Raw genomic sequence first — 109647 nt, 5'->3', positions numbered from 1 at the left:
AGAGGAACGCAGGCCAAAATTCTTCGAGTCGTCTCGTGCCATGCGTTCTTCCCGGGATGGAGTTTCCGGTCGGTTTCGTCGGTCGCGATCCCGTCGACGGCCTCTCCGAGCGTCGCCGACGTGGCTCCGAGTTGTTCGACCATCTGGTCGTCGAGAGCCGCCGCTTCAAGCTCCGTCGTGTCGAGGAGTTGATTCAACAATCCGATCCATTAGATAAGCGCAGCGACCTCCTCGGGGTTCTCCTCGATGGCCTCGACGGTGGCCTCGTCCGCTTCCTCGTCGCCGGTGAGAGTCGAGTCCGTCATTCGATCACCTCAGAGAAGCCCCCGTGCCGTCAGCCAATAGGACTCGTTGTACGCCAGCTTCGCCCAGTGGATGAACTGCGAGGGCTCGCGGACCACCGACTCCTCTCCGTAGCCGAATTTGACGAACGTCGCTTCCTCGAGTCCCGCCTCCACGAAACACAGCGTCTTACCGTCGTACCTGGCTGTGGGTGTGTGTCCCCGGGCTTCGCTCGCAAGTCGGTCGGCGACGACGCCGGCTTGATAGTGAGCGGCACTGCCGGCTTTACTCGTTTGGACGTCCGTCGCATCTCCCAACGCGTAGACGTCGTCGGCTCGGGTAACTTCCAGTGTGTGCTGGTCTACTTCAATCCACTCCTCCCCGAGGTCTGATTGGCTGATCAGGTCGTCGCCGGCGTGTGGAGGGATTCCGACGGAGAGGTCGTGCTCGAGCGTCCGGTCGTCCGTCGTCGTGACCGTCTCCGCGCCGACGGATTCGACTTCGAACGGCGTTTCGAGATTGATCTCACGGTCGTCGAATACGGGTGTGACCCAGTCAGCGATCGCCTGTTTGGCGCGTGCGGATTCGAGCGGATAGGTGTACGTGATCTCGATATCCTCGCGATAGCCCCGTTTTCTAAACCACTCGTCGGCGATGAAGACGAACTCGATCGGCGCCGCTGGACACATCTGCGGCATCCCGATAGTGCTCGACACGATGTGTCCCTCGGTGAAGCTGGCGAGTTCCTCGCGCAGCGCCTCGGCGCCGGACGCACTGTAGAAGTGGTAGCCGTTGTCGGCGAGCCCGTCGATCGACTCCGGATCAAGTGTTGCTCCGTTGCGACGACGAGTTTGTCGTAGCGTAGTGGTTCGTTCCGTTCCTCACAGACCACTTGGTGAGCGTCGGTCTCGATGTCGGTAACCGCGATCAGTCTGGAGGTTTACACGCTGATCGAGCAGTTCCTGATGGGGACGTCGACTATCGGCCGGATCCTTCCGATTGAACGCCACGTACAGGAATATTGGCTTGTACACGTGCTCGGGACTGTCGGTGACGAGCGTCACCTCGGCGTCTCCAGCGTCGATTTCGCCTCGCAATTTGTCAGCGAGTCGATTGGCGACGACGGTGCCGCCGGTTCCGCCTCCGACGACGATGCGGGTGGGTCGAGTACTCATTATCGTCCATACCTCGATCGAATTCCGTCGAGGACTCGAGCGGCCCGATCACCGCGGGGAACTAGTAACTCTCGTATCATTAGAACACCGTTGTACATGGCACGCGAGGGCAAATGATGCGGGTGTTATTCTCACTGTTCACCCGCCCTGGGGAGCGCTGCGTTATTCGAGACCGTTGGGGCGGAACCACCAGTCCAGCCACTCGTAGTTCTTCTCACCAATTCGTGCGAGTCGTTTCTCGGCAGTCGCGACATCGGACGGCGATTCGAGCAGGACTCGGTCGTCGAAATTCGCGTTGTTCGGCCAGTCTACCGGGAGCCACATCGCTCTCGTCGGACGCTTGAAGAGCCCCTTCGACCGGAGGATCTTGTCGATGTTTTGGCCGATCTCTATGGGATACTCGAGTTCGAGTCGAATCACGCCGTCCGGGTCGACGACGTAGGCCCACCGGCCAGTGTGCGACGCCATCTCGAGGTGGAGCACTCCGAGCCGAGTCGCCATTTCGTCCCCCTCGTCGGCGACGACGGATATCTCAATTCGCACGTCGAGTTCGTCTGCGACCGCTTGATGTGGGAGTGGGCGCGGGCGACCGAGAGTCCGATCAGGTTCACCTTTCCGCGGGACGTTTGGACGGTGAGGCCTGGGAACTATGGACCCAACGTTGGTAGTGCTTGGCAGACTACGTTCACGTATGCCGAAATCGGAGCCATTCGAAGTCCACACTGACCGATACGAAGGATGGTTCGACGAACACGACGACGTCTACCAGTCCGAGTTGGCTGCGTTGGATCGGTTCGTGCCAGCGACCGGACGCGGAATCGAGATCGGCGTCGGGAGCGCGCGGTTTGCCGCACCGCTTGAAATCGACGTCGGGATCGACCCCGCCGAAGCGATGTTGGAACATGCCCGCGAGCGGGGAATCAACGTGGTCAGAGGTGTCGGTGAGCATCTCCCATTCCCGGACGATACCTTCGACACTGCGCTGATCGTGACGACGATTTGCTTCGTCGACGACATTCCCAGAACGTTGGCCGAAGCCGACCGAATCCTCTCGCAGTCAGGGCACCTCGTGATCGGCTACATCGACAAGGACAGCCCGGTCGGTCGGCTCTATCAGGAAAAGAAAGAGCAGAATCCGTTCTACAGGGAGGCGACGTTCGTCTCGACCGAAGAACTCCTCGAGGCGCTCGAAGCGACCGGGTTTACAGACTTTGAGTTCGTACAAACGATCTACCACTGGCTCGATGAGGGAGACGGTATCGAGCCGATTGAAGACGGCTATGGCGACGGGTCGTTCGTGGGGCTCAAAGCCAGCCGATAGCGACTTCGGCTCCCTGTCAGCGTGGGTACCTTGGCGAAAACGAACTCCGTACGACTCCGGTATCCTTCAGAAAGCAAGTCGTGAATCGGCTCGAGGTCAAGTGGTTCGAGACGCCAAAGTCGTCTGATCATCCCGGAAATAGAGGATTTTCGTACGACACAGCCATCGGTACACCTGTTCGACCGCGAGAGTTGGATGCTTCGTACGAGAGAACAGGTCGTATCGTAGACCGGCAACTATCCTACCTGCAGTAGGGAAGCCTCGCCGTCGCCGGGCGTAGCCCGGCTGCCTGAGGGATCTCGGATAACCCTCCGTTTACGGCGAGAAGGATGTCACTTGTTCTTTCCGAGATGGAGGTTCCGATCGGTCTCATACCGGTCTTGCCACCGATAGAGAAGACAGTTTGGTACGATCGATGGCTCGAAGAGACCAGTTGAGAGTGTCTGGCTACCCTACTACGAATAATTCAATATATGCCAATATGGTGGCTCCGAGTTGAAGTTTTTCTCACCTAGCATGATGCGCCGGTATATGCATGTGATATGGGTGTTTTGATTCGTCAAAGTACATTTTCTATTTGACACTAGTTTTCGTTCCGGCGTTTATCCGGGTATTATTTTCCGTGGTCCTCGCCGAGGAGTACCTCTCGCTGGAAAAAGTACGTCTCTGGCGTCGGATTCAACATCGATCGACAGCCGTTACGCATCCGGTCGTGAGTGCTTCGTCACGACACTCCTGCGAGGTGGGCGAACAGCCGTCGGTTTCGGGGTCGTCTCCGTGATCGTGTAACTCGACGAGCGACTCCAGTTCTCGAAGTTGAGTAGCGATTTCAGTTCCCTGCTCGGTCAGTGAGTACGTCGTCGTCGGAGGGGTCGTATCTGCGACTACCCGCTCGACGAGGCCGTGACACCGAAGCTCTTTGAGCCGCTGAGATAGCATCGGTGCGGTCAAGCCGTCAAGTTCGCGTTGAATCGCGTTGAACCCCTGAGGCCCTTCTGACAGGAGACGAAGGATGTGCAGCGTCCACTTCGGCCCGAGAATGTCCTGTAATCCGTGCCATTTTGCCTGCCACTGCTCGCGCTCGCTCATTACCGTAGTATCAGCCGCTATAGCGAGATATACGTTCGGCCTCTCTCCCACTCCAGGTGGTTTCGATACGCTAACCACGTTTATGTCTAATTACTGAGTAGTATAAGAGCCAGCAAGCCATATAGTAAAATGCGATGGACGACCACACAGACAGCAAGACGGTATCGATTATTCAGCCAGCAACCGAAGAGTACACACGACGGACGGTTACCGTCGATTTCCTCTATCTGGACAACGAATCCTGCGACCGATGTATGGGGACTGAAGATGCACTCGAAGCGGCGCTTGAGCGGATCGAACCAATTCTCGATGCGCTAGCTGTCGGGATTACTGTCAGGGATATCCACGTCTCGACGCTAGAGGCTGCTGAAGCGACGCAACTCGCCGTGTCACCGACGATCCGTATCAATGGCCGGGACATCCAGCCCGACTATATTGAAAATACCTGCGAATCGTGTGGAGGCCTCTGTGAGTGTGAGGGTGATGTCGATTGTCGCCTCTGGCAGTACCGCGGTGAGGAATACTCGACGGCACCTGTCGGACTCCTTGTCGAGTCGTTAGTGCAAGCTATTGCGCCGAATGGGATGCAATCCAGTGAATCACGCGAGAGCCGAGCCTATCAGCTTTCGTCGAACGTCCGGGAATTCTTCGAAGGGGCGGGCAGCGACGAATCGGACTGTGGGTGTGGTTGCTAAGCTACGATTCGTTTGAACGTGTTTTGACGTCGTCTCGGCCGACGTGTCGCGGACGATAATTCATCTGGAGTTTTTCGACGTCGTCAAAGAGGTCATCAGTGCTCCCTCCTCGAGTGAGTTGAATCGAATAACGGGAATCATCGACCGGCAGTTTCATTTCATGCAGTCCCTCGCAAATGTATCGGATCAATCGAAGCCGAATGCATTGAGACAGCCAGTCTCAACTCCTGTGCGGAGCAGTCCGAGTGAAATATCGATTTCCCCGCCCACGCGATCGGATGTCGAAACTCGTCATCCTCCGGTTGCAGACGCGCTAACTGTCTTCGTCGCTCGAGTCCCCGTCGTCGGCCTCCCGGAACCACTGCCCGACGGTCCGCTGGCGCTTGCGTGCCCGCAGTCGCTCCTGGAGCCGTTCCTCGAGGTCGGCCTGTAACTCGAGGCCCCGTTCGGCGTCGATGTCGTGGGCGGTCGCGGCCCGGCCAAGCAGCGAGGCCGAACTCGCGGTGTCGGCGGTGACGCTGGCGAGGGACCGGCGGCGCTGGAAGATCGTCGCCTGGTGGAGGACGGCCTGGACCCGGTAGTAGGGGACGACCTTCGTGGTGCGCCGCCAGAAGCCGGTCCGGGTGAGGAAGTACCGGTCGTCGACCTGGTAGCCCCGACTGGACCACTTCAGGTGGGCGGCAGGCGGGACGAGGACGGCGAGTGCGGCCAGCAGGTACCACCGACCGAGGACTCCCGTGTATCGGGCCACCAGCGCCGCGATCCCGACGCCGGCGGCGACGACGAGCAGGTACCGGACCGCGTACCGCTCGCGCGCACGGCGAGGCGGCGACTCGAGGGCGACCGGACCGAAGGGTTCGATCGCGCGTGCGAGTGCGGCCACCCGGTCGGCGTCGGCCAGCGGAATCGCGGACTCGGTCCCTCGGGAGTCGGACTGGCCGGGCGCGTAGCCGGCCGTCTCGACGCTGAGGGCGGCGTAGCCGAACCAACGGAAGGGGACCGACCGAGAGATCGTCAGCGTCTGGACCTTCTCGAGCGGGATCGTCCCGCTGTAGCGCTGCAAGAGCCCGCGCTCGTAGTAGAGTTCGTCGCCGGCGCGGGTGAGCCGGAACCCGTAGTACCGGGTGAACGTAAGCACCGCGCTGACGACCCAGGCGGCAAGTAGGAACAGGAAGAGGCCCCACGCGAGGGCGAACAGGCCCGTTTCGGGGCCCGGCAGCCAGCCGATGCGATCCCCGGGTAGCAGCGTCGCGGGATCGAACCCGCTGGCAAAGGACAGCGCGATACCGCCGAGTAGACTCGCCCCGGGGTCGATGGTAAAGACGCTCAGGATCACGAGTTCTCGTGGTCGGATCTCGAACAGGAGTTCGTCGTCCGCGGGGCCGGGGTCGGCCGCCGTAGTTCGGTCGCCCGCCTCGAGATCGTCGTCGTCCGGGTCGTCCCTGCTCGCCCCGCTCCGGAGTTGTCGCCTGAGCCGGTGAGCCTCGTCTTCGGCGACGTACTCGAGGCTGACTTCGGTTTGGCCGCCGCCGGCGGTCTCGATGTGGACGGCGGCGATACCGAGGACGCGACCGAGGACGTTCTGTCTGATGTCGACGTTCTGGACTCGACCGAGCGGGAGTTCGCGGTCCCGACGCGCGAGAACGCCGGAAGTGACGTCGAACGTGTCGTCGGTCAGATCGTACCGGAACCGCTGGTAGTAGGCGAACTCGTAGACGATCCCGGCGACGATCCCGATCGCGACGAGGCCGAATATCGACAGCAGATCCATCCCGTTTCCGCCGGGCGAGACGACCACCCCGACGACGAAAAACAGGAAGCCGGTGTTGATACTCCGCGACAGCGAGCGGACGGCGATCGACGCGGGATGCAGCGATCTCATACGGCGTCTTCACCCTCGCTCTCGATCGCGAGCCCCCGAAGCGACTCCTGGAGCGAGTCCGCACGGGCTGGCGTCAACCCGGGGATCGTGACGTCCGAACTCCGGGAGCCGGCCGTGTACACCACGACCGTCGCGAGCCCGGTCGTCCGCTCGAGCGGGGAGCGGCGGGAGTCGACGTGTTGGACCCGGACGTAGGGGACGACGGTCCTGACGCGCGTAAAGACGCCGCGCTCGATGTAGAGGTCGTCGTCCCGGAGTTCGAACCGCCAGACGCCGTAGCGGAGCCAGGCGACGACGACCCGGAGGACGGCGAGAACGACGGCGACTGCGACGGCGGCCGGCACGAGGACCTCCGGCGCACTCGCCCAGAGATCGGTCCGGGTGAGCCCGATCGCTGCACCGACGACGATCCCACCGAAGATCGCGGCCCGAACCAGCGCGAGGGCCAGCCAGACGACCCGCACTCGCGGCGTGAGCCGTTCCATACGTATCGTGAGGGGACGACCCGATTAAAACATGGGAAAGCAGCTGCGGGTCGCAGGGACTGAGAGCCTCGGCGAGATTCGTCGGCGAAATTGCCGCCCACGATCCGGCAGTCGTCGCCGAGTTGACGCGGCGACGACCGTCCCCGAGTAGGAGGGGCCTGATTTCGACGGGGACAACTATTTGTTACTTGTTATCATACGACGACCAATGAGAGACGATCGCACCGAACTCGAGGCGAACGCGCTCAGTTCGGCCGTGGACGGACTGTCGGTCGATGAGGTGTTTCGCCTGCTCGCGTCCCCGATCGCTCGAGCAACGATCGTCTACTGCCACCAGCAGCCACAGCCAACGCTCGAGGAACTCGCGGACGTGGTCGCCGGCGTGACCGCCAGCGATGAGGGGACGATCGCGTCGCCGGCCGACCGCGACCGGATCAGAGTCCGGCTCTACCACGAGACGCTGCCGCGACTCGAGGACATGGAACTGCTCGCGTTCGAGCGGAAATCCGGCGACGTCACCGAGACGGCGATTCCGGAGTCGATCCTCGACTGCCTGCGGGCCGTCGAGTGACCGCGATGCGATCGCTCCGAGACGCCTTCGAGGCGGTTGATCGACGGCACAAGACCCTCGAGATACACAGCGACGACGAGTCGGTCGTGACGGCGCTCCGTCGGGGGTTCGAAACGCGGACCGTCGACGTAACGCGTCGTCCACTGGGACTGCTCGACGGGGCCGGCTTCGTGATCGTCCGAGACGCCGACGGCGCGTTTCGGGGCGCGCTGGGACTCGAGGGGTTCGAGGCGATCCTCTCACCGACGGCCCACCCACCGTGGGAGTTGGTCGACGCCGAACCCGACCCCGCTCACCTGTTCGACTTCCTCGAGAACACGCTGTTCGCGTCCGCGACCCGCGGCCAGTTGCTCGCGACCTCCCGCGAGATCGAAGAGCGGGCGTGGCGGGCCGGTGCCGGCCGGCTGTACGCGGGCTTCCAGCGACCGGCGGCGCTTCGGACTCAGGCGGCGGTGTACGAGCGATTCGGTGCCTGCAAGTCGATCGACGTGACGGCGTTTCTGGCGGGAGAGTGGTCGACCCCGCTCGAGGGCGTCTCGGTCGTCACCGGGACCGGCGGCGAACTCGGCGCGTTCTGGTTCGTCGTCTTCGACGGCGGCGAGGACGGAAGGCATTGCGGTGCCCTGATCGCCGAAGAACGCGATCCGGACGAGTACGCCGGGTTCTGGACGTTCGAGCCGTCGATCGTCCGCGAACTGAGCGACTACCTCGAGACGATCGACGACGCGTAGGGACGGAAGTCGGAGAGACGCCAGTCGGAGTCAGTGGGTCGCGGTTCGGACGTCGCCGACGCGATAGAGGTCCTCCTGCAGTCCGTCGCCGTCACAATCCTCGTTGGGGCACTCGTAGTGCCAGCCGTCCTGGGTCGCCGACCCCTCCTGGAATCGCTCCCCGCATACCTCACAGAGGAGCTGTCCGTCGCCGCACGTATCGCGGTGTAACTCGAGGGCGAGTTCGGTCTGGAACGACTGATTACAGTTTCGACAGGTGTGCATATTTCGTCTGACGCGAGCCTCCGCAAAAACTGCTTGGGTTTTTTATTCCGGCGGATACGGCAGTGATTCGGGCTCGCTGTCCCGATTTGGGGACGACGGGTCGGGAAGAAAGAACGGTCGGAATCCGTGTTTACGCGACCGCGAGTTGTCTCTCGCGTGGTAGCTCGACGGTTCGACCGTCGCTGTCGAACGACGAGCGGTATTCTAGTCGATTACCCTGATTGATAAGTGATCGCCGGATGAACGGGCCAACGATGGAACCGATCGAGATCGGCGCACGGATCGTGGCCGGGTTCGTTCTCATCGCGTTGAACGCCTTCTTCGTCGCGATCGAGTTCGGGTTGACGCGTGCCCGACAGTATCCCGAGTCCGAGTTCGACACGCCCGGGCTACGGCTGGCGTGGGAGATGACCGACGACCTCGAGTTCTACCTGACGACCTGTCAGGTCTGGATCTCCGGGACGAGCATCGCGCTCGGGATCGTCGCCGAGCCGGGGCTGGCGGCGTTGTTCGAGCCGCTGTTTGCGAACACGGCGCTGGCGTCCGCGGGCGCGGGCTCGATCCTCGGATTCCTGCTCATCAACCTCGTCCACCTCACGCACGGCGAGCAGACGCCGACGTATCTCGGCGTCGAACGCTCGAAGCAGGTCTGTCGGTACGGCGCGCGGCCGCTGTACTGGTTCGCCAAAGCGATCGCCCCGCTGATCCACTTCGGTGACTGGGTCGCCAAGGCGACGCTGGGACTGTTCGGCATCGAGATGACCCAGGCGTGGACCGAGGCCGAAGAGGAGGTCATCGAGACGCGGGCCGACCTCCGGAACCGGCTCGACTCCGTCCTCGAGGAGGGCGATCTCCCGGCCGACCGTCGCGAGGAGGTGATGAACGCGTTCAACATCGGCGAGCAGTCGATCCGGGAGGTGATGGTCGATCCCGATGAGATCGTCGCCCTGTCGACGACCGCAGCACCCGCGGAGAACTTCCGGAAGATGGAGGAACGGCCGCAGACCCGGTATCCGCTCGTCGGCGACGAGTTGACCGACTTCCGCGGAATCGTCTACACGCCGGTCTTCGTCCGGCACCGCGAGGAATTGGCCGACGGCGACGTCGACTTCGAGGAACTGGCCGCGCCGCCGATGACGCTCTCGCCCGACACCGACGTCAGCGACGCGATCGACCAGTTCCAGACCGAAAACCAGGAACTCGCCCTGGTCATCGAGGACGGCGAGGTCGTCGGGCTGGTCACCGTCACCGACCTGCTCGAGGCCGTGATGGGCGACATCGAGGACCCGCTGGACGAGGCGAATCTCGAGTCGGTCGATCGCTGACCCGCGACTGCACGCGGTCGTTTTTTCCGCGTCGCTATCGAAACGACCGCCGTGTACGACGACATCCTCGTGCCGACCGACGGAAGCGACTCGAGCGCGGCGGCGGTCGACGAGGCCGTCTCGATCGCCGACGGAGCGGGAGCGACGGTTCACTTCTTGCACGTCGTCGACGCGGGAACCGAGATGGCCGGGGCCGGCGAGGGGGCGCTGGCTCCGGAATTGACGCGGACGCTCGAGGACGAGGCCGAATCGGCCCTCGACGCCGCCGCCGAACGAGCCGAGAGCGCGGGCATCGCGTACGATCGACGCATACGTGAGGGAATTCCGCACGAGGCAATCGCGACCGAAACCGCGGAAGTCGAAGCCGACCTCGTCGTCATGGGCGCGAGCGGGCGCTCGGGCGTGAAAGAACGACTCCTCGGGAGTACGACCGATCGCGTGGTTCGAACGGTCGACGCGTCGGTACTGATCGCGCGGCCCTGAGAGGGATCGGGGCCGCCGATCGAAAACGAGATCCCGTGCCGTCTCAGTCGTCCTGACCCAGGATACCGCGCTCGGCCATCTTGCGGGGGTCGAGGACCTCGTCGGCCTCTTCCTCGTCGAGGTAGCCCTTCTCGAGGACGACCTCGCGGACGGTCTTGTCCTCCTTGAGCGCGGTCTTTGCGACCTCGCTGGCCTTGTCGTAGCCGATGTGGACGTTCAGCGAGGTGGCCATCGCCATCGACTGCTCGACGCGCTCTTCGCAGTAGGCCTCGTTGGCCTCGAGTTCGCGGACGAACCGCTCGGCGAAGACCTGACTCGCGTTCGAAATGAGTTCGGCGGACTCGAGGAAGTTGTGGGCCAGCACGGGCTTGTAGAGGTTCAGGTCGATCTGGCCCTCGGCCGCGCCGGCGGAGACGGCGGCGTCGTTGCCGACGACCTGCTTGTGGACCTGGTTGACGGCCTCGGCGACGACCGGGTTGATCTTGCCGGGCATGATCGAGGAGCCGGGCTGGTTCTCCGGCTGTTCGATCTCGCCGAGCCCGTTACGGGGACCCGAGGCGAGCAGGCGAAGGTCGTTGGCGATCTTGTTCAGCGAGCCCGCAACCGTCCGGAGCGCGCCGTGGGCCTCGCTCATCGCGTCGTGGGCGGCCTGGGCCTCGAAGTGGTTGTCGGCCTCGCGGAACTGAACGCCGGTCTCCTTCGTGATGTACTCGGCGGCGCGGCCGGGGAACTCCTCGTGCGTGTTGAGGCCGGTCCCGGTCGCGGTCCCGCCCAGCGCGAGTTCGCCGAGGTGGTCGCGGACCTGGTCGACTCGTGCGAGTCCCTTCTCGACCTGGGTGCGGTAGCCCGAGAACTCCTGGCCGAGCGTGACCGGTGTCGCGTCCTGCAGGTGCGTGCGACCGGTCTTGATCACGTCGTCGAACTCCTCTTCCTTCTGCTCGAGCGCCTCGCGGAGGGTGTCCAGTGCCGGGATGACGTCTTTCTCGACGGCCTCGAGGGAGGCGACGTGCATCGCGGTCGGGATGACGTCGTTCGAGGACTGGCCGTAGTTGACGTGGTCGTTGGGGTGGACGACGCGGTCGCCGATCTCCGAGCCCATGATCTCGGCGGCGCGGTTGGCGATGACCTCGTTGGCGTTCATGTTCGAGGACGTGCCGGAGCCGGTCTGGAAGACGTCGACCGGGAACTGGTCGTCGTGTTCGCCGGCGATGACCTCGTCGGCGGCCTCGATGATCGCCTCGGCGACGTCGTCGTCGACGAGTCCGAGGTCGCGGTTGGCCTGCGCGGCGGCCTTCTTGACGACGCCGAGCCCGCGGATGAACCGCCGGCTGAACGTGATCCCCGAGATGGGGAAGTTCTGAATCGCGCGTTGGGTCTGTGCCCCCCAGTAGGCGTCGGCCGGAACCTGCATCTCGCCGAGACTGTCCTCCTCGAGTCGGTAATCGTCTCCGTCTGCCATACGCGAGGGGTCGGCTCGAGTCACGTAAAATCCACCGAAAGCCCGAGATCGTCCGTGCGGGCGCGCTCGCGCAGTGCCGACTGGAGCCGTTCCCGGCCGGTATCGTGGATCTCGCGGGCCGTCTCGAGGTCGATGTCGTAGATCGTCGGGGACCCCCACGCAAAGGTGCGCGAACTGGCGGTATCGACGGCCAACGACGCGAGCCCGAGCCGTCGCTGGAAGACCGAGCGCCGCGTCGCGACCGTCTGGATCCGGTAGTAGGGGATCACGGTCGTCCGGCGCTTCCAGAACCCGCTGCGGATCACGAGGTGTTCGTCGCCGACGACGTAGCCGAGGTTGGCGTACTTGAGGTAGGCGGCGGGCGGTACGGCGAGGAAAACGATCGCCGTGAGATACCAGCGGTCGAACGTCGAGACCTGCGCGAGGCCGAACGCGACGGCGACGATCACGGCCGCGACGATGGCGTACCGGCCGAGATACCGGCGGCGAGCCAGCGTCGGCGGACTGCGGAAGTCGGGCGACTCGGCACCGGTGAGGTTCTCGGCGAACCGGTAGACGCGGTCCCGCTTCGCCATCGGGACCGCCGACTGGCTGCCGCCGCCGCTGTCTGGGCCGTAGCCCGCCGTCTCGACCCAGAGGCCGGCGTAGCCGACCAGCCGCTGGAGCGGGTTCTCGGTGACCGTGACCGACTGGACCTTCTCGGCTGGGATCGAGCCGCTGTAGCGCTGGACCAGCCCGCGCTCGTAGACGAAGTCCTCGCCCGCGCGGCCGAGCCGGAACCCGTGGTAGTTCGCGACGGTGTAGATCGCGCTCGAGACGTAGGTGAAAAGCGACCACTGGACGGCGGTGACCGCGGCCAACACCAGCAGCGGGCCGACCGCCGCGCCCTCGAGCGTCGCCGGCCCGCCGAAGGGGCGAGCGGCGTCGACGACGAACGCGGGCACGAGCCCCGACCCGGAGTCGGCACCGCCGAGGAAGACGAGTATCGCGATCGGAAAGACCGCCGCGCCCCACCGGAACGAGGTCACCGCGTAGAGCAGGAGTTCCCGGGTCTCGAGGTCGAACAGCAGCGTCGGGGCGGCATCGCCTCGGGAGCGGTCCTCGCGCGTTCGTTCGGGCGCGGTCGGCTCGTCGGTGGACGGGATCGATTCGTTAGACGCCGGCCGATCGGACTCGGGGTCGGCGGTCCTCTCTCCGGTGGCGGCCGTCAATCGGCGAATTTCCGACCGGACCCGCTCTGCCTCGTCCTCGCTGACGAACCGGAGCGTCGCTTCGGTGTCGCCGCCGCCGGCGGTCTCGATCGAGACGACCGCGAGGCCGACGACCCGCTGGAAGAGCCCCTGTGAGATATCGACGTTCTGGACCCGCCGGTAGGGGATCTCGCGGGACCGGCGCGAGAACACCCCCGAGGAGACGTCGAACGTACTCGCGGTGACTTCGTAGGTAAACCGGTAGTAGTACGCGATTCCGTAGCCGACGCCGGCGACGAGACCGATCGGGACCAACGCCAGTAGCGGACCGGTATCGACGTCGAGGACGCTGGATCCCAGCCCCACGAGCAAGACCGGGACCGAGAAGCCGGTCGCGCCGTGCTGGAGCGCCAGCGTCACGGCGCTGAGAGGGTGTAAGCGGTTCATGTCAGACGGCGTCTTCGCCCTCGCTCTCGACGGCCAGTTCGCGGAGGGTCTCCTGCAGGCTCCGGGCCCGGTCCGGCGTCAGCCCCGGAATCCGAACGTCGGCGTTCCGGGAACCGGCGGTATAGACCACGACGCTCGAGAGACCGAGCGCCCGCTCGACGGGGCCGAACTGGGTGTCGACGTGCTGGACACGGACGAACGGAACGGCGGTCTCGACGAACGTGACGACCCCGCGCTCGAGGTAGAGGGCGTCGTCCTGCAGTTCGAACCGCCAGACCTGATAGCGGCGGACGGCGTAGCCGACGGCGAGAAGCAGCGCGACGGCGACGGCGGCTGCGATCGCGAGCGCCGGGACGGTGACTCGCCACCGATCGAGGGCGACGAGGGCGACGGCGAGGACGACCGCCGCGATCGCGCCGCGGGCGATCCAGATGAGCCTGATGCGGGGATGAAGCGTCTCCATGTCCGATTCGTGTCAACCCTGATGGATAAAGCTACGGTTCCAACGGGGGCGGCGACCGTCGGGGCCAGCGACGGACGAACGGATGGGAGCGTCGTACGGATCGCCGGCAGTCAGTTCCGGTGCGACCGCGAACCGTCCTGCGATCGGTCCGGTAACCAGTGACAGCCGAGCGGATCAGTCGTCGGCGGGGACCGTCAGGACCGGCACCGACGACGCCCGACGGACGCGGTCATGCGGACGATCGACAGCGCGTCGACTCGAGCGCCGTGTCGGGCGGCTTCCGCGACCGCGACCCGCCCGACCGCAGCGGGCGTCTCACCGTCGACCGCGGTCGCTCGAGGCGATCGGGACGCTCCCGGAAACCAGTGGGAGAAATGCAGGGGTTCGACGGACGCGGGTGGACCGCGAGCGACCGATCGGTCTATTCGGCCTCGAGGTCGTCGTACGCCTCGGGGGTGTACGTCGACAGTTCGAGGGCGTGGATGTCGGTGGTCATGTGATCGCCCAGCGCGTCGTAGACCTCCTGGTGTTGCTGGACGAGCGGGAGGCCGTCGAAAACGGGCGAGACGACCGTCGCGGCGAGGTGGTCCTCGTCGCCTTCGTCCCGCGCGTGGGTGACCGTGGCGTCGGCGTCCTCGAGGTTCGATTCGATGAGTTCCTCGACGTCGGCTGGCTTCATGGGTGGGAATTGGTCGCTCGCGGCAAAAGCGCCGCGGTCGCGATCGGCGGCGCGGCCGATTTAGAACGGCACGTCGTCGGGTACGTCGCGTCCCGACGATCCACCGGCCATCCCGTCGAACCCGGTGCTGACGTCGACGTAGTCGATCGCGTCGATCTCGGCCGGCAGTCGCTGCTGGATCGCCTGGGTCGTCATCGAACTGACGCCGCAGCCGCTACAGGCTCCTGTCAGGGCGATCGAGACACGTCCCGCCTCGAGGTCGACCTCGGTGATCGCGGACTCGCCGCCGTGGGCCTCGATCTGGGGAAAGTTCCGGCGGAGGAACAGCGCCACGTCTTCGCGGACGGCGTCGGCTGGGGACTGGGCCGATTCGGACTCGCTCATGGGTGAGCCAAGGGACCGGAACGGTATATACTGTCGGCCGAATCGATTCTCCCCGAGATCGGGGTCGAACGATCGCGACCCGTCCCCGGGACCGCGAACCGTCCGAGCGACGATGACGGCGACTTTATGATCGCTCGCGACGCCGTCCCCGCTATGTCACTGGCAGCCGAGACGCGACGGGCGGTCGATCGCCGTCCGTTCCTCCGGACCGCCCTGCGGGCCGGCGTCGTCAACTACACCGCCGCGGCCCGCTCGCTCCCGATCGACGGCGAGCCCGACGCGGTCGCCACGGCGCTGCGCCGGTACGCCGACGAGTTGCCCGCCTACGAGACCGACTCTCGCTCCGCTCGCGTGCGGATGGAAAGCGGCGTCGGACGGCTCGAGGACGGGGCCGACCGCGACGACGCGCTCGTGACCGTCGGCGGCGCGGCATTCGGCCCCTGCGACGGCGGGTCGACCGCCATCGTCGCGACCGGCGAGGTCGACGCGGCCGCCGCGGCGGCCGTCCTCGAGCGGCTCGGGGTCGAGGGGACCTCGCCGGACGCCGCGGCCGTCGCCGACGGAACGCTGGTCCTCGTCGTCGATCGACGCGCAGGGGCGACGGCGTTGCGGACGGTCGAAAACGCGCTCGAGAACGCCGTCGTCCGCGACGGCGACGACCCGGACTGACGGACGGGGAACGGAATTCAGTCCGCGCTGCTGTCGTAGGCGTCGCCGAAGTCCCACTCGCGACGGAGAAGTTCTTCGACCCCGTGTTCGAGGATGACCTCGCCGGGGATCGTCGCCCTGTAGTGGGTGGAGAGCCCGTCACTGTCCCGCTCCGAACGCGCTCGTTTCTCGACGAGCCCGACCTCGCGGAGCTTGCCGAGGTGGTAGTGGAGCGTACTTTCGTCGACGTCGATCATCGAATCCAGCTCCGTGGGCGTCAGCTCGTCCGTGTGAGCGAGTCGATAGAGGATCTCGAACCGGTTTCGGTTCCCGACCGCGGCCTGCATCTCGAGGTACTCCTCGAGGGAGCGGACGCTTCGCTCCGGGAGGAGGTCCGTCGGATCGGCGTTGCTTCCCATCGTATCGGCACCCACTCGCTTCTGTTGCTTAATTTTTGGTCGGTCCGCATCTGCCGAAAACGGCCGCCTTTATTTCACTCGCCGTCCGCATCGAACGCCGGTCGGACCGGAACCGGTCCGCGCGTCTCGGCCGCTCTGCGATCCCGAGCAACCGCCGCGTTCGCGGTGCATCACACCGTTTAACTGTCGTCCGGGGGAAGTGAGCCCAATGACCCTGCACGTGACGAACACGTTGACGGGCGAGAAAGAGCCGTTCGAGCCACAGGATCCGGAGAACGTCTTGCTCTACTACTGTGGCCTGACGGTCTCGGACCCGCCACACTTGGGCCACGCCCGCTCGTGGGTCCACGTCGACGTCATGCACCGCTGGCTCGAGCAGCTCGGCTACGACGTGCGTCACGTCGAGAACTTCACCGACGTCAACGAGAAGATCGTCGCTCGCGTCGGCGAGGACGACCTGGGCGGGAGCGAAGGCGAGGTCGCCGAGAGCTACGTTCGGCGGACGATCGAGGACATGCGCTCGCTGAACCTCCTGCGGGCGGAGGTCTACCCGCGCGTCTCCGAACACGTCCCCGAGATCGTCGACCTCGTCGAGACGCTGATCGAGAAGGGCTACGCCTACGAGTCCAACGGCTCGGTCTACTTCGACGTGACGAGCTTCGAGGAGTACGGCAAGCTCTCGAACCAGGAACTGACGGAGATCGAGTCACAGGGCGACCCCGACGAGCGCTCGGAGAAGCGCCACCCCGCGGACTTCGCGCTCTGGAAGGCCGGCGGCGTCGATCCCGACGCCGTCGAAGAACACCGTCACGAGGGCGTCGACCACGGCGGCGACCCGCCGAAGGGCCTGACCTGGGACTCCCCGTGGGGCGAGGGCCGGCCCGGCTGGCACATCGAGTGTTCGGTTATGAGCATGACCCATCTCGACGAGACGCTGGACATCCACGTCGGCGGCCGCGATCTGGTCTTTCCCCACCACGAGAACGAGATCGCCCAGTCCGAGGCCGCAACCGGCAAGCAGTTCGCCAACTACTGGCTCCACTGCGAACTGTTCCAGATGGACGAGGAGAAGATGTCCTCGAGTCTGGGCAACTTCGTCACGGTCGAGGAGGCGGTCGACCGCTGGGGGACGAACGTCGTGCGTACCTTCCTGACCGCCGGCTCCTACAACAGCCAGCAGCTCTACTCCGACGAGACGATCGCCGAGGCCGAGGAGCGCTGGGACCAGCTCGAGCGGGCCTACGAGGCCGCCGTCGAAACGATCGACTCCCCCGCGGTGAGTTCGAAAGCCGAGGACCCGACGCTGCGCGAGGCGGTCGACGACGCCCGGAAGGCCTTCAGAACCGCGATGAACGACGACTTCAACACCCGGGAGGCCCAGTCCGCGCTGCTGTCGGTCGCGACGGCGATCAACCGCCACCTCGAGGACGCGAGCGACGACTCCGACTACCGCGGGCTCCGCCGGGCCGTCGAGGCGCTCGAGGAACTGGGCGACGTCCTCGGGCTCTCCTTCGACGGCTCGACGACCGGCTCGGCCGAACTCGCCGGCGACGTGATCGAACTCGTCCTCGAGATCCGCGAGCGGGAACGCGAGGCGGGCAACTACGAGCGCGCCGACGAACTCCGCGACGAACTCGCGGCGCTGGGAATCGAGGTACAGGATTCGGACGACGGCCCGACCTATCGGCTCCCCGACGACGGGTAAGCCACGGGCACGAACCGCTCCGTTCTCGGGCCAGTCGGCAACACCGCTCAAGTAGGTCGCGGCCCATCGGGCGGTATGGGTGATCCAAGCACGGATGCGCTGGTCGCGGCCGGATTCGACGCGTTACCCGCACGCGTCGCGATCCTCGACGCGTCGGGGACGATCGTCGACACGAACGAGCCCTGGGAGTCGTTCGGCGACGAGCAGGGGTTGGCCCGGACTGCGGGCGGCGTCGGGAGTAACTACCTCGCGGTCTGTGAGGCGAGCGACGATCCCGACGCGACCGAGACCGCGCGCGGGATCCGCGAGATCGCCGCCGGCGACAGCGAGTCGTTCCACCTCGAGTACCCCTGCCACACGCCGGGCGAGGACGGCTGGTACCTGTTAGACGCCAGGTCGTACGACTACGCCGGCGAGCGGTACGTCCTCGTCATGCACGTCGACATCACCGAGCGCAAACTCCTCGAGCGGCGGACGCAGGAACAGGCCGACCGGATGGAGTCGTTCGCCAAACTGCTCTCACACGACCTCCGGAACCCGCTTTCGGTCGCGCTGGCGCACACGGAGATGCTCGAACTGGACGACGGCGTCGACCTCGGTGACGACGGCGACGAGAACCCGTTGCGCGCCTCACTCGAGCGCATGGAGGAGATCATCGACGAGGCGCTGCTTCTCACGACGATCGACGCGGTCGAGGAGACCGAACTCCTGGCGCTCTCGCGGGCCGTCGAGACCGCCTGGACCACCGTCCGAACGGACGGCGCGAGCGTCGCCGTCGTCGACGACGTCGCGATCCGGGCCGATTCGTCGCTGCTTACCCACCTCTTCGAGAACCTGTTTCGAAACGCTGTCGAACACGGTTCGACAAGTCTTGCTTCGCGCGCTCAGCAGGACGCCGTCGAGCCATGCTCGACGAACCCTGACTCGCAAACTCGTCAGGCCGCCGTCGAACACGGGGGAGACGGCCCCCGTATCGAGATCGGGACCCTCGAGTCGGCGTCCAGCGGCGAGAGCACCGGCCCAGCGGAGTCGATCGAAGGCGAGCTCGAGGCCGCCGACTGGTCGGTCGAGGCGGCCGACTACGACGGCTTCTACGTCGAAGACGACGGCCCCGGAATCCCGCCCGACGAGCGCGAGCGAGTCTTCGAGAGCGGCTACTCGAGCGCCGGCGGGTCGGGCTTCGGGCTGGCGATCGTCAGCGACGTCGTCGACGCCCACGGCTGGTCGATCTCGGTCGCGTCGGGACGAAACGGCGGCGCTCGGTTCGAGGTACGCGGCGTCACCGTGCTCGACCGATAACCGGGGTCAGAACCCGACCGCGGTCGCGATCGAGACGCCGCTGGCGAGCGCACCGAGCAGATAGCCCACGATCGCCCCGCCGTTCAACAGCGGGAGGCCGGCGTGGGCCCGTCCCTCGATCACCATGTACATGAGGACGAGCAGGCCGGCGATCGTCCCCAGCGACGCGCCGAGGGCCGCAAGGTTCAACGCGATCCCCGACACCGCGATCGCCCCGGCCTCGAGGAACGACGCCGCGCTGGCGACCAGCACCGTCGGGATGACGGCGTCGCCCAGCCCGATGAAGAAGGCGTCGCGCTCGAGGACGTCGTCGTCCGGGCTCGCCCCGTCGTCGGTCGTGGCCGCCCCATCGTCGTTCTCGGCCGCTCCGTCGCCGCTCTCGGCCGTGGCCGTCACGTCGTCGCCCGCGTCCTCGCGTTCGGCGACCGGCCGGCCGCCGTCGGCGGCGCTTTCGTCCTCGAGGGCGTCTTCGGCGCTGCCGGCCGCGAGATAGGAGTAAGAGAGCGTCGTCGGCACGACGAGGACGACCGGAATCTTGAGGTCCATCACGCCCTCGGCGAGATCGAGCATGTGTTCGGTGCCGTAGACGCTGATGGCGTCGTAGACGGCAAGCACCGAGAGCAACAACAGGGCCGGCAGGAGGCCGAAGCTGATCCCGAAGAGGGCGGCGGCACCGGCCCCCATCACGATCCCCGCGGCGTCGATGACGTACCACTCGGGATACCACAGCAGAGCGGCACCGACGGCCAGCGAAACGAGGATGGCGAGGGCGTCCGCGACGCCGGCCGGGGCGATCGGCTCGACGACGGCGGGCACGAGTTCGGCGAAGACGTACCACGAAATCATCACGCTGACGCCGACCAACAGGAGCCTGATCAACCCCTCGAGGTCGTACCGGAAGGCGGCGAGCATCAGCGCGGTCGCGACGAGCATGATGCCGACGTAAAAGATGCTGTTGGTCGGATCCTGCGGGTTCTCGACGGCCTGTCGTCCCGACTGGTCGAACGGCTCGACCAGCGCCAGGGCACCGATCTGGACGGCGACGAACAGCAGGACCGTCGCGCCGACGGCGGCGAGGATCCGGCTCCGATCGTTCATGCGGCGGGATTCGAACCCCGCTCATATCGGCTTTTTCACTCGAGGGCCGGGCAGTGGCGGAGAGGATCTCCGGGAGGAGCGACCGCTATCGCGCGTACAGCGTCGACCCGACCAGCGCGGGCAGGTGGATGCCGTCGTCGGGCGTCACCGCCAGATACGGCCGCGAGACCGGGCCGAAGACGTCGACCACGCGGCCGATCGCCTCGAGGTCGTCGTCGAGGACCGTCGTCCCGATCTCGTCGCGGTGGGCGTCGCCGTCCGTCTCGTCCGCCCGGAGGACCGCGAGGCCCTGTGCGGTGCGGACGACGCGTCCGACCCGGCGCATCTCACTCGCGCATCGCGACGACGTACGCCGCGACGGCTTGGACGAGGTCGTTCTTCGAGTCGTCGGCCCCGCGGACGACGACCCGGCCCCGGTCGGCCCAGTGTTCCCGGGAGTAGGCCTTGTCCCGCTCGATCGTGGCGTCGTACCCGATCTGCTGGACGGCCTTCGCGATCTCGTCGACCGTCGGTTCCTCGACCGCCAGGTCCTCGGACACGCGCCGTCCCTCGGCCCGCGAGAGGGCCGCATCGAGATAGGCGGGCCAGATGACGTTCTCGACCATGCGCGTTCCTGTGCGGTCCGGCGAGTAAACCCTTTTCAAAACGATACGTCAGTCCGGGGGGCACGGCGAACCGAACGAACAGGATACGGGCCGCGAACGCTATCGGCGTCGAGCGACGACTCCGGCGGCGGCCAGCAAGGCGACCAGCGCGGCTGTCGCGCCGAAGCCGGGGATGGCGCTTTCGTCGTCCTCGTCGCTCTCCGATCCGTCGTCCGACTCGTTTCCGTCGTCGCCGTACTCCTCGTCGACGTCCTCGAGGTCGCCCTCGATGTCGTCGTACACGTCGGGGTGGACCTCCTCGACGATCGTCTCGATCGCGTAGACGACGTTGGGGCCGGGCTGGCTCATCGCGTTGTCGTCGACGGCGACGACGTTGCCCTCGCTGACGGCGGTCGTCCCCTCGAGGGCTCCCGCAGACGGCGGCGACTCCGTCCGGTCCGGGTAGACGATCCACTCGGGGTTCGCATCGACGACGACTTCGGAGTTCAGCCGCACCCACCCCGTCTGGCCCTCCTCGGCTGCCAAATTGGTGAGGCCGGCGGTCGTCATCACCTCGTGCTGGAACGTCTCCGTGCCGTGGGTGTTGCCGTTCTCGCCGCCGTCGTAGTATGCAAGCGGTGCGGACTCGTTCTCGAGCGCGTCCTCGTAGATCTCGAGTCGCTCGTCCATCCACCGGATCGTCGCCTCGGCACCGTCACATTCGCCGGTCACCTGGCCGGTCACGCGGACGTTCTCGCGAACGTCCTCGAGGGAGGTGGCGGTGTCGAGGACGACGACCGTGATCCCGGCGTCCTCGAGCTGCTCGAGGAGGTCCTCGTTGTAGAGGGCGACGTTCGCGGCGAGGACGACGTCGGGGTTCAGACCGATGATCTCCTCGGCGACGGGCGTCGCGCCGTCGTCGCCGGAGATGTCCGTCCTGTCGCCAGCGTCGAGCGACTCGGTGTACTGGCCGACGGGCATCCCGACGACCGTGTCCTCGGCGCCGATGGAGTAGGCGAGTTGCGCGTCGCCCGGATAGAGCGTGACGACCGACTCGGGTTCGTCCTCGATCGTCACGTCCTCGCCGGTCGCGTCGGTCATCGTGAGCGGGTACTCACACTGTGGGTGGGACTCCTGTGCTGCCGCTCCGGCGCCGGCCACGGCGGGCCCGATCGCCGAAACTGTAAGGAGAACTGTCAGAATGACGGCTAGCTGTCGTCGCATCGGGAACACATCACTCCCACTTCAACAAATATTTGCCTACTGCAAGCGAGGTTGGGACGAATGCAACGACGGGCCCGAACGGTGGTGTGGTCGGCGGGGTTGAGCGTCCTGCTCGTGGCCGTCGTCGTCGGCAGCGCCGCGCTCGGGCCCGTCGGTATCGATCCACTGATCGTCGCGATGGCGATCCTCAACGGGATCGCCGTTCCGTCGGGGATCGACACCGGAACCGCGACGCTACCCTTGCTCGAGTGGACCGTTCCGATGCCCGGCCTCGAGTTTTCGTCCGCGTTCTCGTTCCCGGTCGACGAGACACACGAGTACATCGTCGTCCAACTTCGGCTCCCGCGGATCGTTCTCGCGGCGACGGTCGGGTTCGGGCTCGCCGCCGCGGGGACGGTGATGCAGGGGTTCTTCCGGAACCCGCTCGCGGATCCGTCGATCATCGGCGTCTCCTCTGGCGGCGCGGCCGGCGCGGTCGCGGCCATCGCGTTTCCCGCGCTCGTTCCGTTCGGGAACCTCCATCTTGCCGCGTTCGTCGGCGCGCTCGCGACGGCGTTTCTCGTCTACGGGATCGCGACCGAGGGCGGACGGACGCCGGTCGCGACGCTGTTGCTCTCCGGCGTCGCCGTTCAGGCCTTCCTCGGCGCGATGATCTCGTACATGCTCATCCACAGCGGCGACGGACTCAGAGCGGCCGTCGTCTGGCTGATGGGGAGCCTGCGGGACCGCGGCTGGAGCGACGTCGCGTTCGCGCTGCCGATCTCGGTCGTGGGCGTCCTCGTGCTGGCGACGTACGCGCGGGAACTCAACGTTCTCCTGCTCGGCGAGGAGGACGCCCACCACCTCGGTGTCGAGGTCGAGCGGACCAAGCTCCTCCTGCTCGCACTCGCGAGTATCGTCACGGCGGCGGGGGTCGCCGTCACGGGCGTCATCGGCTTCGTCGGACTGGTCGTCCCCCACATCATGCGGCTGCTCGTCGGGCCGGACCACCGGGTCCTGTTTCCCACGAGCGCACTCGCCGGCGGGTCGTTTCTGGTCGTGACGGACACGATCGCGCGGTGGCCGACCGGCCCGACCGAAGTCCCGGTCGGCATCGTCACGGCGGCGCTCGGTGCCCCGTTCTTCCTGTTCCTGCTCACGCATCGGGAGGTGTATTCGACATGACGCCGGCCGACCGCGGCTCCGGTGCCGACCGCGAGCCCAGCCCGCGAACTGCCCTCGAGCCGGCGGCGATCTCGATCGCGGACTGTTCGCTGTCGTTCGGCGACCTCGAGGTCCTCGAGGACGTTTCGCTGACGATCGAGCCCGGCGAGTTCGTCGGCGTCGTCGGTCCCAACGGGGCCGGCAAGACCACCCTGCTTCGGCTGATCAGCGGCGCACTCGAGCCCGATTCGGGGTCGATCGAGATCGACGGGACCGACGTTCACGGGCTCTCCTCGCGGGCCTCGAGTCGGCTCGTCTCGGTCGTGCCCCAGGACACGACGCTGTCGTTTTCGTTCCCCGTCCGCGACGTCGTCGAGATGGGGCGACACCCGCATCGCTCCCGGTTCTCGTCGGCGACGCCCGAAGACCGGGCGGCGGTCGAGCGCGCCCTCGAGCGGACCCGGACCGCGGAGCTGGCCGACCGGCCGATCGACGAGGTCAGCGGCGGCCAGCGCCAGCGGGTCGTACTGGCGCGGACGATCGCCCAGGAGACGCCGGTCATGCTGCTGGATGAACCAACCGCGAGCCTCGACGTCAACCATCAGGTCGAGACGCTCGAGCTGGTCCGGGAGCTGGTCGCGGAAGGCCGGACGGTCGTCGCGGCGATCCACGACCTCGAGCTGGCCGCCCGCTACTGCGATCGGCTCGTGTTGCTCGCGGACGGGCGGGTCGCGGCGGACGGGCCGCCCTCGAGCGTGTTGACGCGGGAGGCGCTCGCGGACTCGTTCGACGCGAACGCAGTCGTGACGCCGAGTCCGGTGACCGGGACCGAGACGGTCACCGCGTTCGCGGCCGACCGCGAGGCGGGGCCGCTACCGGACCGGGTTCACGTCCTGGGGACCGGCACCGCCGCGGCCGGCGTCGTCGCTCGCCTCGAGGCCGCGGGCGTCGGCGTCTCGATTGGCCCGGTCTCGAGCGGCGACGCGGCGGCGGAAACGGCCCGCTCGCTCGAAATCGAAACCGTCGTGACGGAGCCGTTCGCCCGGCCGAGTACCGCGGAGCTGGAGAGCGTCGAGTCGTTGATTCGGGAGGCCGAGACGACGGTCCTCGCGGATTTCGTCGTCGGGGCGGGCACCCAGTCGCTGCTCGGCCCCCTCGACGAGACGGACCCGCTCGTGCTGGTCGAGACGCGGCCGTTCGCCGAGCGGAACTTCGCCGGCGGCGAGGCGCGGGAGCGCTACGAACGGTATCGCGAACGCGGGCTCGAGGTGCCGGGCAGTCGCGTCCTCGAGGCAGTCTCGACGGTCGGTGCGGATCGGTCGCTATCGCGATCGTCGCCCCCGGCCGACTCGCGGGAGTCCTCCGACGACTGACGGCGACGCAGACGAGTGACTGCGGGCCAGTCCCGAGTGGACAGGGGCTGGCGAGCCGGACTGGACGGTTTTTTACCCCTCCGCCACCGAGTGGCCGCCAATGACCGAGTACGACTACGACGAGCTCGGACTCGTCGCCGGGCTGGAGATCCACCAGCAACTCGACACGGCGACGAAGCTGTTCTGTCAGTGTCCGACCGAGCTTCGCGAGCCCGAGGCGTCGACGCGAACGTTTTCGCGCTACCTGCATCCCACCCGGAGCGAACTGGGCGAACTCGACGACGCCGCCGTCGAGGAGAGCAGGGTCGACCGCGAGTTCGAGTACCTCGCCTACGATACGACCTGTCTCGTCGAGGAAGACGACGAACCGCCCCACGAGTTGGACGAGGAGGCCCTCGAGACCGCCCTCGAGATCGCCCAGCTCATGGACATGCGCCCGGTCGATCAGGCCCACGTCATGCGCAAGATCGTCGTCGACGGCTCGAACACGACGGGCTTCCAGCGCTCGTCGCTGATCGCCACCGACGGCGCGATCGAGACCAGCGAGGGCGCGGTCGGCATCGAGGACCTCCTGCTCGAGGAGGAGAGTGCCCAACGCGTCGAGGAAACCGACGACGGGGTTCGCTACAGCCTCGATCGGCTCGGGATCCCGCTGGTCGAGATCGGCACGAGCCCGGACATCTCGACGCCGGAACAGGCGCTCGAGGCCGCCGAGCGGATCGGGATGCTGCTTCGCTCGACGGGCAAGGTCAAGCGCGGGCTGGGGACGATCCGCCAGGACGTCAACGTCTCCATCGCGGAGGGCGCCCGCGTCGAGATCAAGGGCGTCCAGAGCTTGGACGACATCGACGACATCGTGCGCAACGAGGTGGCCCGACAGGCCGAACTCGTCGAGATCGCCGACGAACTCGCGGATCGCGAGGCGTCGGTCGGCGAGGTGCAGGACGTGACCGAGGTCTTCGAGGACACCGATAGCGGCGTCATCTCGGGAGCGCTGAACGCGGGCGGTGCCGTCACGGCGGTGACGCTCTACGGCTTCGACGGGCTCGTCGGCCGCGAGATCGCCCCCGATCGCCGGCTCGGGACCGAACTCTCCGATCACGCAAAGCGCCACGGCGCGGGTGGGATCTTCCACACCGACGAACTACCGGCCTACGGCGTCACCGAGGATGAGGTCGCCGACCTGCGTGATGCCGTCGGTGCCGGCCCCCAGGACGCCGTCGCCATCGTCGCCGCCGACACCGGGGTGGCGGAATCGGCGATCGAGGCGGCCGCCGAGCGCGCCGGGACCGCCCTCGAGGGCGTCCCCGAGGAAACCCGCGGCGCGAACGACGACGGGACGACCCGCTATCTCCGTCCGCTTCCGGGCGCGGCGCGGATGTACCCCGAGACGGACGTGCCGCCGGTCGAACCCGACCCGAGCGAGGTGCCCGAGCCCGAACTGTTGACCGAGAAGGTTGAACGGTACCAGGACGAGTACGACCTCGGCGAGGGGCTGGCCGAACAGGTCGCCTACGGCGAGTACATGCCGCTGTTCGAGGACGTCGTCGCCGAGGGGATCGATCCCACGCTGGCCGCGACGACGCTCGAGTCGACGCTGACCGAAGTCCGCCGTGACGGCGCGCCAGTCGAGAACCTGACCCGCGACCACCTCGAGGGCGTTCTCCGACTGGTCGAGGACGGCGACCTGCCGAACGAGGGCGTGCCGGACCTGCTCGCGGCGCTGGCCGAGAAGCCGGACCGGACGGCCGCAACGGCGGCCGAGGAAGCCGGACTCGGCGGGGCCGAGGAAGACGAGGTCCGCGAGGCCGTCGTCGAGGTCGTCGAACGCAACGCGGGACAAGTCGAGGAGGAAGGTATGCAGGCCTTCTCCGGGCTCATGGGCGAGTGCATGGGCGCGCTCCGCGGGAAGGCCGACGGCGACCTCGTGAGCGAACTCCTGCGCGAGGAGATTCAGAAACGGGCGTAAGTCGCTCGAAACGTAATTTCACTGACGCCGCGGTCCTCACTCGTCGACGAGTTCCTCCAGCAGCGTCTCTAACTCGTAGCTCTGGAGCGCGTCCCGTTCTTCGATCGCCGAGATGACGAACGTCGAGTCGGTTCGTTCGACGCCCTCGAGTTGTTCGAACTCGGCGATCAGGCGTTCGACCATGCCGCTGTCGCTCAGGCGCGCGACGACGATGAAGTCCGTCTCGCCCATCGTGAAGTAGACGTTCGTGACTCCCTCGACGGTCAGGAGCCGGTCCGCGAACGTCTCGTAGGAGCCCTGATAGTCCGCGTGAACCTCGATCAGGACGGTGACACCGAGCCCGAGTTCCTCGAGGTCGATATCGTAGCGGTCGTTCTCGATGATTCCCTCCTCTCGGAGGTTGTTGAGGCGGTAGTGGATCGTCGAGATCGGAATGTCGGTCGCCTCGTGGAGCCGTTCGGGACTCCCCGTCTCGAGTTCGGCGATCGCCTTGAGCAGGCGCACGTCGCGTTCGTCCATAGGTCGGATTCGACCCCGACCAACATGTGTCTTCCGACCGATACAATTGGACCTTTCTACAATTGAAACGCGTTTAGCGGTGGTCGATTCGGAATATATTCATATGTGTGGTTTTTAGCTCTCAAAACACCGCGTGCTTGTAGAAGGAGCTAAATACGTCCGTGATTTCCGAATGGAGTATGAGTACAATCGATTGGGTTCCAGATGGGTACCGCGAAGCGGTACTTTTTTCGATACTCGCGCTATGCTGGGGGAGTTCGTTCGTCGCGATCGAGATCGGACTCGAGTACGTTCCGCCGCTCCTGTTCGCCGGCTTTCGGTACGCGATCGCGGGCGCGATCGTCTTCGCATACGCGGCCGTGATGAACGATCGGGTTCGACCGGCGGGCCGAGGGGAGTGGGCGGCAGTCGCCGTCGCCGGGACGTTCGTCATCGCGCTCTATCACGGCCTGTTGTATCTCGGCGAACTGTACGTGTCGGGCGCGGTCGCGGCGACGATCGTTAGCACGGCACCGATCCTGACGGCAGGGTTCGCGGGCGTGGTACTCCCCGAGGAGCGACTGGCTCCCGCCGGGATCGCGGGCTTCGTTCTCGGTCTGGTGGGCGTGATCGCCGTCGTTCAGCCGTCGTCGGCCGCGCTCGGGAGCGACGTGACCGTCGGCGCTGCTCTCGTGTTCGGCTCGGCCGTCGCGTTCGCACTCGGGAGCGTCCTCGTCCGCCCGATCGACTCGGCGCTACCGATCGAGACGCTCCAGGCGTGGGCGATGCTCATCGGGGCCGGCGTGTTGCTCGGCTGGGCGTTCCTGCGCGGGGAGTCGGTCGCGGCGATCGAACTGACGTCGGCGACGGTTCTCTCCTTTAGCTATCTGACGCTCGTCTCCGGCGTGTTCGCGTTCTTCCTCTACTTCGAGTTGCTCGAGCGAACCGGCGCGACGCAGGTCATCCTGGTCAGCTACGCCGAGCCGGTGGTCGCGATGGGGGTGAGCTGGATCGCGCTGGGATATCTCGTCGATTCGCTCACGCTCGTCGGTCTGGTAACGATCCTCGCGGGCTTCGTCATGATCAAACGCGAGGCCCTGCGGTCCGTGCTTCGCTCGGCGGTCGGAGGGACGTCCTCAAAGACCCCATAAGTCGGCAGTCACGAGGCAGACGCGACGTCTACGGCTCTGTCTGGCCGAGCGAGTCCTGGCCATATCTGCACCGTCAGAAACAGTTATTAACGCGCACGTTGGCCGACAGCCTGACCGAGAACGATGCAAAGAGACACCGACCACACGGACCGTACCGTGGTGTGTCACGTGCGCGCACCGCTGTTGCTCGAGCCGATCGACGAGCAGATCGAGACCCTGCAGGCGTGCGAGACGGAGGGAGCGATCGACGACCTGCTGTTGCGAAGCTGGCCCAAGGAGGTCTCGCTCTCCGATGAGAGCCCCCATCGGGAGGTCCTCGAGAACTACGAGCGATTCAGGGGGTGGGCCGCCGACCGCGGCGTGAGCGTCCGCCCGCCGTTCCGGGAGCGGGAAACGACCTCGCAGGTCACCGGCGAGACCCGCGAGCGGCTCGTGACGCCGCTTCTGTGTCTCGAGGTCTACGAGGGCGATGACCTGATCGGGGTCTTTCCCCACACCGACGAGCGGACCGAGGAAACCTACACGACCGACGAAGCGATCGCGACGCTTCGGACCGGCGCGGTGCCGACCCCGCTCGAGCCGGTCGACGACGAGTCCGCGCCCGATACCGACGGTGGCCCGGACGCGCCAATCTCGGATCCGTGTCCCGACTGCGGCGGGGAGTTGATCGACGGACAGGGGCTGTTCGCCTGCGGCGACTGCGGCTGGGTCGGGCGGATGACCGACTCCGGGCGGTACGTCGCCGAGGCGGCAGCGTCCGAGGCGACGGCGGAACGGCAGCCATCACCGCAGTCTCGGTAATTCACGGTCGAACAACCCGCAATCACGGCCTCGTCGATCACCTTCACGGTACTGTTGATCGCCTTCAGGGTCCCGTCGATGGTCTCCGTTTCGGTCGCGAACGCGACGAATCGGACGCCGTCCCGGCGGCGCGTGTGCGGACTCACTCGCTGTCGCGGAGTTACTCGTCGACCAGATCGCCGCTGTACTCGGCGTCGACCGCGACGGCCGGCCCGTCCTGGCCGAACGACACCGAATCGGCGTCGGTTCTCAGCGCCGACTCGAGGCGATCGCGGTCGACGCTGGCCTCGTCGGCGTAGGTGACGACGGCGCTCGCGGTCGCGTCGCCGTCGCCGAGGGAAAGCTGTTGGTGCGCGCCGTTTGCCCCCTCGAACGCGCCGAAGGCGAACTCGAGCGTGTCCGAGGACACCTGCTCGTTGCCGAGGGTCGCGGGATCGAAAGCGTCGGTTTCCGCGTACCGACAGAGCGCCATCCCGTCGGTCGAACTGGCGCGGAGGAGCCACTCGAAGTCCTCGTCGACGGCGTGTTTGGGCTTCCGATCGCCGATGGCCGTCTCGAGGACGCGCTCGACGGCTGTAACCGGTTCGAAGCGTAGGCGGGAAAGTCGCCGCTCTCGCCGTCGATGTTCGTGTCACCGGCCGATTCGTCGGAGCCGTCGTCGGAGTCGCCGTCGGACTCGTCCCCGGTGCCGTCGTCGGAGTCGTTACCGTCGTCTGACGACCCCGAACAGCCGGCCAGAAATGCCATCCCCGTTCCCAGCAGTCCCAACGTCGTTCGTCGGCGACAGGTAGTCATGGTCAGGTGATGGCCACTGAACCGTATTATTATACTGGCCGCTTTCGCCGATATTTAGTGGCGTTGACAGCCTGAGCGCCCCTTCAACGGTCAGTCCTCGGCCGGCCGCTCGGTCGCCCGGCGGAGGAGGCCGAGCAGGGTGTTGGCCTCGCGTTCGGTCAGGTCAGCACGACCGAACACCCGTCTGAGCATCCGCATCGTCTTGTCGCGTTTCTCGTCGGGGTGGTTGATCTCGGTCAGGAGGTCGTCCCACTGGCCGTAGAGCCGGTCGACGGTCTCCTCGGGGGCACGAACCCGTTCGACGTCCGGTAACTGCGTCGCCTCGAGCGCGAGCGACCGGAGTTCGTAGAGCGTGACGGTCGCGGCCTGCCCGAGGTTGAGGACGGGGTAGTCCGCGCTCGCGGGGATCGAACAGATCTCGTCGATCCGGGCCAGTTCCTGGTTGGTCAGCCCGACGCGCTCGCGGCCGAACACGAGCGCGGTCGGTGCCTCGACGGTCGGCAGCCGGTCGGCCAGCTCCGCAGGGGTCGAGTAGGGAAACCGCGTGTGGCTTCGGTCGTCCTCGTTGGTCACCGCCGTACAGCCGATCGTGTGGTAGTTCTCGGCGAGGTGATCGAAGGTGATCCCCTCGGCTTCGGGCAGGACGTCCTCTCGAGCGTGGCCCGCGTAGCCGTAGGCCTCGCCGTCGGGATCGAGTTCGGGCGGGTCGATCAACAGCAACTCCTCGAAGCCGAAGTTCTTCATCGAGCGGGCGATCGTGCCGACGTTGCCTGGTGACTGAGCGTCGACGACGGCGACGGCCGGTACCGTTCTGGCCGTCGCGTCCGCGGTGGGTTCGGACTCCCCACTCATCGGTTCGGCGCTCGGACGGCCGCGAGTCGATATCGTTCGATGCCTCGGCGATCGGTCGATAGGGAGTCCGTGCCGAGACCGCCGGGAAGATCGAGTACGATCGACGCGGCGGAAGCGAGACGTGCGCTCATAGCCGGAGTAGTGATCGGAACCGCAAAAAGGAGTCCGTTCGCGAGTGGCCGCAACCGATTGTTGTATGATATCACAAGACAACTGCTGGTCTAGCTATTGGATGACCTATTCCTGGATGAACTAGCTAGTCTAGATAGCTAGTCTAGACGGTCTAGTTAGTATCTAGATGTAGTAGTATCTAGACGTGGAGTTACGTAGCATTGTGTGCTTCTCGTCGACTGCGCCGATATACGGGGCCGTTTCCGCCGATCACCGTTCCGCAGCCGTCGGACTGGACTCAGTGAGAGAGGGACACACCCCCCTCGCGTTTGTAACCGCGATTGCGCGTGGGGGTTTCGTTCGCGAACACACCTCCGCCGCGGATGAAAGACCGGTCCCCGATTCGTCTCATACGACCCAAATCGGGCAATACCGCTCGAGCCACCCCACCCGTTTCCCGTTACAAACGCGACGGGGGTGTGCCCCCTCGAGCGAGTCGCGATTCGAACGTTCGACCGGTGCAGCGGTTCGGTTTCGACCGCGGTCTCGGATTCGGACCACGCGCAGTGTCCGCGACACAACGCTCGGAATCGATCGATACTGGCAGCTTCGTGGCCTGTTGCATCGGTTTTACACCCGCGATGGGGGTGCCCGTTCCGCGGATCGATCGGTTTCGGCGTTAGAAGCGCGAGGGCGGCGGTACGCCGTACGTACGCTCAGTCGTCCGAAAACTGGCGCTCGAGTCGCTTACCCGACGTGTTTACATCCGCGATCGATCTCCACAGGTTTATTTCAGTCGAGTTGAAAGGGGCGGCCACTGCAATGGCCGCCAACGACGATCGAGATCCGCTCTTTCGGTACGACGACCCCGTCTTCGCCGACGAGCGCCTGCTCGAGATCACGCACCTGCCCGGGCCGGACCGGATCGTCGGTCGCGACGAACAGATGCAACGGGTTGCGGACGCCCTGAACCCGGCGATCTTCGGGAGCGAGCCCAACCACCTGTTTATCTTCGGCAAGACCGGGACCGGCAAGTCGCTCATCTCGCGGTCGGTCACCCAGCGCGTGATCACCGAGGCCGAAAACGACGACGTCACCGTGAAGTACGCCTTCATCGACTGCGGGGAGCAAAATACCGAGGCCTCCATCGTCAAGACGATCGCTCAGATCGTCAACGAACCCGACGCGAGCGGGGTCACCGTCCCCGATCGGGGGCTCGGGACCGGCGACTACTACAAGCGGCTCTGGCAGGCCGTCGATCACTGCACCGACGTGACGATCGTCATTCTCGACGAGATCGACATGCTCGAGGACGACGAAGTACTGCGCAAACTCTCCCGGGCCGGCGAGAACCGCCGGATCTCGGACTCGAGCATCGGCATCATCGGCATCTCGAACAAGATCGATTTCCCCGATCACCTCTCCGAACGCGTCAAGTCCAGCCTCTCGCGGGACGAACTCGTCTTCTCGCCGTACGACGCCAATCAACTCGTCGAGATCCTCGAGAAGCGCCGCGACGCGTTCCACGACGGCGTCCTCTCGGACGACGTGATCCCGTTGACCGCCGCGCTCGCGGCCCAGGAACACGGCGACGCGCGCAAGGCGATCGACATCCTCCGGAACGCCGGCCGGATCGCCAAGAAGCGAAACGACACCCGCGTGACGGCCGATCACGTCCGGGACGCCAAGGAAAAGACCGAGGCCGACCGCTTCAACGAACTCATCGAGGGCTCGCCCCAGCAGGCCAAGGCGATCCTCTACTCGCTGACCCTGCTGACCGAGAACAGTCAGGAAAAGGAGTTCCCGACGAAGATCATCTACAACCAGTACAAGGAGATCGCCCGCCGGCTCGACTTCGACGTCCTCTCGGAACGCCGGGTTCAGGAAATCCTGCAGGAGCAGAACTTCCTCAACGTGATCCAGTCCGAGCGCGAGGGCCGGGGACGCGGCCGGGGCGCACACGCGAAACACCGCCTGCTCGAGAACCCCTCGATCGTCAAGAAGGTGCTGCTGCGTGACTCGCGGCTGGCGATCCTCGAGGAGGAGTGACGACGGATCCCTCGGGCGTCCCGACCTGTGCGGACTCCGACTGCTGGCGTCGGCAGTCCTGTGACGATTTCCGATTATCCACGCTCGACCGGAGCGTTTCCTGAACGGTCCTTCCCAACGAGCGAACAGAAAATCACAAAACAGTGTAAATTCTGCCTGTAGTAAATTCTTATAAACATTTGAATCGTGGGTGTGGATAGATGACGAATTTCGTAACCGAACTCCGATCGTCGATACGAAACGATCCCGAAGCGACGGCTATCGATTGCGAGGATCCGATGACGTTTTCGCAGCTTTGGTCCGCGATGGATTCGTTCGCGGGCGGCCTTCAGGAGCGGGAGATCACGGCCGGCGATCGGATCGCGATTCACGTTGCCGATCCGCGCCCGGTTCTCGTCGCTGCCTACGGCGCTCTCAGGGCCGGGTGCGTTCCCGTCACGCTCCCGGCGGCCTACGAGAACCGAGACGTGAGACGCGTCCTGAGCGATACCGGGGCGGCGGCACTCGTGACGGACTCGAGTCCGATCATGCCCCTCCTGACGGGTAGCGAACCGCTGCGTGTCGCCATCACCGTCGACTCGGATACTCGGATGGGCGTCTCGTTTACCGACTTCGTCGACAACGACGGGATGAACGGCTCGAACTCGCGGACCGGAATCGACATCGTGCGACGAGCGGACGAGGCACCGGCGCTGATCGCCTACGTCGATCGCGACGAGCGCCCGCCCGTCGCCGCCGCCTACACGCACGCGTCCCTGAATGCGGCCGCGAGCGCGCGACCGGGGGTTCCCGGCGACGGCTCCACCCCGCTCGAGTCCCACCGTAGCGCGTTGCCCCTTTCGGACCCGATCGAGTTCGCGCACGGTGCGAACGCGACGCTTACAGACGGCGGTCGATACCGGCCGATAGCGGCCGCCGATCGGACGACGCTGCGCTCGTTGCTCGTGACGACCGAGGCCGAGCGGACGTTCGTCACTCCGGGTCAGTACCGTGATCTCCGCTCGAACGGGGGCGTCGACGACGGCGGACTCCGCGTCGTGGAATCGACGCGAGCGACGTTCGGGACGGAGGACGGTGATCCAGGCGACGCCGTTCGGCTGTGTGGGCTCCCCGAAACCGGGCTGACACACGTGCGAACGCCGGCCGACGTCGCGTCCGGATCGATCGGCGACCCGCTCCCCGGAATCCGGGCGCGAGTCGTCGACGACGGGGCCGGCGACGAACTCGCGGTCACCGGCACTGCGGTCAGGGACGACTCCCTCGACCCCTCCTCGCCGACCGACGAGCAAACGGTAACGATCGATGGAACGCGCTGGGTCAGGACGGGCGTTCCGGCGTGTTCCGAACGCGGCGAGATCCGTCGCCGGACGGACGCGGATCCCGTCCGTCCGACCACGAGCCGATAGCGGTTCGCCGGAACCACGATACCTTTTTGCATCGATTCCTCAGACCGGGTATGCACAACGTCGACGCCGCCGGCCTAGGGATCGGTGACGACCACCCGCCCCGGATCATGGGCGTATTGAACGTCAGCGAGGAGTCACCGTACGATCCCAGCGTCTACGACGATCCCGGCGACGCGGCCCGCTACGTCGACGAGGAACTGATCGGCGAAGGTGCCGATATCGTCGACGTCGGCCTCGAGTCCGCGAACAAACGCTTCGACGTCCTCTCGGCCGAGGAGGAACTCGAGCGGCTGCCGATCGCGCTCGAGACGCTCGAGAGCGTCTCCGGCGACGCCGTCTTCTCCATCGAGACCCGGTACGCCGAGGTCGCCGACGAGGCGCTCTCGCAGGGGTTCGACATGGTCAACGACATCGCGGGCTTCGCCGATCCCGAGATGCCGACCGTCTGTGAGGACCACGACGTCGCCGTCGCGAAGATGGCCAGTCCGCCCGACCTCGAGCGCCCCGGCGCGGTCGAGGAGACCGACTGGGTGTCTCGGAAGTCTTCCGACTGGGCGGCCGATGCGGACTACGTCGATCAGGTCTACGAGGCGTTGAAACAGAACGGCCTGACGGACAAGACCATCGTCGACCCCGCCTTCGGCGGCTGGAGCGAGGCCCAGACGGTCGCCGACGATCGGGAGACGTTCCGTCGACTCCGGGAGTTTCGGGCGCTCGAGCGGCCGATGCTGGTGTCGATCAATCGGAAGAACTTCCTCGGGGAGGTCGCCGACCGCGAGACGGAGGAACGGTTGCCGGTGAGCCTGGCGGCGACTTCGATGGCCGTCGAGCGCGGCGCGCACGTGATCCGGACCCACGACGTGGCCGAGACGCGGGACGCGGCCCTGATCGGGAAAGCGTTCACCGAGCGACGGGCCGCGACGGTCGCGGGGATCGGCGTGTCGCAACTGGACGTCCACTCGACGGTCGAGTTCCGGGCGCAACTGCGAGCGCGCGGCGTCGATCCCGACTTCGCCGACGACTGGCAGGCCCAACTCCTCGAGATCGACGGACTCGATGCCGACGCGGGCGAGCGATTGACGGCAGTGGCGGCCGACCACGGAGCAGTCGTCCAACGCGCGTCAGACGGCCGACTGCTGCTCGTGGGGTCGACGACATCGGTTTCCGGCGTTGCAACGGATCTCGCGTCCCGAGACGGCCGTTTGGGCGCGCTCGGTGAGAAGCTGTCAGAACTGCTGCGTTAAGAGAAAGCTTATACCGGATGCATCAAAATGTGGGAGTGGACGCCGGGCGGCCTCCCGGGTAGGGGTACTTTGGAGGCGACCCCCGGCCCACATCACGGAATTATTGTGGCCCTACGCCGACCAGCGACGGCCCCGCGTCGACCGGCAGTGAGTCCCGAAGGTCCAAACCGATAGCGCCGCGAATACCCGCATGGAGTTCGACGAGTGGGAACCGGTCTACGAGGCCATCCTCGAGGACTTCGGCTACGGTCGGGCCGGCGACGAGCGCGGCCGCGACCTGCTGGCATCGCTACTCGAGACGTCGTTCGACCCGTCGGCGCTGCCGATCGGGCCGGAGACGACGGTGGCCGTCGCGGGGGCCGGGCCGTCGCTGACCGATGAGCGGAGCCTCGAGCGGGCCTACGAGGCCGAGGTTGTCCTCGCCGCGTCGACAGCCGTCGACACGCTCGCGAGCCACGGAATCGATACCGACTGTATGGTGACCGATCTCGACAAGAATCCGGGGACCGTCGAGCGGCTCACCGATCGGGGCGTTCCGGTCGCGGTTCACGGCCACGGCGACAACCGCGAGGCGATCCGCGAGGTCGTTCCGAACTGTGACCACGCGTACGTCCTGCCGACGACCCAGGCCGCACCAGCGGGACCGGTCCGGAACGTCGGGGGCTTTACCGACGGCGATCGGGCGGCGTTTCTGGCGGATCACCTGGGCGCCGGCGATCTCGTCTTCGTCGGCTGGGACTTCGATGATCCCGCGGTCGATAACACGAAAGCGCACAAACTCGAGTGGGCCGAGCGGTTGCTCTACTGGCTCGAGCGCCGACGCGACGAGCGGTTCGGTCTCCTCGACGGGCGACGGGACGGGATCGAAACCGCTCCGCTCCCGATCGATCCGCGTCACTGAATCCGATACTCGACGATGTCGTCACAGCCACAGGCCGGACACGTCGCGGCCGACTCGATCGTCGTCCCACACCGCCGACACTCCTCGATCACCGTCCGGTCGTCGCTCCGGAGCAATACCGCCTCGAGCGTCTTTCGTACGGTCGATCCGGTCGTGGAGTCGCTCCCCGCTGGTTCGCTCATGAGAGTTCGGTCACGCATATCATAGTTCGTTATTGTCCGATTATCCGAACTGACACGAACGGCGATGCGATCCGGACCGAGAACCGATGGCCCACAGTGGTCTCCCGCGGCGGTAATCGGCCCCTATAGTAGCTCTTGAAACGATTCACACACCGATCACAACGCCTGTCCTGCGACCGGGTGTGCATTGACTTTCAACAGCTACTATAGACGCCCGTCTCGCGGGTCGACGGCTCCCGGTCGACGGGCCGGTAGCGACGCGGTGTCTCCTCGAGGCGGCCGACGCTGCCCCGCCGCTCGAGCGCCCGCAGGTGCGCCGCCGCCTCGCCCGCGCCGAACTTGACGTGTATCCCCGCGAGATCGCCGAACAGGTCGCCGGCGAGGCTCCAGAGGGTCGCAGTGCCCCGTCGATCGAAGGCTGTCAGTACCCGTCGGGACCGATCCCGGCGGTGTGACAGGATCTCGCTGACGCGCCCGGACTCGACGGCGGTGCCGTGTCCGGGCAGGAGCCGCTCGGGTCGGTCGGCGAGTCGCTCGAGCGTGCGCCGAAAGGCCGCCAGCGGGCCGTGATCGATCGCCGCGCCCCCGGCCGCCGCGCGTCGCCGGCCCCCATCGCTAGCGTCGCGTCCGCGGCCGCGGGCAGTCGCGGCGCGAGGCCGGCGTGGTCGCGTGCCAGGGGGTCACGAGGACGGACGCCAGCGCCGTCAGTTCGACGCCGGCTCCCTCGAGACTCGCCCGGAGACCGCGCCACGCGCGGTCGGCGGCCCGGGGTCGACGACGGACCGATCGCCGACGAGGTACGCACTGTTGGTCCCTTCCGGCGCGTCCCCGCCGACGTCGATACGCGTGATCTCGCCGGCAGTCATTCCCGCGGCTCTCGAGTGGCGGACGACTTATAATAGCCACTGAACGTCATTGCATACCTGATCGCACGACAGCGTTGCAATCAGTGTGAACCGTTTCAGTGGCTACTATAGTTCCCCGTCGTTCGGTCGTCGTTCCCGGTCCGTCCGGGGCCGTTCCCCTCGGCCCGCTGGGAACAACAGTTAAGACGGATACGTGACCACGATAGGACGTGGATCAACGACTCATCGCGACGACGCCGTTTCTCGTCTATCTGGCGTTGTGTGGGCTGTTCTGGCTGGCCCAGTCGACGGTCGAGGCTCCGCTCACACTGGGTCAGCCGGCGTTTCTCGCCACCGTCGGGCTGTTCGTTCCGCTCCTCGCGGTCGGCCTGATCTGGATCCGAAACTACGCCTACGGCGCGCCGCTTCTGGTCTCGTCGATGGTGGCCACCGCCTGGTTCGTCACGTACTTCTTCTTCGTTCACGACAACCCGGCGAACGCCCTCGCCGTCTCCGGGACCGGTGCGACCGCCTTCCTGACCGCGACGATCGGCGTCGTCTCGGGAGCGGTGGTCACCGCCGGGGTGGGCTGCTGGCTGTGGTACCGGGAGAGTCCGAGCTTCCGGTCCGCGGTCGACGAACTTCGCGGTCCCTCGCGGAACTAAAACAGCGCGTCGAGTTTGCCGCCGGTGTCCAGCAGGGAGGCGAACTCCTCGTCGGCCTGTGCCCGCACGTCCTCGGTCGTCTCCTGGGCCTCGATCGCGACCTGCTGGAGCTGATCGATCCGCGGCACGTCGGTCACCCCCGATAGCAGGACGATCGTCCCGACCTCGTTCCGATCGGGCAGGGGGTAGTCGCCGCCGCGGATCTCCATGCTGCCGGTCTCGTCCTCGAGCCACTGGCGGCCGCGCTCGACGCCCTTGCGGTTGAGCCGGCTCGGCGGGCCGGTGGCGACGACCAGCCCGCGGTCGGCGCTGGCGACGTCACAGGGCAGGGTCAGCCGGCCGAGCGCGGCCTTGCGGACGAGACTCGTCAGTCGGTTGGTCGCGGTACCCTCGTCGAACCCGTCGTCGCCGGTCAGCGACGAGAGCAGGCCGTCGTCGATCTCGACCGTCTCGCTGGCGTAGCCGATCGTGGAGACGCCGCCGCCCGAGAGCGTGTTGATGATCTCCGAGGAGTCGACGACGCTCTCGGCGACGTGGTCGCCCTCGTCCATCTCGCCGGCGGCAAAGAGGAGGCCGAACCGCTCGACGATCTCGCGGTTGATCCGGTCGTAACCGCCTTCGACGGACTCGCCGGCGCTGCGCCACGCGTCGTTGTCGAAGACCAGCAGGTTGTCGACCTCGTCGACGAAGGTGCGAAACGACCGCGCGGCGTTGAGCGTGTAGATCCCGCCCTCGTCGGTCCCGGGGAGGATCCCGAGCCCGTAGACGGGCTGGGTGTAGATCCGCCGGAGGTGTTTCGCGAGGACCGGTGCGCCGCCGCTCCCGGTGCCGCCGCCCATCCCGGCGACGACGAGGAAGGCGTCGATCTCGTGGACCGGGATCCGGTCGATCGCCCCCTGAATCTCGTCGATGTCCGCCTCGGCGATTGCCGCGCCGAGTTCGTTGTCCGCGCCGACGCCGTGGCCTTTCACCCGGGCCTGCCCGACGAGGACGCGGTTCCGTTCCGGGACGCGCTCGAGCCCCTGCAGATCCGTCGTCGCGGAGTTGACCGCGATCGCGGACTCGACGAAGCCGCCGCCGGTCCGCTCGTCGAACGCCAGGAACTCGTCGACTACCTTCCCGCCTGCCTGACCGAAACCGATGAGTGCGAGTTTCATAGCTGTCTGTCGTGGCCGTTCCCCGGCGCGACCGCGACCGATCAGTTTGGGTCGGCCGACGCGACCGGGACGGGAACGGGTTCCACGGCTCGAGCGTCGACATCGCCGGCCATTGTTATGGTCGACATATACTCGATTAAAAGATACTCCTCACAATATTACTATTCGGTAAGAAGTACTTTCAGTGATTAAGTACAGTATTCGTTTCGTGACTGTCGGGTGACGATGGTCATCGACGGCTCCCGGAGATGAGAACCCGACGCTCGCCTCGCCGCCATCCCTACGCTTTCGGTCCTCGAGTCCCGACTGCGACCGTGAACGTCTTCTGGCACCGCCGGGATCTCCGGCCCGCCGACAACCGCGGACTGGCACGCGCTGCGGCCGCCGACGAGCGAGTCGTCCCGCTGTTCGTCCTCGATCCGACGGTCCTCGACCACGCCTCGCCCGTCCGGGTCGCGACGTTGCTCGCGGCGCTCGCGGACCTGCGGTCGCAGTACCGAGAGCGCGGGAGCGACCTGCTTGTCGTCCGCGGCGAGGCGAGCGCGGCCGTGCCCGAGGTCGCGAGCGAGTACGACGCGAAGAGGGTCGTCTGGAACGAGGACTACAGCGGGCTCGCACGCGAGCGCGATCGGGCCATCCGGGCGGCCCTCGAGGACGCGGACATCGCCGCCGAGTCGCTCCACGACGCGATCCATCACGAACCGGGCTCGATCACGCCCAATCAGGGCGATCACTACTCGGTGTTTTCCTACTTCTGGAAGAAGTGGCGCGACCGGGACAAGCGCGAACCCGCGGCCGAACCGGACGCGGACGACCTCGCGGCCGTCTCGGGCGATCCGATCCCGACGCTTTCGGACCTCGGATTCGACGAGCCCGAGGCGACGCCGCCGACGGTGACGACGGCGGCGGCTCGAGAGCGGGTCGCCGACTTCTGTTCGGGGCCCATCTACGACTACGCGGAGCGGCGCGATTTCCCGGCCGAGAGCGGGACCTCGCGGCTCTCGCCGCAACTGAAGTGGGGGACGATCGGGCCGCGGGAGCTGTACGCGGCGACCGAACGGGCCGCCGACCGAGCCGAGAGCGACGACGACCGCGAGAGCGTCCGCGAGTTCCAGCGCCAACTCGCCTGGCGGGAGTTCTACGCCCACGTCCTCGCGTTCAATCCCGAGACCGTCACCGAGGACTTCAGCGGCTACGAGAACGAGATCGAGTGGCGCGACGATCCCGACGCGCTCGCCGCGTGGCAGGCCGGCGAAACGGGGTGTCCGATCGTCGACGCGGGGATGCGCCAGCTCCGGAGCGAGGGGTGGATGCACAACCGCGTGCGGATGCTCGTGGCCTCGTTTCTGACCAAGGACCTCCTGCTCGACTGGCGGGCCGGCTACGACTGGTTCCGCCGGACGCTGGCCGACCACGACACCGCCAACGACGTCGGGGGCTGGCAGTGGGCGGCCTCGACCGGCACTGACGCCCAGCCGTACTTCCGGGTTTTCAACCCGATGAAACAGGCCCGGGAGTACGACCCCGACGCCGAGTACGTCCGCGAGTACGTCCCCGAACTCGCCGACGCGAGTCCCGCGGAGATCCACGGCTGGCACGAACTGTCCGACGCGGAGCGAGAGCAGGTCGCCCCCGACTACCCCGCCCCGATCGTCGACCACGCGACCCGCCGCGAGCAGGCGATCGCGATGTTCGAACGGGCACGCGGTGAGGAGTCGTAGTCCCGTCGATCGGACGGGCAACCGGTTCCGATTCGAACGTTCCGTCCGCCATCCGCGTCAACGTCGGATTGCGGTCTCGTTTACTCGGCGTTCTCTGCGCGGTAATCGATCCCGTCCGATGGTATTACTGGTAGGAATCTAAAACGCCCGTTTGCCACCACCCTTATCCGGCGGACACTCATAGCGGCTAGTATGTCCTCTCCGGACGAACCGTCGACGCCGAATGGAGAGGTGCCGCCCTCTCAGGCGATCATCGAGGCGATCGCCGCACACGAAGGCGTCGACGTCACCGAGATCGAGCCCCCGGCCTACGAGCCGCTGTTTACCGCGGTCAACCCGGAGGCGCTCGACGACCTGTTCCGAACCGCCGCGGGAACCGAAAGCGACGCGGTGGTCACCCTCGAGTACGAGGGTTACGAGATCGTCGTTCGCGCCGACGGCGTCGAGGTTCTCGACCGCGCAGAGGACGAGTCGGTATCTCGCCAGATCGAGGAGTGACGCGACTCACTCGGCCCAGTAGGCCTCGCCCGGCTGCGTCTCGAAGACCGCTCGCTCGAGCAGTTCGATCGCCTTCTCGAGGCCTTCCCGCGCACTCGTTAGCGAATCCTCGTGTTCGATGCTCAGGGTCCCGTCGTAGTCGACTATCCGGAGGGTCGAGACGACGTCCTTCCAGTGGGCCTCGCCGTGGCCGTAGCCGACCGACCGAAAGAGCCACGACCGGTTCGGTTCGTCGTCGTAGGCCGTCGTGTCCAGCACGCCCTTCTCGCGAGCCTGCGCGTCGTAGATCTTGGTGTCTTTGGCGTGGACGTGGTGGATCGCGTCGCGCTCGCCCAGATAGCGGATCGCATCGGTGATCGCGATCCCCTGCCAGTAGAGGTGGGACGGGTCGAAATTCGCCCCGATCCGGTCGCCGGTCTCCTCGCGAAGCCGCGCCAGCCCGTGGGGTTCGTAGATCAGCATGTTCGGATGCATCTCGATCGCCACGTCGACCCCGTGATCGGCGGCGTGGTCGGTGATCTTACCCCAGTAGTCGATCGCCCGTTCCCACTGATACTCGAGCGCGTCGGCGTGTTCGGGCGGCCACGGTGCGGTGATCCAGTTGGGTACCTCGTCGTTCGGCCCGCCCGCGGGCAGCCCCGAGAAACAGGTGACGGCGTCGACCTCGAGCTGGCCGGCCAGCCGGATCGCTTCGCGGAGTTCGGTATCCGCTTTCCCGGCCCGCTCGTCGTCGGGATGAAGCGGGTTGTTGTGGGTCGCGAGCGCGCTGATCTCCATGTCGTACTCCGCGAGCAGATCCCGCAGTTCCGCCTGTTCGGTCTCGTCGTCGAGAAACTCCGACCGCGGAAGGTGATCCTGTCCCGGGTGGCCGCCGACGCCGGGCTCGATCGCGTCGACGCCGAGTCCGTCGAGGTAGGGCAGCGCGCTCTCGAGTCGTTCGTCGGCCAGCGGCGGGGTGTGGACGCCGATCTGCATAGGTCTGGGACCACGGCCGAGGGCATAAAACGGTGGCAGGCAGCCGATGGCGGCCGGTCGCTCGCCGCTTGGGTGTGGCTTCCTTCCTCACTCGTCGATCGTGACCGTCCGTCCCTCCTGGCTCGAGATGTAGATCCCGTCGACGATCCGCTGGACCGTCAGCGCTTCCTGCACGCTGTCGGCGCACGTGCCCACCGCGTTGCCGTCCCCGACGATCCGATCGAAAAAGGCCCGCTGTTCGTCCGAGTGGGTGTCGTTCTGCCGGGTTTCGATCGTCGTGTCCTCGAGGTGGTCGGGGCCGACCTTGCTCGCGGAGTGGACGCTGAGATCACCCTCGAGGAGGTCGAAGCGGGCGGCCGCGTCGGTTCCGCGAGCGACGAACTCGTGGGTCGCCGGCCGGTTGGTCGCCCACGCGACCTCGAGCGAGACGGTTCGACTGTCCGCACAGCGGATGAACGCGCTGGCGGAGTCGTCGACGTCGAACCCGTCGGGGCCGGCGTCCTCGGCCCACATATCGAGGTAGGCGTACTCCTCGCGGGAGCCAAACTCCCCGCGGGAGACGCCGGTCACCTCCTCGAGTGCGGGATAGTCCAGCAGGTACAGCGCGAGGTCGATCGCGTGGACGCCGAGATCGATCAACGCGCCGCCGCCGGCGATCTGCCGGCGGGTAAACCACGAACCCCGCCCGGGGATACCGCGTCGCCGGACGTAGTTGGCCTCGATGTGCGAGACGTCACCGAGATCCCCTCGTTCGATCCGATTTTTGACGATCCGGACCGTGTTCGCAAAGCGGTTGTTGAACCCGATCATGCCGACTCCGTCCGAGGCCGCCGCGGCCTCGGCGATCCGCTCGGCGCTGTCGATCGAGTGGGCCAGTGGCTTCTCGAGGAGGACGTGCAACCCGCGTTCGAACGCGTCGACGGCGTATTCCTCGTGGTACTTGTTCGGAGTCGTGATGATGACGGCATCGACGCCGTCGTACAACGTCCGGTGATCGTCGTAGACGTCGACGTCGTATCGCCGAGCGAACCGCGTCCGGGCCTCGGCGGCGACGTCCATGCCGCCCACCAGCGGGATGCCGAGGTCGACGAGTCGCTCGGCGTGGTACTGGCCGATGTTGCCGAGGCCGACGATGCCGGTTTCGATGTCAGTTCGGTCAGGTGTCATTGTGCGAGGGGGCGGTGCGACCGTCGCGTGTCGATCCGATACATCGGTAGCCGCTATATCGAATGTAGGGGCTCGAGGACCTTCGATCCGTCGCCAAACGACGAGTCGGGGGTCGAACGGGGGAGTCGATCAGCTGTCGGCTTCCGTCGGCGTCGTTCCCGGTTCGCGTCCCGATCGGTCCGTCAGTCCGTGAAGCAAGGCGTCTCCGGTGGCCGTATCGAAGAGGTGGATCTTCGAACGGTCCAACACGACGTCGACGTCCTCGCCCGCCTCGATCTCGGTGTCGGGGGTGACGCTCATCAGCAACTGGTTGGGCGACGTAGCCGGGTCCTGCTCCATCGAGCCCGCCGCGGCCTCGGAGAGCAACAGGTAGACGAAGACCTCGTCGCCCATCGGTTCGAGGACATCGGTCCGGGCCCCGATCCGATCGGTCGAGTCGGTCAGCGAGTCGGCGTACCGGGTCAAGTGGACGTCCTCCGGTCTGACACCGAGGGTAACGGCGTCGCCGACGCCGACTTCCGACAGTTGCGAGGGATCGAGGTCGACGGTGAAGTTGTTCGTCTCGAGGCCGTCCTCGAGGAGCGTCCCCTCGACGAAGTTCATCGACGGCGAGCCGATGAAGCCGGCGACGAAGAGGTTCGTGGGTTCGTTGTAACAGGTAAGCGGCGCGGCGATCTGCTGGAGGCGGCCGTCGTTCAAGACGGCGATCCGGTTGGACATCGTCATCGCCTCGGCTTGGTCGTGTGTGACGTAGATGACCGTCGCGTCCAGCTCCCGGTGGAGCCGCTGGAGTTCGGTCCGCATGTGTACCCGCAACTTCGCGTCGAGGTTGGCAAGCGGCTCGTCCATCAGGAACACGTCGGGGTTGCGCACGATCGCGCGGGCGATGCCGACCCGCTGTTGCTGGCCGCCGGACATCTCCGACGGCATCCGATCGAGCATCCCCTCGAGCTGGACGATATCGGCCGCCTCCTCGACGCGACGACGGACCTCCTCGTCGTCGTACTTCCGGAGCCGCAGCCCGAAGGAGATGTTCTCGTAGACGTCCATGTGGGGGAACAGGGCGATGTTCTGGAAGACCATCGCGACCCCGCGGTCCTTCGGGGCGAGGTCGGTGACGTCGTCGTCGCCGATGTAGATCCGCCCCTCGGTGGGCTGGGTCAGCCCCGCGACCGTCTCCATCGTGGTCGACTTCCCACAGCCCGAGGGGCCGACGAAGGTGACGAACTCGCCGTCCTCGACCTCGAGGCTGACGTCTTCGACCGCCGTTTCCTCACCGTACCGTTTCGTGACGTTCTCGAGTCGTACTCGTGCCATTGTCTTACTCCTTGAGTGCGCCCGCGGTCAGCCCGCTCACGATCTTTTCCTGCGCGATGACCACGAGGATCGCGACGGGGATCACCCCGAGGATGCTCGCGGCGGCCATGAGGTGGTACAGCACCTGGTACTGGCCCTGATAGGCCAGAATGCCGTCGAGGATCGGGGCCCAGTTCTCCGGCTGGCCGTCGGTCATCAGGAACGAGAAGAAGAACTCGTTGTAGACGGCGATGAAGGTCAACACGCCCGCGGTCGCGACGCCGGGGGCAGAGAGGGGAATGATGACCCGGAACAGTGCGCCCAGCCGGGTCGTCCCCTCGACGCGGGCCGCGTCCTCCAGCCCGTCGGGGATCTGCCCGTAGAAGGTCGTGAGGATGAAGATCGCCAGCGGCATGAAGATCGCCGACAGCGGCGTCACGAGGGCGAAGGGCGTGTTGTAGAGAGTGCCGTCGCCGGTGATCGGCTCGAGGAAGACAAAGGAGGTGTTGAACAGGTCGTTCAGCGGGATAAAGAAGGCCGCCGGCGGGAAAAAGGAGATCACCAGCACTAACAGCATCAGCGGCGTGCGGCCGGGGAACTCGAGGCGGCCGAACGCGTAGCCGGCGAGGCTGGCGACGACGAGGACGACGGCCGTCGAGGCCAGCGCGATCACGAAGCTGTTGAACATGTAGACGTGGAAGGGGATGACCCGGAACACCTCGACGAACGCGCCGGGGTTGAAGCCGTTCGGCGTGAAGACGATGTTCTCGAGTTGTCCCTCCGGCGTCAGCGCGACCATGAGCAGCCAGTAGAAGGGAAACAGCGTCGTGACGAGGAAAAAGACCGCGGCGACGTAGAACATCGCCCGGTAGACCCGATCCGGGTTCTCGATGGAGTCGGCGACCCACTGCTGGAACGGGCCCCGGTCGAGTTCCGCGTCCCGGCCGTCTTTGAGGAGCGAGGTGTCGCCGTCGGAGCCGCGCGCGGGCTCGCCGCCGTCGGGGCAGCGGCGCGTCGGATCGGCTCCCGACTCGTCGATGCCGCTGGTATCGCTCGGTTCGGCGGTGTTCGGGCGGTCGGTCGGATCGGTGGTGTCTCGTGAGTCGGTCATCAGTACATCCCTCCGTCGGTGTCGCGGAACAGCAGCAGATAGACGCCGATGATCAGGCCGATGACCAGCGCCGTCGCGAATGCCACGGCGGCGGCCGTCGCGTAGATGCGCGTGCCGCCGAACATCGCCTCGACCACGAGGCAGGTCAGCGACGGCACCGTCGTACAGCCGGCCGTCGACTCGATCAGCCCGAACACCCGCATCGCGTCCATCGTCCGGAACAGCATCGCGACGAGCAGGGCCGGCATCACCAGCGGGAGCGTGATCAGTTTGAACCGCTGCCATGGCGAGGCCCCGGCCACGCGCGCGACGTCGTACAGGCTGCGGTCGACGCTTTGCAGCCCCGCGAGGATCAGCAGGGCCATAAAGGCCGAGGACTTCCAGATGTCGGCCACGAGGATGATGATGAAGGCGTCGCGGCTGTTGGCAAGCGGCGTCGCGCTGAAGATTCCCAGGCTCTGCATGAGATCGGAGCCGAACCCGACCGTCGGCTGAAAGAGGAGGAAGAAGATCATCCCCTGGATGACGATCGGCACCGCCCACGGGAGAATGATCGCCACGCGGACCCACCGTCGCCCCCGGAAGTCCTGATCGAGGACGTAGGCCTGCCCGAACCCGATCACCGTCTCCGTGACGACGCTGATGACCGCGAACGCGAGCGTGACGAAAAGCGCCTGCTGGAAGAACGGGGTCCCGAGTTCGACGAAGGGAAACGACGAAGTCAGCCCCACGTCGAGGAACTGGCGAGCCAGTCGCGCGTTCCCCGTGAGGATGTCGACGTAGTTCTCGATACCGACGAACCCGCCGAGCGGGTCCAGCCCCCGCGTCTGATCGGCGCGCAGCGACGTGATGAACGTCCGGATCATCGGGTAGAACGCGATCAGGGTCAACAGCGCGAACGCCGGCAACAACAGCAGGTAGGCGTACGCCGCCTCGCTCAGCCCCTCCATCCAGTTGACGACGGCGTTGCCGGTCCGCTCCCGGTCCTGCTGTCGCCCGGGTTCGCCGCCGGCTATCCCGTCCGTATCGGTGTCAGTTGCCATCGGCATCTACCTCCGCCTCGCTCTGCTCGAGTTCCTCGGCGAGGTCGTCCATCGCCGCTTCGGGTGATTGCGCGCCTCGATAGGCCGCGTTGACCGCCTGGTAGACCAGCGCCGACTGCTCGGGCCAGAGGTCGGTCGCCGGCCGCGGGATTGCGTTCTCGCTGGCCGACTGGACCACGTCGGCGTAGCGCGCGACCGGTCCGACCTCGTCCGGATCGGCCTCGTCCACCAGTTCGAGGTTCGGTGGGAGATACCCTCCGAGTTCGAACACCGCCAGCATGACCTCCTCGGTCGCGAACGCCTCGAGGATCTGCAGCGCTTCCTCTTGCCGATCTGAGAACGGGCTCACGGCGAGGTTCCAGCCGCCGAGCGCGGCCGTGGTGCCGCCGGTACCCTCGTACTCGGCGTCGGACTCGGAGACTGCGTACGGTCGGGTCATCACGCCCAGATCCTCGCCGAAAACCTCCGCCGCGCCGGTCTGTGCGATCGCGAACGACCAGTTGCGGTTCGCGACGGCGTCGCCGCTGTCGAACGGGTTAAGCGACTCCTGTTCGGTCCACTGGACGATCGACGACGGACAGATCGCCGGGTAGTCGCCGTCGCCGTCGATGAACGACCGCATCATCCGGATCGCGTCGACGGCCGGTTCGTCGTCGACGGTGATCGGGCGCTCGCCGGCGGTAAACAGGTTCCCGGTTCCGCCGAAGTAGGCCCCGCCCCAGGAGGTCATCACCTCGTTGAACGTACAGCAAGCCAGTCCCTCGTAGGCGGCCGCCTGCGTGGTGAACCCGTAGTCGAGATCGGACCCGTCTTGCGCGTCGCGGACCGCCGAGGCGAACTCCTCCCAGCGGGGCGGGTCGGTGCCCCAGCCGCCGGTGTCGTAGCCGGCGTCCTCGAGCAGGTCACGCCGGTACAGGGTAAAGCCCAGATCCGGGAACAGCGGCAGCGCGTGGAGGTCGCCGGACTGGGGATCCCGCGCCGTCTCGAGGATCGCCTCGAGGTAGTCCTCGTTGACGCGTTCGACGACGTCGCTCGAGAGTTCCTCGGTCAGGTTGACCGTCTGGTTCCGGAGGATAAACGGGACCGTCCAGCCGCTGTCCATCATGTGGATGTCCGGCGGGGCCCGACCCGCCTCGAGGGCCGACTGGGCGGTCTGCATCCGGGTCGCGGAGTCGCTGACGACGGTCTGGATCTCGATGCTGATGTTTTCGTCCAGCCCCGCGTCCCAGAGCGCTTGCTGGACCGACGGCCCGTCGCCGTCACTCTGGATGATCCCGGCGACGCCCGAATCGGCGGTCATCACGACGGTGTTCGGGCCCGGGCCCCGACTGAGGCAACCGGCGACCCCCACGGCTCCCGCCGCCGCCGCGGCCGCCGTCCCGGTCAGGAACGACCGCCGTCCGGCGCTGAATCGGTCGCCCCCGACGGTGGTATCTCGTCCCATGCGGGGGGACGGACCACGGTCATCACCTTAATTGTTAGCTGTAAATATGATACTAAAATTTGACTGTCTCGATAACGGTTCCGTTACGCGGACGCGGGCGTACGAGCCGCGGTCGGGCCCGTTTCGGGCGGCTCGCAGGGCGGCGTCTAGTCGCCGATTGCGGGCCGACGGTCGGCAGGTGCCGGCCGAGCGTATTCCACCGTGGCCGTCGATCCGGGGCGATCGACACCGAACGCGAGCGGACGACGCCGGCCGGCGACCGCTTCCACACCGCTCAGTCGTCGAGCGTCGGCGGCTCGTCACGGCCGATGTGGATCTCGTGGGCCTCGATGTCCTCGAGCGCGGCGACGCGACCGCCGATCGAGAGCTCCTCGCCGTCGGCCGTCTCGATCGTGAGGCTCGCGACTTCCTCGCTGATTTCGAAGGAGATATCGAGAATCCGACCGCGGACGACCCGCTGGCCGCCGACATCGACGTCCCGACCCTCGATCGTGGCGTAGAACTCTCCGCCCTCGTCGAGGAGATCCTTTACGCACCGGCGGATCGAGGCGTATTTGCGGGGGTAAGACCGCGCGGAGTCGTCCTCGCCGAGCGTTTCTTCGGCGGTCGTCCAGAGGACGGTTCCGAAAAAGCCCGAGACCAGAAAGCCAAGCGCCGAGCGGTTGAAGATGACGCCGTACCGGTCCTGATCGTCGCGCAGGGCGTCCTGGGTCGCGTACACGGAGTAGTTGCCGTCGGCGACGGCGAGTACCGGCGTCGTGATCCCGCGTCGGGCGCGGGCGGTCGAAGCGACCTCGTCGTAGGCGAACTCGGCGGGGTCGGGCGCTTCGCTGGCCGGCGTCACGATCAGGTCGACGCTGACGCCGGCGTCGACGGCCGCGCGCAGGTCCTCATCGAACCGGGTCAGCAGGTCCGGCGTCAACGACAGCGCGAGTTCGAACTCCGCGGCGTCGATGACCTCCTCGAGGTAGCGCAGGATCGTCGATCGGGACTTGACCAGGGAGACGGCCTCGGTGTCTCGGGCCGGCGCGGTGTATCGCGCCTCGAGTTCGTCGACCATTCGCTCGAGGGAGGTCTGGACATCGTCGAAGGCCTCGCCGGGATCGATGGCGACGACTTTCATCGGGCGGGACTCGCGCAGTTCGACGAGCCCGCGGTCGCTGAGGCTGCGCACGGTGTCGTAGACCCGAGGCTGGGGGATCTCCGTCCGGTCGGCGATCTCGCTGGCCGTCAGCTGGCCCTGCTCTAACACGGTGAGATACGCGTCGATCTCGTACTCGCCGAGGTTGAACCGGTCCCCGACGCGCTCGACGGTCGAGCGAAGCTCGTCTGGTGCCATACCGGTCCCTACGCCCCCGGTGATTAAATGATTTATTATATATCGAGTAGCACGTGGTTTCGAAATTAGGTTGTTTGCAAATCGATCGCATGGAGAGAGGGTCAGAACGCTTAACCACACCGCTCCTGAGCGTGTTGGTATGCGCGCGGTCCTGCAGGGAAACGAGAGTACGACGGCCGGAAACAGCACCACGGCGGCCGAGGAAATTCGGACATTTCTCCCCGAGACAGTTCCGCTGCGAGCGGTCGAGATCGGCCTCGCACTCCTCGTCCTCGTCGTCGGCTGGTACCTCTCGAAGCTCGCCGTTCGGATCGCCGGGCGGACGGTCGCCCGACGCATCGAACGGCCCAGCGTCACTCGGACGGTGCTTCGCGGCGTCAGGCTCGCCGTCTTGCTCTGGGCGGCCGGCATCGCCGCCGGCATCATCGGCGTCGGCAACACCGAGATCCTCCTGTCGGTGACCGTCATCTCGGCCGTGATAGCGATCGTCCTCGCGCCGATCGCGGGCAGCATGATCAACGGCTTCTACGTGTTAGCCGACCGGCCCTACGAGATCGGCGACATGATCGAGGTGACCGACGCCGGCCACCGCGGCTTCGTCGAGGACATCACGATCCGCTACACGAAGATTTTCACCCTGCAGAACACCTTCATCGTCATCCCAAACGCCGAGATCCACGCCCGCGACGTCGTCAACTACTCCGCCGAGGACGAGCGGACACGGGTCTCCATCGGCTTCGATATTACCTACGAGAGCGACCTCGAGGCTGCCCGGAAAGCCGCCGAACGGGCCGCTCGAAACGTCGACGACGTCATCGCCGGGGGCCCCGACATCCGGATCGGTAGCGCTCGCTACGCCGCAGCGCCGTCATGTTATATCGACGAGTACGGCGACCACGGCATCGCCCTCGAGCTGTTCTTCTGGATGGAACACCCCTACAAGCAGACCGTCGTCCGATCGGCGGTGCAAGACGCCATCGGCGAACGGTTCGCGGACGTAGACGTCGAGTTCGCCTACCCGCACCGCCATCACGTCTTCGACGACACCAGCGGCATCGCGCGCGTCGGGGTTATCGACGGCGATACCGAGCGACAGACGCCGGATTCCCTGACCGAGGCAGGCGACGGCCCCGCGGACCCGGCCGATCGGTGACGCCTCGGCGATCGGTCTCGGGTCGGGGCCACGTCTCTCGGCACCGGGTATCGTGGGGGTGATTTATGCCCTCCCCGACCCAAGTCGACAGTCACTCGACGATGTATGACGACATTCTCGTTCCCACCGACGGGAGCGACACGATTCCCGAGACGCTCGCACACGCACTGCCGATCGCTGCCGACAACGACGCGACGGTTCACGGCCTCTACGTCGTCGACAGTCGCGTCATCGCGGCCGCCGACGACGAGACCAGTCCCGACCTCGAGCGCTCGCTCGAGGCGGAGGGAAAAGAGGCCGTCGCCGCCGTCGAGGAGCGCGCGACGGACGAGGGCCTCGAAACTGTCGGCGAGATCCGACAGGGGACCCCGTCGAAGACGATCCTCGAGTACGCCGAGGAGCAGGGGATCGACCTGATCGTCATCGGAACGCGGGGCAAGAGCCCCCGCGAGAAGGTGACGTCGCTGGGTAGCGTCTCCGAGCGGGTCGTCGACAATGCCTCGATCCCGGTGTTCGTCGTCCGGGACGCGGGCGACGCGTAACGTATACCGACTACCGGACGTCGTTCCGGTGCAATCGCAGGGCAGGTCGTGGTTGTACTGGAAACCCGTTTCAGTGGCCCGTCTCAGGCCCGCGCGTTCTCGACCGTAATGACCTCGCAGTCGAGGTGTGTCCGTAGATAGCGGTCGATGTCCGGGTTGTCCGTAAAGCGCTGGAAGAGTCGCCGGAATCGGCTGGCCTGTTTGGTTCCGACGACGACGACGTCGGCCTCCTCCGCGCCGACCTCGTCGAGAATGCTTTCCTCGACGAGGAACCCGGTCCGGACGACGTACCGGGCGTTCTCGAGTCGCCCGAACGCGCTCTCAACGGCGTTTTTCAGGTCGATCCGGCTCACTTTCCTCCCGTTCTGATAGAGATTGACGTGTAGGATCGTCAGCGCCGCGTCCCGGTCGCGCGCGACCTCGATCGCCCGCTCGAGCGTTCGCCGCGAGTGTTTCGACAGCGGATACCGAACGGGGACCACGACCAACGACATTAGCCAATCGAACGACTTCCGGGCGGGTAAACCTTTCAGTACGGACAATCAACACTGTGAACTTGTCCCACGACGCGTGAGGTGATCCCACTCGATTCCCGCGAGCCGGTCGGACGGACAGACAGTCATTTAGGGTGAGCCCGGCTACGGCCGAACATGCAATCCTGGTCGACCGACGACGGCGACACCGTCTACGTGTCCGAGACGGACGGCGTCAAGGGATCGAAGGGGCCGTTTCTCGCCGCTTACGAATCCCCCGATTTCGAGCGCCGCTACGGCTGGTTCTGTACGAACTGCGAGAGTCTCGACAACGCGATGGACGCGATGGGCCGTATCAAGTGTAATCAGTGCGGGAACTTCCGGAAGCCGACCGAGTGGGACGCCGCTCACGAGTAGGCCCGTGCGAATCCCTCGAGACCGGGTTCGGAGAGGGTTCTCCCCGCGGTCGCGCGATCGCCGCCGGGGTCAATAGACGATTACTTGACGAACAGCCGGCTGCCTTCGGTACGAACGGAACGAACGAGCGGGATCGTTCCCGTTCGTTCGGAAGTAACCCCTTGTTTTTGTCACGTACTAACATTTATAGTGGATGCCGACATAGGTGCTGTTGAATGGGTCCTGTTAACATGCAGCTCGTCGAGCAGGCCAGGTCGATCTTCGCAGAGCTGGGTTACACCGTCGAAGGCAACGGCCCCGAATTCCGCGCCGAGCGAGCGTGGAAAGTCGTTCACGTCAACGCCGTCCTCGAGGCGGACGAACTTCCGACGTCGTCGTCGGGACAGTTCCACTGTTTCGTCGCCGAACCGGACGACGCCGACGACCTCGAGGCGCGACTCGAACGGACGAATCCGGCCTACGAGTGGGCCATCATCGTCGTCGACGGGGAGGACTATCAGGTCGAACGAGCGCCGCCAGGACCGCGAGTAACAGCGTAGACCGGCCGCTTTCGCGGCTGTAATGACCCTATTCTTCGAGCGCGTTGCGCGTCGCAGTGACGCCTGCGCCCGGATCGACGTCCGCACCCATCGACTCGAGGACGTCGCCAAGCGCCGTCACGACGTAGATTACGTTCTCCGGCCGGGCGGAGTAGCCCATGCAGCCGATCCGGAAGATCTCGCCGGCGAGATCGCCCAGTCCGCCGGCGATCTCGAGGTCGTACTGCTCGAGCAGGGCGTCACAGACCGCGGCGTCGTCGACGCCGTCGGGGACGCGGACGGCGTTGAGGCTCGGCAGCCAGTACTCGTCGGGGGCGTTCATCTCGAGGCCCATCGCTTCGACGCCGGCTTTCAGCGCGCCGGCGAGGCGCTCGTGGCGGGCCCAGCGCTGTTCGATGCCTTCCTCGGCGACCAGCCGCAGGGCCTCCCGGATCGCGTAGACGTTCGTTATCGGCGCAGTGTGGTGATACGCGCGTTCCTCGCCCCAGTAGCCCTCGAGCAAGGAGAGATCGAGGTACCACGAGCGGGGGTCGTCCTCGCGTGTGAGAACTTTTTTCATGGCCTCGTCCGACAGCGTGAGGGGACTCGCGCCCGGCGGACAGGAGAGACACTTCTGGGGGCCCGAGTACGCCACGTCGACGTCCCACTCGTCGACGCGCAACTCGACGCCACCCAGCGAGGTGACGGTGTCGGCGATGACCAGAGCGTCGTGGTCGTGGGCCGCGCCGGTCAGTTCCGGCACGTCGGGCTGGAGGACGCCCGTACTCGTCTCCGCGTGGACGAACCCGAAGACGTCGGGATCGTGTTCGGCCAGCGCGTCCGCGACGTCGGCGGGCTCGAGCGGTTCGCCCCACGGTGCCGATACCTCGACGACCTCGCCGCCCGCGCGCTCGGCCATCGAGGCCATCCGACCGCCGAAGTAGCCGTTGGTCGGCACGAGCATGGTGTCGCCGGACTCGACGACGTTGCCGATCGCGGCCTCCATCGCCGCGGAGCCGGTCCCAGAGACCGGGATCGTCCACTGGTTGTCCGTCCGGAAGGTGTAGCGCAACAGCTCCTGCACCTCGTCCATAATCTCGACGAAAGAGGGGTCGAGATGGCCGACCAGCGGCGTACTCATCGCCCGGAGGACCCGCGGGTTCACGTCGCTCGGGCCGGGTCCCATCAGCGTCCGATCCGGGGGTGTGAGTTCGCCGACGGATGGCGCGCGATCCGCCTCGTTCGACGGTGTCTGAGCCATGGGCGTGTGCTCGCCGGCCACTCGCAAAGACCTACCGACAGCGGCGAATTACAGGCCCCCGAACGGCCGAATCAAAGCTCGCCCCGGCGTCGCGGCTCCGTCCGCGAACGCGGCCGCATCCGGCGTGTTCGTCACCGATTATGGCAAACGGTACCGTTCGACGCAGCTGCGAGCCGTTTAAGCCGACTCACTGCATAGGCGACATATCGTGTTCGTCGGTCACGCGCTCCTCGCGTTCGCCGTCGCAGCGCTCGTCGCCGACTGGCGAGGCTGGGCCCCCCGACGAGCGCTCCTCGTCGGTGCCATCGCCGGCGCGTTCGCCGCGATCCCCGACATCGACGTCGCGTACGCGCTCGTGGGCCTGCTCGAGTGGCAGGCCGGCGACGGCGCGCTCGGCGCGTCGACGGCGTTCTGGGACGCCAGCCGGGGCGTCCACCGCTCGGTCACTCACTCGCTGGTCGTCGGCGCGGTCGCCGCACCCGCTTTCGGCCTGCTCGCCGTCCGGGGTTACTCCCCTCGCGTGCGACTCGTTCGGGCTGTCGGGATCGCCGTCCTCGTGGCACTCGTCGCCATCGCGCACGTCTGGGGCGGCCCCATCGCCGCGCTCGTCACGGGACTGTTCGCCGCCAGCGGCGCGCTCGTCGCCCGGACGATTGCCAGTCACACGCGGGTGGCGTCGACGGCGGTCGGTATCGCCGCGCTCTGGGGGCTCTGGTCCCATCCGTGGGGCGATCTCGTAACCGGATCGCCTCCCGACTGGTTTTTTCCCTTCGACGCCGCCGTCCTCGAGTCGCGACTCGTTCTCCACCCCGACCCGACGCTGCACCTGCTGGGCGCGTTCGCGATCGAACTCGCGACGATCTGGCTCGCTGCCGTCGTCCTCTGTCGACTCACCGATCGCTCGGTGGTCGCCACCGTCAACCGCCGGGCCGCCGTGGGCGTCGCCTACGGCGTCGCCGCGCTCGCGGTGACGCCGCCAACGCTCGAGGTGTCTTACCACTTCGTCTTCTCGATTCTCGGTGTCGGCCTCCTCTGTGGCGTCGTCAGGGAAACGCCGACTCCCACTGCGTTCGCGAGCGTTCGGGGCCTGCCCGCGTTCGAGACGCTGCTCGAGGCCGGCGTGACCGCGCTGGCGGCCGTCACCGTCGCGCTCGCCGCCTACCTGACGGTCTATCTGCTCGCTATCGTGCCATAGCGCGGGATCGCGACCTTCGTTTCAGTCCGGGACAAAATACGCTTTTGTGAGAGCGGTCGGTACGGACCACTGTGTCGCAGGCTTCACTCGAGGGACTGCTCGCGGACGGACGGTCGAACGCGGCGATCGCGTGGGTGCTGGTCGCCGCGATCGCGAGCATCGGTATCGGGGCATTGGTAACGGGGGGCATCCTCTGGATGACGTTCGCGGCGGTTCTCGTAGTTCTCGCGATCCTGCCACCCATCGCCTTTCGATCCCCTCTGGTCATGCTCCCCTGGGAGGTCCTCCTGTTGGCGGCGCTACCGGTCCTCGGCGTCGCGTTCGGTGCCGACAGGCTGACGGGACACGTCACGTCCTACCTCTCGGTCGCGGCCATCGCGCTCGTCCTCACCGTCGAACTGCAGGCGTTTACCGCCGTGCGAATGACTTCTGGCTTCGCCGTCGTCTTCGTCGTGGTCGCGACGATGGCTGCCGCCGCCCTCTGGGCCCTCCTCCGGTGGAGCGCCGCCGGCGTGCTGGGCGTTCCGTTCACGGCCGACCACGACGACGTGATGTGGGAGTTCGTCTATTCGGCCGCCAGCGGCCTCGGTGCCGGTGTCGTCTTCGAACTCTACTTCAGGCGACTCGGACGCGCCGACCGAACTCGGCTCGTCGACGACATCCCGATCGGCGGAGGTGACGATGCCTAGCCTCGCCGACATCGTTCCCTCCCGGAAACGGCAACGCCAGCTCACCTACCTCATGGAGATCGGGCTCATCGGCATGCTGTTCATCGGCATCGAACGCGGCAACGCCGGAATCATCATCAACACCGGCGTCGCCCTGCTCGTTACGCAACTGCCGCCGGTGCTCGAGCGCGACTACGAGATCCCGATGGACCCGCGGCTCACGCTGTGGATCACGACCGCCGTCTTCCTGCACGCTTTCGGTACGGTGGGGCTTCCCGGCGCGACCGCCACGCTCTACAGCCAGGTCTGGTGGTGGGACCACATGACCCACGCGCTGTCGGCCTCGCTGGTCGCCGCCGTGGGGTATTCGACCGTCCGCGCGTTCGACGAACACGCCGAGGGCGTCCACCTCCCACAGCGGTTCATCGCCGTGTTTATCCTACTTTTCGTCATCGCGTTCGGCGTCCTCTGGGAGATTCTCGAGTTCGCGATCGCGCTGGCTGCCGAGACGCTCGGTACCAGAGCCGTCCTCACCCAGTACGGACTCGAGGACACGATGCTCGACTTCGTCTTCAACTCTATCGGTGCGATCATCGTCGCGACGTGGGGCGGTGCGTACCTCACGAACGTCACCAACGCGATTCGAGAGCGGTTCGAGTCGCGAGCCGACTGATCGGTCGTCAGTCGGGACCGCTTCGTTCGTTCCGTCCTGAACGGACGCCGTGTTTTACGTCGGTACGCGCCGTAGATGGCGAGGCCATGGTCTTCAAAAAGATCACGCTGATCGGTACCAGTACCGAGAGTTTCGACGCCGCCGCGGACGACGCTATCGACCGCGCGGAGTCGACGTTGCAGAACGTCCACTGGATCGAGGTTGACGAACTCGGCGTCGAAGTCGCCAGCGCCGACGATCGGGAGTATCAAGCCGAAGTCACCGTCGCCTTCGAACTCGAGGAGTAACCCGAGACGGGGCACTCGACGGTTCGTATCGATACCCCGTCCTCGATTCTTCGACGCGACCGGCGGCTATCGGCTAGCGGCCGTCGGAAAATCCGGTGGAACCTGAGACGCGGTGAACCGCAGTCGCTTACGTCCGGAACGACTCGCCACAGCCGCACTCGCTGACGACGTTCGGATTGTCGACGTGGAACCCTTCGGCCTGCAGTCCGTCCTCGTAATCGAGGACGCTGCCCTCGATGTACTTCAGGCTCGCGGGATCGACGAACACGCGCAGGTCGTGGTGTTCGTAGATCGTGTCGTCTTCGTCGGGTTCGTCGTCGAACCGCATCCCGTAGGAAAGGCCTGCACAACCGCCTTGCTGCACGAACAGCCGAAGCCCGGCCTCGGTCACGTCCAGGCCCTCGCCCTCCAGCAGCGAGAGAGCCTGCTCGGCGGCGTCTTCCGTGACTTCGATCTCCGGTTGCGTCTCCGCGGTCCCACCGTCCATACTGTCCGTACTCATACCACTCCCTTTCGGCGCGACGATGTTAACTGTGACGCCGTGTCGAGCCGAACGAACTAGCTTATTCCGGTTATGTCGGCGCGGCAAGTGACTAACAGCTCGCCCGCCGGAGCGAGCGATACCACGTGCCGAATTGACGCCTGTCGTTGCGCGAGAGTTCGATGTCGTGTTCCGCGAGCAACTCGAGCATCCGCTCTACGTCGCAGTCGTACCACAACGAGAGGACCCGCACGTTTCGCTGTGCGTAGTCGTAGTTGCGCTCGAGGACGCGCTCGTCCAGCGGGTCGACACGCGGTTTCATCTCGGTTCCTACTTCGAACCCCCAGCCACGTAAAACCAGCTCAGCGTTCCGGACGCTACGACTCGTGGCGGTGTGCTCTAGTCGCCCGCGTCGTCTTCGAGGCGGGTCCGAACGCTCTCGGCGTGGGCCTCGAGGCCCTCGGCGTCGGCGAGCGTGGTGATCGTCTCGCCGAGGTCGGCCAGCCCCTCGCCGGAGAGGCGTTGGACCGTCGTCGACCGGAGGAACGTCTCGACGGAGAGCCCGCCGCTGACGCGCGCTCCGCCGTTCGTCGGCAGCACGTGGTTCGTCCCGCTGGCGTAGTCGCCGGCCGCCACGGGCGTGTTCGGCCCGAGGAAGACGCTGCCCGCGCTGTCGATTCGCTCGAGCAGCGACTCGTCGTCGGCGGCGATGATCGAGAGGTGTTCGGGCGCGTACTCCTCGGTGAAGAGGATCGTCTCGCTCATCGATCGAGCGCATAATACGCCGCTGGCGTCGTTCGCGAGCGCCGTCCGGATCACGTCCTCGCGCTCGCGCTCGCCCGCGCGTTCGTCCACGGTCGCCGCCACTGCCTCGGCGGTGGCCTCGTCGTCGGTGACCGCCACGACCGAGGCGTTCGGATCGTGTTCCGCCTGTGCGAGCAGTTCCGCGGCGACGAGGTCCGGGTCAGCAGTCTCGTCGGCCACCACGACCACCTCGCTCGGTCCCGCGAGAAAGTCGATCTCGACGTCGCCCCGGACCTCGGCCTTGGCCGCCGTTACCCACTTGTTGCCCGGCCCGACGATCTTCTGGACGCTCGTGATCGTCTCGGTCCCGTAGGCCAGTCCCGCGATCGCCTGTGCGCCGCCGACGCTGTAAACCGCGTCCGCGCCCGCGGCGTGGATCGCAGCCAGCGTTACCGGGTTCACGTCGTCGGCCGGCGGCGTCACGACCGAGACGTGATCGACGCCGGCCACGACCGCCGGTACGACCCCCATGATCGCGCTCGAGGGGTAGGCCGCCGACCCGCCGGGAACGTAGACCCCGACCCGCTCGAGCGGACGGAATCGTCGGCCCAGCTCCCGGCCGGCGTCGAACTCGCGTCGCCAGTCCTCGGGCAACTGTGCCTCGTGGAACTCGCGGACGTTCGTGGCGGCCGTCTCGATTGCCGCTCGAATCCCGTCGTCGATCTCGTCGTAGGCTCGTTCGCAGTCGTCGGTGATCTCGAGGTTTCCGACTTCGACCCCGTCGAACTCGCTGGTGAACTCGCGGACGGCGACGTCGCCCTCGGTTCGAATCCGGTCGACGATCCCGCGGACGTCATCTCTGACTGCCTCGATACCGGCGTCGCGCTCGAAGAAGGCACCGCGATCGTCCGGCCCGAGATCGGCGATGGACTGCACATCGATTGTCATACGGTCGAGTTCGTCGGGTGGGCGAAAAACGGTTTCCTTCCGAACGGCCGCTCGCGGGCCGTCACCCTCTCGACGAACTGCATCTCCTGTCGTCCGTCGGTCCACGGGCTCGTGATCGTCTCACGCGTCGGGGTTCTCGACCTCCCAGATCCCGACGTAATCCAGAGTCGCCCGCACGAAGAGGTAGACGAGGAGGACGAAGCCGACGAGCGCGAGCGGCGCCTGCAGCAGTTCGGCCGTCTCCACGCTGAGGACGACCCGACTGATCCCCCGGACGAAGAAACTCAAGACCACGAGGCCCAGCGCGATGACCGCGAGTTTGACGAATCCCGATCGATCCATGTGCCACCGTACGATCACAGGTGCTAAATTATATCGGTGTTCACACGCTCGCACGGGCGCGCGACTAAATTCAGATCCGACCGTACCACCCCACGACGTACCCGGTAATATCACCTTTCTCGACCCGTCGCGTCGCCGCTTGAGTCGCGAGCCGTCGGCCGGCCCGGTTCTCACCGTCCCGGGATTCCGGACGTGCAGGGGCCGTATAACTATTCGCCGCCCGCGCTACCGTCCGGCCAATGTGGCCGTGGGAACACGCGATAATCGGTTATCTCTCGTATTCGCTGATCTGTCACCTCGTCTTCCGGACCGCTCCCGGTGGACCCGACGCCTTCGCCGTCGTCTTCGCGTCGGTCCTGCCGGACCTGATCGACAAACCGCTCGCGTGGGAGTTCGGCGTCTTCGAGGCCGGCTATGCGATCGGACACTCGCTGTTCTTCGCCGTCCCTCTCTCGATCCTCGTCGGAACGATCGCTCGCCGTGTCGGCCGAGCCCGGATCGCGCTCGCGTTCCCGATCGGGTACCTCTTGCATCTCCCGAGCGACATTCTATACTCCTACGCCAGTGAGCGGGTTCTTTACGTCGAAATCGTACTCTGGCCGATCGCCGTCGTTCCCGGGGACTCCGCCGGGCGGGGGTTCTTGGGGGCGTTCGAGTTGCTGTTCGGGCGGTACGTACGGACGCTGCTCGCCGGTGACGTGTCGACGTACGTCTGGATCCAGTTCGGTCTCGCCGGGATCGCGTTCCTCGTGTGGCTCTACGACGGACTGCCCGTTCTCCGTGATCTCTATCTCGGCTGTAGACGGATCGCTCACTCGCTGATCGGGTCGGACCGTTCGACGCGCGAGTGACGCAACCGCCGCCGACAGCTGCCGCGCTCGGCCGTAGCGCCATCGCTTGCCCGCCGTTTACACCCTACGAATACGACTGCCCGCGTGACTGTCCAACGTAGCCCACTGCTTCCTCGAGACGACGGCCTTATATGTTCACCCGGCTTCGACAGTAATGCGAACAACGCGGCGCTCGCCGCCGCGTCTTCCGGCCGTATTCCGGCACGGAAGAAGTATACGTATCCACCCTTGTCGAGCGCACAATCCGTTCGCTCGAGGGCATTCGGATTCCCGTGGCTGACACCGAGCGGTCGGCGTCAGAGGATGATGGCCTTATTCACTTCAGGTCAGTCCAGAATAACACGCGGAAATCCCTGCCGGCTGTTGTTTCCGGCGTGGCCATGATCCGATGTCCTTATAAGTATGAGGGTACTCGGATACGGACGCGAAAGACGACGTGATTGACGGGCCGTTCAACTCGGTCCGTCATCTCGGATGGTTCGAACCCGAAGGGGTTATGTACCCCAGACGGTGTACGAATACGTCCGAAGGAAATGAGGATTCCACCCCTGCGGTCCGCCGTACAGATGGGATCTGATGTTAGCCTTGGTAGTTCGGTGACGCCCGATCGGTCACACGACCGGCGTCAGCGAACGTGGACCCATGTGTGAGTGTGTACCAACATTCACCGCCAACAGACCCTCCCCAACTGGGGAGATCAAATAGCATTCCGGTTGATCCTGCCGGAGGTCATTGCTATTGGAGTCCGATTTAGCCATGCTAGTTGCACGAGTTCAGACTCGTAGCAGATAGCTCAGTAACACGTGGCCAAACTACCCTATGGATCCGAATAACCTCGGGAAACTGAGGCTAATTCGGGATACGATTCACGACCTGGAGTGGTGTGAATCCGAAACGCTCCGGCGCCATAGGATGTGGCTGCGGCCGATTAGGTAGACGGTGGGGTAACGGCCCACCGTGCCCATAATCGGTACGGGTTGTGAGAGCAAGAGCCCGGAGACGGTATCTGAGACAAGATACCGGGCCCTACGGGGCGCAGCAGGCGCGAAACCTTTACACTGCACGCGAGTGCGATAGGGGGACTCCAAGTGCGAGGGCATATAGTCCTCGCTTTTTGCGACCGTAAGGAGGTCGCGGAATAAGTGCTGGGCAAGACCGGTGCCAGCCGCCGCGGTAATACCGGCAGCACGAGTGATGACCGCTATTATTGGGCCTAAAGCGTCCGTAGCTGGCCGTGCAAGTCCATCGGGAAATCCGCGCGCTCAACGCGCGGGCGTCCGGTGGAAACTGCACGGCTTGGGACCGGAAGACCAGAGGGGTACGTCCGGGGTAGGAGTGAAATCCCGTAATCCTGGACGGACCACCGGTGGCGAAAGCGCCTCTGGAAGACGGATCCGACGGTGAGGGACGAAAGCTCGGGTCACGAACCGGATTAGATACCCGGGTAGTCCGAGCTGTAAACGATGTCTGCTAGGTGTGGCACAGGCTACGAGCCTGTGCTGTGCCGCAGGGAAGCCGCGAAGCAGACCGCCTGGGAAGTACGTCCGCAAGGATGAAACTTAAAGGAATTGGCGGGGGAGCACTACAACCGGAGGAGCCTGCGGTTTAATTGGACTCAACGCCGGACATCTCACCAGCATCGACAATGTGCAGTGAAGGTCAGGTTGATGACCTTACCGGAGCCATTGAGAGGAGGTGCATGGCCGCCGTCAGCTCGTACCGTGAGGCGTCCTGTTAAGTCAGGCAACGAGCGAGACCCGCACTCCTAATTGCCAGCAACACCTAGCGGTGGTTGGGTACATTAGGAGGACTGCCAGTGCCAAACTGGAGGAAGGAACGGGCAACGGTAGGTCAGTATGCCCCGAATGTGCTGGGCGACACGCGGGCTACAATGGCCGAGACAGTGGGATGCAACCCCGAGAGGGGGCGCTAATCTCCGAAACTCGGTCGTAGTTCGGATTGAGGGCTGAAACTCGCCCTCATGAAGCTGGATTCGGTAGTAATCGCGCCTCAGAAGGGCGCGGTGAATACGTCCCTGCTCCTTGCACACACCGCCCGTCAAAGCACCCGAGTGGGGTCCGGATGAGGCCGACGCAACGCCGGTCGAATCTGGGCTCCGCAAGGGGGCTTAAGTCGTAACAAGGTAGCCGTAGGGGAATCTGCGGCTGGATCACCTCCACAGACCGGGACCGGGGCGTCGCCCCGGCCCAAAAGTCGTGGCGCGTAGCGCCACGCAGTCCACGTTCGATCGACCCACGTCGTGGCCGATCGGGCACCTTTGAACTACCAAGGCTAACACCTACTCCCGCTGTCCGCCTTTGTGGCGGACGTGGGCCCATAGCTCAGTGGTAGAGTGCCTCCTTTGCAAGGAGGATGCCCAGGGTTCGAATCCCTGTGGGTCCATGGCTCGGGTTGGACCGAATCGTGCCCCTTAAGTGGGGCAGACGATTTCGGTCTAATCCGAACGAACCGATGCACCACCCCGCGCAAGCGTGGGTGGGAAGGGTCAATGCAGGCCGGCCGTCTACCGGCGTGCAGATGAGACCGTGTGTACGTGTAGTCCAGGCGTCCACTGGACCCGTTCCCGGGTCACGATGTTGCGACTCTGTCGCAACGCCGATCCGATGAACGTGGCTACTGTGCCAGCTGGTGGATCGCTCGGCTTGAGAGCTGACGAAGGACGTGCCAAGCTGCGATAAGCCTATGGGAGCCGCACGGAGGCGAAGAACATAGGATCTCCGAATGGGAATCCCCACCGCAATTGCTTCGCGCAATGGGGAACGTCGGGAATTGAAACATCTTAGTACCGACAGGAAAAGAAAGCAAACGCGATGTCGTTAGTATTGGCGAAAGAACGCGACACAGTCCAAACCGAAGCCCTCACGGGCAATGTGGTGTTCGGACTGACGATCACTTCCCGAACGGCGACGCGAAGTCTCTTGGAATAGAGCACGAGACAGGGTGACAGTCCCGTACCGTCGGCAAGTAAGGAACGAGTCAGTTCCAGAGTATCGGGGGTTGGATATCCCTCGTGAATATCGCGGGCATCGACCGCGAAGACTAAACACTCCTCAAGACCGATAGCGAACAAGTAGCGTGAGCGAACGCTGAAAAGCACCCCACGAAGGGAGGTGCAATAGGGCGTGAAATCAGTTGGCGATGGAGCGACAGGGCACACAAGGTCCCGGACGAAATGAATCAGGTGCGAACCTGTAGTAAGAAGTTTGGGAAGCCGGTGTTCTGTCGTACGTTTTGAAAAACGAACCAGGGAGTGTGCCTGTTTGACGAGTCTAACCCGATCATCGGGGAAGGCGAAGGGAAACCGACATGGCCGCAGTGCGTTGCACGAGGGCCGCCGTGTTCAAGCGCGGGGAGTCAAACGGGCACGACCCGAAACCGGACGATCTAGGCGTGGGCAAGGCGAAGCGTGCCGAAAGGCACGTGGAGGCCTGTTAGAGTTGGTGTCCTACAATACCCTCTCGTGACCTACGTCTAGGGGTGAAAGGCCCATCGAGTCCGGAAACAGCTGGTTCCAACCGAAAGATGTCGAAGCATCACCTCTGCCGAGGTAGTTCGTGGGGTAGAGCGACGGATTGGGGGACCGCACTCCGAGAGGAGTGTGCCCCCCTGTCCAACTCCGAACCTACGAACGCCGCTCGACGCAGGGAGTCCGGTGCACGGGGTAAGCCTGTGTACCGTGAGGGAGACAACCCAGAGCTGGGTTAAGGTCCCCAAGTGTAGACTAAGTGCGATCGAAGGTGGTCTCAAGCCCTAGACAGCCGGGAGGTGAGCTTAGAAGCAGCTACCCTCTAAGAAAAGCGTAACAGCTTACCGGCCGAGGTTTGAGGCGCCCAAAATGATCGGGGCTCAAGTCTACCACCGAGACCTAGCAGCACCACTTAGACTGGTGATCTCGTAGGTTGGCGTTCTGTTCGGGTGGAAGCACGGCTGAGAAGTCGTGTGGACCGTTCAGTAACGAAAATCCTGGTCATAGTAGCAGCGTTAGTCGGGTTAGAACCCCGACGGCCGAACGAGTAAGGGTTCCTCAGCAATGCTGATCAGCTGAGGGTTAGCCGGTCCTAAGTCAGCCCGTAAGTCGAAGCTGACAACAGGGAAATAGGTTAATATTCCTATGCCAGTGTGTACTCAAAGCCAACGCTTTGGGGCCGCCTCTGCCGGGCTTTCGCCCGGTCGAACTATCGAAGTTCGTGGAAGCCGTAATGGCACGAAGCGACCGAATGGTAGGATAGCGCAAGAGAGGTCAACCTAGAGCCCGTGAAAAGGCGAACACACTGTCCGTACCGAGATCCGACACAGGTACTCGTGGCGGCGAAAGCCAAGGTCTGTCGGGAGCAACCGACGTTAGGGAATTCGGCAAGTTAGTCCCGTACGTTCGCAATAAGGGATGCCTGCCCTGCAATGGGGCAGGTCGCAGTGACTCGGGCGCTCCGACTGTCTAGTAACAACATAGGTGACCGCAAATCCGCAAGGACTCGTACGGTCACTGAATCCTGCCCAGTGCAGGTATCTGAACACCCCGTACAAGGGGACGAAGGACCTGTTAACGGCGGGGGTAACTATGACCCTCTTAAGGTAGCGTAGTACCTTGCCGCTTCAGTAGCGGCTTGCATGAATGGATCAACGAGAGCGCCACTGTCCCAACGTTGGGCCCGGTGAACTGTACGTTCCAGTGCGGAGTCTGGAGACCCCCAAGGGGAAGCGAAGACCCTATAGAGCTTTACTGCAGGCTGTCACTGAGACGTGGTCGCCATTGTGCAGCATAGGTAGGAGGCGGTACACAGGTACCCGCGCTAGCGGGCCACCGAGCCAGCATTGAAATACTACCCGATGGTGACTGCGACTCTCACTCCTGGCGGAGGACACTGGTAGCCGGGCAGTTTGACTGGGGCGGTACGCGCCTGAAAAGATATCGGGCGCGCCCCAAGATTTCCTCATCCGCGTCGGAGACGCGGAACAGAGCGCAAGAGCAAACGGAAGTCTGACAGTGTCCGGCACAACGACGGACGCTGACGCGAAAGCGTGGTCTAGCGAACCAATTAGGCTGCTTGATGCGGCCAATTGCTGACAGAAAAGCTACCTTAGGGATAACAGAGTCGTCACCCGCAAGAGCACATATCGACCGGGTGGCTTGCTACCTCGATGTCGGTTCCCTCCATCCTGCCCGTGCAGAAGCGGGCAAGGGTGAGGTTGTTCGCCTATTAAAGGAGGTCGTGAGCTGGGTTTAGACCGTCGTGAGACAGGTCGGCTGCTATCTATTGGGGGTGTAACGGTATCTGACGGGAACGATCGTATAGTACGAGAGGAACTACGATTGGGTGCCACTCGTGTACCAGCTGTCCGAAAGGGCACGCGCTGGGCAGCGACGCACCACGGGGTAAGAGCTGAACGCATCTAAGCTCGAAACCCACCTGAAAAAGAGATACCACGGAGGCCACTCGTAGAAGACGAGATCGATAGACTCGGGGTGTACGCACCAAGGCAACGAGGTGTTGAGCCCGCGAGAACTAATCGGCCGAGCCACACACTCATACACTACATCGCATTGGATCCGTGACGCGCGAACGGGTCCGGACGCAAACTGGACTACACGTACACTCGGTCTTAGACACACCACCGATATTGGAATGATCACGGTTCGATTCCGTGAGTCGGCGTTACGGCGGCCATAGCGGCGAGGTGCCTCCCGTACCCATCCCGAACACGGAAGATAAGCTCGCCTGCGTTTCGGTCAGTACTGGAGTGGGCGACCCTCTGGGAACCCCGATTCGCCGCCTCCATTCATACTCACTTTCACTTTCAGCCCCGAACAGCCACTGCACTCCAGTGGTTGTCGGGGTTTTCTGTATTTATACGGAGCTGAGTCTGGATTCCGCTCTTCGATCGCCGCTATAATCGAATAGTGACGCTATCTCTTGGGATGGGCGTCCGAGAAAACCCCATTCCCGCCCGCTCACGTGGTCGTTCTTTCCAGTAGAATTCGTAGAGAGGTCTCTCAGTCGCAGTAAAATGTCGCCCGGAACACTAACGTCCAGCCTCATCCCGTGGCGGCGTGCCGCGTCGGCTGGCTAACCCTCGTGCCGGGCGGAAGGACTCGAGGAGTCCTCCAGTAGACGGATGTCGCGTGCCCGGGTTCGCCGTGCTGTCATCGCACCCGAAACGGGTCTGCTCTGACGGGGACTGAAGGCACGCACCGGACCTATGCGCGTGGGCCGTTTAACTCTTGTAGCTCGGTCCCCCACACGAAGAGAGTCTCAGTCGGGATCGGGCGCAGCCGTGACAGTACCCTCGTTCTCCGCGAGCCACTGATCGTAGGTGTCACGCTCGACGACGACGATGGAGCCGTCCATTCGGGAGTGGCCAGCCCCGCAGAACTCGGCACAGACGGCGTCGTAACGGCCGGGTTCGGAGACGATCGTGCGGGCGCGAGTGTAGTCTCCCGGGAAGGCGTCCTGTTTGACGCCCAGATCGGGGACGAAAAGCGAGTGGATGACGTCGTCGCTGGTGAGCCAGAACGTGACGTCCTCGTCGGCGGGGATCACGATTTCGGACTCGGTCGTGACGTTTGCCTCTGGGTAGGTGGCCTGCCACTCCCACTGGTAGCCCCGGACGTGGATCTCCTCGTCGTCGGTTTCGGGGAGGTCCGCGAACGAGTCGAACCCCTCCTGGCTGGTGTCTTCGCCCTCGAGGGCCTGCGAGGGGGAGACGTAGGGGTTGACGAGGACGCTGTAGCCCGAGAGGCCGACGAACAGGAGGATGAGCGCGGTCGCGACGGTCCAGGTGATCTCGAGGGCGGGGTCCTCGGTGGTCGGTTCGGGGTCGTCGTTGTCGTGGAACTTGACGGCCGCGTAGACGAGGATCAGGAGGACGAAGAGAGTGAGCGGCAGGGCGACATAGAGTAGTTGATACTCGAGGCCGTCGATGAGGTCGCTGTTTTCGGACTGAGCGGCGACCGGACCGATCGCGAGAAGCGCCGAGAGCGCCGCGACGACGAGCGCGGCGAGCGTGCGTCGACGGTGACCCATGGGCGGGGATTCGACGACCGGCGGAATATACGGCCTTCGTGATTCGGTGAACTGTCACGAGCGTGGGGTGGTCGTAAGCAGCGGATACTCCCAAACGGCGTGTCACGGGCGGTGACAGTCAGGGAAACGCCGGGCCATATTTATTTGAGCCGATGGTGAGCCCATCGCCATGTGCGGCCGAGAGCGACGCGCTCGAGCGATCGGGGGTGACCGGCGGCGATGAACCGCGCGCTCGCCGAAGTCTCGCTGTTCGGGCTCGTCCTCGTCGGCTGTCTCTTGACGGTCGCGCTCGCCCGGCGGTGGCGAGCGGAGCCATCGACGGACGGCGGGTACGCTCGGGAGCGGCGGCGACGGCTTTCGCTGGCCGACGCGAAGGCGGCGGCCGTTCGGTGGACGACGACGACGAACCATCGTGAGATCGGGCTGCTTTACATCGCGTTCGGGACCGTCGCGGCGATCTGGGGCGGGATCGACGGGATGATGATCCGGACGCATCTGCTGACGCCCGAGGCGACGCTCTGGACGGAGGGGACGTACAACGAGCTGTTCACGATGCACGGGCTCACGATGTTGATCTTCTTCGTGACGCCGGTGTTCTTCGGGATCGGGAACTACTTCCTGCCGCTGTTGATCGGGGCCGACGACATGGCGTTTCCGCGGCTCAACGCCGTCGGGTTCTGGCTGTTACCGCCGTCGTTGTTGCTCGCTCGGTTCGGCATCATCGCCGAGGTCACGGGAGCGATACTTGCGGTCGTGGTCCCGGCGGACCGACTGTCGGTCTTGCTCGCGTTCAAGGAGCCGGCGATCGGGTGGACGGTGTATCCGCCCCTGTCGCTGGCACCGAATCCGCAGACGAACTTCCTCCTGTTGGGGCTGCACCTGAGCGGGATCGCGACCACGATCGGCGCGCTCAACTTCATCACGACGGTCGTCTACGAGCGCGACGAGTCGATCGGGTGGGCGAACCTCGATATCTTTTCGTGGAACATTCTCGTTACGAGCGCGATCATCATCTTCGCGTTCCCGCTGCTTGGCACCGCATTGCTCATGTTGCTGTTCGATCGCAACCTCGGGACGACGTTCTTCGCGGTCGAGGGCGGGGGACCGATCCTCTGGCAGCACCTATTCTGGTTCTGGGGTCATCCGGAGGTGTACATCATCTTCCTCCCGGCGACCGGGCTGATGAGTCTGATCTTGCCGAAGTTCGTCGGGCGAAAACTGTTCGGGTTCAAGTTCATCGTCTACTCGACGATCGCTATCGGCGTCCTCTCGTTCGGCGTCTGGGCACACCACATGTTCGTCACCGGCGTCGACCCTCGAGTCCGGGCGAGTTTCATGGCGACGTCGATCGCCATCGCCGTCCCCAGCGCGATCAAGGTCTTCAACTGGATCACGACGATGTGGAACGGTGACGTCAGACTGGCAGCACCCACGATCCTCTGTGTCGGCTCGATCGGGCTATTCATCGTCGGCGGCGTCACTGGCATCTTCCTCGCTGTGATCCCGATCGACGTGGTCTATCACGGCACCTACTACGTCGTCGGTCACTTCCATCTCATCCTCATGGGGATCATCCCGCTCATGATGTTCGCCGCAAGCTACTACTGGTATCCCCTGCTCACCGGCCGGATGTACGACCGGCGGCTCGCGATCTTCCAGTCGTCGCTTTTGGTCGTCGGCTCCGCGGTCACGTTCATGACACTGATGGCGCTTGGCTTCCTCGAGTTGCCCCGACGCTACGCGACCTATCCGCCGAGCTATTCGGGGCTGCAGGTCGTCGCGACCGTCGGGGCGTTCATCATCGGAATCAGCGTCCTCATGTGGCTATACAACATGCTCTGGTCGTACTTCCAGGGAACGCCCGTCGAGACGGCGGACCCGTGGGAACTGAAAGCGACCGAGCAGTTCACTCCCGAGTGGCAGTGGTTCGAGGATCGCCTCGAGCGCGAGCGCGGCATCCCGCCCAGCGAACCCGAGGAGGTCCGGCCGTCGTACGTCCCCGCGCAGGGGGAGCGTCCACCGTCGCTGTACGGTCGGATCGTCCCGGTGGCAAAGCGGGTGGCAAGCGACGCCGGGACGGGTGCGGCCGGCGGCTTCGTCGGCACGATAGCGTTGACGGTCGTCCTCCTCGTCGCGGTAGCCTTGGGGGCGTTCGATCTCGAGGCGTTCGCAACGCTGGCGACGTTCGTCGGGCTGCCGGCGAACCTCGCGCTCGGCTACGGCCTGTTTCTCGCCGGTGGGATGACGGTCTGGCCCCTGCTCTTTCTCTCCTTGGGCGAGTACCTGCCCGGCGAGTTGACGCTGGTGACGGGGCTGTGGTACGCGACGGTCATCGCCTCGGGGTTCGCCCTGGCGTTTTACACCGGCCAGTCGGGACTCGAGCTGGTGACGTACGTCCTGTTCGTGATCGTCGCTCACTGGATCTACGGGCTGGGGCTGGCCGGGACGATCGCCGTTCTGGGCGGCCGCCAGCGCCGTCCGTCGACGGGGGACGACGGATGAGTTCGGACGACGAGTCGACGGGCAGTGGACCGGAGCCTCCGGCTACCGACGAGACGGGGCCGCTCGAGCCCACGGCGGCCTCGGAGTCGCTGGTGTTGACCTACGCCGCGCCCTTTTTCGGCGTCGTCCTGATCGCGGTGGGGCTGCCGCTGGCGATCGTCGGCGGCTACGTCGTCGTACAGGACGGGATCGGGCTCTGTGGCGCGCCCACGATATCGGCGACACCGACCGACGAGTACGAGGGCGCACTGGCGACCATCGAGACGCTGCCCGCCGAGGACGTCTCGGCAGCCGAACGGGCGGCCCTCGAGGAGGCGATCGACAGCCCCCTTCGGGAGGCGACAGTCGACGGCGAGGTGACGAACCGAGCTGCGCTGCTCGAGGGGGCGATCGTCGAGTACGAGGGGCAGGACTACTACGTGCAGATTACGTCCCAGAACAGTTGTCTCGAGGTCGCGCCGCTTTTGTTCCCGATCGGAGCGATTGCGATCTTGGTCGGGATCGCGGGCGTGTTGACGCCGCCGATCTACCGAAAGATGGCCGGCTTCGAGGAACGGGTGGGACGCGACCGGTCGGACTGAGGGCGGCGTTCGCGTTCGATGGCGGACGCTCGGTGTGGCGGCGCTACTGATCCGTCCGGTTCGGGTCGTCGCTGGTCATCGGATCCGGGTCGGGAGCGACGACGTTGCCGTCGCCCGGCTGATCGGCGGCATAGGAGAACTGTCCCTTCCCATCGGGAGCTTCTCCCTCCGTCCAGGGGTGGTCGGGGTTGGGCTGTTCCTCGCGGCGGGTCGAGATGAACGTGTAGTTGACCTCCTGGTTCTCCTCGTCCTGTGGAAAGCTCGCGGGAACCGGTACCGGATCGTCGAGCGACTCGAGGGCCTCGAGCCACTGGTTCTGATACATCGTGTCCCGGGCGATGAGGTAAGAGAGCATGTCCTTCATCCCGGGGTCGTCGGTGTACTCCCAGAGCCGCGTCGCGAGGGTGCGGCCGGCCGCCTCGGACATTACGTTCGCATAGAGGTCGCCGGCGAGGTTGCCGGAGGCGACGATGTAGTTGCCGGTAAAGGGCGCGCCGTTGCTGTCGACGGGCACGGCGGACTCGCCGGCCGAGAGGAACTGCCGGGGGTTCTGGCCGGTCATCGACGCGGCGGCGGCCGTCTCCTGGGCGTCGTCGCCCATCTCTTTGGGGGAGTCCCGGAGGTTCTTCGTGACCGCCGTCGCGAGCATCTCGATGTGTCCGAGTTCCTCGGCCGCGGTCTCCATTAGCAGGTTGCGGTAGGCCTCGTACTCCTCGGGCAGTGCCCAGGCCTGAAACATATACTGGAGCGCGACGCGCATCTCGCCTTCCTGGCCGCCGATCGCCTGCTGGAGAAGTTTCGCGAAGTGGGGGTCGGGCTGTTCGACGGTGACCTCGTACTGGAGTTTCGGATCTTGGAAGAACATCCACGGCGTCCTGCCCAGCGCCAGGGGTATAACGTACTGTTACGACCGGTACTGAACGTATATGCGGCTGGTAACTAACTGATGCGAACCGCTCTGATCGCGTCGTATGCGGGTCCTGTATGGCTATTTCGAGTTCAGAGGAGTCACTCGACCGTCCCGGTCGGTACTCGTCGGCGACGTGGGGCCTCGCTGCCCGCCGGAATCGACCTCGTCACCGTCGGCCTCGAGCGACGAGGGTGAGATCGTGAGGGCTGCCGGCGACCGACGGCGAGAGCGGACCGACCGGTACGGAGCTGCGACCGGGGTTTTTCAACGATGGCTGTAGTACGATTCCTCTCGAGGTGACCCCGGTGGCTAACACCGATGAGAAACACAGAGCCGCCGCGACGTGTCCGCGTTGCGGGGAGATCGGTATCGTGAAGGTCTGGCCCGACGGGTCGCTCCAGCCGCTCGGCCAGTCGGACTTCTGTGACTGCCCCTCGTCGACGCTCCGGATCCTCGAGACCGACATCGACGAACGTCCGTAGCAGGTTCCTGCGGATCAGACCGACGCCCCGATGTAGAGAACGGCCACGAGGACGAGCCAGACGAGATCGACGAAGTGCCAGTACAGCGAGACGGTCGCGATCGACGTGTCCCGGTCCGGCCCGTAGTGGCCCCGCAGCGCCCGCCAGCACAGGACCGCGATGGCCCCGACGCCGAGGGCGACGTGAAAACCGTGGAGCCCGGTCAGACCGTAGAAGGCGGTTCCGAAGACGCCGCTGCCGAGGGAAAAGCCCTCCGCGGTGACGAACTCGTAGTACTCGTAGGCCTGCCCGGCGAGGAAGACGATCCCGAGTGCCAGCGTCGTCCAGAGTAACCCGAGGAACCGTCGCCGAGTTCCCGCCTCGAGGGCCGTGTGCGCGTAGTGAAAGGTGACGCTGCTGGCGACCAGAATCGCGGTGTTGACGGCGACGAGCGAGCCCACGAGTGGCGGCAGTTCCGCGGGCGGCCACGCTCCGACCCTGACGAAGGCGTAGTAGACGAACAGCGCGCCGAACGTCGAGACGTCGGTCACTAGAAAGAGCAGCGTCGTCGAGACGTACGACTCGCGGGACTCCGGTGACCCCGCGTCTCGAGCCGGCAGCAGGAACGCTTCCCGGACCCAGCCGCCGATGCCGGCGAGCAGGACGGCCGCGCCGACGACGGCGAGGGCGACCCCGACGAGCGGTGGCACGAGCCCGGTTTCGGTGCCGAGAACGGCGATCGCGATCCCGCCGTAGAGCCCGGCGGCGCCGGCGGCGGCGATCAGCGGCCATCGGCTCCGATGCTCGTGGTCGTCGCCCTCGCCACCACGGTGGTCGCCGTACTCCTCGGGTGCCTGCCCCTCGGTGACGTGGTGGCCGGCTCCGTCGGCTCGAGGGGCCGTCGCGGAGTCGGATCGATCACCGGTACCCATGGGCGCGCTTCCACGCCGACGCCGAAAAAGGGTCGCCGCGAACGCGCGGGTAGGCTCGGCGTACGACGGGTTCGAAACCCGCGTCGCGGGCCGGCCCTCGAGTCCCGACGGCCGATTCAGTAGAAGTAGTCGTCCTCGGCGAGCTGGAGGTAGCCGCCGTCGCGGTACGTGAATTTCGTACGCTTGTACGTCGCGGCGATCTTCGCGGCGTCGAAACCGGCGGTGTACTTCCGCGCGATCAGCCCGTCGTCGGCGCCGTTGCCCTGCATGTCGTTGACGGTCGAGAACGCCCAGTCCCAGTCGTCGGGGCCGTAGTCGGCGACGATATCGGCGAAGGCGACGTTGCGGAGGATCTCGTCGCCGATGGCCGCCTTCCAGATCTCGTTGTAGTTCTCGAGCGAGTCAGTGCCGGCGAGCCGGCCGGCGATCTTGCCGGTACGAACGGCGACGTGGTAGCCGCCCTCGTGGAAGGCCGAGGTGGTCCCCATCGCGCCGCCGGCGACGGCGATGTTCGCGCCGACGGGCGAGTCGATCGGCCGCGTCGAGGAGATGGGGTAGGTCTCGGTCCCCTTGGACTTGCCCCGATCTTCGACGCGGGGGATGTCGTCCTCGATGTCGTACTCGTCGCCGTACTCCTGCTCGAGCAGGCGGCTGATGTACTCGGCACCGGAGGGGATCCGGTCGTCGTCCGGCCGCAGGAGCTTGTAAGAGCCGGGATCCTCGACGTCCTCGAGCGTCATCCCGATCGGCATCGTCAGCCCGACGCGGGCGACGGTGCCGTCGTTCGGGAAGACCCACGGGTAGGCGGTCTCGCCGGGCATGTAGCCCCACCAGAACGTGAGTCGGTCCTCGAACTCCTCGAACAGTTCCGCCGGGAACTCCCGGTACTCCTGATAGGCGATGTGATTCGCCTCCGGCGGCGAGAGGTGATCGGAGACGCTGCGACCGGGCGCGGTGAACTGATCGAGCGCGTCGAGCGTGATCCGGCGCTGGGGGCCGTCGGCCAGCACGACGTACTGGGCCTCGATCTCGTCGCCGTTCGACAGCGTCAGGGTGTGAGTCGGCCCCTTCGGGCTCGAAGCGCGGAGATCCGTCTCGAGATCCTTGACCCCGACGCCGACCCGGAGGTCGGCCCCGGCGTCGGTCGCTCGCTCGTAGAGCCAGTCGTCCATGCGGGCCCGGTGGAAGGTGTATCCGAACGTCGGATAGCTGGCGTCCATCCCGGTCGAGGTCAGTTCGACGGCGGTGTTCGGCCCGACGAACTCGGTGCCCTCGAGTTCCCGATGGATGACGTCGTCGGGAATCTCGCGGTAGTCGAACTCCATGAGATCGATCCAGTAGTCGAGCATCCCGGCGGCGTCGGTCGAGTCGGGACCCACTCCCTCCCGGTCCTCTCGGGGAACCCCCTGCTCGAAGAGCACGGTTTCCGCGCCGTGAGCTGCCGCTTGCTCGGCCGCGGACGCACCGGCGGGGCCGCCGCCGACGATCGCGACGTCTACGCGTTCCATACGACGTTTGGACTCAGCGCGTCATTATAAAAACTGCGAGGCGGACCGTCCGGCGAACGGATCGGTCGCGCTCGGGAGTCAGAAGAGGCCCCTGGCCAGGACGAGCAAGATGCCGGAACCGATGATGAATCCGAGAAAGCCCGCGAAGATGATCGCCGCCTGTCGTCCGGTGAGCGATTCGCCGTCGAGAAACTCGTCCGAAGGCATACTGTCGGCGTTCGTGGCTCGTTCGCTTAAACGTGGTGGTCACGTCATTTTCGGGTTGCGGTCGGAGCTCGGGCCCTCGAGTGGCCGGGCCCGGCCGCCCGGTGCCGCGAGACGAACGCTTTTGATCGCACTGGACGAGGGAGGGGATATGAGCGAGGCCGACGCGCCGGACGTACTCGTCCTCCGGCGTGGCACACACGGAATGCCGGTCGAACAGTACGCCGACGCGATCCGCGAGCGACTCCCCGATCGCAGCGTCGAACTCGCGCGGACTCCCGCCGCGGAACGCGAGGCGATCCGGTCGGCGACGTTCGCCACCGGCATGACCCTCGAGCGCGACCTCCTCGAGGCGGCCGACGAACTCGCGGTCTTCGCCTGTGCTTACGCGGGAACGGGCCATCTTCCCCTCGAGGAACTCGAGGAGCGAGGCGTCGCGGTGACCAACGCCTCGGGCGTCCACGGGCCGAACATCGGCGAACACGTGCTTGGCGCGATCCTGGGGTTCGTCCGGCGGTTCCACGTCGGTCGGCGGCGACAGGACCGCCGGGAGTGGCGCCACTACCGGGCCCACGAACTGCAGGGATCGACGGTGACGATCGTCGGTCTCGGCGCGATTGGCGAGGCGGTCGCCGAGCGACTCGAGCCGTTCGGCGTCGAGACGATCGGAGTTCGATACACCCCCGAGAAGGGCGGGCCGACCGACGAGGTGATCGGGTTCGAGGGCGAGGCGTTCGACGACGCGCTCGCGCGGACCGACTACCTCGTCCTCGCGTGTCCGCTCACCGAGACGACGCGGGGGCTGATCGACCGCGAGGCGCTGGTCACGCTCGATCCCGAGGCGGTGCTGGTCAACGTCGCCCGCGGCCCCGTCGTCGACACCGACGCGCTGGTCGCGGCGCTGCGCTCGAACCGGCTCCGCGGGGCCGCACTGGACGTCACCGACCCCGAGCCGCTGCCGGAGGACCACCCGCTGTGGACCTTCGAGAACGTGCAGATTACGCCCCACAACGCGGGCCACACTCCCGAGTACTACGAGCGACTCGCCGACATCGTCGCCGAGAACGTTCGCCGTCGCGAAAACGGCGACGACGCCCTCGAGAATCAGGTGCTGCCCTGAGACGCGCCGGCCGCCGGCCGATCGGTTCGACGCACCTTTTTGCTTCCCTGTGACGAACGGCGAGTATGGACAGCCCAGACTGTGTGACTCGAGCGGACGCGTCCGCGCGGACGGGAGGCGGACGATGGTACTGACGTTCGACGGCCGGGTCCTCGTGCCCGTCGCGGATCCCGACGACGGCGAACGAACGGCGGCGGCGCTGGCCCCGTACCTCGGCCCCGAGAGTTCGGTACTCTTCGTCAACGTCATCGAGAAGGCCGGCGGCGCGCCGGACAAGGCCTCGGTCGAACAGCGCGAGGCCTACGCCGAGGAGATCTTCGAGCGCGCCCGGGGACCGCTCGCGGACCGCGCGGCCCCGGTCGAGACGGCGATCCTCTTCGGGACGGACGTCGTCGAGACGATCTTCGACGCGGCCGAGGAGCGCGACGTCGAGGCCGTCGTCTTCGAGCCACGCGGGGGCAACCGGTTCGTGGAGCTACTGACCGGCGACGTGGCCCGTCGGCTGGTCAAGAAGGCTGCAGTCCCGGTGGTCGCGCTCCCACGAACGGACGACTGACGGCGCGACGTGGACCCGCTCACTCGAGGGCAACGAGTTCGACGCGACCGGTCTGATCGACGCCGACCCGGTAGCCCGCGTACTCGAACGTGACCGATCCGACACAGGGATCGGTCCCCGCCGTCGACTGGAAGAGCGAATCGAGTGCAGACGGGTCGATCACGTCGTACAGGGGGCCGAACTCGTCGGCGAGTTCGAGGGCGTCGAACGACGACTCGGCCGCGATCGCGTCGATAACGGCCACGCTCGGGGTCGTGTCCGGGCCGCTCTGGTGCGTACTGGCGGACTCGTGGAGCGTCGACCGGCCGGTGGTGGATTCGGTTTCCATACCTCCGATACCGGTCCGTCGCGGGAAGCGTCCACGATTGGATGATCAACGATTCAAGTGGGGGTCGATTCGCCGATCGTGTTCCGGAGGAGGTTCGCCTGCCCTCGACGGAGGCGAGCGGACAGCGCCTGCGCGGAGATGTCGATCTCTTCGGCCACCGCCGAGAGCGTCGTCTCGCGGGGCACGTCGAAGTACCCCTCCTCGAGGGCGACGGTCAACGCCTCCCACTGGCGCTCGGTGACGCCGTATCGGTCACCGGCAGCGGCCGACTCCTCGAAGATCCGCTGGATTCGAAACGGGATTCCTTTCTCGCGACAGATGTCTCGATACGCGAACAGCGCTTCCCGAGTCGGGACGCGCGCCCGGATGTTCGTGTCCTCGGTGACGGTGACCTCCCGATATCCGATGTCGTACTTCGCGGCGGTCGGATAGGTCAGGTGGGCCTGCCCCTGTTCCGACAGCGTGACGCTGTAGAGCCGGCGATCACCGGGATCCTCGAGCAGGGAAAACGCCGCCACGGTGTCGTCGGCCTCGAGCGCCGGTTCGACGGCCTCGGGGTCGTCGCCGTACACCCAACAGACGAGCTTTATCGCCCCCGTCTCCGACCGATAGATCTCCTCGACGTCGATCCGCGAAACGGCCGCGACGGTCCGACGGAGAATCGGCGTCCCGATTTCGAACTCGACGATCAGTACCATGGGGCTCTCGCTCGAGGTACGTCGCCGGGACTGTTATACTACGGGACTAATCGGGTTGGCTCGCGTCGTCGAGAAACCGATCGACCGCTCGGCTGACGATCGGGTGGAGACCGAGCGCCGTTCAGATGTAGCCGTGTTCGAGCAGCAGTTCGCCGTTGAGCACGCTCGCGCCGGCGGCACCGCGGATGGTGTTGTGGGCCAGACAGTTGTACTGCAGGCCGAAGGGCGACTCCTGGAGGCCACCCGCGGCGATGGCCATCCCGTCCCCGAGCGTGCGGTCCATCCGGGGCTGTGGTCGATCGGGCTCCTCGAAGACGTGGATGAGCGGGTCCGGCGAGGAGCGGAGGTCGAGCGACGGGTACTCCCGCATGGCCTCGGCGGCCGCGTCCGCGGTCAGTTCCTCCGTGGTCTCGACCCAGACGTTCTCGAGGTGGCCGTCGATGGTCGGGATGCGGTTACAGGAGGCCGCGACCGACATGTCGTTGTGGGAGAGTTCGGCCCCATCGAACTCGCCCAGCAGTTTCCGGGACTCGGTCTCGAGTTTGTCCTCCTCGCCGCCGATGTAGGGGACGGCGTTGTCGATGATCTCCATCGAGGTGACGCCGTCGTAGCCCGCACCGGAGACCGCCTGCAGCGTCGAGACGTGGACCTTCTCGAGGCCGAAATCGGTCAGGGCGGCGAGCGTGGGGACGAAGGTGATCGTCGAGCAGTTGGGGTTTTTGACCATCGCGCCGTCCCAGCTGCGCCGATCACGCTGGACCTCGAGCAGGTCGAGGTGGTCGGCGTTGACCTCCGGAATCACGAGGGGGACGTCGTCGTCCATCCGGCCGTTCGAGGAGTTCGAGGAGACGACGTAGCCGGCCTCACAGAAGCCGGGTTCGACTTCCGCGCCGACGCTCGAGGGAAGCGACGAGAAAATCAGATCGATGTCGTTGGGAACCTCGTCGGGATCGGTCGCCGTCACGGTCGTCTCGGCGATGTCCTCTGGAATGGGGCTGTCGACGCGCCACTTCGCGGCCTGTCGATACGTCTTGCCGGCGCTTGCCTCGCTCGCGGTCAGGGCCGCGATCTCGAACTCCGGATGGGGATCGAGCAGTTGAATCAGTCGCTGTCCGACGGCACCGGTCGCACCGAGTACGCCTACTCGTACTGCCATTTTCCGCCACTCCGAGTCGTGTCCGCAAAACCGTTTGGGTTTTCGGTAGCGAGTGTCAATCGACGGAGTTGCACACCCAGTCGTCGGTCGTCGAGGACCGCGGGAACCGTTGCGAACGGATAGAAGAAATTAAGAAAACGGAGCGGTACCTATCGATCGATGTACGACCGACAGGACCGACTCGAGGCGGCAGGGAAGCGGTGGTTCCGATGACGAGTTCGACCGCGAGTACCGGCGGGCTGTTCGACACGCCCTTTAGTATCGGTGCGACGGTGCTTGCGGCCGTCGCGGCGCTGGTCGGCGTCCTCTTTGCGTGGACGGGCTACTCCGCCGCGGGCACCGACGAGGCGACGGCGGCGCTCCCGCTTTTGGGCTTCGAACTGAACATTTTGACCGGCTTCGTCGGGCTGCTGTTCGCCTTCGGCATCGCGCTGGTGGCACTTGTCGCCGCGCTCTACATGGAGCCCGGCTTCGGCGAGTAACTCGGTTTGCCGGCCGCCGACCACCGATCGGCCGGGTCGCGACACGAGACACTGGCGTTGTTCTGACTCGCAGTGGTCACGGCAGAGACGCATCGCTTCTCGGCTGTGTGCGTGATCTCGAGGCGAAAAACGACTTACGCCGGGACTTCGGCGCCTTTCTTCCGGGTAACGTAGCCGGCGATCCGGTTGCGAACGCCCTTGGACTCGACGTTGGTGAGCTTCTCGACGCTTTCCTTGTTCTGTTCGAAGTCGGTCGTGAACGCCTCCGGGTACCGCTCGAGGAGGAGGGTCCCGGTCTTCTTGACGTAGGCCGGCTTGATTGCCATATCGGGTGATTCACCGAGCGCGCCCTAAAGCCATTCGTTCTGCGGCGGCGACCGGTCGCCCGCGGCTCCGCCGCGACCGCGGCCGTCCGCGTCGGTTCCGCGTCGCGGCTCACCACCGCGACTGGTCGCGAATCCGCTCGAGGGCTTCCCGTTCCCGGGGGCCGCCGGCCCGCTCGACGACCGCGGCACAGTACTCGAGCCGGTCGCGTAGCTCGCGCTGGTCGTACTCGTCGACCCCGAGCCGCGAGGCGGCGACGGTCGCCTCGACGACGGCGCCGAACCCGCGGTCGATCGTCGGGACCGTCTCGCGCTCGATGGCCGACTCGACGGGACGAAGCGCCCACGCCTCCCACTCGGTGCCGCCCTCGCTGCCCGCGTCGGTCCGCTCGACTGTGACCCGCGCCCAGGCGCTGGCGGCGTCGAGGACCGGCTCCTCGCACTCGAGGATCGAGCAGGCGGCGTCGGCGAAGACGACGGGATCGTCGACGAATTGGACGTAGCCCTCGCCTCGCCGGTGGAAGTTTCGCCGGGTTCGGGTGTTTCCCCACGTGCGCGCGGTGACGGGATTTCCGGCGTGGAGCCCGAGCGCGGCGGCGTTCCACAGCCCGTTCGGGCCGAGCGTGGTCACGACGGTTTCGGTGACGCCCGCGAGAGCGACCGGCCACGTCGCGTCGTCGCCGTTCTCGGGTCCGCGCTCGCCGTCGCGTTCGGTGCCGTCCGTCGCCGCGTTTCGCTCGCCGCTCATACCGCGATCGACCCCCGCTCGAGCGCGACGAATAGTCCCGCGGCCGTGATGTCGGCCGTGGTCCCGGGGTTGATCCCCCGATCCGCGAGGTCGTCGGCGAACCGGTCGACGGCCCGGCGATCGGTTGCGAGGGCGTCCTCGGCGACCAGTTCCGCGGCCCGGTCGGTCACGTCTCGCGCGGTCGCCTCGCCGTGACGCGTCGCGACGAGGGTGTCGGGGCGCTCGGCGAGCAGGGAGAGAAAGACCGCGGCGGTCCGCTCCGAGAGCGGACCCTCGGCCGCGGCGAGTCGCTCGGCGGCCGCGAACGACCGCTCGAACCCCTCGATCCACTCGCGGGCGACGCCGTCGCCGGGGACCGACTGTTCCATGATCTCCAGCAGCGTCAGCCCGCGTTCCTCGAGAGCCGGGACCGCGTCCGATCCGCGGCGCACGTCGAGGGCGTCCAGTTCCGCCGGCGGGTCGTCGACGGCGACGTCGACGTGGTCGAACGCCCGATAGAACCCCGCCGCGTCGGCGACGGTCGTCTCGCGGACGACGGCCTCGGCGGCCGATCGATCGAGGTCGTCGCCGGCGGCCCGGACCAGCGGCACGAGCAACAGCAAGGCCCCGAACTGCGTGTTCCCGCCCTCCTGGGTGGCCATTCCCTCGACTGCCCGCTCGAAGGCCGACCCGATCGTCGCGCCCGATGCCGCCCGCTCGAGTCCGTCGCGGGCCCCGACGGCCCCGGCGAGGAAGTGTTCGAACCGCAGGTCCGCGAGGTCGCGCTCGCGGTCGACGTTGCCCGGTTTGGGCGTCCCCGCGACCTCGAGGAGCAAGGCCAGTTCAGCGTTCTGGGCCGACGTTCGCATACGGATCGCTGCGTGCCGCGGCGGCTTAGGGGTGGGGATTCGCGGCAACCGTCGGCAAAGCGGGCCCCCTCCCGTCGATTTAAGCCGCGAGACGAGGATCGATCGCGCATGGGCTACGACACCGTCGCCAAGACCGACCCGGACTCAGTCATGGACGAGGAGTGGGGCGGCATGTGGTTCCTCAAGGAGCCGCTGGCCGCCGACGAACTGGGCGTCTCGGTTCTCGAACTCGAGCCCGACGGCAAGGGGATGGAACACGACGAGACGGACACGGGCCAGGAGGAGGTCTACTACGTCGTCGAGGGGCGGATCGACGTCGACCTGACCGACGCCGACGAGACCGTGACCCTCGAGGCCGACGAGGCGATCCGGCTCGACCCCGACGAGTCGCGTCAGATCCAGAACCGGTACGACGAGCGGGCGAAGCTCGTGCTGGTCGGCGCGCCGTTGTAATCGGTTAGAATCATCGACTAGTTTCGAGGTAGTATTTTTGGGCCGTTCGGCTGAAACCTATCCCAGAGTCCGTCCCGAGAGTCACTCGAATACCGCAAGCGTCCTGCTATCGTGGCAACACGGAAGACCACCCCAGCCGATTCGCTCACTGCCGTGCTCATTCCTCGCACGATGTCGACGACCGCCCTCACATAGCGTTCGGACGGCCTGCTCACGGCTCGCTTCGCTCACCGTTCGCTTTCGACGCTCCCGTCGGTCGCGCCTCGCCGACAGCGCGCCACCGCGTACGCACCCGTCCCAAGCTGCTCGCTACTTGCACCCTGATGTCTCGATTCGCGACACCGCTCCGGATAATGACGGCTATCGTCGCCTCGCCTCGAGCCCCAGCCGCCGGTCCACCGCCTCGCGCACCCGCTCGAGGACGGCGGGGGTGTCGCTGGGGCGGCCGACGCTGACCGCGTCCGCGCCGTAGTCGACGTACTCGCGGACGGTCTCGTCGTCGCGGACGCCGTTGTTGGCGATGACGAACAGGTCGGTCGCGTCGACCACGTCGGCGACGACGGACTCGCTGTCCATCGCGTCGACGTGGACGAACGCTGCGCCCGCGCGCTCGAGTCGGGCGGCGAGGACGGGCAGGTCGACGCCGGGGACTTCCGCGCGGACCTTCACGCCGACGGTCGCGCCGGTGGCGGCCGCTCGATCGACGTAGGTCGCGAGTCGCTCGCCGTCTCGCAGCAGCGTTTCGCCGCAGCCGACGGCACAGAGTTCGTCCTGTCGGCAGTGGGCGTTGATCTCGAGGTAGGCGTTCCGATCGCGGCAGCTCCGGGCTGCCTCGACGACCGGCTCGATCGTGGTACTGCGGACGTTGAACGCCGGCTGGATCGGGACGTCCGCGAGCGCGTCGAGTTCGTCCTCGAGGAAGGCGATCGGGTCGTCGGGGAGGAACTCGGTCCGATCGCGGGCGACGAGTTCGCGCGCGGCCGCACGCGAGTCGTCGTCGAGGGCGATCCCGCCGAGGAACGCGGCCCCCGCGTACTCGGCCCCGTCCCGCGCCCAGTCGGCGTCGGCCTCGCCGCTGAGGCTGGCCAGCGCGAGCGGCGGGGCAACGGAGACGCGGCTCATGCCACGCGCTCGATCGCCGCCTCGATCGCGCGGATCACGCGGGCGGCGTCCTCGCGGGAGTCGATCCCGATGTCGGTCCTGACCGTCGGGGTTTCGAACGCGGCGTCGTCGTTCTCGTCGATCACGAAGGCGTCGGCGAACGGATAGGCCGTCGCCAGCCCCGCGGTGCTTGGCTCCGCGTCGACGGCCGCCATGAGAGCGCCGGCGGGGCCGGAGAAGGCGTCGTCCCCGAGGAACGGGGAGACGGCGACGACCGTCGTCTCGGCGAGCGCCTTCGCGACCCCCGGCAGCGCGAGCATCGGACCGATGCTGGTGACCGGGTTCGAGGGGCCGATGACGACGGTGTCGGAAAGCGCCTCGAGGACGCCCGGCGCGGGCTCGGCCTGCGAGGAGCCCCGGAACTCGACGGTTTCGACGGTCGGCTCGCCACGGCGGGCGACCCAGTACTCCTGGAAGTGCATCAGCCCCTCGTCCGTGTGGACGAGGCTGGCGACGGGGTCGTCGCTCATCGGGAACAGGTCGATCGCGAGCCCGAACCCGTCGGCGAGTTGCCGGGTCGCCTCGCTCAGCGTGTACCCCTCGTCGAGGAGGCTGGTCCGCGTGATGTGGACGGCCCGGTCGCGGTCGCCGATCGTCATGAACTCGGCGACCCCCGAAAAGCGCCGCCAGTTCGCGAGATCGCGGCCGGCGGTCTGTCGCTCCTCGGGGAGGTACTGCGGCCCGTCGGGGAGGTCCGCGGCCGACGCGATGTCTTTCAGCGCCGAGTTCGTTCGATGCGTATCGCCCTCGATTCCCCACCACGTCTCCCGGTCGAGGATTCCACCGCCCTGAAACAGCAGCGTATCGACGTCCGGCGAGACGAAGAGCCCGCCGAGTTCGATGTCGTCGCCCGTGTTGGCGACGACCGTGGTCTCCTCCGGCGAGAACGCGGCGGCAGCGCCGTCTAACAGCTTCGGCGTGCCGGTGCCCCCGGAGAGGAAGGTTACCATACCCGCAACTCTCGAGCGAGGGTACTTAATGGCTTTCGGCCGATACGGGGCGGTCGGTGACACAGCGCGTGTGCAGCCGGCTCGACGCGGACCGGCCGGTCGCGAGCGCCGGCGGTCACTCGACGACGTCCCCGCCGATGTCGCCGAGCCGGCTCGGCACCGGCGTTCTCGATCGACCCGTTATTCGCCGATCCAGTTCGCGAAGCTTCCCTCGAGCAGCGTCTCGGACTGGCGGGCGACGTACGCCCGCTGCATCGCCTCGATCGCCCCCTCGAGGTCGGCCCCGTCCGCGAGCGCGGTTTCGACCCGTTCGCGCTTCCAGCTGGCCGGCGTCACGCCCTGCCGGACGCGCCGGCGGAGCGGGTAGAGGTACTTGGCGGCGTCTTCCTCGCTCAGCCCGCGGTTGGTTAGGCCGTCCTCGGCGTGAGCCAGCAGGTCCTCGTAGAGTGCGAGGCGGTCGGTCGTCTCCTTGCCGTCGTTGGTGATCCAGGTCAGGTCGGCTTCGATCCCGTCGACCATCGCAGCGTAGAAGTTCTCCCGGGCGAGCTGCCAGTCGAGTTCGACCACGGGATGCTCGAGCCGGGTGAGACTTTCCATCAGGCCGGCGAAGGCCGCGAGGAACGCGACCGAATCGCGGACCGTCGGCTGGGCGGGAATGGGGCGGAACTCGATGCGTGCGTTGGCCGCCGACCGCGTCGGACCGCCGAAGACCGGCCGGACCCACCGCCAGTAGGTGCCGTGTTTGCGGCTGAAGTGGGGGAACTGATCGTCGAAGCGTTCGCCTGGCTCGACCGGCATCGGGACCATGGTGTCGTCGGCGGCGATCCGGTCGATCGCCTCGTCGACGGACGCGAGATCGCGCGGGAACCGGACCTTTCCCTCCCCCGTCGTCGGGTCGTTGAGGACGGTCTCGAAGACGCTGATGCGGTGTTCCATCCAGCCGTCCCGGAGGATCGCCTCGGGACTCGCGTCCTCGTCGTAGAGGTCGGCGGGGAAAAACGGCGAATTGACCCCCAGCGCGAGCAGCGGGCCCGCAATTCGCAACGCGTAGTTGAAGTACTCGGGTAGGTCGGGGGCGTGAGACACCTGATAGTGGGGCTGGATCGACGTGATCAGGCTCTCGGGCATGACGGTATCGGTCTGCAGGGAGACGTGGGGAGCTTCGATGCGCATCCCCGCGGCCTCGGCCCGTTCGGTGTTGGCCATCGCGTGATACCGGGCGGAGTCGCTCATGTTCGTCGCGACCCGCACCGCGCGTTCGGTTCCGCCGTCGTCCGTCGTCGTTCGCTCGACGCTGTCGGTGAGGTAGGTCGCCGCGTCCTCGCCCTCCGGTGGGAGCGTCCAGAGCGCGTCGCTGACGAGTCGCATCCGCTCGGACTGGGTCACGTCCAGCGCCGTCCGCAGGCGGGCCTTGACCTCCGCCTCCTGAGCCGTCAGCCCGTCGGCGTTCAGCGGCTGCGGGCTCGTCGTCATCTCGGCGTTGTGCAGCCCCAACTCCTTCTCGAAGCCGATCAACTCGAGCAAGCGACGCGGAACCCGCCGCAACGCACAGTCGTCGGCCTTGACCGCGTAAAACTCGTACTCGAGGCCGACGATCGCCTGCGGGTTGTCGAAGACCCCCTCCTCGACGCCCTCTTTGATCACCTCGGCGTCCGCCTCTGCCAGTCGGCGGAAGTCGTCGGCGTCGACCGACAGGACGTCCGCGACCCGCGCGGCGAGTTCCTCCTCGGACATACCACCGAGTGCGTACCCGATCGACTTGAAAGGCGGTCATCGGCTCCATCGCGGATCCCGCCCGAACCGTCCGGTCTCAGAACCGTTTTACTCCCCCCGGCGATACACACCGCCGATGGAGTTCGCCACGTTCGCCGACCGCGCCGGGACGATCGACGCCGAACCCGCCGACCTCGAGATCGTCGCCCACGTCAGGGACCTGCTCGCGGACGCCGAGGGAGAGATCGACGTCGTCGCGCGGTTCGTCCAGGGGCGGGTGTTCCCCGCCTGGGACTCGACGACGCTCGACGTCGGCCCGAGCGCGTGTTACGAGGCGATCGCCCGCGCGGCGGGGCGAAACGTCAGCGGCGACGACGTCGAAGAGCGACTCGCCGAGGTGGGCGAGATCGGCGACGTAGCGGCCAGCTACGAGTTCGGCGGGCAGCAGGGACTGGGCGCGTTCACGGGCGGTGGGGACGCCGGTTCTGGCGGCAACGGCAACGATCTCACCGTCCGCGAAGTCGCCGACACCCTCGCGGAGCTGGCCGCCGCCGACGGATCGGGCAGTCACGACCGGAAGGTCGACCTGCTCTTTGGCCTGTTCAACCGTGCCTCGAGCGAGGAGGCGCGGTATCTCGCCCGGCTGGTCCTCTCGGAGATGCGCATCGGCGTCGGCGAGGGAACGGTGCGAGACGCCATCGCCGCGGCCTTCGACGTCCCCGAGGATCGCGTCGAACGAGCCCTGCAGGTGTCGAACGACTACGGACAGGTCGCCCGCATCGCCCGCGACGAGGGCCTCGCGGGCCTCGACGCCGTGGACCTCGCGGTCGGCCGGCCGGTCCAGGCGATGCTCGCACAGGCCGGAACGGTGACCGACGCGCTCGAGGTGTGGGACGAGGCCGCGGTGGAGTCGAAATACGACGGTGCCAGAATCCAGTTGCACCACGACCCCGCGGGCATGGACGACGGCGACGGCTCGACCGTCGAGACTCGCGTCTTCTCGAGAAACATGGAGGAAGTCACCGACGCGCTCCCCGAGGTCGTCGAGTTCGCCGACGAGACGCTCGAGGAGCCCGCCATCCTCGACGGCGAGGTCGTCGCGATCGACGACGACGGCTCGCCGCTGCCGTTCCAGGCGGTCCTCAAACGATTCCGCCGGAAACACGACGTCGCGAAGGCTCGCGAGGACGTCTCGGTCCGGCCGGTCTTTTTCGACTGCCTGCACGCCGGCGGCGAGGACCTGCTCGCGGAACCCCTGACGACCCGCCACGACCGGCTCCGGTCGGTACTCTCGGCCGCCGATTCCGACGGCGACGACGCTACCGATGGGACGGCGGACGCGGACATCGAGGGACTCTCTTTGCTCCGACTGGCCGACGACCCCGACGAGATCGAGTCGATCGACGCCGCGGCGCTCGAGGCCGGCCACGAGGGGATCATGCTCAAAGATCCCGAGTCGACCTACTCGCCGGGGCGGCGGGGGAAACACTGGCGCAAGCGCAAGCCGGACGTGGAGACCATCGACTGCGTCGTCACCGGTGCCGAGTGGGGCGAGGGCCGACGCGCGACCTTCCTCGGGACCTTCGAACTCTCCGTGCGCGCGGGCGACGCCCTCGAGACCGTCGGCAAAGTGGCAACCGGGATCACCGACGAGAAACTCGAAGCACTGACCGAGTTGCTCGAGCCCCACATCACCGCCGAGGACGGCCAGGAGATCGACCTCGAGCCCGAAGTCGTCTTCGAGGTCGGCTACGAGGAGATCCAGTCCTCGCCGACCTACTCGTCGGGCTACGCCTTGCGGTTCCCGCGGTTCCAGGGCGTGCGGTCGGACAAGGATCCCGCCGACGCCGACTCGATCGAGCGACTCGAGCGGCTTCACGGGCGGTAGCTCGCGGTCCGATGGGTCGCTCGAAGCGCCATGGTTTTGTGTACTTAAGACAATATTCGGCCGATGAGCAGCATTCGCCCGGACGAACTGGACGAGCGACTCGAGTCGGGAGCGGAGCCGTTCATACTGGACATCCGCCCGCGATCGGCGTTTCAGTCGAACGCGATCGCGAACAGCCACAACGTTCCCGTCTACGAGGCGCTACGCTCTGGTGACGACGACGCGTTGCGCAGTCGACTCGAGGAGATCCCGGCCGACGAGGACGTGGTCGTGGTGTGCAAGATGGGCGTGGTCGCCAAGCGCGCAACCGCCGTGCTGACGGACGAGGGGTACGACGCGACGACGCTCGCGGGCGGGATGAGCGGCTGGACGGGCTATCGGAACGGTTCGCTCGGATACAAACTGCGGTCGTTGCTCTGGAAGCTCCGGTAGGAGTTCCCGTCGCCGCCAGCATGCGGTGGCTCGAATAGCGTGTCAGCGGCGCGGGCGGACTGACCACATGTAAGCACCCTTAAGAGCCGCGGGAAACTTGGATTCGCGTATGCAACCGCGCGACCTGTCCGATCACGTCGCTTACGAGGCGGGTCGAGGCATCGAGGAGGTCGCCCGCGAACTCGACCGGGACCCCTCCGAGTTCATCAAACTCGCCTCGAACGAGAACCCGCACGGGCCCTCGCCGGCCGCCGCCGTGGCCATCCGGGAGACGGCCTCGAGCGTGAGTTCCTACCCCAAGGCCGCCCACGCCGATCTCACGACCGCCGTCGCCGGCCGCTGGAACGTCACCGACGACCAGGTCTGGCTGGCAAACGGCGGCGACGGGGCGATAGACTATCTCCACCGGACGGCGCTGGAACCGGACGACGACGTTCTCGTTCCCACGCCCGGCTTCGCCTACTACGGGATGAGCGCCCGATTTCACCACGGCGGCGTCCGCGAGTACGCCCTCTCGAAAGCCGACGATTTCACGCAGGACGCCGACGTCGTCCTCGAGGCCTACGACGGCGAGCGCGTGATCTGGGTCACGAGCCCGCACAACCCGACGGGCTCGACGATGCCTCTCGCGGAGATCGAACGCCTCGCCGACGAGACCGACGAGGAGACCCTGATCGCCGTCGACGAGGCCTACGGCGAGTTCGCCGACGACGAAAGCGCCATCGCGCTGCTGGAGGGTTGGGACGAGTTCGAGGCCCGCGACGACGTGGCGGTCCTCCGGACGTTCTCGAAGGCCTACGGACTGGCCGGCGTTCGTCTCGGCTACGCCGTCGTGCCCGACGAGTGGGCCGACGCCTACGCCCGCGTGAACACGCCCTTCGCGGCGAGCGAACTCGCCTGTCGGGCCGGGCTCGCGGCCATCGACGACGAGGAACACGTCGTCCGGACCGTCGAGACCACCCGCGAATCCCGCGCGTACATGCGCGACAACGTCGATACACACGTCTGGGAGAGCCAGGGCAACTTCGTCCTCGTCGAGGTCGGCGACGCCTCGGCCGTCGCCGCCGAGATGCAGGAACGCGGCGTCATCGTCCGTGACTGCTCGAGCTTCGGGCTGCCTGGCTGTGTCCGCATCACCTGCGGAACCGAGGACGAAACGGGGCGGGCGGTCGAGACACTCAACGAGGTCCTCGCCGACCTCGACGTCGAGCCGTCCCCGACGGGCGAGTCGGACGCGGAGGTGGCCGACACGTGAGAGTCGGCGTCACCGGCACGCCCGGCACCGGGAAGACGACCGCGACGGAGCTGCTCGAGTCGCGGCTGGCCGACGAGGAGCCCGCCCCGAACGCGGCGGCAAACGGCGAGTCGCTCCCCGATCTCGAGGTGATCCACCTCAACCGCGTCCTCGAAGCGGAGGGGCTCTACACCGAGGTCGACGCCGACCGCGAGAGCAAGATCGCCGACCTCGAGGCGCTCGCCGAGTGGCTCGCCGGCCGGGACGACGTCGTCGTCGAGTCCCACCTCGCGCATCACTTCGACGCCGATCGCGTGGTCGTCCTGCGGTGTCATCCCGAGACGCTCGAGGAGCGCCTGCTCGAGCGCGGTGAGACCGCCGAAAAAGCCGAAGAGAACGCCGAGAGCGAGGCGCTGGACGTGATCCTCTCGGAGGCGGTCGAGGAACACGGCCTCGAGTCGGTCTACGAGATCGACACGACCGATCGCGACCCCGAAGCGGTCGCGGCCGACCTCGAGGCGGTCGCGGCGGGCGAACGCGAGCCGAGCGCCGGCGAGGTCGACTTCGTGGGGTACCTGACGTGACGCTCGACAAGTTCCGGCCGTACGTCTCGCGGTTTCTCGATCCATTCGTCAAGGGCTTTGACCGCGTCGGGATGACGCCCAACGGCGTGAGCGTCGTCGCCTTCGCGATGGCGATCCTCGCCGCGGTCGCGTTCGCGCTTGGTGGGATCGAGGACCCGGTCTGGTACGCCGTGGCGGCCGCGCTGGTCTTCCTGAACGGCTGGCTCGACATCGTCGACGGCGCGCTGGCGCGCGAACAGGAGGTCGCCTCGGCCGGCGGCGACCTGCTGGATCACGTCCTCGACCGCTACGCCGACATCGTCGTTATCGCGGGACTGGCCGCGGGCGTCGAGGACTACCTGCTCGGCTTCGCCGCCGTGACCGGGGTCGTGATGACCTCGTATCTCGGCACGCAGGCCCAGGCCGTCGGTCTCGATCGGGTCTACGGCGGACTCGTCGGTCGCGCCGACCGGCTGGCGATCATCGGGATCGTCGGCTTCCTGGCCTATCCGATCACGGGACCGATCGCCGGCGGGTTCACGCTCGTGGGCCTCCTGCTCGTCTTCCTCGCGGTCGTCGGCCACCTGACCGCGCTCCAGCGCTTCTACTACTCCTGGCAGGCCCTCGAGTGAGCGCCGCTATGGCCCGTTCCAGCCCTTTTTGACGGGCAGGAGCGCGCCGCATGCTTTATCCCTGATCACGATATAGGAACGGACATGGTTCAGTGTGAGATGTGTGGGGCCGAGACGTCGTCCCCGAAGACGATCAAAGTCGAGGGCGCGAAGCTAGACGTGTGTTCCGACTGCACGGACTTCGGCACCGAGGTCAAACAGCCCTCGAGTTCGAGTTCGTCGACGAAGTACTCGACCGGCTCGAGTTCGTCGTCCTCGAGCGGGGGTAGCGGGTCGTCCGGTGCCGCGAGTTCGTCGAGTTCCGGCGGCTCGAGCCAGCGCCGGTCGGACATGTTCGACGATATGGACGAGCTGGCGACCGACTACGACGACCGGGTTCGCAACGCCCGCGAGAGCAGGGGCCTCAGCCAGTCCGAACTCGCAAACGAACTCAACGAGAAGGCGAGCCTGATCCGCAAGATCGAACGCGGCGACACCCTCCCGAGCGACCGGGTCCAGTCCGAACTCGAGAACTTCCTCGAGATCGACCTGAACGCCGAGGGAGCGTCCGGCGAGGACTCGGAGTGGTCCGGCGGCTCCTCGACCGGCAGTTACACGCTGGGCGACGTCGTCAAACGAAAGGACTGACGTCGTCGAGCGGTTCGTCCCCGATCCCCGTACCGCCGACTCGCAAGCTATTTCTTTCGTGCGGGTGGGGTTGCCGATATGTTCGTCCTCGTGAACCTGAAGACGTATCCGTGTGATCCGGTCGCGGTCGCCGAGGCCGTCCGCGACGTCGACGACACGACCGACGCGCGCCTGGCGGTCGCGCCGGCGGCGAGCCACATCGAGCGGGTCGCCGAGACCGGCGTCGAGACGTGGGCCCAGCACGTCGACCCGATCGACCACGGGAGCAACACCGGCCACGCCCTTGCCGAACACGTCGCCGACGCGGGGGCGGCCGGGACCCTGGTCAACCACTCCGAGCAACGGTTGAAACTGGCCGACATCGACGGCGCGGTCCGCGCGGCCGACCGAGCCGACCTCGAAACGATCGTCTGTGCGAACAACCCGGCCCAGATCGGTGCCGCGGCGGCGCTCGGTCCCGACGCCGTCGCCGTCGAACCCCCCGAACTCATCGGGACGGGGACGCCGGTCAGCCAGGCCGATCCGGACGTCGTCGAGAACGCGGTCGCGGCCGCGGCCGACGTCGATCCCGACGTCTCGGTCCTCTGTGGGGCCGGCATCAGTACGGGCGACGACGTCGTCGCCGCGGGTGATCTCGGTGCCGGCGGGGTCCTGCTGGCAAGCGGCGTCGCAAAGGCCGACGACCCGAAGGCGGCCCTCGAAGACCTCGTCGCCCCGCTGTAATACGATCTGCTGTAACGGGTTACCGGCGCGACCGCAGAACGGGTCGCGGTCGCGCCGCAAACGACTTACAGCAGTCCGTATACGACACGCGCCGTCCCACTTTTCCCCCTGTCGCCCGAAGCCATGCGTATGAGTGACAACGAATCCGAATCCGACGGCGGGGCGGAGACGGCGGCGCATCCGGTCTCGGTCACGCTCGAGAACCGACTGATGAGCCACGGCTACTACGTGACGTCGTTCGACTGGCGGGACGGCGACGGCGAGGAGACAGCCCCCGTCGACGGCGTCGGGATCGACCTCGAGTACGAGGCCGTCTCCGACGTGCCCGCGGTCACGCGCGACGAGGTCGGGGCCGTCCTGCGGACCCTGCTGTCGATCGGCGAGGAGCGGTCGTGGACGCCGGGCCGGCTCGAGGTAACTTCTGTCAGGACCGACGGGACGGTTCGCGGGCGCTGGCACGTCGAACGCGAGTGGTTCGACCGGCTCGGGGCCGACCTCTCGCAGGTGGAGTTCTCGCAGTTGGTCCTCGAGACGGTCCGGGACCGGCCGAGCGGACGTAACACTGATTAAACACATCACGGAGATAGATTAATAACGGTTCGGAAACGTCCTTGTCGTAGACGATTCCATGACCGGTGAGCAGGTGTACGTCTCCCACGCGCCCGACGATCTCGATCTCGTGCAGGACCTGTTCTCGACGGTCAAGAACTTCCCCTTCGGCGTTCGCATCGCGCTCGAGGAAGTCGACTCGGGCCGCTCGCGAAAGCGACTCGAGGGACGACTCGCCAACAGCGACCTCGTCGTCGCGGTGCTGACGGAGGGGGCGGCCGACGACGAGTGGATCAACCAGGAGATCGGCTATGCGGTGGCCAAGGGGATCCCCGTGTTGCCGCTGTTCGACGAGGGGATCGACCGGCGAGGGTTCGTGAGCGACGTCGAGGGCGTGACGATCGACCGCAGTGACCTCTCCGGTACGATCTTCAACCTGCTGTGTCGGCTCCGGAGCGAACTCGCTCCGCTGGGTGCGCTGTCGGTGCCCAACTGGTATATTCAGTTCCCGTGTACGCTCCCCGACTGCGGGGGGCCGGTTACGCTCGAACTCGACTACGACCAGTCCAAGCTCTGGAAGCTCCACGCACACGGCAAGTTCCTGACGGCCTCGTGTGCGGACTGTGGAATCACGTACTACTTCGATCCGGCGACGATCGGCTTCATGGGTCGCGAGGAGCGGCCGACGGCTCAGTCCTCGTCCCGGAGCCGGTCGTAGGCGTCCCGGACGAGCTTGAACGCCGACTCGCTGCCGCTCTTGCGGTCGGGGTGGGCACGTTTGACCTGCTCGTGAAACGCCTCCCGGAGCCGGTCGTCGCTGACGGCCCGCTCGACGCCCAGTACTTCGCGAGCCTCTATCTTTCGCATGGCGACGTCGGTGACGATGCCGCGCTCCTCGGCGTCGGCTTTGCAGCCCGAACACAGCCGTTCGGTCCGCTCGTCGATAGTGGTCACGCGAAACCGCTCCTCAGTGACCCACTCCCGGCACTGCGTACATCGGGTTCGATCGTCGGCGTCATCGCTCTCGGTCGTGTCGGCGCTCCCGTCGGTCGCCGAGCCGTCGCCCTCGGCTCCGACCCCGACATCGGTGCCTGGGGCCTCGGCCGCACACGAGGGACAGCAGGTCAGTACAGTGCCGTCCGACAGCACCACATCCTCGAGTTCGGCCTCGAGGAACGTGTCAGTACACCCGTCGCAGGCAGCCCGCCGCTGGTCGAGCGACGAGCCCTTTCGGGCGGCCGCCCTGGCGTGTGGCTCACACTCCGGACAGCACGCAACTCGTTCGCCGTCCGGCATCGTCACTGCCGTGAGGTCCTCGAGCGAGATCGTCCGGCCACACCCGTCGCAGCCGGCCCGTCGTTCACCGACCACTGCCATTACCCGGGCGGTTCGGGTTCGTCCCATATTAGTTCTTCTGCTGACAGTCACGAATTCGGACGGATCGGTTCGCCCTGAGGCAGACCCCGATCGTCGATCGGGGCCGGTGTGTAGGCTCCGACTACGTGGTGAAATGAGACGGGGCGCACGGCCGGCCGGTCCGAACGGAACGGATAACGAAGTAGCCGGCCGACCACGGATCGGGCGTGCGAGGGTCCCCTCGCACGGAGACGCGCTGTCCGTTGGACGGCACTCGGTGGCCGACGGCCGCCGAGTTCCTCCTCTCCTGTCAGGTATTTCGACGATCGAACCGGGACACCAATGGGTTCGCAGCCATGAGTATCGCGTATGGACACAGCAGTCCGGACGGACACGCGCGACGGGGCGGCCGACCGCGACCGATTCCTCGCCGGAATCGTCGACATCCTCTGTATCGTCGGAATCGTCCTCATCGGCCGTATCAGCCATAACGGAAACCCGATCGCCGAACCGATCGCCTCGCTCGAGACGGTAACGCCGTTCGTGGTCGGCTGGCTCGCCGCCGCGGCGCTGGCGGGCGTCTACGCGGCCGATCGGGCGGGAGCGAGCCGCGAGTTCCGACTGCCGGCCGTCGCGTGGATCGCGGCGGCGAACGTCGGACTCATGCTCCGTGGCTCGCCGCTGTTCGATGGCGGGGCGACGTGGCCGTTCCCGGTCGTCATCACCGCAACCGGACTGACCGCGTTGCTCGGTTGGCGACTGGTCTATATCCTCTATCTATCAGCGACGAGGTAGGTGATCGGCGCGCCGATTCGCGAACGGACTCCGATCGATACTGTAGCCCTCCTGATTTCGACACGTTATTCGGAAAACCACTGTTAACTGTCTCTATCGGGTGAACGAAGTCGATTTAATATTGAATCCGTCCGTCACGTTCCTCGAGCGATCTTCGATCCGATCCCCGGTCCCGACTCGTATCTTCGACATAACTTATATAGATCTCTTATTGAAGATCTGAGTCAGGAATCCGTCCACCACGAGCTAATTATGGGAAACACTTATATGGCCATTCCTCATACTATAGGATAGATTATGACTGGATATTACGACATTGTTCTCGGCCTCATCCCAGTCGCACTGCTCGGCATCACCGCGGCCCTGACCTTCGTCGGGGTGTCGCTGACCGCGGCAGTGCCGCTCGGGGCAGTCGTCGCGATGGGAATCATCGGCCACGCAATGTTCGTCAATACGCCAGCGGACGCCTCCGACGAGGCCCGATCGGCGCGCCCGCCGATCAACGCGGACTGATCTCTCACTGCCGCTTTCGGTTCCTTTTCCCGTCTCCGTTTCGTTCGCTTTCCCATGACTGACACCCTGTTTCTGTCCAGCGACGACGTCGAGGACATCGCGATGCCGGCCGAGTACGTCGACGCCGTCCGTGAGGGGTATCGACAGCGTGGGAACGGCGCGCCGGCCCAGCCCCGATCCAAGTTCTTCCGCGCCGACCCGGAGGGCATGTTCACCAGCTACGCCGCCGTCCTCCCGGAGACCGGTGCGATGGGGGGCTACATGTACAGCGCGGGCTTCGGTGCGACCGATGCCTGGTTCATGACGCCGCTGTTCGACGCCGACAGCGGCGCACCGCTTGCCCTGCTCGACGGCGCGAGCATGAACCCGTTCAAGACCGGCGCGGCCGGTGCTGTCGGCGTCGACGAACTCGCCCGCGACGACGCCGACACGCTCGCGATCATCGGGAGCGGCGCTCAGGCCCGCGGCCAGCTCCATGCGACCGCCACGGTCCGTGACTTCTCCGAAGTCCGAGTCTACTCCCCGACCCCCGAGAACCGTGCGGCCTTCGCCGCCGACTTCGACGACACTCTCGCGGCCGACGTCCACGCGGTCGACTCGAGTACGGCCGCCGTCGCCGACGCGGACGTCGTGATCACGGCGACGCAGGCCAGCGAGCCGGTCGTCGACGGCGACGACATCGCGCCCGGGACCCACATCACCGCGATGGGCCAGTACTCGCCGGACGCACGCGAACTGGACACGGACACGATCGCGAACGCGACCTACGTCCCGGACCTCCGCGAACGGGCGACGTTCGACGCCGGTTCGTTCATCCAGGCCGCGGAAGCGGGCGCGGTCACCGAGGACCACGTTCACGCGGAACTAGGCGAAGTCGTCGCCGGGGTCGAACCGGGTCGGACGAGCGACGACGAGATCACCGTCTTCGACAGCGGCGGCACCGGTATCGAGACGGTCGCTGCGGCGTACCTGCTCTACGAGCGCGCCAGCGAACGGGGGCTCGGACAGCCGATCGAGTTCGCGCCGGCGAGCGAGGCGCTGACGGGTGACTATAGTAGCCACTGAAAGTCATTGCACACCCGATCGCACGACGGCTGTGCGACCGGTGTGTAAATCGTTTCAGTTGTTACTATAGAACGAATCGGACCCGGTATTGCTTCGGCGCGCTAGCCAGTCGCGCTGGGGGCGTTCGAAACCATTTCAGGAGGCGTGACGACGATCCTGTGCGCAGTAGCGGTATCGAGACGCGAGTTCGGCGACGCGTTCACTTCCCTCGAGGTCGGCATCGATTCGGCCTCGAGCCGCCTACTCGCTCTCGGGCCGGATCTTGAAGCCGTAGCGAGTGACGCCTTCCTGCGTGCAGATCCGGCGGACGGTCGTCTCGATCCGATCGCCGACCGAGAAATCATCGGGGTCCGCGTCGGTGCCCATCGCCGGGGCGCTGACGGTCTCGTCGCCGTCGTCGACGGCTTCTTCTCGCGGGCGCTGCCCGCTCGAGTGGTCCGCGGAGCGTCGGATCCCGCGCGATGCGGTCGGCGTCGACGTCTTTCGCCGCCGGCAGCCCCGCTTCGTCCTCCTTTTCGGCCCCATCAGTCGACTCTTCGTCGTCTGACGACTCCCCCCTGCCGAGACAGCCGGCCGCCGCCAGCGCAGTCGTTGCACCCACCCCTGTACGAACCGCCGCCGCGTGGACGCGTTCGGATTCATCGTTGACATCGAATGCTCGACCTGTGACGGTATTGAATAGGAGTCCAGATCTCTCCCCGACGAGAACCGAACTGCAGGGGTACAGACCACCTACTTCTCGATGAGATCACACTCCAACATGTTCGAACATACTATATACGTGGATTTGGCGATGGGTCGTACCGACTCGATAGGCGCTTGTCCGTCCTCGGACGGACTCACTCGTTCACGCCGACCGGATATTGTCGACCGACCGATCGTTCACCCTTGCTGAGAGGCGACGCGGGTTTCAAACGTTTCGTCGCCGTATCTCGCGTATGCCTCGCGCGGCCGACCTCGTCTCCATCCTCGAGGCGACCGAGTCGCTGGCGATCATCTGTCACGACAATCCGGACCCGGACTGTCTCGCCAGCGCGCTCGCACTCGAGGCGATCGCACGCGACCACGGCATCGAGTCCGTGACGATCGCCTACGGCGGCGAGATCTCCCACCAGCAGAACCGCGCGTTCGTCAATCTCCTCGATATCAGCCTCCGGACGCTCGAGTCGACGGAGTTGTCGGAGTACGACAGCATCGGCTACGTCGACCACAGCAGTCCGGGCGCGAACACGGAGGTGCCGGCCAGCGTCACGCCGGACGTCGTCGTCGACCATCATCCCGGCGAGGCGAGCGGGGCCCACTTCGAGGACGTCCGCACAGAGTACGGCGCGACGGCGACCATTTTCGTGGAGTATCTCGAGGAACTCGAGATCGAACTGACCACCCGGCTCGCCTCGGCGTTGCTCTTCGCGCTCCACCGCGAGCGGCTGGACTTCGTCCGCGAGCCGACGCGCCGCGAGTACGAGGCCGCGCTGGCGGTCTATCCCGACGCGGACCTCGAGACGCTCGAGCAACTGTACGGCAGCGCCTTCTCCCCGGGAACCCTCGATGCGATCGGGCGGGCCATCGCCAGCCGGGAGCGCCGCGGCTCGTCGCTGGTCGCCAGCGCCGGCAGGACCGGCGAGACGGACGCGCTGCCACAGGCCGCGGACTACCTGCTCAACCTCGAGGGGGTCGATACGGTGTTGGTCTACGGGGTCGTCGGCGACGTGATCCGGCTGAGCGGTCGGTCGATCGATCCGCGGATCCACATCGGCGAGACGCTCGAGGCAGGGTTCGACGAACTGGGGGCGGTGGGCGGCCACCACGACATGGCCGGCGGGCGGATCGAACTCGGACTCTTCGCCGACGAGGGCGGCGACGACGACGCGCTGCTCGAGTTCGTCGGCGGACGGCTCGCCCGCCGGTTCTTCGATGCGTTGAACCTCGACGATTGAGACGAACTGCCGTAACAGTAGTTGCTAGTACGATTGTCATTCGGAATCGAATGAGAACTTGCGGTAAGTACGGGTAACGATGTAACGGTGCGGGTCACAATTTAGCTATTGTCTATCAAGACCGGCGTGCTGAATACAGAGCGTGAATTGAACGGTCGGATAGAGAACGTCGAGCGCGGGGTCAATGGAGGCGCGACGCAAATAGTCCAAGAACTGTGAGGCTCCAGAAAAGGAGTCCCAGCCCGTAGAAGAGGAGACGCACCCGGACTGGAATGTCGGAGGATACCCCCGGCCAGGATTCCAGATGTTCGGTCATCATGCTTGCCTCACTACTCTCATCGTGCCCGATCCTATCCGCAGCAGCGAATCCAGAAGTACCACCGTGTCCAGTAGTGCCACCACCCACCGCAATACAGAGGATGCCAAGACCAGCCAGCCCTAAGATTACTGCCCCCGAATGGGTGAGACCGTACGCGAGACCGACGGTTACGCCACCGATCATGCCAGTATCCCTCGCCAGGGGCTTCAATAATCGTGTCAGATTCACATCCAGTAAGTGTAGATAATTAACTAGATATTATTAACCTTTGGTACCCGATGATCCGACTGTGTAGTTTGCATCTACCGTTACCGAATCACCTGATTGTGTTTCAGAATCGCATCTCACTGCAGGACATGTACTCCCAGCTCCTGATCACGATGTATCGATGGAACACAGACCGGCCCAATTGTGCCGAAAACGACTGCTATAGTAGCCGCTGAAACGCTTCACACACTGATCGCAGCGCCGTCGTGCGATCAGGTGTGCAATGACTTTCAGCGGCTACTATAGTCGTCTTCAGTCGATGTCGATCGAGCGCGCTTCCTCGTCCGGCTCGTGCTTGGGGAGCCGGACCGTCAACACGCCGTTGTTGACACTTGCCTGCACCGCGTCGGCGTCGACCGACGCCGGCAGGCGAACCTGCCGACTGAACGACTGGGTCGTCCGTTCGTGTCGGATGTAGTTTGCCCCCTCGTCGCCGGTCTCCCGTTCGCGTTCGCGCTGGCCCGAAATCGCGAGGGTCCGGTCCCGATCGATGAGTCGCAACTCGAGGTCGTCGCTCTCGTAACCGGGGACGTCGACGGTGGCGACGAACGCCTCGCCCTCGTCGGCGAGGTCCAGGCTCGTCTCCGCGTTGCCCATCGAGAGGTCGAGCTGGCTCCGGTCGTCCACCTGTCGCTCCCACGATCGGGCCGCCGTCTCGACCTGGCGGTTCAGTCGCTCGAGGAGGTCTTCGATGCCGTCGAACGGACGGGGTCGATCTGTCATGGTAGCACGTACCGTAGATCGCCGACGGCGAAAAAGGCCACTCCCTACCCGCGTGACTGTCTCGCACACCAACCTGTTAGCGGGGGGACTTGCGGCAGAATCGAGGGGTGGACTGGCCGTTTTTATGCTCCCCGTTTTAGGGGAGGATGCATGACGGACGCACTATTCGTCGTCAGCGAAGAAGGGTACTGGGGAGAAGAATGCGTCGAGCCGCTCGAGACGCTCTCGGCGGCGGGCGTCGAGATCACGGTCGCGACGCCGTCGGGGAGTCCGCCGGTCATCGACGAGCGATCGGTCGATCCGGACGAGGTCGGCGAGGAGACCGCAGAACGCGTCCGCGAGGTCCACGAGACCGACGAGCGGCTGAACGATCCGATTCCGGTCGCACAGGCCGATGCGGAGGGGTACGACGCCGTCGTCTTCCCTGGTGGTCACGGGACCGCGTGGGACATCAACCAGGACAAACACGCACGGCAACTCCTGCGAGACGCCGTCGAGGGCAACGGGAAGGCGCTCGTCGTCTGTCACGCCGTCGGAATCCTCGGGTTCGCCCGCGACAGCCACGGCGCGTTCATCGTCAACGGCCGCGACGTGACCGGCTTCCCCAACGCGTGGGAGGAGGGCATCGTCGACGAACAGGACCGCATGCCCGACGGCCGCAAGCTGCCCTACTGGACCGAGGACGAAGTGAAAGCCGCCGGCGGCAACTGGGACGCCGAACTCGAGTCCGACACTAGCGTCACCGTCGACGGCGACCTGATCACCGCCCGCGGCCCCGGTTCCTCGTCGGCAGCCGCCGAAACGCTGCTCGCGGAACTCGGCGTCGAACTCGAGGCGTAACGGGATCGACTCGTCTCGGCCGACCGGACTCCACCGACCGTCGCAGCGTCCGAAATCGGAGACGGCGGCGCTCGTTTTGCCGTTCTCACATACCCCCTGAACTATTTCTACCCGTTCGTGTAGTCAGATTCACGTACCGCGATACGAACGCGGGGACTCACGAAACGGTACGGGGCCAGCGTCGCGGCCGGTCGGGTTCGGTTGCTGGCTCCCCCGAGCCGGCGGGCGATCGGCGGCGTGAGAGGCGGACCGAGCGAGTTATGGGCGCTGACCCCCGAAGACGCCTGTGGAGCCAGCCCGATCGGAGACGACCGAACGGACCGATTCGCTACGGAGTCGCAGCTACCGAATCACCGTCGACGACGGCCGCGACTCGTTTTTCGCACTGAGTATCGAGGACGTCTCGAGCGACGACGCGTGGCTCATGTCCGACACCGTCGTCGCCCTCGAGAACGAGCGCTGACCGCCCCGCTATCGCCGGCTGCCGCGGTAGTCGCGATCGGTACGCGATACTCGAGACGACTCTCCAAGCGGCCGTCACCGGTACGTGTCGCACTCGACAGTGGGGGCCAGCCCGCAGGCGACTGTGATCGACGGGCCCCAGTGGTGAATCAGTCCCTTTTTACGCGACCGCGGGGAAGCATCGGCTATGAGCTTCGAGGAAGACGATCGCGTCGTGTTGCACGACGAGCACAGCGAGTTCGACGGCGAGATCGGGACCATCACCCAGACGATGGAGTCGATGTTCGGTGACGTCACCTACACCATCAGCTTCGAGGACGGCCAGGAGGCCGGCGTTCCCGAGGACGACCTCGAGGCGGCCGACGACGAAGACGCAGACGAAGAGTAACGCCGCCCGCGGGTCAGTCACGCCCGACGGCGTTGCATTCGCTACCATCGCGCCGGCCGACCACTATCCCACACCCATTCGAACCGTCGATGCCACAGATCCCGCTTCACTACGTCGATTTACGGACGTTCTGCTACGCCACCGAGGACGAGAAACGCGTCGAGGAGGCGCTGCGAACCTTCCTCCCCGACGACGACGAGCCCTTCGAGATCGAACGCACCGAGAGCGAGGGCCACTACGGCGACCGCATTCTCGTCCTCTCGGCCCGCGTCGAGAACGCCGACGACGTTCGCCACGTCCTCTCGCGGCTGGCCGACCTCGAGTCTTTCGACGATCTGATCGACGAACTCGACGAGCGGGTCACGGAAAACACCGAACTCTTCCTGCGACTCGATAAACAGGCCGCCTTCGCGGGCGACGTACGCCTCGGCGACGGCATCACCTTCCGCGGGAAGGTCGAAGCCTACCCCGCGAAGAAGGAGAAAGCCGTCGCAAACGCCGAGGAGGTCCTCGAGCGTCTCCGCGAGCGGGACTGAGTCGACGCCTCGCTGACGCCGCCGCGTCCCGCTTCGTTCCGTGACGCCGCAGCACCCGAACGTGATCGCCCGGTTACGAAGCGCTTTTGACTGGCCAGTCAGTAAGTTAGTGTAGGACTCTTCTACATGACTGACGAGACGATCGCCGATCTCATGGACGCGACGTATCGGGCGCTGTGCAAGCACGGCTACGCGGAGTTGACGATGCAGGACATCGCCGCGGAGTCGGACAAGAGCAAGGGAACGATTCACTACCACTTCGACGGTAAACAGGACCTGCTCGAGTCGTTTCTGGAGTTTCTGCTGACGCAGTTCGAGGAGCGAACCGAGACGATCCCGGGCGAGACGCCGGCCGAGCGACTCCACGAGTTCCTCGACGAACTGCTGACCGCCGACGACGAAGACGCCGTGGAGTTCCGAACGGCGATCCTCGAGATCAAGGCCCAGTCGCCCTACAACGAGGCCTACCGGGAGCGACTGCGTGGGTTCGACCGTGCCACCAGGGATCGCATCGCCGATCTCGTCGCCGAGGGGATCGAAGCGGGCGAGTTCCGCTCGGACGTCGATCCCGAGGCGACCGCCGACTTCCTGGTCACGCTGTTTCACGGCGCACAGACGCGGGCGACCGCGGTGGACCGACCGCCGGAACGGACGCTGGAGTACGTCCACTCGTACATCGACGAGACTCTGTGTCTCGCGTCGGACGAACGGGACGGACCGTCGCTCGAGGCTGACGCGAGGACCGAGGAATGAGCTTGTTATCTCGACTCTCCGGTCTGTTCAAGGGTCGCGAGGAGTTCGACCTGACCGAGGGCGGGATCGCGAAACCGCTGTTCTATCTCTCGCTGCCGATCATCGTGACGAACCTGTTGCAGACCGCCTACAACCTCATCGACACGTTCTGGCTTGGCCAGTACAGCACCGAGGCCTTGGCGGCGATCAGCTTCGCGTTCCCGATGGTCTTTCTGCTCATTTCGGTCGGGATGGGGCTCTCGGTGGCCGGGAGCGTCCTCGTCGCCCAGTACATCGGCGCCGACGAGGAGTCAGACGCCGAGTACGCCGCCTCTCAGACCGTCGCGCTGTCGCTGCTCGCGGCGCTGCTACTCGGCGTCGTCGGCTACGTCTTCGTCGAGGAACTGCTCGGACTGCTCGGCGCTTCCGAGGCCGTGTTGCCGCTGGCGACCGACTACATGCAGGTCATCTCGCTCGGGATGCCCTTCATGTTCGGGTTCTTCGTCTTCATCGCCTTGATGCGCGGATACGGCGACACGATCACGCCGATGCTCGTGATGTTCGGTTCGGTCCTGCTCAACGTGATCCTCGACCCGTTCGTGATCTTCGGCTGGGGGCCGTTCCCCGAACTCGGGATCGAGGGTGCGGCGATCGCGACGGTCTTCTCGCGCTCGCTCGCGCTCGTGGTCGGGCTGGCCATCATGTTCAGCGGCGTCCGGGGCGTCCGGATCCGACTGGCCCAGATGCGGCCCGACCTCTCGTTCGCGAAGAAGCTCGTGAGCATCGGCTTCCCCGCCTCGATCGAGGGGATGGGTCGGGCGCTGTCGATCAACCTGCTGCTGGTGATCGTCGCGTTCTTCCCGGACACGGTCGTGGCGGCCTACGGGATCGGGACCCGCGTCTTCTCGGTCATCTTCCTGCCGGCGATCGCGGTCGCCCGCGGCGTCGAAACGATGACCGGCCAGAACGTCGGCGCGGGCAAACCCGAGCGGGCGAAAGCCGCGGCGGACTTCGCCGCCCGGACGATGTTCGTCGTCCTCGGGGCGATGGGCGTCGTGGCGTGGCTCGCCGCGGAGCCGATCACCGCCGCGTTCACCGACAATCCCGAGGTCATCGAAATCGGGACGACGTTCATCCGGTACGTCGCTCCCTCCTTCGGCTTTATCGGGGTGATGCGGGCCTACAACGGTAGCTTCCGTGGCACCGGCAAGACCCTGACCGCGGCCGCGATCGTCATCGTGATCTACGCGCTCGTGCGGCTCCCGATCGCCTACGGCCTCGCGACGGCCTACGACTACCGCGGAATCTGGGTCGCCTTCGCGGTCTCGAACGTCGTCGGTGCGGCGCTGGCCTACGGCTGGTACCGCCGTGGAACGTGGCAAGACGCCAACGTTACCGACGATCCGATGGCCCCCGCCTCCGGCGACGACCTCGAGGTCGGCGAGGCCGACGCGAGTACCGACGACTAACGCGGCGGCCGACGACTGAGCCCGCGGCACTCGAGCGGGGCGTTTTTCCCGGCCGCGAGAGCAGATAGGGGTATGCAAATCCACGTCGTGGGTGACGATCCGGTTCGCAAGGCGGTCGTCACCGCGCTCGAAGACGTCGACGTCGGCGTCCGGGAGGCCGAGGCAGCGGCGATCGGCGACGCTCGGTTCGCGGTCGTCAGCGACGTCGCCGGCGCGGCGACGTTCGAACGGGCAAACGAGGCCGCACGAGCGGGGGACACCCCCTGGATCGCCGTCGAGATCGGCGGCGTCGGCGGCTACCCGATCCCCGCGGTCGACGCCGCAGTCTCCGGGTTCGCCCCCGCGACCGCCTGCTTCGACTGCCTGCGCGCCCGCGTCGGGTCCCACCTCGAGGAGCGGGCCGACGCTCCGGGCGCTGACCGGAGCGCGGCGCGGCTGGCCGGTGCCGTCGCCGGCCGGGAGTGCGTGCGCGTCCTCTCGGGCGACGAGCGCTCGATTATCGGTGCGGTTCGGGAACTGCCCTACGCTCGCCGCGAACTGCTGCCGGTTCCCGGTTGCGGGTGTGCCGACGGCGAGCGGGATCGAACGCTCGAGCGCGACGACGCGGACTCGCTCGGCCTCGAGGCGGCCGTCGAGGCCGCCGAGCGGGCGATCGACGATCGGGTCGGCCCGGTCGGGAGTATCGCCGAGGTCGAGTCGTTCCCGTCGCCGTACTACCTCGCGACGATCGCGGACACGACCGCCTACAGCGACGCGAGCGCGCCGCGACAGGCCGCCGGCGTCGCCGACGACTGGAACGCCGCGCTGATGAAGGCCGTCGGCGAGGGCCTCGAGCGCTACTGCGCCGGCGTCTACCGCGAGCGCGACTTCGTCCACGCGAGCGAGGGCGACCTCGAGAATCCGGTCCCGCCGACCGATCTGGTCCGGCCGGACGACGGCCCCGCATACGACTCCGCCGCCGAACACCGCTGGGTCCCCGGCGAGAATCTCGAAACCCGCGAGCAGGTCCACCTGCCGGCCGCTGCGGTCCAGTTCCCCCAGCCCGGCCCGGCGCTGGTCCCGCCGATCACGACCGGGCTCGGGCTGGGCTCCTCGACGGTCGACGCGCTCGTCTCCGGGCTGACCGAAGTCATCGAGCGCGACGCGACCATGCTCGCGTGGTACTCGACGTTCGACCCGCTCGGGCTATCGGTCGAGGACCCGGCGTTCGACCGCCTCGAGCGCCGCGCGGCGAGTCAGGGGCTGTCGGTGACGCCGCTGCTCGTGACGCAGGACGTCGACGTCCCCGTGGTGGCCGTCGCGGTTCACCGGGATGTGGCTACCCTCGGGGACGACGCGGTCGCGCCCGAGGACGACGCGTGGCCGGCCTTCGCCGTCGGCTCGGCGGCCGGCCTCGACGCCGCGGCGGCCGCGAGGGCGGCCCTCGAGGAGGCGCTCCAGAACTGGATGGAACTGCGGAGCCTCGGCCCCGACGAGGCCGAGTCGGCGGGCGGCGAGATCGGCACCCACGCCGCCTTCCCGGAGCGAGCGCGGGCGTTCGTCGACGCCGACTCGACCGTCCCCGCCGAGAGCGTCGGTCCCGATTCCGTTCCGACCGGGCGGGGCCGGCTCGAGGCGCTGGTCGATCGGGTCGCCGACGCGGGGCTGACACCGCACGCGGCGCGGTTGACGACACGGGATGTCGAACGGCTCGGGTTCGAGGCCGTCCGGGTCGTCGTCCCCGGCGCGCAACCGCTGTTCACCGACGCGCCCTACTTCGGTGAGCGAGCCGAGACGGTCCCCGCGGACCTCGGCTTCGAACCGCGCCTCGAGCGGGCGTTCCACCCCTACCCCTGACCGGCCGCGATCTCGCTGTCCGCGATCGGTCGCTCCCGCCGAAAAGAGGACACCGAGCGCGTCGTCGGCTACGCTGAGTCGCCGTCGGTCGTTCCGTTCGTCTCGGTCGCGTTCGTCGGGTCGCCGTCGCTCACGTTCGATCCGTTCCCGGCGGGGCCGTCCGGCGGTTCGGACGGCGGTTCCGGCTGTCCCTCAACCTCGTCGCTGCGATCGATGTCCAGCATCAGGTCGTCGTCGGTGATCCGAACGGTCACGAGTTCGGTTTCGGGCCTGATCGTCGTCTCCCTGGTCGTCCGCTCGCCGTCCGCGTCCACGAACTTGGTCACTCGAAAGCTCTGCTCGACCGCGTCGAGATGCGGCGCCGACACCCGCTGGTCGGGCGTGACGGTGTAGCTCTCGTCGTAGGTCTGCCGGTCGGTGCCGGACTCGTAGGCCTCGAGGACGACGTCGTAGTGGCGTTCGGCCTCGCTTTTGATCTCGATCGGGATCAGCCCCTGGAAACTGCCCTGATAGTGTTCCCGCAGGGCATCGAGACAGCCGGACAGTCCGGCGACGGCGGCTACCCCGGCAGTTCGAAGTGCCGTACGGCGGTTCACGTAGTTCCCTCGGTGGTGGACGACTGTATGCGTTACTCTTCGGTCCGAGTCGGTCGCGTCTGGCCCTCGGCGTGACAGAGATCGACACCCGCGACCTTTTTGGTTCATTATCCTAACGTTCCTACATGGAGAAAACAGCGATCGACGATGTCGAGATCGAAGTCAACCCGATGGGCGTCCACTCCGTCAGGCGGCCGATCTCGGACGCGCTCGGATTCAGCGACTTCGCGATGAACTACTTCGAACTCGAGCCCGACGAGTCGTTCTCGGGCGGCATGCACACCCACCACGACCAGGAAGAAGTGTTCTACGTGCAGGAAGGCACCGCGACCTTCGATACGGAAGAGGGCGAAGTCATCGTCGATGCGGGCGAGGTGATCCGGTTCGAACCCGGCGACTTCCAGACCGGCTACAACGACACCGACGAGCGGGTCGTCGGCTTCGCCTTCGGCGCGCCCAAGTCCAAACACGACTGGGACCAGATCGAGTCGCTGGTCTACTGTCAGGAGTGCGAGGAGGAGATCGGTCACGGCCTCGAACTCACCGACGACGGGGACTTCCGCCTGACCTGTATCGAGTGTGGTAACGCATTCGTTCCACCGTAACCGACGAGGCACGCCCGACGGTCGATCCCGCGGTTACGTCTCGTTCCCACCGATCCGAGCGCTTTCGCTCCCGAGGACGGAGGGGAAAGTTGTTCACCGGGGACCGAGAGTATCGACGTATGGCCGCACAAGAGGGTTCGACCGTCGATATCGACACGTCACTGTTCATCACCGTCTCCGGGCCGCCGGGCTGTGGAGCGACGACGCTGTGTGAACAGCTCGCCGACGCGATCGGCTGTCCCTACGTCTCCGGCGGCGAGGTCTTTCGGGAACTCGCCGAGGACCGCGATATGAGCCTCAACCAGCTCATCGCCAAGGCCGACGAGTCCGACGAGATCGACCGCGCACTCGATCAGCGGCTCCAGCAGATCGCCGAAAAGTGGGGCATGTCGAACAAGCCGTTCATCCTCGAGTCGCGGCTGGCGGGCTGGATCGCCGGCGACCGCGCCGACCTGCGGCTCTGGCTCGACGCGCCGGAAGCCGTTCGCCTCGAGCGCATCGACGACCGCGTCGAAACCGAGGCGGAGATGCGGGTCCGCGAGGTCAGCGAAGCCGGCCGCTACGAGTCCTACTACGAGATCGACATCGACGACCGGGAGTTCTACGACCTCCACATCAACACGGCCCGCTGGAGCAAGCGCGCCGTGTTCACCATCGTCCGGGCCGCAATCGAGGAGTACGACCCCGAGATCGACGAGGGTGCGTTCCGGACGCCGCCGATCGACCCGTAAGCGACTACTCGCTGTCGGGCGAGTAGTTCGGCGCTTCGTCGGTGATGACGACGTCGTGGGCGTGGCTCTCGGCCTGTCCGGCCGAGGAGACGCGGACGAACTCGCTGCGCTCTTTGAACTCGGGGATCGTCTCGGCACCGACGTATCCCATCCCCGACTGCATGCCGCCCGCGAGCTGGTGGAGTTCGGACTTGAGCGTTCCCTTGTAGGGGGTCGCCGCCTCGACGCCCTCGGGGACGTACTCGTCTTCCTCTTCGGGCTCGTCTTTCAGGTAGCGGTCACTGTCGCCCGATTTCATCGCACCGACCGACCCCATACCGCGGTACTGCTTGTACTTCTTGCCGTTCATCGTGACGACGCGGCCGGGCGCTTCGTCGGTGCCGGCGAAGTACGAGCCCAGCATGACCGCGTCCGCGCCGGCGGCGATCGCCTTGATCGCGTCGCCGGAGTACCGGATGCCGCCATCGGCGATGACCGGCACGTCGTGTTCGGCGGCCACGTCGGCCACCTGTGCGACGGCCGTGATCTGGGGCATGCCGGAGCCGGAGACGATACGGGTCGTACAGATCGAGCCCGGCCCGATGCCGACCTTGATGCCGTCAGCGAACTCGATCAGGTCCGCGGCCGCCTCGCGGGTGCCAACGTTGCCCACGACGACATCCGCGTCGACGGACTCTTTGATGTCCCGCGCGCCGTCGATGACGTTCAGGTTGTGCGCGTGCGCGGTATCAATGAAGAGGACGTCCGCGTCGGCCTCGTCGGCCGCGACCGCGCGGTCGTGTTCGAACGGGCTGACGGCGACGCCACAGCGGAGTCGGCCGTCCTCGTCGCGGACCGCCTCGCCGTACTCGCGGCGCTGGAGGATGCCCTGCATCGTCACGAGTCCGACGAGGAGGTTCTCGTCGTCGACGACCGGGACGCGCTCGATCCGGTGTTCGTACATCAGATCGAACGCCTCGCGGGCGTTTATGTCCTCGTGAGCCGTGATGACCTCGTCGGTCATGGCCTCGGTGACCGGGTCGTCCTCGTTGACCTCGAGGTGGGGCCGGATGTCCGTACTCGAGATGATCCCCAGGACTTCGCCGTTGGTATTGACGACGGGCGCGCCGCCGACGCCCCGGCGGGCCATCCGTTCGTCGACCTCGCGGACGGACATCTCGGGATCGGCGGTGACGACTTCCTCCAGCGGGATAATGAGTTCGTCCGCGCTCTTGACGCGGCCGATCTCCTCGACCATCTCGTCGATGTTCATGTTTCGATGGAGGACGCCGAGCCCGCCGTGGCGGGCCATCGCGATCGCCATGTCGCTCTCGGTGACGGTGTCCATCGCCGCCGAGAGGATGGGGACCGAGAGTTCGACGTTTTTCGAGACGTGCGACGTGAGGTTGGCGTCGTCGGGTTCGACGCGACTCTCCTTGGGGCGGAGAAGGACGTCGTCGAACGTTAGCGCTTCCGGTACCTGCAGTTTCGAAGAATAGGGCTCGTGCTCGGGAACGTCGTTCGCCATGTAAGCCGTCCGTGGTCCCGGGGGAAAAGCGTTGCGAGACAAATCCGGCTGTGAACGGTTGACGGGGCACTCAGCGGGCGATTCGCCGCGGCTCGGCCGTCGACCGCCGCTGACCGGTCGCCCGTGTCCGTCCCGCCGTCTCTCGTTCGTGATCCCGTGACGAACGCCCACCGCGAGCGCAGATCTGTACGCTTTCGTCTGCATCTGTGCGTCGTTGGTGGAACGATCGCCGAGTCGTGGAATCGGTTCTCACACAACGTTTATTGACAATCCCCCCGTCTTGCCGTGTATGTACGCTGTGAGTGCATTCGACGCCCGGACCGCCGGTCTGACGAGCTCCGACTCCGTCACGACGATGTTCGGGAATTTTACAGCGAAACTCACAGCTCGAGGCCCTAATCCGAATGCGATCGACTGGCCCACGGACCAGTCGGTACGGGACCGTCCGTCCTCTTACCCATCGGCCTCGGGTCACGGCCATCGACCCTGACCGATGAGTACGTCCCAACACCCGGTCGCGCTCCAGATGGAGCGCATCGTGGGGGGCGACGCCAGGCTGCTGGCGCTCGTGATGATGCTGCCGTTAGTCGACGGCGTCTTCCCCGCACTGATCCTGGCCGGCGCGCTCGACGAGCCGCTCGGAGCCCTCCAGATCGGATTGCTGATCTTCGGCGGCAGCGCCACCGTCGCGGTCATCCTCGCGGAGATGGAGGGCTCCCCCCGCGAGCAGGCGGCGGTCGTCCTGCTGGTCGGGCTCCCGCTGATCCTGCTGGCGGCGGTGCAGGCGGCGCTGGCCCCGGCGATCGAGAGCGTCATCGACATCGTCATCTTCGAGCGGTTCGCGGCGCTGGTCATCGCCACGATCGCGGCCCAGACCGCCAGCGCGACCATCGGCGAGTACCTCCCCAACCCCGTCGTCGTCATCGGGCTGGGGCTGGTCGCGAGCGTCGATCCCTCGGGGGCGTCGTTCGCGCTGCTGACCGACCCCGCCCTCGTCGCGAACGCGACGCTGGCGGCGGCCGTCGGCGTCGGCTTCGCACTGGTCATCGCGCTCACGGGTCCCTACCTCCGGGAATACATGGACATCGATCGGTTCCGCTTCGGCAGTGCCGTCGCCTTGGGCCTGCTCCCGCTGTCCCTGCTCGGGATGGCCTTCGGACAGGCCCCGCTGGCGGCCCTGATCGTCGCCGGCCTCTTCGCCGTCGACATCCCCTTCCGCGCGGGCGAGGACGAGGACTCGAGCGCCGACGGGAGCGCGGCCGCCAAGATAGACGCGCTGGCCGACGGCGGGGATACGACGGAGTCGCCGGCCGTCGACGGCGAGTCCGCGGGCGAGGACGGGACCGACGCCCCGGGCCGTGCCCCGTGGCTGTAAGGCGATTCTGAATCGAAACCACTTTAGGGACCATGGCCCAACGAAGACTCGAGGGGTCGTGGCCAAGCCAGGCATGGCG

113 protein-coding genes, 2 tRNA genes, 3 rRNA genes and 2 pseudogenes (2 of these 120 cut by a window edge) are annotated in these 109647 nt (G+C 66.1%); 64 read left to right on the top strand and 56 right to left on the bottom strand.

The window, feature by feature from the left end; genetic code table 11:
• The 3 genes and pseudogenes from A6E15_RS22035 to A6E15_RS09020 all read right to left on the bottom strand — a co-directional run.
• Positions 1 to 197: the 5' portion of a hypothetical protein gene (locus A6E15_RS22035; RefSeq protein ID WP_175607231.1), read on the bottom strand. Its footprint begins 46 nt before the window's first position; 197 of the gene's 243 nt are visible here — the first part of the coding sequence; it begins with the start codon at positions 195 to 197; the stop codon falls past the left edge of the window.
• A 117-nt stretch (positions 198 to 314) separates the two neighbouring features.
• A pseudogene (locus tag A6E15_RS21875) lies at positions 315 to 1457 on the bottom strand (NAD(P)/FAD-dependent oxidoreductase).
• Between the two features lie 162 nt (positions 1458 to 1619).
• Positions 1620 to 1925 (bottom strand): hypothetical protein, encoded by a 306-nt coding sequence (locus tag A6E15_RS09020; RefSeq protein WP_139326585.1) that lies wholly within the window; start codon positions 1923 to 1925, stop codon positions 1620 to 1622.
• 223 nt (positions 1926 to 2148) lie between these two features.
• Here A6E15_RS09020 and A6E15_RS09015 point away from each other — a divergent pair, with 223 nt between their 5' ends.
• A complete protein-coding gene (locus A6E15_RS09015; RefSeq protein ID WP_076145631.1) occupies positions 2149 to 2778 on the top strand; it encodes a class I SAM-dependent methyltransferase in 630 nt (209 codons plus the stop codon).
• A gap of 678 nt (positions 2779 to 3456) precedes the next feature.
• On the opposite strand, the gene A6E15_RS09010 is transcribed toward A6E15_RS09015, so the two are convergent.
• Complete coding sequence (locus A6E15_RS09010) at positions 3457 to 3867, bottom strand: winged helix-turn-helix transcriptional regulator (protein WP_076145630.1); 411 nt, start codon at positions 3865 to 3867, stop codon at positions 3457 to 3459.
• Positions 3868 to 4001: 134 nt separating this feature from the next.
• Between A6E15_RS09010 and A6E15_RS09005 the strand changes: the two genes are divergently transcribed.
• Positions 4002 to 4562, top strand: coding sequence for a DUF2703 domain-containing protein (locus A6E15_RS09005; RefSeq protein ID WP_076145628.1), 561 nt, complete (start codon positions 4002 to 4004; stop codon positions 4560 to 4562).
• Positions 4563 to 4875: 313 nt separating this feature from the next.
• On the opposite strand, the gene A6E15_RS09000 is transcribed toward A6E15_RS09005, so the two are convergent.
• Positions 4876 to 6444, bottom strand: coding sequence for a PH domain-containing protein (locus A6E15_RS09000; RefSeq protein WP_076145626.1), 1569 nt, complete (start codon positions 6442 to 6444; stop codon positions 4876 to 4878).
• On the bottom strand, positions 6441 to 6929 hold the full coding sequence (locus A6E15_RS08995) for a PH domain-containing protein (protein ID WP_076145625.1): 489 nt from the start codon (positions 6927 to 6929) through the stop codon (positions 6441 to 6443). Before A6E15_RS08995 ends, A6E15_RS09000 begins: the two co-directional genes overlap by 4 nt.
• A 208-nt stretch (positions 6930 to 7137) precedes the next feature.
• On the opposite strand from A6E15_RS08995, the gene A6E15_RS08990 reads away from it, so the two are divergent.
• Positions 7138 to 7500, top strand: coding sequence for a DUF7344 domain-containing protein (locus A6E15_RS08990; protein WP_076145623.1), 363 nt, complete (start codon positions 7138 to 7140; stop codon positions 7498 to 7500).
• Between the two features lie 5 nt (positions 7501 to 7505).
• Positions 7506 to 8231 carry a DICT sensory domain-containing protein gene (locus tag A6E15_RS08985; protein ID WP_076145621.1) on the top strand — a complete coding sequence of 242 codons (726 nt, stop codon included), beginning with the start codon at positions 7506 to 7508 and terminating at the stop codon, positions 8229 to 8231.
• A gap of 30 nt (positions 8232 to 8261) precedes the next feature.
• Here A6E15_RS08985 and A6E15_RS08980 read toward each other — a convergent pair whose 3' ends face one another.
• A complete protein-coding gene (locus tag A6E15_RS08980) occupies positions 8262 to 8495 on the bottom strand; it encodes an HVO_2901 family zinc finger protein (RefSeq protein ID WP_076145620.1) in 234 nt (77 codons plus the stop codon).
• A gap of 254 nt (positions 8496 to 8749) precedes the next feature.
• On the opposite strand from A6E15_RS08980, the gene A6E15_RS08975 reads away from it, so the two are divergent.
• Together A6E15_RS08975 and A6E15_RS08970 are read left to right on the top strand one after the other, a co-directional pair.
• The gene (locus A6E15_RS08975) at positions 8750 to 9820 is read left to right on the top strand and encodes a CNNM domain-containing protein (protein WP_076145618.1); all 1071 of its coding nucleotides are present in this window, start codon (positions 8750 to 8752) and stop codon (positions 9818 to 9820) included.
• Positions 9821 to 9871: 51 nt separating this feature from the next.
• Positions 9872 to 10303: a universal stress protein gene (locus A6E15_RS08970; protein WP_076145617.1), complete on the top strand. Its 432-nt coding sequence runs from the start codon at positions 9872 to 9874 to the stop codon at positions 10301 to 10303.
• A 43-nt stretch (positions 10304 to 10346) separates the two neighbouring features.
• On the opposite strand, the gene A6E15_RS08965 is transcribed toward A6E15_RS08970, so the two are convergent.
• From A6E15_RS08965 to A6E15_RS08945, 5 genes are all read right to left on the bottom strand, one after another.
• Positions 10347 to 11762 (bottom strand): class II fumarate hydratase, encoded by a 1416-nt coding sequence (locus A6E15_RS08965; protein ID WP_076145615.1) that lies wholly within the window; start codon positions 11760 to 11762, stop codon positions 10347 to 10349.
• Positions 11763 to 11782: 20 nt separating this feature from the next.
• On the bottom strand, positions 11783 to 13399 hold the full coding sequence (locus A6E15_RS08960) for a PH domain-containing protein (RefSeq protein ID WP_076145613.1): 1617 nt from the start codon (positions 13397 to 13399) through the stop codon (positions 11783 to 11785).
• Position 13400: 1 nt separating this feature from the next.
• Positions 13401 to 13862: a PH domain-containing protein gene (locus tag A6E15_RS08955; protein WP_076145612.1), complete on the bottom strand. Its 462-nt coding sequence runs from the start codon at positions 13860 to 13862 to the stop codon at positions 13401 to 13403.
• Between the two features lie 421 nt (positions 13863 to 14283).
• On the bottom strand, positions 14284 to 14541 hold the full coding sequence (locus A6E15_RS08950; protein ID WP_076145610.1) for a BolA family protein: 258 nt from the start codon (positions 14539 to 14541) through the stop codon (positions 14284 to 14286).
• A gap of 60 nt (positions 14542 to 14601) precedes the next feature.
• Positions 14602 to 14925 (bottom strand): NifU family protein, encoded by a 324-nt coding sequence (locus tag A6E15_RS08945; RefSeq protein WP_076145608.1) that lies wholly within the window; start codon positions 14923 to 14925, stop codon positions 14602 to 14604.
• Between the two features lie 153 nt (positions 14926 to 15078).
• On the opposite strand from A6E15_RS08945, the gene A6E15_RS08940 reads away from it, so the two are divergent.
• Complete coding sequence (locus A6E15_RS08940) at positions 15079 to 15594, top strand: DUF7523 family protein (RefSeq protein WP_245800551.1); 516 nt, start codon at positions 15079 to 15081, stop codon at positions 15592 to 15594.
• A 17-nt stretch (positions 15595 to 15611) separates the two neighbouring features.
• On the opposite strand, the gene A6E15_RS08935 is transcribed toward A6E15_RS08940, so the two are convergent.
• Positions 15612 to 15992: a winged helix-turn-helix domain-containing protein gene (locus A6E15_RS08935; RefSeq protein ID WP_076145605.1), complete on the bottom strand. Its 381-nt coding sequence runs from the start codon at positions 15990 to 15992 to the stop codon at positions 15612 to 15614.
• Positions 15993 to 16200: 208 nt separating this feature from the next.
• On the opposite strand from A6E15_RS08935, the gene cysS reads away from it, so the two are divergent.
• Positions 16201 to 17697 (top strand): cysteine--tRNA ligase, encoded by a 1497-nt coding sequence (gene cysS / locus A6E15_RS08930; RefSeq protein WP_076145603.1) that lies wholly within the window; start codon positions 16201 to 16203, stop codon positions 17695 to 17697.
• Positions 17698 to 17772: 75 nt separating this feature from the next.
• The gene (locus A6E15_RS08925) at positions 17773 to 18996 is read left to right on the top strand and encodes a PAS domain-containing sensor histidine kinase (protein ID WP_076145602.1); all 1224 of its coding nucleotides are present in this window, start codon (positions 17773 to 17775) and stop codon (positions 18994 to 18996) included.
• Between the two features lie 6 nt (positions 18997 to 19002).
• Here A6E15_RS08925 and A6E15_RS08920 read toward each other — a convergent pair whose 3' ends face one another.
• From A6E15_RS08920 to A6E15_RS08905, 4 genes are all read right to left on the bottom strand, one after another.
• Positions 19003 to 20094 carry a presenilin family intramembrane aspartyl protease PSH gene (locus A6E15_RS08920; protein WP_076145600.1) on the bottom strand — a complete coding sequence of 364 codons (1092 nt, stop codon included), beginning with the start codon at positions 20092 to 20094 and terminating at the stop codon, positions 19003 to 19005.
• An 85-nt stretch (positions 20095 to 20179) separates the two neighbouring features.
• Entirely contained in the window at positions 20180 to 20419 is a 240-nt protein-coding gene (locus A6E15_RS08915; protein ID WP_076145598.1) for an H/ACA ribonucleoprotein complex subunit GAR1, read from the bottom strand.
• Position 20420: 1 nt separating this feature from the next.
• On the bottom strand, positions 20421 to 20699 hold the full coding sequence (srp19, locus tag A6E15_RS08910; protein WP_066298980.1) for a signal recognition particle subunit SRP19: 279 nt from the start codon (positions 20697 to 20699) through the stop codon (positions 20421 to 20423).
• A gap of 99 nt (positions 20700 to 20798) precedes the next feature.
• Positions 20799 to 21902, bottom strand: a complete 1104-nt coding sequence (locus A6E15_RS08905; RefSeq protein ID WP_076145596.1) for a PGF-CTERM-anchored ABC transporter substrate-binding protein — start codon at positions 21900 to 21902, stop codon at positions 20799 to 20801.
• Positions 21903 to 21962: 60 nt separating this feature from the next.
• Between A6E15_RS08905 and btuC the strand changes: the two genes are divergently transcribed.
• The 3 genes from btuC (at position 21963) to gatE (ending at position 26387) form a co-directional block, all read left to right on the top strand.
• Complete coding sequence (btuC, locus tag A6E15_RS08900) at positions 21963 to 23066, top strand: vitamin B12 ABC transporter permease BtuC (RefSeq protein ID WP_076145595.1); 1104 nt, start codon at positions 21963 to 21965, stop codon at positions 23064 to 23066.
• Entirely contained in the window at positions 23063 to 24418 is a 1356-nt protein-coding gene (locus tag A6E15_RS08895; RefSeq protein ID WP_076145593.1) for a heme ABC transporter ATP-binding protein, read from the top strand. Before btuC ends, A6E15_RS08895 begins: the two co-directional genes overlap by 4 nt.
• Before the next feature lie 100 nt (positions 24419 to 24518).
• Complete coding sequence (gene gatE, locus A6E15_RS08890) at positions 24519 to 26387, top strand: Glu-tRNA(Gln) amidotransferase subunit GatE (protein ID WP_076145591.1); 1869 nt, start codon at positions 24519 to 24521, stop codon at positions 26385 to 26387.
• Between the two features lie 36 nt (positions 26388 to 26423).
• Here the strand turns inward: gatE and A6E15_RS08885 are convergent, their stop codons facing one another.
• Positions 26424 to 26906: an Lrp/AsnC family transcriptional regulator gene (locus A6E15_RS08885; protein ID WP_076145589.1), complete on the bottom strand. Its 483-nt coding sequence runs from the start codon at positions 26904 to 26906 to the stop codon at positions 26424 to 26426.
• A 179-nt stretch (positions 26907 to 27085) separates the two neighbouring features.
• Here A6E15_RS08885 and A6E15_RS08880 point away from each other — a divergent pair, with 179 nt between their 5' ends.
• Together A6E15_RS08880 and A6E15_RS08875 are read left to right on the top strand one after the other, a co-directional pair.
• A complete protein-coding gene (locus A6E15_RS08880; RefSeq protein ID WP_076145587.1) occupies positions 27086 to 28036 on the top strand; it encodes a DMT family transporter in 951 nt (316 codons plus the stop codon).
• A gap of 123 nt (positions 28037 to 28159) precedes the next feature.
• Positions 28160 to 28837, top strand: a complete 678-nt coding sequence (locus A6E15_RS08875; RefSeq protein WP_175607230.1) for an HTH domain-containing protein — start codon at positions 28160 to 28162, stop codon at positions 28835 to 28837.
• Between the two features lie 160 nt (positions 28838 to 28997).
• Here A6E15_RS08875 and A6E15_RS21380 read toward each other — a convergent pair whose 3' ends face one another.
• Positions 28998 to 29309, bottom strand: coding sequence for a hypothetical protein (locus A6E15_RS21380; protein WP_245800550.1), 312 nt, complete (start codon positions 29307 to 29309; stop codon positions 28998 to 29000).
• 413 nt (positions 29310 to 29722) lie between these two features.
• Positions 29723 to 30484 carry an RNA methyltransferase gene (locus A6E15_RS08865; protein ID WP_076145585.1) on the bottom strand — a complete coding sequence of 254 codons (762 nt, stop codon included), beginning with the start codon at positions 30482 to 30484 and terminating at the stop codon, positions 29723 to 29725.
• 933 nt (positions 30485 to 31417) lie between these two features.
• Here A6E15_RS08865 and A6E15_RS08860 point away from each other — a divergent pair.
• The 4 genes from A6E15_RS08860 (at position 31418) to A6E15_RS08845 (ending at position 36195) form a co-directional block, all read left to right on the top strand.
• The gene (locus tag A6E15_RS08860) at positions 31418 to 32644 is read left to right on the top strand and encodes a Cdc6/Cdc18 family protein (RefSeq protein ID WP_076145584.1); all 1227 of its coding nucleotides are present in this window, start codon (positions 31418 to 31420) and stop codon (positions 32642 to 32644) included.
• A 200-nt stretch (positions 32645 to 32844) separates the two neighbouring features.
• Positions 32845 to 34050, top strand: a complete 1206-nt coding sequence (locus A6E15_RS08855; protein ID WP_076145582.1) for an AMP-binding protein — start codon at positions 32845 to 32847, stop codon at positions 34048 to 34050.
• Positions 34051 to 34100: 50 nt separating this feature from the next.
• On the top strand, positions 34101 to 35294 hold the full coding sequence (folP, locus tag A6E15_RS08850) for a dihydropteroate synthase (protein ID WP_076145581.1): 1194 nt from the start codon (positions 34101 to 34103) through the stop codon (positions 35292 to 35294).
• A gap of 190 nt (positions 35295 to 35484) precedes the next feature.
• Entirely contained in the window at positions 35485 to 36195 is a 711-nt protein-coding gene (locus A6E15_RS08845) for a 6-hydroxymethylpterin diphosphokinase MptE-like protein (protein WP_076145579.1), read from the top strand.
• Here the strand turns inward: A6E15_RS08845 and A6E15_RS08840 are convergent.
• Together A6E15_RS08840 and A6E15_RS21375 are read right to left on the bottom strand one after the other, a co-directional pair.
• On the bottom strand, positions 36189 to 36377 hold the full coding sequence (locus A6E15_RS08840) for a hypothetical protein (RefSeq protein ID WP_076145578.1): 189 nt from the start codon (positions 36375 to 36377) through the stop codon (positions 36189 to 36191). The two genes, A6E15_RS08845 and A6E15_RS08840, sit on opposite strands and share 7 nt — an antisense overlap.
• Before the next feature lie 704 nt (positions 36378 to 37081).
• Complete coding sequence (locus tag A6E15_RS21375) at positions 37082 to 37243, bottom strand: hypothetical protein (protein WP_245800549.1); 162 nt, start codon at positions 37241 to 37243, stop codon at positions 37082 to 37084.
• 209 nt (positions 37244 to 37452) lie between these two features.
• On the opposite strand from A6E15_RS21375, the gene A6E15_RS08830 reads away from it, so the two are divergent.
• Complete coding sequence (locus tag A6E15_RS08830; protein ID WP_076145576.1) at positions 37453 to 37887, top strand: hypothetical protein; 435 nt, start codon at positions 37453 to 37455, stop codon at positions 37885 to 37887.
• Here A6E15_RS08830 and A6E15_RS08825 read toward each other — a convergent pair.
• Positions 37884 to 39044 carry a tubulin/FtsZ family protein gene (locus A6E15_RS08825; protein ID WP_076145574.1) on the bottom strand — a complete coding sequence of 387 codons (1161 nt, stop codon included), beginning with the start codon at positions 39042 to 39044 and terminating at the stop codon, positions 37884 to 37886. The two genes, A6E15_RS08830 and A6E15_RS08825, sit on opposite strands and share 4 nt — an antisense overlap.
• 314 nt (positions 39045 to 39358) lie before the next feature.
• Between A6E15_RS08825 and A6E15_RS08820 the strand changes: the two genes are divergently transcribed.
• Positions 39359 to 40765: a cryptochrome/photolyase family protein gene (locus tag A6E15_RS08820; protein ID WP_076145572.1), complete on the top strand. Its 1407-nt coding sequence runs from the start codon at positions 39359 to 39361 to the stop codon at positions 40763 to 40765.
• A gap of 192 nt (positions 40766 to 40957) precedes the next feature.
• Positions 40958 to 41263 (top strand): HalOD1 output domain-containing protein, encoded by a 306-nt coding sequence (locus tag A6E15_RS08815; RefSeq protein WP_076145571.1) that lies wholly within the window; start codon positions 40958 to 40960, stop codon positions 41261 to 41263.
• A 6-nt stretch (positions 41264 to 41269) separates the two neighbouring features.
• Here A6E15_RS08815 and A6E15_RS08810 read toward each other — a convergent pair whose 3' ends face one another.
• The 7 genes from A6E15_RS08810 to trmB all read right to left on the bottom strand — a co-directional run bounded on the left by A6E15_RS08810 (position 41270) and on the right by trmB (position 49638).
• Positions 41270 to 42238 (bottom strand): sugar phosphate isomerase/epimerase family protein, encoded by a 969-nt coding sequence (locus A6E15_RS08810; RefSeq protein ID WP_076145569.1) that lies wholly within the window; start codon positions 42236 to 42238, stop codon positions 41270 to 41272.
• 87 nt (positions 42239 to 42325) lie between these two features.
• Positions 42326 to 43405, bottom strand: coding sequence for a Gfo/Idh/MocA family protein (locus A6E15_RS08805; protein ID WP_076145568.1), 1080 nt, complete (start codon positions 43403 to 43405; stop codon positions 42326 to 42328).
• 129 nt (positions 43406 to 43534) lie between these two features.
• The gene (locus A6E15_RS08800) at positions 43535 to 44722 is read right to left on the bottom strand and encodes an ABC transporter ATP-binding protein (protein WP_076145566.1); all 1188 of its coding nucleotides are present in this window, start codon (positions 44720 to 44722) and stop codon (positions 43535 to 43537) included.
• Positions 44723 to 44726: 4 nt separating this feature from the next.
• Positions 44727 to 45812: a carbohydrate ABC transporter permease gene (locus A6E15_RS08795; protein WP_076145565.1), complete on the bottom strand. Its 1086-nt coding sequence runs from the start codon at positions 45810 to 45812 to the stop codon at positions 44727 to 44729.
• Positions 45812 to 46855 (bottom strand): carbohydrate ABC transporter permease, encoded by a 1044-nt coding sequence (locus tag A6E15_RS08790; protein ID WP_076148274.1) that lies wholly within the window; start codon positions 46853 to 46855, stop codon positions 45812 to 45814. The genes A6E15_RS08795 and A6E15_RS08790 overlap by 1 nt, the downstream gene beginning before the upstream one ends.
• Positions 46845 to 48299 carry an extracellular solute-binding protein gene (locus A6E15_RS08785; protein WP_076145563.1) on the bottom strand — a complete coding sequence of 485 codons (1455 nt, stop codon included), beginning with the start codon at positions 48297 to 48299 and terminating at the stop codon, positions 46845 to 46847. The genes A6E15_RS08790 and A6E15_RS08785 overlap by 11 nt, the downstream gene beginning before the upstream one ends.
• Positions 48300 to 48573: 274 nt before the next feature.
• Positions 48574 to 49638, bottom strand: coding sequence for an HTH-type sugar sensing transcriptional regulator TrmB (trmB, locus tag A6E15_RS08780; RefSeq protein WP_076145562.1), 1065 nt, complete (start codon positions 49636 to 49638; stop codon positions 48574 to 48576).
• 139 nt (positions 49639 to 49777) lie between these two features.
• Between trmB and A6E15_RS08775 the strand changes: the two genes are divergently transcribed.
• Together A6E15_RS08775 and A6E15_RS08770 are read left to right on the top strand one after the other, a co-directional pair.
• On the top strand, positions 49778 to 50791 hold the full coding sequence (locus A6E15_RS08775; RefSeq protein WP_076145560.1) for a mechanosensitive ion channel family protein: 1014 nt from the start codon (positions 49778 to 49780) through the stop codon (positions 50789 to 50791).
• A 101-nt stretch (positions 50792 to 50892) separates the two neighbouring features.
• Positions 50893 to 51333, top strand: coding sequence for a universal stress protein (locus A6E15_RS08770; protein WP_076148272.1), 441 nt, complete (start codon positions 50893 to 50895; stop codon positions 51331 to 51333).
• Positions 51334 to 51416: 83 nt separating this feature from the next.
• Here A6E15_RS08770 and A6E15_RS08765 read toward each other — a convergent pair whose 3' ends face one another.
• Positions 51417 to 51827: a universal stress protein gene (locus tag A6E15_RS08765; protein ID WP_076145559.1), complete on the bottom strand. Its 411-nt coding sequence runs from the start codon at positions 51825 to 51827 to the stop codon at positions 51417 to 51419.
• A gap of 156 nt (positions 51828 to 51983) precedes the next feature.
• On the opposite strand from A6E15_RS08765, the gene A6E15_RS08760 reads away from it, so the two are divergent.
• Together A6E15_RS08760 and A6E15_RS08755 are read left to right on the top strand one after the other, a co-directional pair.
• Positions 51984 to 52223 (top strand): DUF5816 domain-containing protein, encoded by a 240-nt coding sequence (locus A6E15_RS08760; protein WP_076145557.1) that lies wholly within the window; start codon positions 51984 to 51986, stop codon positions 52221 to 52223.
• A gap of 230 nt (positions 52224 to 52453) precedes the next feature.
• Positions 52454 to 52762 carry a DUF7116 family protein gene (locus A6E15_RS08755; RefSeq protein WP_076145555.1) on the top strand — a complete coding sequence of 103 codons (309 nt, stop codon included), beginning with the start codon at positions 52454 to 52456 and terminating at the stop codon, positions 52760 to 52762.
• 28 nt (positions 52763 to 52790) lie between these two features.
• Here A6E15_RS08755 and A6E15_RS08750 read toward each other — a convergent pair whose 3' ends face one another.
• Positions 52791 to 54002, bottom strand: coding sequence for a pyridoxal-phosphate-dependent aminotransferase family protein (locus A6E15_RS08750; protein ID WP_076145554.1), 1212 nt, complete (start codon positions 54000 to 54002; stop codon positions 52791 to 52793).
• 208 nt (positions 54003 to 54210) lie between these two features.
• On the opposite strand from A6E15_RS08750, the gene A6E15_RS08745 reads away from it, so the two are divergent.
• The 4 genes from A6E15_RS08745 (at position 54211) to A6E15_RS08730 (ending at position 56825) form a co-directional block, all read left to right on the top strand.
• Positions 54211 to 55197 carry a metal-dependent hydrolase gene (locus A6E15_RS08745; RefSeq protein ID WP_076145552.1) on the top strand — a complete coding sequence of 329 codons (987 nt, stop codon included), beginning with the start codon at positions 54211 to 54213 and terminating at the stop codon, positions 55195 to 55197.
• Positions 55198 to 55268: 71 nt separating this feature from the next.
• Complete coding sequence (locus tag A6E15_RS08740; RefSeq protein ID WP_076145551.1) at positions 55269 to 55886, top strand: hypothetical protein; 618 nt, start codon at positions 55269 to 55271, stop codon at positions 55884 to 55886.
• Positions 55879 to 56538, top strand: a complete 660-nt coding sequence (locus A6E15_RS08735) for a hypothetical protein (protein WP_076148270.1) — start codon at positions 55879 to 55881, stop codon at positions 56536 to 56538. The genes A6E15_RS08740 and A6E15_RS08735 overlap by 8 nt, the downstream gene beginning before the upstream one ends.
• 86 nt (positions 56539 to 56624) lie before the next feature.
• A complete protein-coding gene (locus A6E15_RS08730; protein ID WP_076145549.1) occupies positions 56625 to 56825 on the top strand; it encodes a dodecin in 201 nt (66 codons plus the stop codon).
• Between the two features lie 127 nt (positions 56826 to 56952).
• Here the strand turns inward: A6E15_RS08730 and A6E15_RS08725 are convergent, their stop codons facing one another.
• The 4 genes from A6E15_RS08725 to A6E15_RS08710 form a co-directional block, all read right to left on the bottom strand.
• Positions 56953 to 57327 carry a HesB/IscA family protein gene (locus A6E15_RS08725; RefSeq protein WP_066304179.1) on the bottom strand — a complete coding sequence of 125 codons (375 nt, stop codon included), beginning with the start codon at positions 57325 to 57327 and terminating at the stop codon, positions 56953 to 56955.
• 91 nt (positions 57328 to 57418) lie between these two features.
• Positions 57419 to 57628, bottom strand: coding sequence for a hypothetical protein (locus A6E15_RS08720; protein ID WP_076145548.1), 210 nt, complete (start codon positions 57626 to 57628; stop codon positions 57419 to 57421).
• A 77-nt stretch (positions 57629 to 57705) separates the two neighbouring features.
• Positions 57706 to 58998, bottom strand: a complete 1293-nt coding sequence (gene hisD, locus A6E15_RS08715) for a histidinol dehydrogenase (RefSeq protein ID WP_076145546.1) — start codon at positions 58996 to 58998, stop codon at positions 57706 to 57708.
• A gap of 120 nt (positions 58999 to 59118) precedes the next feature.
• A complete protein-coding gene (locus A6E15_RS08710; protein ID WP_076145544.1) occupies positions 59119 to 59340 on the bottom strand; it encodes a hypothetical protein in 222 nt (73 codons plus the stop codon).
• Between the two features lie 239 nt (positions 59341 to 59579).
• Here A6E15_RS08710 and A6E15_RS08705 point away from each other — a divergent pair, with 239 nt between their 5' ends.
• The 5 genes from A6E15_RS08705 (at position 59580) to rrf (ending at position 65989) form a co-directional block, all read left to right on the top strand.
• The gene (locus tag A6E15_RS08705) at positions 59580 to 60191 is read left to right on the top strand and encodes a metal-dependent hydrolase (RefSeq protein WP_076145543.1); all 612 of its coding nucleotides are present in this window, start codon (positions 59580 to 59582) and stop codon (positions 60189 to 60191) included.
• 706 nt (positions 60192 to 60897) lie between these two features.
• Positions 60898 to 62370: ribosomal RNA gene (locus tag A6E15_RS08700) — 16S ribosomal RNA — on the top strand.
• 152 nt (positions 62371 to 62522) lie between these two features.
• A tRNA-Ala gene (locus tag A6E15_RS08695) sits at positions 62523 to 62594 on the top strand.
• Between the two features lie 222 nt (positions 62595 to 62816).
• Positions 62817 to 65738 (top strand): 23S ribosomal RNA (locus A6E15_RS08690).
• A 129-nt stretch (positions 65739 to 65867) separates the two neighbouring features.
• A 5S ribosomal RNA gene (gene rrf, locus A6E15_RS08685) occupies positions 65868 to 65989 on the top strand.
• Together the 16S, 23S and 5S rRNA genes with 1 tRNA gene alongside form the textbook arrangement of a ribosomal RNA operon.
• Before the next feature lie 474 nt (positions 65990 to 66463).
• Here the strand turns inward: rrf and coxB are convergent.
• A complete protein-coding gene (gene coxB, locus A6E15_RS08680; RefSeq protein WP_076145541.1) occupies positions 66464 to 67234 on the bottom strand; it encodes a cytochrome c oxidase subunit II in 771 nt (256 codons plus the stop codon).
• 219 nt (positions 67235 to 67453) lie between these two features.
• On the opposite strand from coxB, the gene A6E15_RS08675 reads away from it, so the two are divergent.
• The gene (locus A6E15_RS08675) at positions 67454 to 69736 is read left to right on the top strand and encodes a DUF6789 family protein (RefSeq protein WP_076145540.1); all 2283 of its coding nucleotides are present in this window, start codon (positions 67454 to 67456) and stop codon (positions 69734 to 69736) included.
• Positions 69733 to 70317, top strand: coding sequence for a hypothetical protein (locus A6E15_RS08670; RefSeq protein ID WP_076145538.1), 585 nt, complete (start codon positions 69733 to 69735; stop codon positions 70315 to 70317). The genes A6E15_RS08675 and A6E15_RS08670 overlap by 4 nt, the downstream gene beginning before the upstream one ends.
• Positions 70318 to 70360: 43 nt before the next feature.
• Here A6E15_RS08670 and A6E15_RS08665 read toward each other — a convergent pair whose 3' ends face one another.
• The 4 genes from A6E15_RS08665 to A6E15_RS21680 form a co-directional block, all read right to left on the bottom strand.
• On the bottom strand, positions 70361 to 71182 hold the full coding sequence (locus tag A6E15_RS08665) for a manganese catalase family protein (protein WP_076145536.1): 822 nt from the start codon (positions 71180 to 71182) through the stop codon (positions 70361 to 70363).
• A 541-nt stretch (positions 71183 to 71723) separates the two neighbouring features.
• Positions 71724 to 72620 (bottom strand): cytochrome c oxidase subunit 3, encoded by an 897-nt coding sequence (locus A6E15_RS08655; protein ID WP_076145533.1) that lies wholly within the window; start codon positions 72618 to 72620, stop codon positions 71724 to 71726.
• Positions 72621 to 72736: 116 nt separating this feature from the next.
• Positions 72737 to 74128: an NAD(P)/FAD-dependent oxidoreductase gene (locus A6E15_RS08650; protein WP_076145532.1), complete on the bottom strand. Its 1392-nt coding sequence runs from the start codon at positions 74126 to 74128 to the stop codon at positions 72737 to 72739.
• A gap of 78 nt (positions 74129 to 74206) precedes the next feature.
• Positions 74207 to 74335, bottom strand: a complete 129-nt coding sequence (locus A6E15_RS21680; RefSeq protein WP_277612908.1) for a hypothetical protein — start codon at positions 74333 to 74335, stop codon at positions 74207 to 74209.
• 148 nt (positions 74336 to 74483) lie between these two features.
• Here A6E15_RS21680 and A6E15_RS08645 point away from each other — a divergent pair, with 148 nt between their 5' ends.
• Together A6E15_RS08645 and A6E15_RS08640 are read left to right on the top strand one after the other, a co-directional pair.
• Positions 74484 to 75452, top strand: a complete 969-nt coding sequence (locus A6E15_RS08645) for a D-2-hydroxyacid dehydrogenase (RefSeq protein WP_084177350.1) — start codon at positions 74484 to 74486, stop codon at positions 75450 to 75452.
• A 124-nt stretch (positions 75453 to 75576) separates the two neighbouring features.
• On the top strand, positions 75577 to 76008 hold the full coding sequence (locus A6E15_RS08640; protein WP_076148268.1) for a universal stress protein: 432 nt from the start codon (positions 75577 to 75579) through the stop codon (positions 76006 to 76008).
• 19 nt (positions 76009 to 76027) lie between these two features.
• Here the strand turns inward: A6E15_RS08640 and A6E15_RS08635 are convergent, their stop codons facing one another.
• The 3 genes from A6E15_RS08635 to asd all read right to left on the bottom strand — a co-directional run bounded on the left by A6E15_RS08635 (position 76028) and on the right by asd (position 78190).
• Positions 76028 to 76336, bottom strand: a complete 309-nt coding sequence (locus tag A6E15_RS08635; protein WP_076145529.1) for a HalOD1 output domain-containing protein — start codon at positions 76334 to 76336, stop codon at positions 76028 to 76030.
• 53 nt (positions 76337 to 76389) lie between these two features.
• The gene (locus A6E15_RS08630; protein WP_076145527.1) at positions 76390 to 77034 is read right to left on the bottom strand and encodes a helix-turn-helix domain-containing protein; all 645 of its coding nucleotides are present in this window, start codon (positions 77032 to 77034) and stop codon (positions 76390 to 76392) included.
• A gap of 121 nt (positions 77035 to 77155) precedes the next feature.
• Positions 77156 to 78190 (bottom strand): aspartate-semialdehyde dehydrogenase, encoded by a 1035-nt coding sequence (gene asd / locus A6E15_RS08625; RefSeq protein ID WP_076145525.1) that lies wholly within the window; start codon positions 78188 to 78190, stop codon positions 77156 to 77158.
• Between the two features lie 200 nt (positions 78191 to 78390).
• Here asd and A6E15_RS08620 point away from each other — a divergent pair, with 200 nt between their 5' ends.
• Entirely contained in the window at positions 78391 to 78672 is a 282-nt protein-coding gene (locus A6E15_RS08620; protein ID WP_006651268.1) for a hypothetical protein, read from the top strand.
• A 134-nt stretch (positions 78673 to 78806) separates the two neighbouring features.
• On the opposite strand, the gene A6E15_RS08615 is transcribed toward A6E15_RS08620, so the two are convergent.
• From A6E15_RS08615 to A6E15_RS08605, 3 genes are all read right to left on the bottom strand, one after another.
• Complete coding sequence (locus A6E15_RS08615) at positions 78807 to 78998, bottom strand: 30S ribosomal protein S17e (protein WP_076145524.1); 192 nt, start codon at positions 78996 to 78998, stop codon at positions 78807 to 78809.
• 109 nt (positions 78999 to 79107) lie between these two features.
• Positions 79108 to 79743, bottom strand: a complete 636-nt coding sequence (locus tag A6E15_RS08610) for a DUF447 domain-containing protein (RefSeq protein WP_076145522.1) — start codon at positions 79741 to 79743, stop codon at positions 79108 to 79110.
• Positions 79740 to 80591 carry a triphosphoribosyl-dephospho-CoA synthase gene (locus A6E15_RS08605; RefSeq protein WP_076145521.1) on the bottom strand — a complete coding sequence of 284 codons (852 nt, stop codon included), beginning with the start codon at positions 80589 to 80591 and terminating at the stop codon, positions 79740 to 79742. Before A6E15_RS08605 ends, A6E15_RS08610 begins: the two co-directional genes overlap by 4 nt.
• Positions 80592 to 80699: 108 nt before the next feature.
• On the opposite strand from A6E15_RS08605, the gene A6E15_RS08600 reads away from it, so the two are divergent.
• Positions 80700 to 81044 carry a cupin domain-containing protein gene (locus A6E15_RS08600; protein ID WP_076145519.1) on the top strand — a complete coding sequence of 115 codons (345 nt, stop codon included), beginning with the start codon at positions 80700 to 80702 and terminating at the stop codon, positions 81042 to 81044.
• Positions 81045 to 81404: 360 nt separating this feature from the next.
• Here the strand turns inward: A6E15_RS08600 and A6E15_RS08595 are convergent, their stop codons facing one another.
• From A6E15_RS08595 to A6E15_RS08585, 3 genes are all read right to left on the bottom strand, one after another.
• Positions 81405 to 82166, bottom strand: coding sequence for a tRNA-dihydrouridine synthase (locus A6E15_RS08595; RefSeq protein WP_076145517.1), 762 nt, complete (start codon positions 82164 to 82166; stop codon positions 81405 to 81407).
• Positions 82163 to 83155 carry a 2-phospho-L-lactate transferase gene (cofD, locus tag A6E15_RS08590; protein ID WP_076145516.1) on the bottom strand — a complete coding sequence of 331 codons (993 nt, stop codon included), beginning with the start codon at positions 83153 to 83155 and terminating at the stop codon, positions 82163 to 82165. Before cofD ends, A6E15_RS08595 begins: the two co-directional genes overlap by 4 nt.
• A gap of 180 nt (positions 83156 to 83335) precedes the next feature.
• Positions 83336 to 84889: a hypothetical protein gene (locus tag A6E15_RS08585; RefSeq protein ID WP_076145514.1), complete on the bottom strand. Its 1554-nt coding sequence runs from the start codon at positions 84887 to 84889 to the stop codon at positions 83336 to 83338.
• 115 nt (positions 84890 to 85004) lie between these two features.
• Here A6E15_RS08585 and ligA point away from each other — a divergent pair, with 115 nt between their 5' ends.
• From ligA to A6E15_RS08540, 9 genes are all read left to right on the top strand, one after another.
• Complete coding sequence (ligA, locus tag A6E15_RS08580; RefSeq protein ID WP_076145512.1) at positions 85005 to 86756, top strand: ATP-dependent DNA ligase LigA; 1752 nt, start codon at positions 85005 to 85007, stop codon at positions 86754 to 86756.
• Positions 86757 to 86819: 63 nt separating this feature from the next.
• Complete coding sequence (locus tag A6E15_RS08575) at positions 86820 to 87188, top strand: rhodanese-like domain-containing protein (RefSeq protein WP_076145510.1); 369 nt, start codon at positions 86820 to 86822, stop codon at positions 87186 to 87188.
• 109 nt (positions 87189 to 87297) lie between these two features.
• Positions 87298 to 88443: a histidinol-phosphate transaminase gene (gene hisC / locus A6E15_RS08570; protein WP_076145509.1), complete on the top strand. Its 1146-nt coding sequence runs from the start codon at positions 87298 to 87300 to the stop codon at positions 88441 to 88443.
• The gene (locus tag A6E15_RS08565) at positions 88440 to 89006 is read left to right on the top strand and encodes an adenylate kinase family protein (RefSeq protein WP_076145507.1); all 567 of its coding nucleotides are present in this window, start codon (positions 88440 to 88442) and stop codon (positions 89004 to 89006) included. Before hisC ends, A6E15_RS08565 begins: the two co-directional genes overlap by 4 nt.
• The gene (locus A6E15_RS08560) at positions 89003 to 89617 is read left to right on the top strand and encodes a CDP-alcohol phosphatidyltransferase family protein (protein ID WP_076145506.1); all 615 of its coding nucleotides are present in this window, start codon (positions 89003 to 89005) and stop codon (positions 89615 to 89617) included. The genes A6E15_RS08565 and A6E15_RS08560 overlap by 4 nt, the downstream gene beginning before the upstream one ends.
• An 84-nt stretch (positions 89618 to 89701) precedes the next feature.
• Positions 89702 to 90244, top strand: coding sequence for a multiprotein bridging factor aMBF1 (locus A6E15_RS08555; protein WP_076145504.1), 543 nt, complete (start codon positions 89702 to 89704; stop codon positions 90242 to 90244).
• A gap of 78 nt (positions 90245 to 90322) precedes the next feature.
• Positions 90323 to 90967 carry a triose-phosphate isomerase gene (tpiA, locus tag A6E15_RS08550; protein ID WP_076145503.1) on the top strand — a complete coding sequence of 215 codons (645 nt, stop codon included), beginning with the start codon at positions 90323 to 90325 and terminating at the stop codon, positions 90965 to 90967.
• Between the two features lie 129 nt (positions 90968 to 91096).
• Positions 91097 to 91537: a hypothetical protein gene (locus A6E15_RS08545; protein ID WP_076145501.1), complete on the top strand. Its 441-nt coding sequence runs from the start codon at positions 91097 to 91099 to the stop codon at positions 91535 to 91537.
• 58 nt (positions 91538 to 91595) lie between these two features.
• On the top strand, positions 91596 to 92234 hold the full coding sequence (locus tag A6E15_RS08540) for a toll/interleukin-1 receptor domain-containing protein (protein WP_076145500.1): 639 nt from the start codon (positions 91596 to 91598) through the stop codon (positions 92232 to 92234).
• Here A6E15_RS08540 and A6E15_RS08535 read toward each other — a convergent pair.
• Complete coding sequence (locus A6E15_RS08535) at positions 92207 to 92893, bottom strand: J domain-containing protein (protein WP_076145498.1); 687 nt, start codon at positions 92891 to 92893, stop codon at positions 92207 to 92209. The two genes, A6E15_RS08540 and A6E15_RS08535, sit on opposite strands and share 28 nt — an antisense overlap.
• Positions 92894 to 93241: 348 nt before the next feature.
• Here A6E15_RS08535 and A6E15_RS08530 point away from each other — a divergent pair, with 348 nt between their 5' ends.
• The 3 genes from A6E15_RS08530 (at position 93242) to A6E15_RS08520 (ending at position 95245) form a co-directional block, all read left to right on the top strand.
• Positions 93242 to 93667, top strand: coding sequence for a DUF3054 domain-containing protein (locus A6E15_RS08530; RefSeq protein ID WP_076145497.1), 426 nt, complete (start codon positions 93242 to 93244; stop codon positions 93665 to 93667).
• 297 nt (positions 93668 to 93964) lie between these two features.
• Positions 93965 to 94180, top strand: a complete 216-nt coding sequence (locus A6E15_RS08525; protein WP_076145495.1) for a hypothetical protein — start codon at positions 93965 to 93967, stop codon at positions 94178 to 94180.
• Positions 94181 to 94234: 54 nt separating this feature from the next.
• Positions 94235 to 95245: an ornithine cyclodeaminase family protein gene (locus A6E15_RS08520; protein WP_076145494.1), complete on the top strand. Its 1011-nt coding sequence runs from the start codon at positions 94235 to 94237 to the stop codon at positions 95243 to 95245.
• Positions 95246 to 95485: 240 nt separating this feature from the next.
• Here A6E15_RS08520 and A6E15_RS08515 read toward each other — a convergent pair.
• Positions 95486 to 95695: pseudogene (locus A6E15_RS08515) on the bottom strand (ACP synthase); the annotation flags it as partial.
• Positions 95696 to 96183: 488 nt separating this feature from the next.
• On the opposite strand from A6E15_RS08515, the gene A6E15_RS08510 reads away from it, so the two are divergent.
• Positions 96184 to 97182 carry a DHH family phosphoesterase gene (locus A6E15_RS08510; protein WP_076145492.1) on the top strand — a complete coding sequence of 333 codons (999 nt, stop codon included), beginning with the start codon at positions 96184 to 96186 and terminating at the stop codon, positions 97180 to 97182.
• Positions 97183 to 97363: 181 nt separating this feature from the next.
• On the opposite strand, the gene A6E15_RS21870 is transcribed toward A6E15_RS08510, so the two are convergent.
• Both A6E15_RS21870 and A6E15_RS08500 read right to left on the bottom strand, forming a co-directional pair.
• Positions 97364 to 97729: a hypothetical protein gene (locus A6E15_RS21870; protein WP_076145491.1), complete on the bottom strand. Its 366-nt coding sequence runs from the start codon at positions 97727 to 97729 to the stop codon at positions 97364 to 97366.
• Between the two features lie 291 nt (positions 97730 to 98020).
• Positions 98021 to 98491 carry an Hsp20/alpha crystallin family protein gene (locus A6E15_RS08500; protein ID WP_076145489.1) on the bottom strand — a complete coding sequence of 157 codons (471 nt, stop codon included), beginning with the start codon at positions 98489 to 98491 and terminating at the stop codon, positions 98021 to 98023.
• A gap of 150 nt (positions 98492 to 98641) precedes the next feature.
• On the opposite strand from A6E15_RS08500, the gene A6E15_RS08495 reads away from it, so the two are divergent.
• The 7 genes from A6E15_RS08495 to A6E15_RS08470 all read left to right on the top strand — a co-directional run bounded on the left by A6E15_RS08495 (position 98642) and on the right by A6E15_RS08470 (position 104754).
• A complete protein-coding gene (locus A6E15_RS08495) occupies positions 98642 to 99331 on the top strand; it encodes a type 1 glutamine amidotransferase domain-containing protein (protein ID WP_076145487.1) in 690 nt (229 codons plus the stop codon).
• 286 nt (positions 99332 to 99617) lie between these two features.
• On the top strand, positions 99618 to 99794 hold the full coding sequence (locus A6E15_RS20900; RefSeq protein WP_175607229.1) for a hypothetical protein: 177 nt from the start codon (positions 99618 to 99620) through the stop codon (positions 99792 to 99794).
• A 186-nt stretch (positions 99795 to 99980) separates the two neighbouring features.
• The gene (locus A6E15_RS08490) at positions 99981 to 100181 is read left to right on the top strand and encodes a DUF1918 domain-containing protein (RefSeq protein ID WP_076145485.1); all 201 of its coding nucleotides are present in this window, start codon (positions 99981 to 99983) and stop codon (positions 100179 to 100181) included.
• A gap of 89 nt (positions 100182 to 100270) precedes the next feature.
• The gene (locus A6E15_RS08485; RefSeq protein ID WP_076145484.1) at positions 100271 to 100717 is read left to right on the top strand and encodes an RNA-binding protein; all 447 of its coding nucleotides are present in this window, start codon (positions 100271 to 100273) and stop codon (positions 100715 to 100717) included.
• A gap of 126 nt (positions 100718 to 100843) precedes the next feature.
• Positions 100844 to 101470, top strand: coding sequence for a TetR/AcrR family transcriptional regulator (locus tag A6E15_RS08480; protein ID WP_175607228.1), 627 nt, complete (start codon positions 100844 to 100846; stop codon positions 101468 to 101470).
• Positions 101467 to 102918 (top strand): MATE family efflux transporter, encoded by a 1452-nt coding sequence (locus A6E15_RS08475; protein ID WP_076145482.1) that lies wholly within the window; start codon positions 101467 to 101469, stop codon positions 102916 to 102918. Before A6E15_RS08480 ends, A6E15_RS08475 begins: the two co-directional genes overlap by 4 nt.
• A 72-nt stretch (positions 102919 to 102990) precedes the next feature.
• The gene (locus A6E15_RS08470) at positions 102991 to 104754 is read left to right on the top strand and encodes a YcaO-like family protein (RefSeq protein WP_076145481.1); all 1764 of its coding nucleotides are present in this window, start codon (positions 102991 to 102993) and stop codon (positions 104752 to 104754) included.
• A 68-nt stretch (positions 104755 to 104822) separates the two neighbouring features.
• Here the strand turns inward: A6E15_RS08470 and A6E15_RS08465 are convergent, their stop codons facing one another.
• Complete coding sequence (locus A6E15_RS08465; RefSeq protein WP_076145479.1) at positions 104823 to 105350, bottom strand: hypothetical protein; 528 nt, start codon at positions 105348 to 105350, stop codon at positions 104823 to 104825.
• Positions 105351 to 105475: 125 nt separating this feature from the next.
• Here A6E15_RS08465 and A6E15_RS08460 point away from each other — a divergent pair, with 125 nt between their 5' ends.
• Both A6E15_RS08460 and cmk read left to right on the top strand, forming a co-directional pair.
• A complete protein-coding gene (locus tag A6E15_RS08460) occupies positions 105476 to 105955 on the top strand; it encodes a cupin domain-containing protein (protein ID WP_076145477.1) in 480 nt (159 codons plus the stop codon).
• A gap of 119 nt (positions 105956 to 106074) precedes the next feature.
• Positions 106075 to 106686 (top strand): (d)CMP kinase, encoded by a 612-nt coding sequence (gene cmk / locus A6E15_RS08455; RefSeq protein ID WP_076145476.1) that lies wholly within the window; start codon positions 106075 to 106077, stop codon positions 106684 to 106686.
• Positions 106687 to 106690: 4 nt separating this feature from the next.
• Here cmk and guaB read toward each other — a convergent pair whose 3' ends face one another.
• Entirely contained in the window at positions 106691 to 108193 is a 1503-nt protein-coding gene (guaB, locus tag A6E15_RS08450) for an IMP dehydrogenase (protein ID WP_076145474.1), read from the bottom strand.
• 493 nt (positions 108194 to 108686) lie between these two features.
• On the opposite strand from guaB, the gene A6E15_RS08445 reads away from it, so the two are divergent.
• Complete coding sequence (locus A6E15_RS08445) at positions 108687 to 109568, top strand: DUF5794 domain-containing protein (protein ID WP_076145472.1); 882 nt, start codon at positions 108687 to 108689, stop codon at positions 109566 to 109568.
• Between the two features lie 52 nt (positions 109569 to 109620).
• Positions 109621 to 109647: transfer RNA gene (locus A6E15_RS20895), tRNA-Trp, on the top strand; it runs 148 nt beyond the window's last position.

Origin of the sequence: Natrinema saccharevitans (assembly GCF_001953745.1) — an archaeon.
Lineage (GTDB): Archaea > Halobacteriota > Halobacteria > Halobacteriales > Natrialbaceae > Natrinema > Natrinema saccharevitans.
The sequence above is the reverse complement of the archived record's forward strand: the minus strand, read 5'-3'. Positions and strand labels throughout refer to the sequence as shown.

What these genes read in the sequence shown, in the direction of transcription:
- A6E15_RS08535 (WP_076145498.1), bottom strand. Translation starts at nt 92,893, where the DNA reads ATGGCAGTGGTCGGTGAACGACGGGCCGGCTGCGACGGGTGTGGCCGG.
- A6E15_RS08630 (WP_076145527.1), bottom strand. Translation starts at nt 77,034, where the DNA reads ATGGTACTGATCGTCGAGTTCGAAATCGGGACGCCGATTCTCCGTCGG.
- A6E15_RS08540 (WP_076145500.1), top strand. Translation starts at nt 91,596, where the DNA reads ATGACCGGTGAGCAGGTGTACGTCTCCCACGCGCCCGACGATCTCGAT.
- A6E15_RS08480 (WP_175607228.1), top strand. Translation starts at nt 100,844, where the DNA reads ATGACTGACGAGACGATCGCCGATCTCATGGACGCGACGTATCGGGCG.
- A6E15_RS08500 (WP_076145489.1), bottom strand. Translation starts at nt 98,491, where the DNA reads ATGACAGATCGACCCCGTCCGTTCGACGGCATCGAAGACCTCCTCGAG.
- A6E15_RS08955 (WP_076145612.1), bottom strand. Translation starts at nt 13,862, where the DNA reads ATGGAGACGCTTCATCCCCGCATCAGGCTCATCTGGATCGCCCGCGGC.
- A6E15_RS08460 (WP_076145477.1), top strand. Translation starts at nt 105,476, where the DNA reads ATGGAGAAAACAGCGATCGACGATGTCGAGATCGAAGTCAACCCGATG.
- A6E15_RS08605 (WP_076145521.1), bottom strand. Translation starts at nt 80,591, where the DNA reads ATGCGAACGTCGGCCCAGAACGCTGAACTGGCCTTGCTCCTCGAGGTC.
- A6E15_RS08980 (WP_076145620.1), bottom strand. Translation starts at nt 8,495, where the DNA reads ATGCACACCTGTCGAAACTGTAATCAGTCGTTCCAGACCGAACTCGCC.
- A6E15_RS08815 (WP_076145571.1), top strand. Translation starts at nt 40,958, where the DNA reads ATGTCCTCTCCGGACGAACCGTCGACGCCGAATGGAGAGGTGCCGCCC.
- A6E15_RS08770 (WP_076148272.1), top strand. Translation starts at nt 50,893, where the DNA reads ATGTATGACGACATTCTCGTTCCCACCGACGGGAGCGACACGATTCCC.
- A6E15_RS08945 (WP_076145608.1), bottom strand. Translation starts at nt 14,925, where the DNA reads ATGAGCGAGTCCGAATCGGCCCAGTCCCCAGCCGACGCCGTCCGCGAA.
- A6E15_RS08785 (WP_076145563.1), bottom strand. Translation starts at nt 48,299, where the DNA reads ATGGGACGAGATACCACCGTCGGGGGCGACCGATTCAGCGCCGGACGG.
- A6E15_RS08840 (WP_076145578.1), bottom strand. Translation starts at nt 36,377, where the DNA reads ATGAGCGAACCAGCGGGGAGCGACTCCACGACCGGATCGACCGTACGA.
- A6E15_RS08710 (WP_076145544.1), bottom strand. Translation starts at nt 59,340, where the DNA reads ATGGATCGATCGGGATTCGTCAAACTCGCGGTCATCGCGCTGGGCCTC.
- A6E15_RS08760 (WP_076145557.1), top strand. Translation starts at nt 51,984, where the DNA reads ATGCAATCCTGGTCGACCGACGACGGCGACACCGTCTACGTGTCCGAG.
- A6E15_RS08655 (WP_076145533.1), bottom strand. Translation starts at nt 72,620, where the DNA reads ATGGGTACCGGTGATCGATCCGACTCCGCGACGGCCCCTCGAGCCGAC.
- A6E15_RS08675 (WP_076145540.1), top strand. Translation starts at nt 67,454, where the DNA reads ATGAACCGCGCGCTCGCCGAAGTCTCGCTGTTCGGGCTCGTCCTCGTC.
- cmk (WP_076145476.1), top strand. Translation starts at nt 106,075, where the DNA reads ATGGCCGCACAAGAGGGTTCGACCGTCGATATCGACACGTCACTGTTC.
- A6E15_RS08490 (WP_076145485.1), top strand. Translation starts at nt 99,981, where the DNA reads ATGAGCTTCGAGGAAGACGATCGCGTCGTGTTGCACGACGAGCACAGC.
- A6E15_RS08475 (WP_076145482.1), top strand. Translation starts at nt 101,467, where the DNA reads ATGAGCTTGTTATCTCGACTCTCCGGTCTGTTCAAGGGTCGCGAGGAG.
- A6E15_RS08765 (WP_076145559.1), bottom strand. Translation starts at nt 51,827, where the DNA reads ATGTCGTTGGTCGTGGTCCCCGTTCGGTATCCGCTGTCGAAACACTCG.
- A6E15_RS09015 (WP_076145631.1), top strand. Translation starts at nt 2,149, where the DNA reads ATGCCGAAATCGGAGCCATTCGAAGTCCACACTGACCGATACGAAGGA.
- A6E15_RS08750 (WP_076145554.1), bottom strand. Translation starts at nt 54,002, where the DNA reads ATGGCTCAGACACCGTCGAACGAGGCGGATCGCGCGCCATCCGTCGGC.
- hisD (WP_076145546.1), bottom strand. Translation starts at nt 58,998, where the DNA reads ATGACAATCGATGTGCAGTCCATCGCCGATCTCGGGCCGGACGATCGC.
- A6E15_RS08960 (WP_076145613.1), bottom strand. Translation starts at nt 13,399, where the DNA reads ATGAACCGCTTACACCCTCTCAGCGCCGTGACGCTGGCGCTCCAGCAC.
- A6E15_RS08805 (WP_076145568.1), bottom strand. Translation starts at nt 43,405, where the DNA reads ATGACACCTGACCGAACTGACATCGAAACCGGCATCGTCGGCCTCGGC.
- btuC (WP_076145595.1), top strand. Translation starts at nt 21,963, where the DNA reads ATGCAACGACGGGCCCGAACGGTGGTGTGGTCGGCGGGGTTGAGCGTC.
- A6E15_RS08585 (WP_076145514.1), bottom strand. Translation starts at nt 84,889, where the DNA reads ATGTCCGAGGAGGAACTCGCCGCGCGGGTCGCGGACGTCCTGTCGGTC.
- A6E15_RS08845 (WP_076145579.1), top strand. Translation starts at nt 35,485, where the DNA reads ATGGAGTTCGACGAGTGGGAACCGGTCTACGAGGCCATCCTCGAGGAC.
- A6E15_RS09020 (WP_139326585.1), bottom strand. Translation starts at nt 1,925, where the DNA reads ATGGCGTCGCACACTGGCCGGTGGGCCTACGTCGTCGACCCGGACGGC.
- A6E15_RS08915 (WP_076145598.1), bottom strand. Translation starts at nt 20,419, where the DNA reads ATGCGCCGGGTCGGACGCGTCGTCCGCACCGCACAGGGCCTCGCGGTC.
- A6E15_RS21375 (WP_245800549.1), bottom strand. Translation starts at nt 37,243, where the DNA reads ATGACTGCCGGCGAGATCACGCGTATCGACGTCGGCGGGGACGCGCCG.
- A6E15_RS08665 (WP_076145536.1), bottom strand. Translation starts at nt 71,182, where the DNA reads ATGTTCTTCCAAGATCCGAAACTCCAGTACGAGGTCACCGTCGAACAG.
- hisC (WP_076145509.1), top strand. Translation starts at nt 87,298, where the DNA reads ATGCAACCGCGCGACCTGTCCGATCACGTCGCTTACGAGGCGGGTCGA.
- A6E15_RS21680 (WP_277612908.1), bottom strand. Translation starts at nt 74,335, where the DNA reads ATGCCTTCGGACGAGTTTCTCGACGGCGAATCGCTCACCGGACGACAG.
- A6E15_RS09005 (WP_076145628.1), top strand. Translation starts at nt 4,002, where the DNA reads ATGGACGACCACACAGACAGCAAGACGGTATCGATTATTCAGCCAGCA.
- A6E15_RS08800 (WP_076145566.1), bottom strand. Translation starts at nt 44,722, where the DNA reads ATGGCACGAGTACGACTCGAGAACGTCACGAAACGGTACGGTGAGGAA.
- A6E15_RS08595 (WP_076145517.1), bottom strand. Translation starts at nt 82,166, where the DNA reads ATGAGCCGCGTCTCCGTTGCCCCGCCGCTCGCGCTGGCCAGCCTCAGC.
- A6E15_RS08825 (WP_076145574.1), bottom strand. Translation starts at nt 39,044, where the DNA reads ATGAAACTCGCACTCATCGGTTTCGGTCAGGCAGGCGGGAAGGTAGTC.
- A6E15_RS08905 (WP_076145596.1), bottom strand. Translation starts at nt 21,902, where the DNA reads ATGCGACGACAGCTAGCCGTCATTCTGACAGTTCTCCTTACAGTTTCG.
- A6E15_RS08510 (WP_076145492.1), top strand. Translation starts at nt 96,184, where the DNA reads ATGCCTCGCGCGGCCGACCTCGTCTCCATCCTCGAGGCGACCGAGTCG.
- A6E15_RS08445 (WP_076145472.1), top strand. Translation starts at nt 108,687, where the DNA reads ATGAGTACGTCCCAACACCCGGTCGCGCTCCAGATGGAGCGCATCGTG.
- A6E15_RS08670 (WP_076145538.1), top strand. Translation starts at nt 69,733, where the DNA reads ATGAGTTCGGACGACGAGTCGACGGGCAGTGGACCGGAGCCTCCGGCT.
- coxB (WP_076145541.1), bottom strand. Translation starts at nt 67,234, where the DNA reads ATGGGTCACCGTCGACGCACGCTCGCCGCGCTCGTCGTCGCGGCGCTC.
- cofD (WP_076145516.1), bottom strand. Translation starts at nt 83,155, where the DNA reads ATGGTAACCTTCCTCTCCGGGGGCACCGGCACGCCGAAGCTGTTAGAC.
- A6E15_RS08520 (WP_076145494.1), top strand. Translation starts at nt 94,235, where the DNA reads ATGACTGACACCCTGTTTCTGTCCAGCGACGACGTCGAGGACATCGCG.
- ligA (WP_076145512.1), top strand. Translation starts at nt 85,005, where the DNA reads ATGGAGTTCGCCACGTTCGCCGACCGCGCCGGGACGATCGACGCCGAA.
- A6E15_RS08885 (WP_076145589.1), bottom strand. Translation starts at nt 26,906, where the DNA reads ATGGACGAACGCGACGTGCGCCTGCTCAAGGCGATCGCCGAACTCGAG.
- A6E15_RS08600 (WP_076145519.1), top strand. Translation starts at nt 80,700, where the DNA reads ATGGGCTACGACACCGTCGCCAAGACCGACCCGGACTCAGTCATGGAC.
- A6E15_RS08985 (WP_076145621.1), top strand. Translation starts at nt 7,506, where the DNA reads ATGCGATCGCTCCGAGACGCCTTCGAGGCGGTTGATCGACGGCACAAG.
- A6E15_RS08470 (WP_076145481.1), top strand. Translation starts at nt 102,991, where the DNA reads ATGCAAATCCACGTCGTGGGTGACGATCCGGTTCGCAAGGCGGTCGTC.
- A6E15_RS08615 (WP_076145524.1), bottom strand. Translation starts at nt 78,998, where the DNA reads ATGGCAATCAAGCCGGCCTACGTCAAGAAGACCGGGACCCTCCTCCTC.
- A6E15_RS08555 (WP_076145504.1), top strand. Translation starts at nt 89,702, where the DNA reads ATGGTTCAGTGTGAGATGTGTGGGGCCGAGACGTCGTCCCCGAAGACG.
- A6E15_RS08860 (WP_076145584.1), top strand. Translation starts at nt 31,418, where the DNA reads ATGGCCGCCAACGACGATCGAGATCCGCTCTTTCGGTACGACGACCCC.
- A6E15_RS08975 (WP_076145618.1), top strand. Translation starts at nt 8,750, where the DNA reads ATGGAACCGATCGAGATCGGCGCACGGATCGTGGCCGGGTTCGTTCTC.
- A6E15_RS08650 (WP_076145532.1), bottom strand. Translation starts at nt 74,128, where the DNA reads ATGGAACGCGTAGACGTCGCGATCGTCGGCGGCGGCCCCGCCGGTGCG.
- A6E15_RS08795 (WP_076145565.1), bottom strand. Translation starts at nt 45,812, where the DNA reads ATGACCGACTCACGAGACACCACCGATCCGACCGACCGCCCGAACACC.
- A6E15_RS08940 (WP_245800551.1), top strand. Translation starts at nt 15,079, where the DNA reads ATGTCACTGGCAGCCGAGACGCGACGGGCGGTCGATCGCCGTCCGTTC.
- A6E15_RS08880 (WP_076145587.1), top strand. Translation starts at nt 27,086, where the DNA reads ATGAGTACAATCGATTGGGTTCCAGATGGGTACCGCGAAGCGGTACTT.
- A6E15_RS08720 (WP_076145548.1), bottom strand. Translation starts at nt 57,628, where the DNA reads ATGAAACCGCGTGTCGACCCGCTGGACGAGCGCGTCCTCGAGCGCAAC.
- guaB (WP_076145474.1), bottom strand. Translation starts at nt 108,193, where the DNA reads ATGGCGAACGACGTTCCCGAGCACGAGCCCTATTCTTCGAAACTGCAG.
- A6E15_RS08775 (WP_076145560.1), top strand. Translation starts at nt 49,778, where the DNA reads ATGCGCGCGGTCCTGCAGGGAAACGAGAGTACGACGGCCGGAAACAGC.
- tpiA (WP_076145503.1), top strand. Translation starts at nt 90,323, where the DNA reads ATGTTCGTCCTCGTGAACCTGAAGACGTATCCGTGTGATCCGGTCGCG.
- A6E15_RS08990 (WP_076145623.1), top strand. Translation starts at nt 7,138, where the DNA reads ATGAGAGACGATCGCACCGAACTCGAGGCGAACGCGCTCAGTTCGGCC.
- A6E15_RS09000 (WP_076145626.1), bottom strand. Translation starts at nt 6,444, where the DNA reads ATGAGATCGCTGCATCCCGCGTCGATCGCCGTCCGCTCGCTGTCGCGG.
- A6E15_RS08575 (WP_076145510.1), top strand. Translation starts at nt 86,820, where the DNA reads ATGAGCAGCATTCGCCCGGACGAACTGGACGAGCGACTCGAGTCGGGA.
- A6E15_RS08495 (WP_076145487.1), top strand. Translation starts at nt 98,642, where the DNA reads ATGACGGACGCACTATTCGTCGTCAGCGAAGAAGGGTACTGGGGAGAA.
- A6E15_RS08875 (WP_175607230.1), top strand. Translation starts at nt 28,160, where the DNA reads ATGCAAAGAGACACCGACCACACGGACCGTACCGTGGTGTGTCACGTG.
- A6E15_RS08950 (WP_076145610.1), bottom strand. Translation starts at nt 14,541, where the DNA reads ATGAAGCCAGCCGACGTCGAGGAACTCATCGAATCGAACCTCGAGGAC.
- A6E15_RS21380 (WP_245800550.1), bottom strand. Translation starts at nt 29,309, where the DNA reads ATGGCGCTCTGTCGGTACGCGGAAACCGACGCTTTCGATCCCGCGACC.
- A6E15_RS08645 (WP_084177350.1), top strand. Translation starts at nt 74,484, where the DNA reads ATGAGCGAGGCCGACGCGCCGGACGTACTCGTCCTCCGGCGTGGCACA.
- A6E15_RS08810 (WP_076145569.1), bottom strand. Translation starts at nt 42,238, where the DNA reads ATGCAGATCGGCGTCCACACCCCGCCGCTGGCCGACGAACGACTCGAG.
- A6E15_RS09010 (WP_076145630.1), bottom strand. Translation starts at nt 3,867, where the DNA reads ATGAGCGAGCGCGAGCAGTGGCAGGCAAAATGGCACGGATTACAGGAC.
- A6E15_RS08965 (WP_076145615.1), bottom strand. Translation starts at nt 11,762, where the DNA reads ATGGCAGACGGAGACGATTACCGACTCGAGGAGGACAGTCTCGGCGAG.
- A6E15_RS08730 (WP_076145549.1), top strand. Translation starts at nt 56,625, where the DNA reads ATGGTCTTCAAAAAGATCACGCTGATCGGTACCAGTACCGAGAGTTTC.
- A6E15_RS08635 (WP_076145529.1), bottom strand. Translation starts at nt 76,336, where the DNA reads ATGGAAACCGAATCCACCACCGGCCGGTCGACGCTCCACGAGTCCGCC.
- asd (WP_076145525.1), bottom strand. Translation starts at nt 78,190, where the DNA reads ATGGCAGTACGAGTAGGCGTACTCGGTGCGACCGGTGCCGTCGGACAG.
- gatE (WP_076145591.1), top strand. Translation starts at nt 24,519, where the DNA reads ATGACCGAGTACGACTACGACGAGCTCGGACTCGTCGCCGGGCTGGAG.
- A6E15_RS08530 (WP_076145497.1), top strand. Translation starts at nt 93,242, where the DNA reads ATGGACACAGCAGTCCGGACGGACACGCGCGACGGGGCGGCCGACCGC.
- A6E15_RS08735 (WP_076148270.1), top strand. Translation starts at nt 55,879, where the DNA reads ATGCCTAGCCTCGCCGACATCGTTCCCTCCCGGAAACGGCAACGCCAG.
- trmB (WP_076145562.1), bottom strand. Translation starts at nt 49,638, where the DNA reads ATGGCACCAGACGAGCTTCGCTCGACCGTCGAGCGCGTCGGGGACCGG.
- A6E15_RS08485 (WP_076145484.1), top strand. Translation starts at nt 100,271, where the DNA reads ATGCCACAGATCCCGCTTCACTACGTCGATTTACGGACGTTCTGCTAC.
- A6E15_RS08525 (WP_076145495.1), top strand. Translation starts at nt 93,965, where the DNA reads ATGACTGGATATTACGACATTGTTCTCGGCCTCATCCCAGTCGCACTG.
- A6E15_RS08895 (WP_076145593.1), top strand. Translation starts at nt 23,063, where the DNA reads ATGACGCCGGCCGACCGCGGCTCCGGTGCCGACCGCGAGCCCAGCCCG.
- A6E15_RS08865 (WP_076145585.1), bottom strand. Translation starts at nt 30,484, where the DNA reads ATGAGTGGGGAGTCCGAACCCACCGCGGACGCGACGGCCAGAACGGTA.
- A6E15_RS08755 (WP_076145555.1), top strand. Translation starts at nt 52,454, where the DNA reads ATGCAGCTCGTCGAGCAGGCCAGGTCGATCTTCGCAGAGCTGGGTTAC.
- A6E15_RS08725 (WP_066304179.1), bottom strand. Translation starts at nt 57,327, where the DNA reads ATGAGTACGGACAGTATGGACGGTGGGACCGCGGAGACGCAACCGGAG.
- A6E15_RS08995 (WP_076145625.1), bottom strand. Translation starts at nt 6,929, where the DNA reads ATGGAACGGCTCACGCCGCGAGTGCGGGTCGTCTGGCTGGCCCTCGCG.
- A6E15_RS08610 (WP_076145522.1), bottom strand. Translation starts at nt 79,743, where the DNA reads ATGAGCGGCGAGCGAAACGCGGCGACGGACGGCACCGAACGCGACGGC.
- A6E15_RS08790 (WP_076148274.1), bottom strand. Translation starts at nt 46,855, where the DNA reads ATGGCAACTGACACCGATACGGACGGGATAGCCGGCGGCGAACCCGGG.
- A6E15_RS08855 (WP_076145582.1), top strand. Translation starts at nt 32,845, where the DNA reads ATGACGAATTTCGTAACCGAACTCCGATCGTCGATACGAAACGATCCC.
- A6E15_RS08935 (WP_076145605.1), bottom strand. Translation starts at nt 15,992, where the DNA reads ATGGGAAGCAACGCCGATCCGACGGACCTCCTCCCGGAGCGAAGCGTC.
- cysS (WP_076145603.1), top strand. Translation starts at nt 16,201, where the DNA reads ATGACCCTGCACGTGACGAACACGTTGACGGGCGAGAAAGAGCCGTTC.
- A6E15_RS08640 (WP_076148268.1), top strand. Translation starts at nt 75,577, where the DNA reads ATGGTACTGACGTTCGACGGCCGGGTCCTCGTGCCCGTCGCGGATCCC.
- A6E15_RS08545 (WP_076145501.1), top strand. Translation starts at nt 91,097, where the DNA reads ATGAGTGACAACGAATCCGAATCCGACGGCGGGGCGGAGACGGCGGCG.
- A6E15_RS08705 (WP_076145543.1), top strand. Translation starts at nt 59,580, where the DNA reads ATGTGGCCGTGGGAACACGCGATAATCGGTTATCTCTCGTATTCGCTG.
- folP (WP_076145581.1), top strand. Translation starts at nt 34,101, where the DNA reads ATGCACAACGTCGACGCCGCCGGCCTAGGGATCGGTGACGACCACCCG.
- srp19 (WP_066298980.1), bottom strand. Translation starts at nt 20,699, where the DNA reads ATGGTCGAGAACGTCATCTGGCCCGCCTATCTCGATGCGGCCCTCTCG.
- A6E15_RS08920 (WP_076145600.1), bottom strand. Translation starts at nt 20,094, where the DNA reads ATGAACGATCGGAGCCGGATCCTCGCCGCCGTCGGCGCGACGGTCCTG.
- A6E15_RS08925 (WP_076145602.1), top strand. Translation starts at nt 17,773, where the DNA reads ATGGGTGATCCAAGCACGGATGCGCTGGTCGCGGCCGGATTCGACGCG.